The organism is Agrobacterium vitis, from assembly GCF_013426735.1.
Classification (GTDB): domain Bacteria; phylum Pseudomonadota; class Alphaproteobacteria; order Rhizobiales; family Rhizobiaceae; genus Allorhizobium; species Allorhizobium vitis_D.
Window position 1 is genome coordinate 3,312,829 of the sequence record NZ_AP023272.1, and the last position, 115,343, is coordinate 3,428,171.

Annotated in this window: 107 protein-coding genes (1 of these 107 running past the window's edge); 46 read left to right on the forward strand and 61 right to left on the reverse strand. The window is 58.3% G+C overall.

Annotation, left to right across the window (positions count from 1 at the left end):
• Positions 1–281, forward strand: partial view of a metal ABC transporter substrate-binding protein gene (locus H1Y61_RS15480; RefSeq protein WP_409363943.1) — the final stretch only. 616 nt of this gene lie to the left of the window's left edge; the window shows 281 of its 897 coding nt (coding positions 617–897); its start codon lies off the left edge, out of view; its stop codon occupies positions 279–281.
• A gap of 66 nt (positions 282–347) precedes the next feature.
• Here H1Y61_RS15480 and H1Y61_RS15485 read toward each other — a convergent pair whose 3' ends face one another.
• From H1Y61_RS15485 to H1Y61_RS15495, 3 genes are read right to left on the reverse strand one after another with little or no spacing between them, the layout of a single operon-like run.
• Complete coding sequence (locus H1Y61_RS15485; RefSeq protein WP_015915178.1) at positions 348–656, reverse strand: Dabb family protein; 309 nt, start codon at positions 654–656, stop codon at positions 348–350.
• 26 nt (positions 657–682) lie between these two features.
• A complete protein-coding gene (gene rnhA / locus H1Y61_RS15490; protein ID WP_180573129.1) occupies positions 683–1,147 on the reverse strand; it encodes a ribonuclease HI in 465 nt (154 codons plus the stop codon).
• A complete protein-coding gene (locus tag H1Y61_RS15495; RefSeq protein WP_180573130.1) occupies positions 1,144–2,109 on the reverse strand; it encodes a homoserine kinase in 966 nt (321 codons plus the stop codon). The genes rnhA and H1Y61_RS15495 overlap by 4 nt, the downstream gene beginning before the upstream one ends.
• A 293-nt stretch (positions 2,110–2,402) precedes the next feature.
• Between H1Y61_RS15495 and blaOXA the strand changes: the two genes are divergently transcribed.
• Positions 2,403–3,224: a class D beta-lactamase gene (blaOXA, locus tag H1Y61_RS15500; protein ID WP_180573131.1), complete on the forward strand. Its 822-nt coding sequence runs from the start codon at positions 2,403–2,405 to the stop codon at positions 3,222–3,224.
• A 27-nt stretch (positions 3,225–3,251) separates the two neighbouring features.
• On the opposite strand, the gene ispH is transcribed toward blaOXA, so the two are convergent.
• From ispH to coxB, 10 genes are all read right to left on the reverse strand, one after another.
• A complete protein-coding gene (ispH, locus tag H1Y61_RS15505) occupies positions 3,252–4,274 on the reverse strand; it encodes a 4-hydroxy-3-methylbut-2-enyl diphosphate reductase (RefSeq protein WP_180573132.1) in 1,023 nt (340 codons plus the stop codon).
• A gap of 14 nt (positions 4,275–4,288) precedes the next feature.
• A complete protein-coding gene (locus H1Y61_RS15510; protein WP_015915169.1) occupies positions 4,289–4,660 on the reverse strand; it encodes a DUF1304 domain-containing protein in 372 nt (123 codons plus the stop codon).
• Positions 4,661–4,822: 162 nt separating this feature from the next.
• Positions 4,823–5,548, reverse strand: a complete 726-nt coding sequence (locus H1Y61_RS15515) for an SURF1 family protein (RefSeq protein WP_180573133.1) — start codon at positions 5,546–5,548, stop codon at positions 4,823–4,825.
• 1 nt (position 5,549) lies between these two features.
• On the reverse strand, positions 5,550–5,930 hold the full coding sequence (locus H1Y61_RS15520) for a DUF983 domain-containing protein (RefSeq protein ID WP_015915167.1): 381 nt from the start codon (positions 5,928–5,930) through the stop codon (positions 5,550–5,552).
• Between the two features lie 344 nt (positions 5,931–6,274).
• Complete coding sequence (locus H1Y61_RS15525; protein ID WP_180573134.1) at positions 6,275–7,153, reverse strand: cytochrome c oxidase subunit 3; 879 nt, start codon at positions 7,151–7,153, stop codon at positions 6,275–6,277.
• A 273-nt stretch (positions 7,154–7,426) separates the two neighbouring features.
• Positions 7,427–8,044 (reverse strand): cytochrome c oxidase assembly protein, encoded by a 618-nt coding sequence (locus tag H1Y61_RS15530; protein ID WP_174110153.1) that lies wholly within the window; start codon positions 8,042–8,044, stop codon positions 7,427–7,429.
• Between the two features lie 145 nt (positions 8,045–8,189).
• Positions 8,190–8,327: a hypothetical protein gene (locus H1Y61_RS15535; RefSeq protein ID WP_015915164.1), complete on the reverse strand. Its 138-nt coding sequence runs from the start codon at positions 8,325–8,327 to the stop codon at positions 8,190–8,192.
• Entirely contained in the window at positions 8,327–9,283 is a 957-nt protein-coding gene (cyoE, locus tag H1Y61_RS15540) for a heme o synthase (protein WP_180573135.1), read from the reverse strand. Before cyoE ends, H1Y61_RS15535 begins: the two co-directional genes overlap by 1 nt.
• A 73-nt stretch (positions 9,284–9,356) precedes the next feature.
• Positions 9,357–11,036 (reverse strand): cytochrome c oxidase subunit I, encoded by a 1,680-nt coding sequence (gene ctaD / locus H1Y61_RS15545; RefSeq protein WP_156548352.1) that lies wholly within the window; start codon positions 11,034–11,036, stop codon positions 9,357–9,359.
• A gap of 14 nt (positions 11,037–11,050) precedes the next feature.
• The gene (gene coxB / locus H1Y61_RS15550; RefSeq protein ID WP_180574528.1) at positions 11,051–11,944 is read right to left on the reverse strand and encodes a cytochrome c oxidase subunit II; all 894 of its coding nucleotides are present in this window, start codon (positions 11,942–11,944) and stop codon (positions 11,051–11,053) included.
• A gap of 625 nt (positions 11,945–12,569) precedes the next feature.
• Between coxB and H1Y61_RS15555 the strand changes: the two genes are divergently transcribed.
• From H1Y61_RS15555 to H1Y61_RS15575, 5 genes are all read left to right on the forward strand, one after another.
• Complete coding sequence (locus H1Y61_RS15555) at positions 12,570–13,109, forward strand: invasion associated locus B family protein (protein ID WP_156531557.1); 540 nt, start codon at positions 12,570–12,572, stop codon at positions 13,107–13,109.
• A gap of 97 nt (positions 13,110–13,206) precedes the next feature.
• Positions 13,207–14,622: a metalloprotease TldD gene (tldD, locus tag H1Y61_RS15560; RefSeq protein ID WP_180573136.1), complete on the forward strand. Its 1,416-nt coding sequence runs from the start codon at positions 13,207–13,209 to the stop codon at positions 14,620–14,622.
• Complete coding sequence (locus H1Y61_RS15565; RefSeq protein WP_174110149.1) at positions 14,622–15,053, forward strand: bleomycin resistance protein; 432 nt, start codon at positions 14,622–14,624, stop codon at positions 15,051–15,053. The genes tldD and H1Y61_RS15565 overlap by 1 nt, the downstream gene beginning before the upstream one ends.
• A gap of 6 nt (positions 15,054–15,059) precedes the next feature.
• Positions 15,060–15,713 (forward strand): HAD family hydrolase, encoded by a 654-nt coding sequence (locus H1Y61_RS15570; protein WP_180573137.1) that lies wholly within the window; start codon positions 15,060–15,062, stop codon positions 15,711–15,713.
• 164 nt (positions 15,714–15,877) lie between these two features.
• Complete coding sequence (locus H1Y61_RS15575; protein ID WP_015915156.1) at positions 15,878–16,642, forward strand: HAD family hydrolase; 765 nt, start codon at positions 15,878–15,880, stop codon at positions 16,640–16,642.
• 83 nt (positions 16,643–16,725) lie between these two features.
• Here the strand turns inward: H1Y61_RS15575 and H1Y61_RS15580 are convergent, their stop codons facing one another.
• From H1Y61_RS15580 to soxR, 3 genes are all read right to left on the reverse strand, one after another.
• Positions 16,726–17,043 (reverse strand): pyrophosphohydrolase domain-containing protein, encoded by a 318-nt coding sequence (locus tag H1Y61_RS15580; RefSeq protein ID WP_180573138.1) that lies wholly within the window; start codon positions 17,041–17,043, stop codon positions 16,726–16,728.
• Between the two features lie 275 nt (positions 17,044–17,318).
• Positions 17,319–18,647 (reverse strand): D-alanyl-D-alanine carboxypeptidase, encoded by a 1,329-nt coding sequence (locus H1Y61_RS15585; RefSeq protein WP_015915154.1) that lies wholly within the window; start codon positions 18,645–18,647, stop codon positions 17,319–17,321.
• A 180-nt stretch (positions 18,648–18,827) separates the two neighbouring features.
• Positions 18,828–19,313, reverse strand: a complete 486-nt coding sequence (gene soxR / locus H1Y61_RS15590; RefSeq protein WP_015915153.1) for a redox-sensitive transcriptional activator SoxR — start codon at positions 19,311–19,313, stop codon at positions 18,828–18,830.
• Between the two features lie 84 nt (positions 19,314–19,397).
• Here soxR and H1Y61_RS15595 point away from each other — a divergent pair, with 84 nt between their 5' ends.
• Positions 19,398–20,852, forward strand: coding sequence for an MFS transporter (locus tag H1Y61_RS15595; protein ID WP_180573139.1), 1,455 nt, complete (start codon positions 19,398–19,400; stop codon positions 20,850–20,852).
• A gap of 245 nt (positions 20,853–21,097) precedes the next feature.
• Entirely contained in the window at positions 21,098–22,147 is a 1,050-nt protein-coding gene (locus tag H1Y61_RS15600) for a polysaccharide deacetylase family protein (RefSeq protein WP_180573140.1), read from the forward strand.
• A 28-nt stretch (positions 22,148–22,175) separates the two neighbouring features.
• On the opposite strand, the gene pdxH is transcribed toward H1Y61_RS15600, so the two are convergent.
• The gene (pdxH, locus tag H1Y61_RS15605) at positions 22,176–22,796 is read right to left on the reverse strand and encodes a pyridoxamine 5'-phosphate oxidase (protein WP_180573141.1); all 621 of its coding nucleotides are present in this window, start codon (positions 22,794–22,796) and stop codon (positions 22,176–22,178) included.
• 62 nt (positions 22,797–22,858) lie between these two features.
• On the opposite strand from pdxH, the gene H1Y61_RS15610 reads away from it, so the two are divergent.
• The 4 genes from H1Y61_RS15610 (at position 22,859) to H1Y61_RS15625 (ending at position 26,608) form a co-directional block, all read left to right on the forward strand.
• On the forward strand, positions 22,859–23,311 hold the full coding sequence (locus H1Y61_RS15610) for an RT0821/Lpp0805 family surface protein (protein ID WP_180573142.1): 453 nt from the start codon (positions 22,859–22,861) through the stop codon (positions 23,309–23,311).
• 388 nt (positions 23,312–23,699) lie between these two features.
• On the forward strand, positions 23,700–24,974 hold the full coding sequence (locus H1Y61_RS15615; RefSeq protein WP_180573143.1) for a DnaJ C-terminal domain-containing protein: 1,275 nt from the start codon (positions 23,700–23,702) through the stop codon (positions 24,972–24,974).
• Positions 24,975–25,164: 190 nt separating this feature from the next.
• Positions 25,165–25,983: an enoyl-ACP reductase FabI gene (gene fabI / locus H1Y61_RS15620; protein WP_174110142.1), complete on the forward strand. Its 819-nt coding sequence runs from the start codon at positions 25,165–25,167 to the stop codon at positions 25,981–25,983.
• 34 nt (positions 25,984–26,017) lie between these two features.
• A complete protein-coding gene (locus H1Y61_RS15625; protein WP_174110352.1) occupies positions 26,018–26,608 on the forward strand; it encodes a histidine phosphatase family protein in 591 nt (196 codons plus the stop codon).
• Positions 26,609–26,618: 10 nt separating this feature from the next.
• Here H1Y61_RS15625 and H1Y61_RS15630 read toward each other — a convergent pair whose 3' ends face one another.
• Positions 26,619–26,879, reverse strand: a complete 261-nt coding sequence (locus H1Y61_RS15630) for a DUF1344 domain-containing protein (RefSeq protein ID WP_060719096.1) — start codon at positions 26,877–26,879, stop codon at positions 26,619–26,621.
• Positions 26,880–27,610: 731 nt separating this feature from the next.
• Between H1Y61_RS15630 and H1Y61_RS15635 the strand changes: the two genes are divergently transcribed.
• The 7 genes from H1Y61_RS15635 (at position 27,611) to H1Y61_RS15665 (ending at position 35,581) form a co-directional block, all read left to right on the forward strand.
• A complete protein-coding gene (locus H1Y61_RS15635; protein WP_235680766.1) occupies positions 27,611–30,736 on the forward strand; it encodes a bifunctional diguanylate cyclase/phosphodiesterase in 3,126 nt (1,041 codons plus the stop codon).
• Between the two features lie 142 nt (positions 30,737–30,878).
• Positions 30,879–31,973: a chorismate synthase gene (gene aroC / locus H1Y61_RS15640; RefSeq protein WP_180573145.1), complete on the forward strand. Its 1,095-nt coding sequence runs from the start codon at positions 30,879–30,881 to the stop codon at positions 31,971–31,973.
• Positions 31,974–31,984: 11 nt separating this feature from the next.
• A complete protein-coding gene (ribB, locus tag H1Y61_RS15645) occupies positions 31,985–33,085 on the forward strand; it encodes a 3,4-dihydroxy-2-butanone-4-phosphate synthase (RefSeq protein ID WP_174110139.1) in 1,101 nt (366 codons plus the stop codon).
• Between the two features lie 29 nt (positions 33,086–33,114).
• Positions 33,115–33,798: a hypothetical protein gene (locus tag H1Y61_RS15650; protein WP_180573146.1), complete on the forward strand. Its 684-nt coding sequence runs from the start codon at positions 33,115–33,117 to the stop codon at positions 33,796–33,798.
• Between the two features lie 99 nt (positions 33,799–33,897).
• The gene (locus H1Y61_RS15655; protein WP_174110137.1) at positions 33,898–34,476 is read left to right on the forward strand and encodes a nucleoside 2-deoxyribosyltransferase; all 579 of its coding nucleotides are present in this window, start codon (positions 33,898–33,900) and stop codon (positions 34,474–34,476) included.
• 238 nt (positions 34,477–34,714) lie between these two features.
• On the forward strand, positions 34,715–35,020 hold the full coding sequence (locus H1Y61_RS15660; RefSeq protein WP_087727425.1) for a hypothetical protein: 306 nt from the start codon (positions 34,715–34,717) through the stop codon (positions 35,018–35,020).
• Positions 35,021–35,122: 102 nt separating this feature from the next.
• Entirely contained in the window at positions 35,123–35,581 is a 459-nt protein-coding gene (locus H1Y61_RS15665) for a cupin domain-containing protein (protein WP_180573147.1), read from the forward strand.
• On the opposite strand, the gene H1Y61_RS15670 is transcribed toward H1Y61_RS15665, so the two are convergent.
• A complete protein-coding gene (locus H1Y61_RS15670; protein WP_180574529.1) occupies positions 35,571–36,764 on the reverse strand; it encodes a winged helix-turn-helix domain-containing protein in 1,194 nt (397 codons plus the stop codon). The two genes, H1Y61_RS15665 and H1Y61_RS15670, sit on opposite strands and share 11 nt — an antisense overlap.
• A 61-nt stretch (positions 36,765–36,825) precedes the next feature.
• Positions 36,826–37,782, reverse strand: coding sequence for an agmatinase (gene speB / locus H1Y61_RS15675; protein ID WP_180573148.1), 957 nt, complete (start codon positions 37,780–37,782; stop codon positions 36,826–36,828).
• Between the two features lie 136 nt (positions 37,783–37,918).
• Here speB and H1Y61_RS15680 point away from each other — a divergent pair, with 136 nt between their 5' ends.
• The 4 genes from H1Y61_RS15680 to H1Y61_RS15695 all read left to right on the forward strand — a co-directional run bounded on the left by H1Y61_RS15680 (position 37,919) and on the right by H1Y61_RS15695 (position 40,823).
• Positions 37,919–38,599 carry an energy-coupling factor ABC transporter ATP-binding protein gene (locus tag H1Y61_RS15680; RefSeq protein ID WP_180573149.1) on the forward strand — a complete coding sequence of 227 codons (681 nt, stop codon included), beginning with the start codon at positions 37,919–37,921 and terminating at the stop codon, positions 38,597–38,599.
• Entirely contained in the window at positions 38,593–39,213 is a 621-nt protein-coding gene (locus H1Y61_RS15685; protein WP_180573150.1) for an energy-coupling factor transporter transmembrane component T family protein, read from the forward strand. Before H1Y61_RS15680 ends, H1Y61_RS15685 begins: the two co-directional genes overlap by 7 nt.
• 13 nt (positions 39,214–39,226) lie before the next feature.
• Complete coding sequence (locus H1Y61_RS15690) at positions 39,227–39,790, forward strand: biotin transporter BioY (RefSeq protein ID WP_180573151.1); 564 nt, start codon at positions 39,227–39,229, stop codon at positions 39,788–39,790.
• 130 nt (positions 39,791–39,920) lie between these two features.
• On the forward strand, positions 39,921–40,823 hold the full coding sequence (locus H1Y61_RS15695; RefSeq protein WP_235680767.1) for an aminoglycoside phosphotransferase family protein: 903 nt from the start codon (positions 39,921–39,923) through the stop codon (positions 40,821–40,823).
• Here H1Y61_RS15695 and H1Y61_RS15700 read toward each other — a convergent pair.
• Positions 40,808–41,209 carry an acyl-CoA thioesterase gene (locus H1Y61_RS15700; protein WP_180573152.1) on the reverse strand — a complete coding sequence of 134 codons (402 nt, stop codon included), beginning with the start codon at positions 41,207–41,209 and terminating at the stop codon, positions 40,808–40,810. The genes H1Y61_RS15695 and H1Y61_RS15700 overlap by 16 nt on opposite strands.
• An 83-nt stretch (positions 41,210–41,292) precedes the next feature.
• Between H1Y61_RS15700 and H1Y61_RS15705 the strand changes: the two genes are divergently transcribed.
• The 3 genes from H1Y61_RS15705 (at position 41,293) to dxs (ending at position 44,695) form a co-directional block, all read left to right on the forward strand.
• Complete coding sequence (locus tag H1Y61_RS15705) at positions 41,293–42,228, forward strand: histone deacetylase family protein (RefSeq protein ID WP_070151878.1); 936 nt, start codon at positions 41,293–41,295, stop codon at positions 42,226–42,228.
• A 2-nt stretch (positions 42,229–42,230) separates the two neighbouring features.
• Positions 42,231–42,482 carry an exodeoxyribonuclease VII small subunit gene (locus H1Y61_RS15710; RefSeq protein WP_015915130.1) on the forward strand — a complete coding sequence of 84 codons (252 nt, stop codon included), beginning with the start codon at positions 42,231–42,233 and terminating at the stop codon, positions 42,480–42,482.
• A 293-nt stretch (positions 42,483–42,775) separates the two neighbouring features.
• Positions 42,776–44,695, forward strand: a complete 1,920-nt coding sequence (gene dxs / locus H1Y61_RS15715; RefSeq protein WP_180573153.1) for a 1-deoxy-D-xylulose-5-phosphate synthase — start codon at positions 42,776–42,778, stop codon at positions 44,693–44,695.
• A gap of 124 nt (positions 44,696–44,819) precedes the next feature.
• Here the strand turns inward: dxs and H1Y61_RS15720 are convergent, their stop codons facing one another.
• Both H1Y61_RS15720 and H1Y61_RS15725 read right to left on the reverse strand, forming a co-directional pair.
• Positions 44,820–46,763 (reverse strand): methyl-accepting chemotaxis protein, encoded by a 1,944-nt coding sequence (locus H1Y61_RS15720; RefSeq protein WP_180573154.1) that lies wholly within the window; start codon positions 46,761–46,763, stop codon positions 44,820–44,822.
• A 1,079-nt stretch (positions 46,764–47,842) separates the two neighbouring features.
• Positions 47,843–49,792 carry a methyl-accepting chemotaxis protein gene (locus H1Y61_RS15725; RefSeq protein WP_180573155.1) on the reverse strand — a complete coding sequence of 650 codons (1,950 nt, stop codon included), beginning with the start codon at positions 49,790–49,792 and terminating at the stop codon, positions 47,843–47,845.
• Between the two features lie 496 nt (positions 49,793–50,288).
• On the opposite strand from H1Y61_RS15725, the gene H1Y61_RS15730 reads away from it, so the two are divergent.
• Positions 50,289–51,095, forward strand: coding sequence for a TlyA family RNA methyltransferase (locus H1Y61_RS15730; protein WP_180573156.1), 807 nt, complete (start codon positions 50,289–50,291; stop codon positions 51,093–51,095).
• Positions 51,092–52,348 carry a class I SAM-dependent RNA methyltransferase gene (locus H1Y61_RS15735; protein ID WP_071202557.1) on the forward strand — a complete coding sequence of 419 codons (1,257 nt, stop codon included), beginning with the start codon at positions 51,092–51,094 and terminating at the stop codon, positions 52,346–52,348. Before H1Y61_RS15730 ends, H1Y61_RS15735 begins: the two co-directional genes overlap by 4 nt.
• 19 nt (positions 52,349–52,367) lie before the next feature.
• Here H1Y61_RS15735 and H1Y61_RS15740 read toward each other — a convergent pair whose 3' ends face one another.
• The 3 genes from H1Y61_RS15740 to H1Y61_RS15750 all read right to left on the reverse strand — a co-directional run bounded on the left by H1Y61_RS15740 (position 52,368) and on the right by H1Y61_RS15750 (position 55,312).
• The gene (locus H1Y61_RS15740) at positions 52,368–52,688 is read right to left on the reverse strand and encodes a hypothetical protein (protein WP_180573157.1); all 321 of its coding nucleotides are present in this window, start codon (positions 52,686–52,688) and stop codon (positions 52,368–52,370) included.
• A gap of 86 nt (positions 52,689–52,774) precedes the next feature.
• Entirely contained in the window at positions 52,775–53,533 is a 759-nt protein-coding gene (locus H1Y61_RS15745) for a crotonase/enoyl-CoA hydratase family protein (RefSeq protein WP_180573158.1), read from the reverse strand.
• A gap of 3 nt (positions 53,534–53,536) precedes the next feature.
• The gene (locus H1Y61_RS15750; RefSeq protein WP_180573159.1) at positions 53,537–55,312 is read right to left on the reverse strand and encodes an acyl-CoA dehydrogenase; all 1,776 of its coding nucleotides are present in this window, start codon (positions 55,310–55,312) and stop codon (positions 53,537–53,539) included.
• A gap of 218 nt (positions 55,313–55,530) precedes the next feature.
• Here H1Y61_RS15750 and H1Y61_RS15755 point away from each other — a divergent pair, with 218 nt between their 5' ends.
• Positions 55,531–56,526: a transporter gene (locus tag H1Y61_RS15755; protein WP_180573160.1), complete on the forward strand. Its 996-nt coding sequence runs from the start codon at positions 55,531–55,533 to the stop codon at positions 56,524–56,526.
• A 56-nt stretch (positions 56,527–56,582) separates the two neighbouring features.
• Here the strand turns inward: H1Y61_RS15755 and H1Y61_RS15760 are convergent, their stop codons facing one another.
• The gene (locus tag H1Y61_RS15760) at positions 56,583–57,041 is read right to left on the reverse strand and encodes a BA14K family protein (RefSeq protein WP_180573161.1); all 459 of its coding nucleotides are present in this window, start codon (positions 57,039–57,041) and stop codon (positions 56,583–56,585) included.
• Positions 57,042–57,366: 325 nt separating this feature from the next.
• On the opposite strand from H1Y61_RS15760, the gene H1Y61_RS15765 reads away from it, so the two are divergent.
• On the forward strand, positions 57,367–57,972 hold the full coding sequence (locus H1Y61_RS15765; protein ID WP_070151855.1) for a DUF6656 family protein: 606 nt from the start codon (positions 57,367–57,369) through the stop codon (positions 57,970–57,972).
• Between the two features lie 168 nt (positions 57,973–58,140).
• Here the strand turns inward: H1Y61_RS15765 and H1Y61_RS15770 are convergent, their stop codons facing one another.
• The 4 genes from H1Y61_RS15770 to H1Y61_RS15785 form a co-directional block, all read right to left on the reverse strand.
• Positions 58,141–59,223: an FAD-binding oxidoreductase gene (locus H1Y61_RS15770; protein ID WP_180573162.1), complete on the reverse strand. Its 1,083-nt coding sequence runs from the start codon at positions 59,221–59,223 to the stop codon at positions 58,141–58,143.
• Positions 59,224–59,225: 2 nt separating this feature from the next.
• Positions 59,226–60,482, reverse strand: coding sequence for an aromatic ring-hydroxylating oxygenase subunit alpha (locus H1Y61_RS15775; protein WP_174110120.1), 1,257 nt, complete (start codon positions 60,480–60,482; stop codon positions 59,226–59,228).
• A gap of 497 nt (positions 60,483–60,979) precedes the next feature.
• Positions 60,980–62,815 (reverse strand): methyl-accepting chemotaxis protein, encoded by a 1,836-nt coding sequence (locus tag H1Y61_RS15780; protein WP_180573163.1) that lies wholly within the window; start codon positions 62,813–62,815, stop codon positions 60,980–60,982.
• Between the two features lie 876 nt (positions 62,816–63,691).
• The gene (locus tag H1Y61_RS15785; RefSeq protein ID WP_015915113.1) at positions 63,692–64,762 is read right to left on the reverse strand and encodes a GGDEF domain-containing protein; all 1,071 of its coding nucleotides are present in this window, start codon (positions 64,760–64,762) and stop codon (positions 63,692–63,694) included.
• Between the two features lie 208 nt (positions 64,763–64,970).
• Here H1Y61_RS15785 and H1Y61_RS15790 point away from each other — a divergent pair, with 208 nt between their 5' ends.
• From H1Y61_RS15790 to H1Y61_RS15805, 4 genes are all read left to right on the forward strand, one after another.
• Complete coding sequence (locus H1Y61_RS15790) at positions 64,971–65,942, forward strand: L-threonylcarbamoyladenylate synthase (protein WP_180573164.1); 972 nt, start codon at positions 64,971–64,973, stop codon at positions 65,940–65,942.
• Positions 65,943–65,997: 55 nt separating this feature from the next.
• The gene (locus H1Y61_RS15795; RefSeq protein WP_180573165.1) at positions 65,998–67,428 is read left to right on the forward strand and encodes an FAD-binding oxidoreductase; all 1,431 of its coding nucleotides are present in this window, start codon (positions 65,998–66,000) and stop codon (positions 67,426–67,428) included.
• Positions 67,428–67,826 (forward strand): winged helix-turn-helix domain-containing protein, encoded by a 399-nt coding sequence (locus H1Y61_RS15800; RefSeq protein WP_180573166.1) that lies wholly within the window; start codon positions 67,428–67,430, stop codon positions 67,824–67,826. The genes H1Y61_RS15795 and H1Y61_RS15800 overlap by 1 nt, the downstream gene beginning before the upstream one ends.
• Before the next feature lie 238 nt (positions 67,827–68,064).
• Positions 68,065–68,829 (forward strand): class I SAM-dependent methyltransferase, encoded by a 765-nt coding sequence (locus H1Y61_RS15805; RefSeq protein ID WP_180573167.1) that lies wholly within the window; start codon positions 68,065–68,067, stop codon positions 68,827–68,829.
• 98 nt (positions 68,830–68,927) lie between these two features.
• Here the strand turns inward: H1Y61_RS15805 and modC are convergent, their stop codons facing one another.
• The 4 genes from modC to H1Y61_RS15825 form a co-directional block, all read right to left on the reverse strand.
• Positions 68,928–70,013 (reverse strand): molybdenum ABC transporter ATP-binding protein, encoded by a 1,086-nt coding sequence (gene modC, locus H1Y61_RS15810; protein WP_322790776.1) that lies wholly within the window; start codon positions 70,011–70,013, stop codon positions 68,928–68,930.
• A complete protein-coding gene (modB, locus tag H1Y61_RS15815) occupies positions 70,013–70,708 on the reverse strand; it encodes a molybdate ABC transporter permease subunit (RefSeq protein WP_174110115.1) in 696 nt (231 codons plus the stop codon). Before modB ends, modC begins: the two co-directional genes overlap by 1 nt.
• Positions 70,709–70,739: 31 nt before the next feature.
• Positions 70,740–71,540 carry a molybdate ABC transporter substrate-binding protein gene (gene modA, locus H1Y61_RS15820; RefSeq protein ID WP_235680768.1) on the reverse strand — a complete coding sequence of 267 codons (801 nt, stop codon included), beginning with the start codon at positions 71,538–71,540 and terminating at the stop codon, positions 70,740–70,742.
• 102 nt (positions 71,541–71,642) lie between these two features.
• Complete coding sequence (locus H1Y61_RS15825) at positions 71,643–73,826, reverse strand: DUF1217 domain-containing protein (protein WP_180573169.1); 2,184 nt, start codon at positions 73,824–73,826, stop codon at positions 71,643–71,645.
• A gap of 709 nt (positions 73,827–74,535) precedes the next feature.
• On the opposite strand from H1Y61_RS15825, the gene H1Y61_RS15830 reads away from it, so the two are divergent.
• On the forward strand, positions 74,536–75,117 hold the full coding sequence (locus H1Y61_RS15830; RefSeq protein WP_015915105.1) for a DUF6101 family protein: 582 nt from the start codon (positions 74,536–74,538) through the stop codon (positions 75,115–75,117).
• 121 nt (positions 75,118–75,238) lie between these two features.
• On the opposite strand, the gene dmeF is transcribed toward H1Y61_RS15830, so the two are convergent.
• From dmeF to H1Y61_RS15855, 5 genes are all read right to left on the reverse strand, one after another.
• Entirely contained in the window at positions 75,239–76,306 is a 1,068-nt protein-coding gene (dmeF, locus tag H1Y61_RS15835; RefSeq protein WP_180573170.1) for a CDF family Co(II)/Ni(II) efflux transporter DmeF, read from the reverse strand.
• The gene (locus tag H1Y61_RS15840) at positions 76,303–76,578 is read right to left on the reverse strand and encodes a metal/formaldehyde-sensitive transcriptional repressor (protein ID WP_015915103.1); all 276 of its coding nucleotides are present in this window, start codon (positions 76,576–76,578) and stop codon (positions 76,303–76,305) included. Before H1Y61_RS15840 ends, dmeF begins: the two co-directional genes overlap by 4 nt.
• Positions 76,579–76,652: 74 nt before the next feature.
• Entirely contained in the window at positions 76,653–77,606 is a 954-nt protein-coding gene (gene ubiA / locus H1Y61_RS15845) for a 4-hydroxybenzoate octaprenyltransferase (protein ID WP_015915102.1), read from the reverse strand.
• A 72-nt stretch (positions 77,607–77,678) separates the two neighbouring features.
• Positions 77,679–78,935 carry an SAM-dependent methyltransferase gene (locus tag H1Y61_RS15850; RefSeq protein WP_180573171.1) on the reverse strand — a complete coding sequence of 419 codons (1,257 nt, stop codon included), beginning with the start codon at positions 78,933–78,935 and terminating at the stop codon, positions 77,679–77,681.
• 234 nt (positions 78,936–79,169) lie between these two features.
• Positions 79,170–81,482 carry a Tex family protein gene (locus H1Y61_RS15855; protein WP_180573172.1) on the reverse strand — a complete coding sequence of 771 codons (2,313 nt, stop codon included), beginning with the start codon at positions 81,480–81,482 and terminating at the stop codon, positions 79,170–79,172.
• A 232-nt stretch (positions 81,483–81,714) separates the two neighbouring features.
• Between H1Y61_RS15855 and H1Y61_RS15860 the strand changes: the two genes are divergently transcribed.
• The 4 genes from H1Y61_RS15860 to H1Y61_RS15875 all read left to right on the forward strand — a co-directional run bounded on the left by H1Y61_RS15860 (position 81,715) and on the right by H1Y61_RS15875 (position 86,689).
• Positions 81,715–82,782 (forward strand): acyltransferase family protein, encoded by a 1,068-nt coding sequence (locus H1Y61_RS15860; RefSeq protein ID WP_180573173.1) that lies wholly within the window; start codon positions 81,715–81,717, stop codon positions 82,780–82,782.
• A gap of 53 nt (positions 82,783–82,835) precedes the next feature.
• Positions 82,836–84,116, forward strand: coding sequence for a phosphoribosylamine--glycine ligase (purD, locus tag H1Y61_RS15865; protein ID WP_180573174.1), 1,281 nt, complete (start codon positions 82,836–82,838; stop codon positions 84,114–84,116).
• A 111-nt stretch (positions 84,117–84,227) separates the two neighbouring features.
• The gene (locus H1Y61_RS15870; protein ID WP_180573175.1) at positions 84,228–84,647 is read left to right on the forward strand and encodes a plant virulence effector HPE1-like domain-containing protein; all 420 of its coding nucleotides are present in this window, start codon (positions 84,228–84,230) and stop codon (positions 84,645–84,647) included.
• A 209-nt stretch (positions 84,648–84,856) separates the two neighbouring features.
• Entirely contained in the window at positions 84,857–86,689 is a 1,833-nt protein-coding gene (locus tag H1Y61_RS15875) for a methyl-accepting chemotaxis protein (RefSeq protein ID WP_180573176.1), read from the forward strand.
• A gap of 53 nt (positions 86,690–86,742) precedes the next feature.
• On the opposite strand, the gene H1Y61_RS15880 is transcribed toward H1Y61_RS15875, so the two are convergent.
• The 10 genes from H1Y61_RS15880 to H1Y61_RS15925 all read right to left on the reverse strand — a co-directional run bounded on the left by H1Y61_RS15880 (position 86,743) and on the right by H1Y61_RS15925 (position 96,786).
• The gene (locus H1Y61_RS15880; RefSeq protein ID WP_180573177.1) at positions 86,743–87,234 is read right to left on the reverse strand and encodes a 2-thiouracil desulfurase family protein; all 492 of its coding nucleotides are present in this window, start codon (positions 87,232–87,234) and stop codon (positions 86,743–86,745) included.
• Between the two features lie 17 nt (positions 87,235–87,251).
• On the reverse strand, positions 87,252–89,546 hold the full coding sequence (gene glyS / locus H1Y61_RS15885) for a glycine--tRNA ligase subunit beta (protein WP_180573178.1): 2,295 nt from the start codon (positions 89,544–89,546) through the stop codon (positions 87,252–87,254).
• A 107-nt stretch (positions 89,547–89,653) separates the two neighbouring features.
• The gene (aroA, locus tag H1Y61_RS15890) at positions 89,654–90,925 is read right to left on the reverse strand and encodes a 3-phosphoshikimate 1-carboxyvinyltransferase (protein WP_180573179.1); all 1,272 of its coding nucleotides are present in this window, start codon (positions 90,923–90,925) and stop codon (positions 89,654–89,656) included.
• Positions 90,926–91,047: 122 nt separating this feature from the next.
• Positions 91,048–91,788 (reverse strand): DUF4328 domain-containing protein, encoded by a 741-nt coding sequence (locus tag H1Y61_RS15895; protein WP_180573180.1) that lies wholly within the window; start codon positions 91,786–91,788, stop codon positions 91,048–91,050.
• 33 nt (positions 91,789–91,821) lie between these two features.
• Positions 91,822–92,754, reverse strand: coding sequence for a glycine--tRNA ligase subunit alpha (locus H1Y61_RS15900; RefSeq protein WP_060719273.1), 933 nt, complete (start codon positions 92,752–92,754; stop codon positions 91,822–91,824).
• A gap of 149 nt (positions 92,755–92,903) precedes the next feature.
• Positions 92,904–94,088, reverse strand: a complete 1,185-nt coding sequence (locus H1Y61_RS15905; protein ID WP_235680769.1) for a PAS domain-containing sensor histidine kinase — start codon at positions 94,086–94,088, stop codon at positions 92,904–92,906.
• Between the two features lie 354 nt (positions 94,089–94,442).
• Positions 94,443–94,631 (reverse strand): hypothetical protein, encoded by a 189-nt coding sequence (locus H1Y61_RS15910; protein WP_041696273.1) that lies wholly within the window; start codon positions 94,629–94,631, stop codon positions 94,443–94,445.
• Positions 94,632–94,757: 126 nt separating this feature from the next.
• The gene (locus H1Y61_RS15915) at positions 94,758–95,624 is read right to left on the reverse strand and encodes a S49 family peptidase (RefSeq protein WP_174110101.1); all 867 of its coding nucleotides are present in this window, start codon (positions 95,622–95,624) and stop codon (positions 94,758–94,760) included.
• Positions 95,625–95,730: 106 nt separating this feature from the next.
• On the reverse strand, positions 95,731–96,534 hold the full coding sequence (locus tag H1Y61_RS15920; protein WP_180573181.1) for a tRNA1(Val) (adenine(37)-N6)-methyltransferase: 804 nt from the start codon (positions 96,532–96,534) through the stop codon (positions 95,731–95,733).
• Positions 96,535–96,555: 21 nt separating this feature from the next.
• Positions 96,556–96,786, reverse strand: a complete 231-nt coding sequence (locus H1Y61_RS15925) for a putative signal transducing protein (protein WP_041696271.1) — start codon at positions 96,784–96,786, stop codon at positions 96,556–96,558.
• A gap of 326 nt (positions 96,787–97,112) precedes the next feature.
• On the opposite strand from H1Y61_RS15925, the gene H1Y61_RS15930 reads away from it, so the two are divergent.
• The 4 genes from H1Y61_RS15930 (at position 97,113) to moaB (ending at position 101,882) form a co-directional block, all read left to right on the forward strand.
• Complete coding sequence (locus tag H1Y61_RS15930) at positions 97,113–98,129, forward strand: polyprenyl synthetase family protein (RefSeq protein ID WP_174110099.1); 1,017 nt, start codon at positions 97,113–97,115, stop codon at positions 98,127–98,129.
• A 374-nt stretch (positions 98,130–98,503) separates the two neighbouring features.
• On the forward strand, positions 98,504–100,363 hold the full coding sequence (locus H1Y61_RS15935; RefSeq protein WP_087727361.1) for a tetratricopeptide repeat protein: 1,860 nt from the start codon (positions 98,504–98,506) through the stop codon (positions 100,361–100,363).
• 47 nt (positions 100,364–100,410) lie between these two features.
• Positions 100,411–101,283 carry a 4-(cytidine 5'-diphospho)-2-C-methyl-D-erythritol kinase gene (locus H1Y61_RS15940; protein ID WP_180573182.1) on the forward strand — a complete coding sequence of 291 codons (873 nt, stop codon included), beginning with the start codon at positions 100,411–100,413 and terminating at the stop codon, positions 101,281–101,283.
• A 50-nt stretch (positions 101,284–101,333) separates the two neighbouring features.
• Entirely contained in the window at positions 101,334–101,882 is a 549-nt protein-coding gene (moaB, locus tag H1Y61_RS15945; RefSeq protein WP_180573183.1) for a molybdenum cofactor biosynthesis protein B, read from the forward strand.
• A gap of 67 nt (positions 101,883–101,949) precedes the next feature.
• Here the strand turns inward: moaB and H1Y61_RS15950 are convergent, their stop codons facing one another.
• Positions 101,950–102,471, reverse strand: coding sequence for a glycosyltransferase family 2 protein (locus tag H1Y61_RS15950; RefSeq protein ID WP_174110096.1), 522 nt, complete (start codon positions 102,469–102,471; stop codon positions 101,950–101,952).
• A gap of 270 nt (positions 102,472–102,741) precedes the next feature.
• On the opposite strand from H1Y61_RS15950, the gene H1Y61_RS15955 reads away from it, so the two are divergent.
• Entirely contained in the window at positions 102,742–103,899 is a 1,158-nt protein-coding gene (locus tag H1Y61_RS15955; protein WP_180573184.1) for a PA0069 family radical SAM protein, read from the forward strand.
• Between the two features lie 575 nt (positions 103,900–104,474).
• Positions 104,475–105,137, forward strand: a complete 663-nt coding sequence (locus H1Y61_RS15960; RefSeq protein WP_235680770.1) for a ribonuclease HII — start codon at positions 104,475–104,477, stop codon at positions 105,135–105,137.
• Between the two features lie 153 nt (positions 105,138–105,290).
• Here H1Y61_RS15960 and H1Y61_RS15965 read toward each other — a convergent pair whose 3' ends face one another.
• From H1Y61_RS15965 to H1Y61_RS16010, 10 genes are all read right to left on the reverse strand, one after another.
• Entirely contained in the window at positions 105,291–105,776 is a 486-nt protein-coding gene (locus H1Y61_RS15965) for a F0F1 ATP synthase subunit B (RefSeq protein WP_174110094.1), read from the reverse strand.
• 4 nt (positions 105,777–105,780) lie between these two features.
• A complete protein-coding gene (locus H1Y61_RS15970; RefSeq protein ID WP_174110093.1) occupies positions 105,781–106,365 on the reverse strand; it encodes a F0F1 ATP synthase subunit B in 585 nt (194 codons plus the stop codon).
• 79 nt (positions 106,366–106,444) lie between these two features.
• Positions 106,445–106,672 carry a F0F1 ATP synthase subunit C gene (locus H1Y61_RS15975; protein WP_003588243.1) on the reverse strand — a complete coding sequence of 76 codons (228 nt, stop codon included), beginning with the start codon at positions 106,670–106,672 and terminating at the stop codon, positions 106,445–106,447.
• Positions 106,673–106,739: 67 nt separating this feature from the next.
• Positions 106,740–107,492: a F0F1 ATP synthase subunit A gene (locus H1Y61_RS15980; RefSeq protein ID WP_015915077.1), complete on the reverse strand. Its 753-nt coding sequence runs from the start codon at positions 107,490–107,492 to the stop codon at positions 106,740–106,742.
• 77 nt (positions 107,493–107,569) lie between these two features.
• A complete protein-coding gene (locus H1Y61_RS15985) occupies positions 107,570–107,917 on the reverse strand; it encodes an AtpZ/AtpI family protein (protein WP_015915076.1) in 348 nt (115 codons plus the stop codon).
• A gap of 320 nt (positions 107,918–108,237) precedes the next feature.
• Complete coding sequence (locus H1Y61_RS15990; RefSeq protein WP_070151806.1) at positions 108,238–110,142, reverse strand: potassium transporter Kup; 1,905 nt, start codon at positions 110,140–110,142, stop codon at positions 108,238–108,240.
• Between the two features lie 15 nt (positions 110,143–110,157).
• Entirely contained in the window at positions 110,158–111,135 is a 978-nt protein-coding gene (locus tag H1Y61_RS15995) for a magnesium transporter CorA family protein (protein ID WP_409363944.1), read from the reverse strand.
• A 360-nt stretch (positions 111,136–111,495) separates the two neighbouring features.
• On the reverse strand, positions 111,496–112,662 hold the full coding sequence (gene apbC / locus H1Y61_RS16000; RefSeq protein ID WP_180573187.1) for an iron-sulfur cluster carrier protein ApbC: 1,167 nt from the start codon (positions 112,660–112,662) through the stop codon (positions 111,496–111,498).
• A gap of 586 nt (positions 112,663–113,248) precedes the next feature.
• Complete coding sequence (locus tag H1Y61_RS16005) at positions 113,249–114,496, reverse strand: CmpA/NrtA family ABC transporter substrate-binding protein (RefSeq protein ID WP_235680771.1); 1,248 nt, start codon at positions 114,494–114,496, stop codon at positions 113,249–113,251.
• Positions 114,497–114,590: 94 nt separating this feature from the next.
• A complete protein-coding gene (locus tag H1Y61_RS16010) occupies positions 114,591–115,331 on the reverse strand; it encodes a LuxR family transcriptional regulator (protein ID WP_409065487.1) in 741 nt (246 codons plus the stop codon).
• Positions 115,332–115,343 lie beyond the last annotated feature (12 nt).

Here is a 115,343-nt window from a genome sequence, read left to right on the forward strand (position 1 = left end):
TCCTGTCGCCACTCGGTCTTTCCACCGAAAGCGAGGCCTCAGCCGCCGATGTTGCCAAGCTGATCGAGCAGATCAAGACCGAGCATGTGAAGAGCTATTTCTTCGAAAACTCCAACGATCCGCGTCTCGTCAAGCAGATCGCCAAGGCAACCGGCGCCACATCCGGCGGCGAGCTTTACGTAGAAGCCCTGTCCAAGCCCAAAGGCCCGGCTTCGACCTATGAGAAAATGTTCCGCTACAATGTCGATAAGCTGGCCGATGCCATGCGCAAATCAAGCTGATCCCTCACAATCAGCCTGATAGGGCCGCCCCGACCAACCCTACATCTACCGGGACGGCCGCTGTTTTTATGCCTCGAGATCGAAGACCAGGATGCCCGACAACCCGCCATCCGTCGCCGCAACGATGCGGTCACCGACTGCGATGTGATCGGGATGTTTCAGGTAATAATCACGCACCGTGGCGTCTTCGAAACGGACGATAAACCCATCGACAAAGCCGCCATTCAAACCTTCCGGCGACACATTCTGGCCGGCGCGGACCTCCAGCATACCCGGCACAACCTCCTTCAATGCACTGATGGCATCATAGATCGACTGTTTCTCAGCGTCAGAGACCGCCGACTTGAACCGCAGAAAAACGCAGTGATAGATCATCGGTAACTCCTTGTGGAATTGTGCAATTATAAGGTTGGCTTCGAGCCTGCGCCGCCCTTTTTGAAGGGTTCCATGCCCTTGCGGGCCAGTTCGTCGGCCCGTTCGTTTTCGGGATGACCGGCATGCCCCTTGACCCAGTGCCACGTCACCTTGTGGCGCTGGTTGGCGGCGTCGAGCTGTTGCCAAAGCTCACCGTTTTTCACCGGCTTCTTGTCGGCGGTTTTCCAGCCGTTTTTCTTCCAGCCGAAAATCCACTTGGAAATGCCATCCATCACATATTTGCTGTCAGTGTGCAGATCGACTTCGCATGGGGTCTTGAGCGTGTTTAGCGCTGTGATCGCCGCCAGCAATTCCATGCGGTTATTGGTAGTATCCGCCTCGCCGCCGCAGAGATCCTTTTCCACCTCGCCATAGCGCAGCACCGCCCCCCAGCCACCGGGACCGGGATTGCCGGAGCAGGCACCATCGGTGAAGACTTCAACATGTTTCATTGCGGCCACCCGTATTCGGCAGCGCTCTTGACCGCCTGATGGAAGCGCAGCTTGCGCAGATATTCCAGCGGTTCCTTTTTCACCACCATGGCGCCTTCCGGCGTCGTCAGCCAGTCGTAAAGCCGGGTCAGCAAGAAGCGCAGCGCCGAGCCACGGCACAGAACCGGCATGGCGGCAACCTCCGCCGGGGACAAGGGGCGAATCGACAGATAACCGTCGATCATCGCCTTGCCCTTGGTGATATTATAGCTGCCGTCCTTTTCGAAGCACCAGGCATTCAGGCCGATCGACAGGTCATAGGCCAGAAAGTCGTTGCAGGCAAAATAGAAGTCGATCAACCCCGACAATTGGTCACCAAGGAAAAACACATTGTCGGGAAACAGATCGGCATGGATGACGCCAGCGGGAAGATCCTTCGGCCATTGCCCGGCCAGATGCGCCAGTTCGGCATCGATTTCCGCCTTAAGGCCGGGAGAGACCTCATCGGCGCGGGCGCGGGCCTTCGGCCACAGTGCCTGCCAGCCGGCAAGATCGAGCGCATTGTCGCGCCTCAGCGCAAATCCCTCTGCTGCAAGATGCATGGTTGCCAAGGCCTCGCCCACAGCCCGGCAATGCTGCGCCTCAGGCTTGCGAAGCCACATGCCTTCCAGAAAGGAAATCAGCGCCGCAGGGCGTCCGGACAATTCGCCCAGCAAAGCGCCATCCTTGCGTGGCAGCGGCAGCGGGCAATTGAGACCCTTGGCCGACAGATGATGCATCAAGCCCAGGAAAAACGGCAGGTCATCTTTCTCGACGCGCTTTTCATAGAGCGTAAGGATCAACGCACCTTTGGTCGTATGCAGCAGGAAATTGGAATTTTCCACGCCCTCGGCGATGCCCTTGAAGGACAGGAGTTCGCCAGTGTCATAGTGCGCGAGGAAGTCTTTCAGATCGACCTCGTTGATATCGGTATAAACTGCCACAGGGATGATCCGCAATTCGGGTTTTGTGTTCGGCAGGGATACTGCATAATTGCCGAAATCCAAACCAAATTCAGGGGGCGATCATGCCGCGCCAAATAGGTGCTACAGCGCGATGGCATGGCATGCCAGCCCCTGACCGAATAGGCCACAAGAAATTGGGACCCCGCGAATAATGTCCTTTTCCCTCCCACAATAAAGGCAGAATTTTAACGTTGCCTGACCGTCCACCGCCCCTGGTGGATAATCGGGCTACCGCAAACCTTTATGCACAGTAGTCGAGAAAGAGCAGGCCCATGAAAATATCACATGCCGCATTCAAGATGATTTCAGCCATGATGATGACTGTTGGGTTTCTGGCGTCCACGGCGCAGGCCGGAACGATTTGCACGGTCATTGCCGATAGCAACACTGGAAAAACCCTGGTCCAGGACGGCAATTGTGCGGAGCGGGTCACGCCCGCTTCTACCTTCAAGGTCGCCCTCAGCGTCATGGGCTATGACGCCGATTATCTGAAGGACGAACATAATCCGACCCTGCCGTTTAAACAGGGTTATGTGGATTGGGGCGGCGACAATTGGAAACAGCCGACCGATCCGGTGCGTTGGATGAAATATTCCGTCGTCTGGTATTCGCAGCAGATCACCCAGACGCTTGGGCAAGACAAGCTTCATGACTATGCGACGAAATTTGCCTATGGCAATGCCGATTTTTCCGGCGACCCCGGTAAAAACAATGGTCTGGAGCGCGCATGGATCGCCTCCTCCTTGAAGATTTCACCGCTGGAACAGGTCGCGTTCCTGCAAAAGCTGGTCCAGCATCAACTGCCCGTTCGCCCCGAAGCCATGGACAAGACACTGGCCATCGTTGAGCAACGTCAGATCGCCGATGGCTGGACCGTGCACGGTAAAACCGGCGCGGCCTTCCCTCGTCTTTCGGATACCGCGTTCGATTATAGCCGTGGATGGGGTTGGTATGTCGGCTGGGCCAGCAAAGGCAAACAGACCTATGTGTTTGCCCGTCTCATTCAGGATGAGAAAAAAGACCAAATCACCCCTGGAGTTCGGGCCCGCGATGCTTTGCTGGAAGAGCTGCCAGAGTTGCTGGCCAGCAGATGAACAGCACCTTTCCGACTAGGCCTTGCATCACCCGTTGACGAAGGCCATGTCGTCCTGGGTCAGTTCGATGGAGCGCAATTCGCGATTGACCAGGAAGTTTTCGTTCTCAATCGAAAATTCAGCCAGCTCGATTGTCGCGTCGAAGCGGGCCTTGAAGGCCTCAATGATTTCGTTGACCACCACTTCCGGTGCCGATGCGCCCGCCGACAGGCCAAGGCTGCGGATTTCACCGATGGCGTCCCAATCCAATTCGCTGGCGCGCTGCACGAGAATGGAGCGCTTGGCACCAGCCTTCAGCGCCACTTCCACCAACCGTTTGGAATTGGAGGAGTTCGGCGCGCCGACAGTCACAAAGAGGTCGCAGCCGGGCGCTGCCTGTTTCACCGCTTCCTGCCTGTTGGTGGTGGCATAGCAAATACTGTCGGCGGCAGGCGCCTTCAGCTCTGGAAAGCGCTCCTGCAATTTGGCAATCACGCCAGCGGTATCATCCACCGACAGCGTGGTCTGGGTGACGAAGCCGAGGTTTTCGGGATCGATTGGCTGATAGACGGCGGCATCTTCCACCGTTTCCACCAGCGACACAGTTCCTTCGGGCAATTGCCCCATGGTGCCGATCACTTCCGGGTGGCCTGCATGACCAATCAGGATGACATGGCGGCCAAGCCGCTGGTGGCGCATGGCTTGTTTATGGACTTTCGAGACCAGCGGACAGGTGGCATCGAGATAGAAGAGATTACGCTTCTGTGCATCTTCCGGCACGGATTTCGGCACGCCATGGGCCGAAAACACCACAGGCTGCTGGCGATGTTCGGCAGGTATTTCATCCAGTTCCTCGACAAACACCGCCCCCTTGGCCTCCAGCCCCTCAACCACATAGCGGTTGTGGACGATTTCATGGCGGACATAGACCGGCGCGCCATAGCCCTTCAGCGCCAGCACGACGATCTGGATCGCCCGATCGACACCGGCGCAAAAACCGCGCGGACCGCACAGCCGGATCGTCAATGGCGACCGGGTTATCGAGCCGGTTTCCAGAAGCGTTTTGTCCATCGCAGTCGTCATTGTTATCCAGCCAGTAAAACCAAAAACAGGGCAATCGCTGCCGGCGCGGCCTGGACGAAGAAGATCCGCCGCGACACGGTCCTCCCCCCATATAGGCCAGCAACCACCACAGCGCCAAGAAAAAATACCTTGAGCTGGAGCCCCATGGCCGGCAGCGGATGCAAAAGCGCCCAGAACAGGCCCGCGGCCAGAAATCCATTATAAAGACCTTGATTGGCCGCCATCACCCGAGTGGTTTCGGCGCCTTGCAGGCTTTTACGGAAGATTTTCCGGGCGCGCGGTGTCGTCCAGAGAAACATTTCCAGCACCATGATGTAGATATGTTCCAGCATGACAAGAACGACCAAAACTGTCGCAATTAAGAATATCGTCATATCTCTCACCCCCGTTCGAGATTGTTGAAAGCAGTAAAAATCCGGCAATCCATATCGAACAAAACAAAGTACAAACGCAAATGGATTGCGCATCTATGCTTGAACCGATTGGGTTCAAGCATTTTGACAATATCCACATTATTGTTGATTCTGGAAATGACGTCAGGTTTTCTTTCTGAAAACCGAAATAACTGCGATCACCGCCAGCGCAAGCGCCAGACCGTACCAGGTCAAGGCATATTGCAGATGGCTATTGGGCAGGTCGATCATCGTGACACCGCCGATCGGCAGGCCGCCGGGCACCGGCGACGGTCCTGCGTCCAGAAAGAACGGCAGAACCTTGGCCGCATCGATCCCGGTGCTGGCGGCCATGGCATCAAGATCTTTCCAATAAAACACATTCTTGGCGATATCATTGTCCGGCACCAACCGGGAGGGCTTTTCCGCCAGTTTCGCCCGCGCCAGGCCGGTCACGCGCTGGAGGCCCAGCAATTGCCCACCCATGCGTGTCGAAGGCTCCTTCTTCTGCTCCGGCACAAACCCGCGATTGACGAAGAGAATATGTCCATCGGCCAGCTGAAGCGGCGTGTAGATGTAAAAACCGGCATCGCCGTCATAGGTCGCCAGGAAACGGCGTTCCTTGTCGTTGAGATAGCTGCCGGAGGCGGTCATGGCCCGGTAATCGACATCTCCACCACCGCGTGCCAGCGCATCGATGTCCTCGACACTGGCAGGGGGCTGGTGACGACGCGACTCGATATCGGCAATCAGGCCTTCCTTCCAGGCCAGGCGATGCATTTGCCATGTGCCAAGCGAGACCAGCAGCGCCAGGGCGACCAGCACCAGAAAGCCGCTTGCGGCAAGCCTTACACGCGTCATCGCGGTCATCCTACTCCCGGTCGATCTGCCCCGGATGGGCATTGTGCTTGTATTGCAAGGCAATCAATAGCGCCTTGATGGTGCGCAACAGCCAAAGCGACAATCCGATCGCCAAAGGTCCAAAGATCAAAAAATGGACCCACAATCCCGGCGAATACGTGACCTCTGTATAAAGCGCCAGGCCAACCACCAGAAAATCGGCGATCAGAATAACAAAAATCGACGCCCCATCGCCGGGATCAATGCTGCTGTAATCGAAGCCGCAGGCGCTACAGGCGGGCTTCAGCTTGGTCAATCCCTGAAAAAGCTTGCCCCGGCCGCAACGCGGGCAGGAAACCGAAAGGGCGGCCTGGACCGGTTCGACCGGCGGGAAATCGCTATTGCTGGCCATGGCGTCGAGGTCCTCTTTGCATTCCAGAGTTTGTGAGATTCAGATTAAACCACACAATCTCTCGCTTTTCGTGTTTCGTCTATCTTCTCGGGACCATCCGATTCCGTGCTCGGTACAGTCCTTAAGCCCAACTGCAAACAAGAAGGCGGCGCTCTTGACGCCGCCCTCGTTAAATCCAATTCGCTGGCGGTTAGAGCATTTCCAGACGCAAAACCGCACCGCACGTTTGCTGGAATGCTCTAGCGCACTGACGCATTCACTTCGTTCATGCTATCGTGCACTAGCCTTTTGTTTATGCATCGATTTCCCCAAACTCGGCTGACGCCTCCGTTTGGATCAATGCACTAGCCATGCGCCAGCGGCGCGCCCCAGCCGCCCCAGATATAGATCGAGAAGAACAGGAACAGCCAGACCACGTCAACGAAGTGCCAGTACCAGGCTGCTGCCTCAAAGCCGAAATGCTGCTTCGGGGTGAAATCGCCTTTCAGCGCCCGAAACAGGCAGACCAACAGGAAGATCGTGCCAACCAGGACGTGGAAACCGTGGAAGCCGGTGGCCATGAAGAAGGTCGCACCATAAATCGAACTTTTGAACGCAAACGGTGCGTGCATATATTCATAGAACTGCACAAAAGAGAATAGCGCACCGAGCACCACCGTCAGCGTCAGGCCGCTGATCATGCCCTTGCGGTCATTGTGCAGCAGAGCGTGATGCGCCCAGGTAACGCAAGTGCCAGACAGCAGCAGGATAACAGTGTTATAGAGCGGCAGGTGCCAGGGATCGAGCACTTCGACACCCTTTGGCGGCCATTGTCCGCCGGTAAACTCGACCCGCGAGGCCTGGATGGCTTCATGGGGAAACAGGCTGGCATCGAAAAACGCCCAGAACCACGCGACGAAGAACATCACTTCAGACGCGATGAACATGATCATCCCATAGCGCAGATGCAGTGACACGACCCGCGTATGGTGGCCCTCATGGGCTTCCTTGATCGTATCGGCCCACCAGCCGAACATGGTGAACAGGATGATGGCAAGACCTATGAAGAACAGCCAGGGATGCGCTAGCTCCATGCCAAACAGCTTGAACGAGCCACCATGCAGGTAGCGCATATAGCCGACCCCGCCGAAGGTCAGGATGAATGCCCCGAGCGATGCCAGGATCGGCCATGGGCTCGGATCAATAATGTGATAGTCATGATGTTTCTGATGGGCGTCGGCCATGTCAGCAATCCCCGCTTGAAAACTCTCCTCAAGTGACCCGCCTGCCTCTCGCCGCTGATCACTTCATCCCTTACAGTCTATCCAATAATCGCCGCTGGCCGTCTGCAAATGGCAATTTCTGCGATTCCTGCACTCACGTACATTAAGTGCGCTCCGTTCCAGTTCTCGAAATCACCATTTTCGCCAGGCCAACAGCAATTCTTGAACAGACTGTTAATTTCCACCCTTGCTCCTGGTCCGCGCCCGCCGCTTTGATACAGCGGGACCCGCCCGTTAAAGCTTAGGTTGAACGGCGGTCTTGTCCTGCGCAATCCCCGCCACCGGCTTTTCGCCGCCATGCGGATAGAATGTATAGGACAAGGTTACCGTTCCGATATTCTTGGTCTCCGGCTGCGCCATGATGTCAGGGTCGATGTAGAAGACCACTGGCATGTCCAGCGTCTGGCCGGGCTGTAGCACCGTCTCGGTAAAGCAGAAGCACTCGATCTTATTGAAATAGACCGCCGCTTCCATTGGTGTCACGTTGAACACCGCCTGCCCCTTGGTTGGATAGGGCGAGCGATTGGTGACAGAATAATTCGCCTGAATGGTCTCGCCGATCCTTGGGGCAACGGATGCCTGCATCGGCTTGAAATCCCAGTTCAGACCGGGCGAGACATTGGCATCGAAGGTGACCGTCATCTTGCGGTCTAGAATGACCGATGACGGCTGCTCGGCCCGCTGAGTCGTGCCGTTATAGCCGGTCAGTTGGCAATACATCCGATAAAAGGGGGCTGCGGCAAAGCTCATGGCGGTAACCCCGCCGACAAACGCCAGGCAAGCGAAAAACACGGTCAGGTCCTTGCCCTTGCCGCGCCGTTCTCCCGCTTGCGTGCCTCCCGGTTCTGCCATGGCTCGTTCCTCCCGTGCCGCTGCTTGAATGGTATGCTTATATCAACAGTCTGTGTTTCAAATCCCGGCCATCCCGCTTCTCTCACATCGAGCATTTCCGGTCTGCGCGACGTCAAATGACGAACCGTGCGCAATCAGATCCTGCTCATTGTCCCATGCCGCTGATCTTCACCAACGTCACGAGGTAAAACAACACGACAAGCCCGGCCAAGACCAAGCCCAGCGCCACATTACGACCCCGTCTCGATTTTCTCTGGGCTTCCGTCAACTTGACCGTTTCCATCACAGTGCTCCCGACGCATGGGCGAGAAGACTCGCCGCATAATGATCGACTAGCAGGGCTGAAAACACCGCAAACAGGTAGAAGATCGAATAGGCGAACATTTTGCGGGCTGGCGCCATGCGCTCGTCGCCCTCCGGCATCCGCCAAACTGCAACAGAACAGGCGACGAAGATGGCGCTCAGCACGCCAGCCACCAGCCCGTACCAGAGCGAAGCAAGCCCGGTGAAAGCCGGTGCTACGGCAAAGATACCGGTCAGCACCGCATAGACGAACATCTGCCGCTTGGTCGAGGTTTCACCCGCCACATTCGGCATCATCGGCACGCCAACCGAGCCGTAATCGCGCATCTTGTAGAGCGCCAGGGCCCAGAAATGCGCTGGCGTCCACAGGAAGATCACCATGAACAGAATGACGCTGTCCAGCGACACGCCACCGGTGACACAGGCCCAACCGATCATCGGCGGAAAGGCACCCGATGCGCCGCCAATGACGATATTCTGCGGGGTCGAGCGTTTCAGCCACATCGTATAGACGACGGCGTAAAACAGGATGGTAAAGGCCAGAAAGGCGGCGGCGAACCAGTTGACCGCGAGGCCAAGAATCGAGACCGAAAAGACCGACAGCGTGATGCCGAAGGCCAGCGCCTCCTGCGGACGGATACGGCCTGCCGGAATGGGACGGCGCGCCGTGCGGGTCATCACCGCATCGATATCGGCATCATACCACATATTGAGAGCGCCGGAGGCGCCAGCCCCAACCGCAATACACAGGATGGCAATGACACCCAGAATGGGGTTGATCGTGCCCGGTGCCAGCACCAGACCGGCAAAGGCCGTGAACACCACAAGCGACATCACCCGCGGCTTTAAAAGCGCGAAGAAATCCTTAGCGCCCGCTTCGGACAGACAGATCTCACTGTCCAGACCGATGATGTTGCTGTTGTCTATGGCTGCCATTATGCTGTCCTGACCTGTCATGTTCTCAACGCCGCAGCGGCTTCATCCACGGCGTTGATGGCTTTTTTTATGTCTATTTTATGCGGGGCAACTGTTCCCACTGGTGGTATGGCGGCGGCGAAGACAGCTGCCATTCCAGTGTGGTCGCACCTTCACCCCATGGATTGTCGCCTGCTACCCGCTTCCTGGCAAAAGCCTCGAACACGCCGAACAGGAAGATCAGCACCGCGACGCCCGAGAGATAGGAGCCATAGGATGAAATCCGGTTCCAGTCGGCAAAGGCATCCGGGTAATCGATATAGCGGCGCGGCATGCCAGCCAACCCGAGGAAGTGCTGCGGGAAGAACACCATGTTGACGCCGATAAACATCACCCAGAAATGCAGCTTGCCGATGAACTCGCTATACATATAGCCCGACATTTTCGGGAACCAATAATACCAGCCAGCGAAAATTGCAAATACGGCACCCAGCGACAGCACGTAGTGGAAATGGGCCACCACGTAATAGGTGTCATGCAGCGAACGGTCGAGACCGGCATTGGCCAGCTGCACGCCCGTTACACCGCCGACGGTGAACAGGAAGATGAAGCCGATAGCCCAGACCATGGGAGTGCGGAAGGACAGCGAGCCGCCCCACATGGTGGCAATCCACGAGAAGATCTTGATGCCGGTCGGCACTGCGATCACCATGGTGGCAAAGACGAAATAGCGTTGGGCGGCCAGCGACAGACCGACCGTATACATGTGATGCGCCCAGACCACGAAACCGACGGCGCCAATGGCGACCATGGCATAGGCCATGCCGAGATAGCCGAAAACCGGCTTTTTCGAGAAGGTCGAGATGATGTGGCTGACGATGCCGAAACCGGGCAGGATCAGGATATAGACTTCCGGATGTCCGAAGAACCAGAACAGGTGCTGGTAGAGAATCGGGTCACCACCGCCTTCGGGGGCAAAGAATGTCGTTCCGAAATTACGGTCGGTCAGCAGCATGGTGATGCCACCGGCCAGAACCGGCAGGGACAGAAGCAGCAGGAAAGCCGTGACCAGCACCGACCAGGCAAACAGCGGCATTTTGTGCAGGGTCATGCCCGGCGCACGCATGTTGAGGATGGTGGTGATGAAGTTGATGGCGCCGAGAATAGACGAGGCACCCGACACATGCAGTGCGAAAATCGCCAGGTCCACCGCCGGGCCAGGCTGGCCGGAGGTCGATAAGGGTGGATACATCGTCCAGCCGCCGCCAACACCGTAAGCACCCGCCGGGCCTTCGACAAACATCGACAGCAGCAGCAGCACGAAAGCCGGAACGATCAGCCAGAAGGAGATGTTGTTGAGACGCGGAAACGCCATATCCGGCGCGCCGATCATGATCGGGATCATCCAGTTGGCAAAACCGCCGATCAGCGCTGGCATGACCATGAAGAAGATCATGATCAACGCATGCGCGGTGGTGAACACATTATACATGTGCTTGCCGCCATCGATGGCGGCATCGCCTTCAAAGCCGTAAACCATGGCCGCCAGGCCGTGGAAGATCTGGATGCCAGGCTCCTGCAATTCCATGCGCATGGCAACCGACAACGCCCCGCCGATCACGCCCGCGATAATGGCGAAGATCAGGTAGAGCGTGCCGATGTCCTTATGATTGGTCGAAAACAGCCAGCGGGCGGCAAAACCCGGTTTGTGATCATGTGAATGATCGTGTGAATGTTCGGGTGCATGAGCGCCCTCGCCGGTATGTCCAGCCATTGTCCTCACTCCCCTCAGTTCGAAACGGTCATTGTGGAAACGTTCTGCGCCAGCTGATTGGCGGCCTTCGGGCCATCCGTCGCTGCCATCAGAGCCTTGTTGGCCGCACCAAGATCACTTGCGGCCGCCGTCATCCAGGCATTGTATTTGTCAGCCGAAACGACGCGGATGGCGATCGGCATGTAAGCATGATCCTTGCCGCAGAGTTCCGAGCACTGGCCGTAAAACAGGCCTTCGCGGTCAACACGGAACCAGGTCTCATTCAACCGGCCCGGCACGGCATCGATCTTGACGCCGAAAGACGGCATGGCGAAGGAATGGATCACGTCGGAAGGCGCTGCCGTCACCAGCATGCGAACCGTCTTGCCGACCGGCAAGACCATCTCATTGTCAACAGCCAGAAGACGCGGATAGATCTTATGATCTTCCTTGCCAGCGCTGGCGCGGTCCTGATCCTTCAGCAGGTAGCTGTCGAAAGCCAGCTGCTTTTCACCCTGATATTCATAGTTCCACTGCCATTGAGTGGCCGTGGCCTTGATGGTCAGGTCGGGCTTTTCCGGAATCGTCAATTCATAGGTGAGCAAATTGAAGGACGGGATGGCGAGAAAGAAAAGAATAAGAACCGGCCCGAGCGTCCAGACGATCTCGATCACGGTATTGTGGCTGGTGCGGGACGGCACCGGATTGGCGCTGGCCCTGAACCGCACGACCACGACGATCAGCAGAACCAGAACCAGCAGCGTCACCGGAACGATGAACCACAAGGTGTAATGGTTGAACCAGCGGATCTGCTCCATCACCGGGCTGGCATGGGGTTGCAGGTCGAGCTGCCAATCAACCGGCTGGTCCGCCATCGCACCGACGGCACTCATCAGACAGAGAACCATGGCCCCCGCCAGACCTGCCATCAGCCTTGCCGTCCCCGTGACCAGACCCGTGGCCAAACTGGCCATCACTTTTAAAAGAGTTTTTATCACGGTTGCCTCTCCCTCCCGCGTTTGACCCAAATCAATGGCAAACGCACAATCCCTGATATGATACTAATTTAAAATCACAATTTTGCCAATTTCGCAACAACCGTACGTCCATGCCGCTGCGGCATTTTTGCTCATCCCACAGAGATCGCCATCAAGATCCAGGCCGAACTGGCGCAATTCCCGGCCCTGCGCTGCGAATGTCAGTGCGCGCTTTGCGGGAAATGCCAGAGAAGATTCTCCTGAAATCTCGCCATCGCATGGACCTGAACGGGATCAGTCCCTGATCGCAACACAGGCAAACACCCCAATTATGCCGCACTCGGCTGGAAAGGAGACTGTCAATAGTCAGCCCATCTCCGGTTTTCGTCTTGTCCAGTCCTGGGTCAGGTCTTTTATCGGTCGGGCAATAGCCGCAGATTGGATTTGTTTCGACGATCATCGCAGGTTACAGGAAGATACAGCGCGCAAAGCGCAAGGATGTCGAAGGCCTTGGCCCTTGATCCTTTGTGCGGCGCAGGCGAGAATGACAAGATTGAACAGAATTCCAGAGGTATCCATGGGTTTCCAGAGAATGTTGCGGGCTAGACTTGTCGCGGCGGGGCTCGTTGCGGCAGGGTTTGCAACAGCAATGCAAGCCGGCGCGGCGCTGGCACAGCAGCCGCAGGCAGGCACGGTGCGCTCCAATCACGGCGCATGGTCGATCATTTGCGATACGCCCGCCGGTACCTCGCAGGAGCAATGCGCCCTGATGCAGAATGTGATTGCCGAGGACCGCCCCGAAGTGGGACTGTCCGTGGTGGTGCTGAAGACCGCCGACCGCAAGGCCCGCATCCTGCGCATTCTAGCGCCGCTTGGCGTGCTGTTGAAGGATGGCATGGAGCTTTACGTCGATAATAACAATGTCGGCCGGGCTTTCTTCACCCGCTGCTTTGCCGAGGGCTGCTATGTGGAAGTGGAAATCGACGATCAACTGATGAAAGTGCTGCGTTCGGGCAAAAGCGCCGTGTTTGCCGTGCGCGAATCCTCTGATCAGGACCGGGTTGGCATTCCCGTCGAGCTGAATGGCTTTGGCGAAGGTTACGACGCCCTGCCCTGAGCGCCAGTGCCCTCGCTTGCTGACCTTGCCCTTGTTCGATGCGCAAAGCCCGATTACATGCCCGATGACATGCCATGGGTAAGCCAAGGAGATAATTATGACCACCGATCTCATCAGCCTGTTCGATTGTGACGAGCACAGCCTGTCAAAAGCCGTTGCCTCGGCGCTGGAGGGATCGGATGACGGCGAATTGTATATTGAACATGCCCAGGCCGAATCACTTTCCTTCGACAATGGCCGCCTGAAGGGCGGCAGCTTTAACACCGACCAGGGGTTTGGCCTGCGCTCGGTGGCAGGCGAAGCGGTGGGTTATGCCCATTCCGGTGAATTGTCCCTGTCGGCACTCAATCGCGCCGCCGACGCCGTCAAGGCCGTTACCCATGGCTATAGCGGCTCCTATGCCAGCGCCCCACAGCGCACCAATGTCCGGCTTTACGGCGACGAGAACCCGATCGGTAGTCCGACATTCGAGGAAAAAGTAGCGCTTCTCTCCGAAATCGACGCCTATCTGCGCGCCAAGGACCCGAAAGTACGACAGGTCTCCGCCTCGATTGCCGCCAGCTGGCAGGTGGTGGAAATCCTGCGCGCCGATGGCCACCGCGTCCGCGATGTACGCCCGATGACGCGCATGAATATCTCGGTCATCACCGGCCAGGGCGAGCGGCAGGAATCCGGCTCCTTCGGCACAGGCGGGCGGATGTCCTTCGCCGACTTCCTCAGCGACGAGAGCTGGAAAGCGGGCGCCGATGACGCGCTGCGTCAGGCGCTGATCAATCTGGAGGCCATCGAGGCCCCGGCTGGCAGCATGGACGTTGTGCTCGGCAATGGCTGGCCGGGCGTAATGCTGCATGAAGCCGTCGGCCACGGGCTGGAAGGCGATTTCAATCGCAAGAAGACCTCGGCCTTCGCAGGACTCCTGGGCGAAATGGTCGCCGCGACCGGCGTCACCGTGGTGGATGATGGCACAATCAACAACCGGCGCGGCTCGATCACTGTCGATGACGAAGGCACGCCTTCGGCCTATAACGTGCTGATCGAAAACGGGCGGCTGGTCGGCTATATGCAGGACCGCCAGAATGCCCGGTTGATGGGCATGGCACCAACCGGCAATGGCCGCCGCCAAGGCTATGCCCACCAGCCGATGCCGCGCATGACCAATACCTACATGCTGTCAGGCGACAAGAGCCCGGAAGAGATCATCGCCTCGGTCAAGAAGGGCATCTATGCCGTGTCCTTCGGCGGCGGCCAGGTGGATATCACCTCGGGCAAATTCGTGTTCGGCTGCACCGAGGCCTATATGATCGAGGATGGCAAGATCGGCGCGCCGGTCAAGGGCGCCATGCTGATCGGCAACGGGCCGGACGCGATGAAACGGGTATCGATGATCGGCAACGACATGAAACTCGACACCGGCATCGGCAATTGCGGCAAGGCTGGACAGTGGGTCCCGGTCGGCGTTGGCCAGCCGCATCTGCGGATGGATCAGATCACCGTCGGCGGCACGCGGGCGTAATGTCGAACGCGCTGGTTCCAGAATTTGCAGTCACGGACTGGCACGAGAGCCGGGATTTCTACACTCGGCTGCTTGGCTTTTCGGTGCGTTACGAGCGGCCGGAAGAAGGGTTCAGCTACCTTGAACTGGGTGGCGCGCAGTTGATGATCGATCAGATCGGGCTTGGCCGGACTTTCGAGATTGACGACGCACCGCTGACAAGACCATTCGGACGCGGGCTGAATGTTCAGATCCGCGTCGATAACGTGCAGACCATTCTCGACCGGCTCGAAGCAGCCGCCATTGCCCTTTATCTGCCACTGGAAGACAAATGGTATCGCACAGGCAATATGGAGGGCGGCAACAGACAATTCGTCGTTGCCGATCCAGACGGTTATCTGCTGCGCTTTTACCAGGATCTCGGCGAACGAGAACTCTCATTGGACCTATAGCGACACATGCTCCCCCGCACCCCCAAAGCCGTTATCTTCGACATGGATGGCCTCATCCTCGACAGCGAAATCCTCTATCGTAAATCGGTGATTTCGGCAGGTGAGCAAGAGGGGCTGCTTGTCGGGCCATCGGTCTATGAAGGCATGCTGGGCCGACCCTGGGACGGGATCGTGCATTTGCTGAAGGACCATTATGGGCCGGATTTTGACGCCGAAGCCTTTCGGGCAGTCTGGGTGGACCATTTCGATCGGTTGACCGCCCTGGAACTGAAGCTAAAGGCGGGTGTGGTGGCCCTGCTCGATATGCTGGATGACAGGGCCATTCCACGGGCCATTTGCACATCTTCCACACATTCCCAAGTGCAGCATCATCTGGCCGGGTTTGGCATTCGAGAGCGGTTCGATCACGTCATTGCTTTAGGCGACTACGCCAGGGGCAAGCCTGCGCCGGACCCTTATCTCACTGCTGCCGAGCGGCTTGGCATTGCACCGGGCGATTGTCTGGCATTGGAAGATTCCCACAACGGCATTCGCTCGGCAGCCTCGGCGGGTATGATGGCGGTGATGGTACCCGATCTCCTGGCTCCGACCGATGAAATTCGGGCGCTGGCAACATTGGTCATCGATGATCTGCACCAATGCTGCGGCTTTTTTGCATAACGCGCTTTCGGAACGCCAAATACTATAAGTTTGGTAGCGTTTCGCACTTCAGATACTCCGCATAAGCTTCAAGCCACAGACAAGCTTCTGGCCTTAGACCTACGGCATGCCATCGGGTTATCGCGCGGTGCAAACTGCGTCCGTATCTTGCCAGGAGTTCACAGGTGCACACACTCGTCATTGCCCGTTATGCGGAAGAGTTGGAATGGATCGCGCAGGTCCCCAGCAATTTCGAGATTTTCATCTATAACAAGGGCGAGGAGATCACATCGCCGCAGGTTCTTGAGCGTGCCAATCATATCATTGCACGTCCCAATGTTGGGCGGGAATCTGAGACCTACCTCCATCACATGATGGGTCAGCGCCAGCGCAATCACGATTTTACGGTCTTTGCTCAGGGTGACCCCTTCACGCACAGCCCTGACTTCCTGCAATTGCTGAACAATTGGACCGACTGGGAGAAAATCCAGACACTCTCCTGGGCATGGGTCGAAGAGAAAAATGTACCGCCGCAGAAATTTCTGGATGCTTATCGCCCGAAGCTGCGGGGCGGTCCGCGAGTCCGCGAGGAATATTTCTCGCTCTACACCTGGGGTCCGGTTGATTTTATCGACAATGGCGCACTGGGCATGGGCACGGTCTACCGCCTGCTGAACGGCGGAATGGAAGCTTACATCAATATCGCCGCGCACATGTTGCGTCGCTGCCGCATGGACCACATTGCCGACGAAGCCGAAAAGCATTTGCTCGGGACGTTTTCCTACGGTGCAATTTTCGCGGTTCGCAACGATCTGGTCACAGCCGTTTCACCCGACAGCTATGCAAGGCTTTACGATTTCGCCACGGCGCCTGTGGTGGCGCATGGCTATATCCTGGAGCGCATGTGGCTACATTTCTTCGGTGCGCCCTTTACGCTTCGCAGACTCTGATCTCTTCTCCCAAGGAGAAGATCTCAAATACAGTAAAGCCTTGAGATCTTCGCAACTGGCAAGGTAAGGCGCGGGGCGGATTTTCATTCGGCTGCCGCAACCTTGGGATCGAACCGCCACTTCCGCCGGATCGCGCTTTCCAGATCGAGCTGGTGATGATGGGCAAAAAGCAGAACATGCCCGAAAAGATCGGCCGTTTCATCGGCGAGCAGTTGGCGCATTTCGTCTTCGCTCATGCCCTTTTGGCGACCGCGACCGCTGATGCGGTTTGCCGCTTGAACCAACTCCCCCGCTTCCTCCAATAATTTCAGCAGGAACCAGGGCTCGTCCCGCTCGACACCATTGGCCGCTGCATAGGTAGCCGACGCCTTTTCAAAACGCTCCATCAGACCAGCCAGCATATTGTTCTCCATTTGTTCTTGACTTTATCGCGCGATTCCGCAAGATTGTCGAGAGTGGAAAAACAGCGCGGCAAGAAAGATTAAACAGCCCAGGATGTGCACCGACATCCAAGGGAAATCTGGGCGCCCTTCATCTGATAGCGAGGCATAGAGAATGCTGATGGAAGACGAAGCGACAGCTATCCATTGGCTGCAAAATGAGAATGCCGCCTATCGATAAGATAGACGGCACGAAGGAGACGGATAGGAGTTCAAGGCGGGGTCGCCGGAAAGGCTTAGCCTCGCGCGGGCATCAACACGCAATCATAGCTGCTTTTCACCAGCCGCTCACAGGCACTTTGAGCATCGTCCTTGTTGGGAAAGCCGGTGAAGCGGGCGCGGTACACGGTGGCGCCATTGCGGGTGACGGCTTCGGTATAGATATCGCGGTCGGCCAATGGCCCACCGATCTTGTCGCGGACCATTTGCAACAGGCTCATGGCTTCTTCGGCGCTGGCCGCAGCCGCAATCTGGATCTGCCAGGTTCCGTCGCGATGCAGCGGAATGGGCTTCAGGGGACGCGGATGGGCGCCCGCAATCAGGGCTTCCGTGGCTGCGGCAGCGTTGTTGGCGCCACCACCGGCATAAGCATTGCCAAAGCGGGAGCCGAGAACTGGCGCATCGGCCTGCGCGCTGACGGAGGCGACCTGAGAAGCAACCTCTCTGCGGTCGATTGGGGCGCTGCGGTCGAGCGGCAAGGGAATGCTGCCAGTGGTCTGGGCAATGACAATCGGAGCGGTGGGAGCAGCGCTGGCGATCAGCGAATTACCGTCGGAGGCCTTGCCGATATTCTTGGTGATCAGCTGCGCCATAAGATTGTCACGGCTGGCACCGCTACGGCCGCCCATGATCACGCCGATCACCCGGCGCTTGCCATCGGCCACGGCGCTGACCAGATTATAGCCGGATGCGTTGGTGTAACCGGTCTTGATGCCGTCCATGCCCTTGTAGCGGTACATGAGATTGTTATGGCCATTGATGGTGCGGCCACGAAAGGCAAAGCTGCGGGTGGAAAACAGCGCGTAATCGCGGGGAAAGTCGCGCAGCAGTGCTACGCCGAGGGTGGACATGTCGCGGGCGGTGGTGATCTGCCGATCGTCGGGCAGGCCGGAGGCATTGACGAATGTTGTATTGGGCATGCCGAGCTGGCGCGCCTTGGCGGTCATCATTGCCGCGAAATTCTCTTCCGTTCCGCCAAGCTTTTCGGCCATTGCGGCGGCGGCATCATTGGCCGACAGGGTTACCATGCCCAGCACCGCCTCGCGTACGGTAATTTCTTCACCTGGCTTGAGGCGAAGCTTGGTGGGCGGGCGCGATGAGGCGTATTTGGAAAATGGCACGGGGCTATCCCAGCTCAACGTGCCGCGGCGAATCGCGTCGAAAACCATATAGATGGTCATCATTTTGGTCAGCGATGCCGGATGGTTGGGCATATCCGCATTTTCCGAGGCGATCACCCGACCGGTGCGCGCATCCAGCAGAAGCTGGGCGCTGCCTGCAAGAACCGGGCTGGCCATCATGCTGATCGACACAAACAACGATAGCGCGATCAGGGTCCTGCTCATTCGGCCTCCAGACTGGTTACACTGCAAATACTTGGGCAAATTCATCGGCAAATTCACGAAAACGACCTCGAACACTTCACGGAACCGGCACGAGGACGTGCTGGCATTAGACCCAAAATGGGGCAGGAAATTGTGCAACGCCTTCATCTTGCCCAATATTGTTAATGAAGAGTTGCCCAATTATGGCAACTCTGTGGAATCTGCAGGGTTTCCCCCTTCGTTCCTATCAGAATCGAGAAGAAATACAGCCCCCTCGCCGCGCTCGCCCGCCATATCCTGGGGATTGAAGATATTGCAATGCGTCATCGACAGGCAACCGCAGCCGATACAGCCGTCGAGATCGTTGCGCAATTTGCCGAGCATGGCGATGCGCCGGTCCAAACTGTCCGCCCAACGTGTCGCAATCCGGCGCCAGTCCTCCCGGCCCGGCGTCTGGCCTTGCGGCAGATCCGCCATGATCGCCGCGACCTCCTTCAAGGGAATGCCGAGCGCTAGCGCCGCCCGGATAATCGCCACGCGGCGCAGCACGTCCCGGTCGTAGCGCCGCTGGTTACCGCTGGTGCGCCGGGCGCGGATCAGGCCCTTGCGTTCGTAAAAATGCAAAGCCGAAACCGCAACGCCACTGCGCTCCGCCAATTCACCGACGCTCAAACCCTGCATCCGCATTTTTCCTCTTTACCTCAACTTAGGTTGAGGTTGTAGCGTGGCGATCACCAATTGACCAGAGCAGATGGAAAGGACTGAAAAATCATGGAAATTCAGGATATTAACCCCGAAGCCACAAAGGCCGATGCGACGATTCCGGAGAATGGGCATTGGCGCGATCTGTTCGCCCCGGGCCTCGGAGCAGCAACCGTCATGGTCAGCCTTGGTGTTGGACTGCATGCTTTCAACGCCTTCCTTGTTTCAACCGCCCTGCCCTCGGCCATTGCCGAGCTTGGTGGCGCGCAGTGGTTGCCCTGGACCAGCACGCTTTATCTGGCCGCATCGATTGTGGCAGGCGCAAGTTGCGCCAGCCTCAAGTCCCGGGTCGGCACCCGGGGCGCACTCGCTATCGTCACGCTGATTTTCCTGGCGGGGACACTGACCGCCGGCCTGGCGGGATCAATGGCGGGCATCATCATCGGGCGTGTCTTGCAGGGGCTTGGGGAAGGCGCTGTCCTGGCTCTGTGCTATATGCTGATCTCGACGCTGTTCCCGCGCAGGTTGATTGCCCGTATTTTCGGTATCGAAGCCGCCGTCTGGGCGGTGTCGGCCTTTGGCGGGCCGGTGCTGGCCGGGTTGTTGACTGAGGCGATTTCGTGGCGCGCAGCCTTCCTCGTCAACGTTCCCGCCGGTATCGTCTTTCTGATCTTGGCCAGGATCGCCGTTCCAAAAGGAGAAAAAAATGGCAAAAATCCGACCAGTCCGCGTGGCTTGCCAATAGGCCGACTGAGCCTGCTGCTGGTCGGGCTGGTGCTGCTGCTGGCGGCAAATCTGACGGCGCTGGAGATCTCCCGTAACACCATGATCGGCATGGCGCTTGCCGCTTGTCTGCTGTTTGTCGCGCTCGACAGAAACAGTCTTCAGCCGATCCTGCCCGCCGGCGCCTTTGTGGCGTCAACACCCGTCGGGCTTGGCCTGTGGGTCGTGTTGCTCATGCCACTTTCCGAAGCGGCTCTTGGCGTCTATCTCGTCTATACGCTGCAACATCTCTGGTCGATGGGACCAATGGCAGCGGGTGCGTTGAGCGCGCTGATGGCGGTCAGCTGGAGCCTGACGGCTGTGATCACCGCCAATATCTCCACCCAAAAAGCCAGAGAACGACTGATCCTGCTGGGGATCTTCACCGAGGCTGGCGGCCTTGCCGGCACCACGCTTGCCATTTCAACCGGTCACCTACCGGGACTGATCCTGTCGCTTATCGCCGTGGGCATGGCCTTTGGCATGGCGTGGGCGGCGCTCAGCCAGACAATGATGGAGGCGAGCCCACCTGACGACCGCGACCGGACCTCAGCACTTTTGCCCACATTGCAGACCGCCGGTTATGCCATGGGGGCCGCACTGGCCGGTCTCATTGCCAATCGCTCAGGCTTTTCCGGCACGGCATCCCCGGAGGTGCTGCGCCATGCGGTCGGCAATAGCTTCCTGTTTGGCCTGGCCTGCCTTGCTCCGGCAATCCTGCTGGCGCCCTGGATGGTGAGAAGCCTGAGGAAAACCCGGTGAAGTCCAGGCTCTGCCATGGATTTTATCCTGAGAACACCAGTTTCATCGCCGGAGTCGGGCTTAAAACCGGAGCCGATGCACAATTCCTTAAATCCGTACCATTAATCTGGCATGTATTGAGACGATAACCCTTGGGGCCGGATGGGACTGCCCATTCGATTAAACCGATCCGGTCCATTCCGGACACCTGTTATAGAGCATCTTTTTTCAAAGACAGCGCAGCCGCGGCTGCCGGAAAACCACGTATGGATGGGACTATTTTCAAGCAGGGGCTGATCGCGGGCGGACTGGTCGCGGCGGGGATGGCGCGCAGGTTCGGTGCGTGGAAGGATGCGCGCGGGCTCGGCGCGATCTTCACCCTGCATCAGGTGCGCCCATATCTTCCTCTGAGACCCGACCCCAACCGGCATCTGGAAATCACTCCCAAATTCCTGGATACTGCCCTTCGCGCCCTGTGGCGGGAAAATTACGAATTCATCCGCCTGGAAGATGTGCCCGCACGGCTTGCCACAGGGCAAGGTCAAAGGCCGTTTGCGGCCTTTACTCTTGATGATGCCTATTACAGCAGCCGTGACTTCGCCCTGCCGATCTTCGAGCGGTTCGATGCGCCGTTCACGGTTTTTGTCTGCCAGGGCCTCAGCGAGCGCAGCCATGGCCTCTGGTGGGAAACCCTTGCTGCCCTGACCCGCAAGGCTGAGCAGCTGAAATGGGACTTCGACGGCAGGACGCGCATCCTGTCCACCGATACGCCATTGCGCAAAGCCGCCGCGTTCCGGCAGATCGCCAGCCAGATTACGGCGATGAACGAGGCAGACATGATCGGCAGGCTGAACCGGATGGCGGCAGAGGTCGGCATAGACAGCCGCGACATCGTTGCCAAAGCCATCCTGCCCTCGGAGGCACTGGCCGATTTTGCCGCCCATCCGCTGGTCAGCCTGGGCGCTCATACGGTCAGCCATCGAGGCTTGACCGGGCTTGATGATGAAACGGTGCGGCAGGAGTTGAAACTCTGCGCCGATTATCTCGAAACCCTGACCGGAACGCGACCGGTCAGTTTCGCCTATCCCTATGGCGATGGCCGTAGCGTCGATCGGCGTACCATCGATTTGGTGCGCGAGGCCGGTTTCCGTCTGGCAGTCACCACCCGGCCCGCGACATTGTTTGAAAGAGACGGACAGCGCCTGCACGCCCTGCCGCGCATTTCACTCAATGGTCATTTCCAGACGCCAGCCACGGTCCGGACGCTGGCATCGGGCATTCCCTTTCGCCTGATGTCACGCAAACCGGCTGCGTGACATCAGGGGAAACACAGCCCTTGCGAGATCAAGGATACATACGCACCTTGCTCCAGGGCTGCCCCAACGCCTCGCGGCGAAACTCGATCCGGTCATGCAGCCGGAATTTACCGTCACGCCAGAATTCGATGGTCAATGGCTTGATCCGGAAACCCGACCAATGGGCTGGACGGGGAATAGACCCCAGGGCGTAACGCGCCGTATATTCGGCAACCGCTTTTTCCAACGCAAACCGGCTTTCCAGCGGCCGCGACTGTTTCGAGGCCCAGGCACCGATCCGGCTGCCGATCGGTCTTGTCTGGTAATAGGCATCGGCCTCGGCGTCGGACACGACTTCCACTTCCCCGCGCAACCGTACCTGGCGACGCAGGGATTTCCAATGAAAGCACATCGCGGCTTTCTTTTGGGAAAGAATCTCCGTACCTTTCTGGCTCTCGAAATTGGTATAGAAGACGAATCCGTTTTGATCGAAATCTTTCAGCAGTACCATGCGCACATTTGGCAGGCCGCTTTCATCGACTGTCGCCAATGCGACAGCGTTGGGATCGTTGATCTCCGAGGCCTTTGCCTCCGTGAGCCACGTTTCGAACAAGCCAAAAGGTTCATGCTCCTCGGTAAAGTCACCGGTTGTTAACTCATTTTGCGACATATTATGTTAAATGCTCCGCATATGCCCGCGCCGCCAACGACGCATGAAGGACAGGACAGGTCTTGAGAGACATAGCAAAGCCGGATCGATGCAGAAAGGGACGCTGGGCCACCAGCGGTCGTTTTATCGCCATGGCGGCGCTTTGCCTCATGTTGGGCGGCTGTGTCGGTGGCGTCATGGACTTCGGAGGCGATGCGCCCAAGGTCGATCGGTCGATTTCGACCGGCACTATTCCAAACGAACCGGAAAAGCGGTCCGACCAGGATACGGTTCGCAATGCGGTGTCTTCCGCCGATCTTGAAAAACTGGGTCCGAGCCCGGTTCCCTGGGCCAATACCACAACGGGAAGCGCCGGTGTGATCAACTCGATTTCCGAGGATCGCAGCAATGGCGTGATCTGCCGGGTATTCGTCACCAGCCGCCATGCCTATGACGGCATTGCCAAATTCTATGGCCGCACCTGCCTGGCCGGCGATGGCCAATGGCAATTGGTGAATTTCGACAAGCAGTCCTGAGATCAGCAATTCCGTGCTGCAAAAACGCCGATTGCACCGGCTTTCCATGACTTGCTAACGGTCATAGCCGCTGACGGCAGCACCCATTGCGTAAATTCCATTGGCATCAAAGCCGGATTCAAGGAATTATTCCCCAAGCGTAACCACTGGTTAGCATCTGCTTCCTAATATAATCATGTCCCGTGGCGAGACAGATAAAGACAATGCTTGCCGCGTATGAGCGTGAATGATTCACCTTTCTGCGAAATTGCTGGGCAAAAATCTTTTGTTCTGAAATTTCCGCAACAGATTGAAAGTGTTACGGTACATCATATTTCCCCTTACGGGTGCGATGTCGTGACCCGGACAGATCTCAATTGAACCGCTCTTGTATTTGGTTGGTGGTAAAATGCGTGATCCCTACTCCATTCTCGGCGTGCAGCGCGATGCTGGTACTGACGAGATCAAGGCTGCCTGGCGCTCGAAAGCCAAGACCTCTCATCCCGATCAGAACCGGGAGGACCCAACAGCAACCCAACGGTTTGCGGAGATCGGGCAGGCCTATGATGTGCTCAAGGACCCCGCAAAACGAAGCCGCTACGACCAGCAACGCTCGAAAATGGACGCCATGAAACGCGAACAGACGATCATGCAACAACGCGAGGAAGCCCGTGCGGCCGCTGAGCGCGCCCGTCAGGCCAAGGCCAATGCGGAGCGCGTCATGGCCGATCTGGCGCGCATCGAGGCGGAAAAGGCCAAGGCTGAAAAAGCCGCCGAAATGCTGAATGTCAAGGTTGAGGCCGCCCGCGCCCGCGCGCAATCGGCCGAAGCCCAGGCCGCCAATGCGTCGGCCGACGCAACAGCAAGCGCCAACGCCTCGGCCAAAGCCCAGGCTCAAACGCAGGCTCAAGCCCAGCCCCAGGCCGCAGCAAAGCCGGAACCCGCGAAAGCGGCTCCCGACACCGCCGAAACGGCGGCCTCAAGCCGCCCCGCAAGCCCGGACGCGGCAGACGATGCCGTCTCGAAGATTTTTGGCGCTGCCCCGACCGATCAGCGGCGAGGTGAAGACGAGGCAAGCGAAGACGGTAACCGATCACGCGGCTTCGCACTTCCGGTTCTTGGCCTGATTTCGTCGCTGGTGCGCCGCATTCGCAAACCCGCGCCGCCGGTTCTCGAAAAGGCCCCCGACATCATGGTCGAGGCCACCATCGCCATTGACGACCTGTTGCAACACAACACCATTTCCGTCCAGCTCAGCGATGGACGCGAGGTGAGGCTGCCGCTGGAAGCAGGGTATACCGATGGCAGCATTGCCCGGCTGTCCGGCAAGGGACTGAAAGTGCCGAGCATGTTAACCGGCGATGTGCTGGTCACGCTGCGGGTGTTGAAAAGCCCTGCCTTCAGCGTCGATGGCTATGACATTCACTGCGTGGTGCCGATCAAGCTTGAGGATGCCGTGCTGGGATGCGACACGGTGATCGAAGGGCCGCAAGGACCGCTCGACATTACCGTACCGGCCTGGACCGGCTCGGACCAGAGCATTCGCATCGAAGGCGAAGGCCTGCCCAGCGGCCCGGACGAACGGGGCGCACTGGTGGTGGAAATCAGGGTCGTGCTCTGGGAAAAACCGGACGAAAAAGTCACGGATCTGATGAAAGTGATGAAGCACGGGCTTTTCCTATAGTTTCCGCCCCCCGGAAAAATGACGGGTTAAACCGAATTTCGCTGTAATCACACAGTGATAGCCACACCCTTTGTTACGGCTCCTTACAGTATTTGTTGCCTCTCTCCCACGAAGACAGGTGTAGCACAGCTTGAACCAAGGATCGGCCTATGCGATAGGCAGGTTCGATAGAAGTCTCAAGGAGCAAATAATGGCTCAAATTTCGGGCCTCATGGCAGGCAAACGTGGCATCATCATGGGTGTTGCCAATAATCGTTCCATCGCATGGGGCATAGCTAAGGCCTGCCGGGATGCCGGCGCGGAGATTGCGCTGACATGGCAGGGCGATGCGTTGAAGAAGCGTGTCGAGCCGCTGGCCCAGGAGCTTGAGGGCTTCATGGCAGGCGATTGCGACGTGACCGATCTGGAAAGCGTCGATGCCGTGTTCAAGAATGTCGAGGACAAGTGGGGCAAGATCGACTTCGTCGTGCATGCCATCGCCTTTTCCGACAAGGACGAGTTAACCGGCCGCTATCTGGATACCAGCCGCGAAAACTTCGCCCGCACCATGGATATTTCTGTTTATTCGTTTACCGCTGTCGCCAAGCGGGCAGAAGCCCTTCTCAAGGATGGCGGCGCATTGCTGACGCTGACTTATTACGGTGCGGAAAAAGTCATGCCGCATTATAATGTCATGGGTGTGGCCAAGGCAGCGCTGGAAGCCAGTGTCCGCTATCTCGCCGTAGATATGGGCAAGCGCGGCATTCGCGTCAATGCCATTTCAGCCGGTCCGATCAAGACTTTGGCGGCCTCCGGCATCGGCGATTTCCGCTATATCCTGAAGTGGAACGAATATAATTCGCCGCTGAAGCGCAATGTCACGACCGACGAAGTCGGCACATCCGGCCTCTATCTGTTGTCGGACCTGTCCAGTGGCGTGACCGGCGAAGTCCATCACGTCGATTGCGGTTATCACACGGTCGGCATGAAGGCCGTGGACGCGCCGGATATGTCGGTCGTCAAGGATTAAGACCCGGATATCAGGTGTGAAAGGTTCGTCTGCCGTGCTGCTTTACGTCATTCGCCACGGACAGACGGACTGGAACGCCGAAGGTCGGTTTCAGGGCCAGACGGATATTCCGCTGAACGCCACAGGCCGTGGCCAGGCGATGCGCAATGGCGAAACCCTGCGCCATGTGCTGGGCGATACAGTCGATACATTCGACTTCGTCGCCTCCCCTCTTGGCCGCACCCGCGAGACCATGCAGCGGGTCCGCACCGAAATGGGTCTTGAACCCGAGCGTTACCGGCTCGACGACCGGCTGAAGGAAATCTGTTTTGGCGACTGGGAAGGTCATACAACCCGCGAATTGAAAGAGCTGTACCCAGAACGGGTCAAACAGCGATCCCAGGGCAAATGGGACTTCATTGCTCCGGGCCAACGGGCTGAAAGCTATGAAATCCTGTCCTGGCGCACCGGTGCCTGGCTTGCCTCAGTCCGCCAGCCAACCGTGGCCGTGACCCATGGCGGCGTTATCCGCAGCCTGTTCCGGCTGATTGGCAATGTCGATGCCAACGAGGCCTGCGCCATGCCAATCCCCCAGGACAAAATTCTCCTGATCGACCTTGAAAACAACAGCCTGAATTGGCTGTGACGGATCGGCGTCAGTTCACGACCTGCAAATCGTCCACAACCCGCTTGCCATCGACCATGGTGTAATAAACCACAACCTTGACGCCGGTCGTCAGGCCGTCGAAATTGAATTCCGCTGGCACCGAATAGGTTTTGCCATCCTCCAGCGTCAGGGTCAGCTTTTCGGTGCTGATCGACTTGATGGTCGATTCCACGTCATCGCTTTGCGCAAGCGCACCCATTGGCGAAAACAGGCTGCCAGCCAGCAACAGCATAGCGATAAGGAAGCGCATGGTTTTTGCCCCTGCTTTCGGTCTAGAATCGTCACGTACTTGCAAATAAGCCTCCGAATGTGGCAGAATTTTCCCCTCGCTGGCACTTATCCCCTGCACTCATCAGGAGAGCCATTGAGGTGGCAGCTCGGATTCCGTTTTCGAATATCTCAAGACGTTGCCGCATTTGAGATATTCGAAAGTCTTGTCAGGTGAGGACGCACGCGCATCTTCGATGACTTGGTATTAAAGCGTGGTGCGATATTTCAGGATAGCATCTCACGCCCAGATTTTTTATTTTACCGCAAAGCTCTACAGCATCGCGCAGAAAACTGGAATCCACTTTTCCTAAGCCAAATTCTACTGCATAATTTTTCCGAAAAGACAAACGGCAAACAACAGATCAAGAGCCATACAAAAAAGCGATGCAAGCATTCCCACCATTGAACGCAGCAGACTGCCCTGCGCCAATGTTCCAGTCATGAACAGAACTATCCCTTCACTCATGCTTTATTGACGATATCTTTTAAATCCTACTGATTTCAAATAATATAAATGCTAAATTAATAACCGTTACAATATCATATTGCCTAAGATCAAAGCATAACATCAGGTTTTCCCGGCAGAATGTATGGCCAAGTCCAGCGCCTGTGCTGCCAATGCCTCTGAGGTATGTGAGATATCAGAAATTCTTATCAGCCGAAGATGTGTGAGCACCTTCGATGACTCGGTATAATGCGTATGGCAGGATAATGACAGAATTCGCAAATCCCGCCGATCTCCAAATACGCCGTTCCAGCAATGTGGCGATGGCGTTATTGGCCCTGGCGTTTGTCCTGCTGACAAGCCTGCTTGCCTATATCGGTTATCTCAATATCACCGACTACCGCAGCCAATTGCGCGGGCAAGTCCAAGCGGACCTGCAGCGGGTCAGCGGGATGATGACCCAAAGAACCGAGGAGAATTTCTTCGCGCTTCGGCATCTTGTCCATGCATTGTCACCGCTTGAAGGCGCATTGGCCTCGCCGCAAACGGAGGGGCTTGTTCGCGGTATTCTAAGGGAACGTCCGGAATTTCGAGCTTTGGCGCTGGCCCGAGGCACTGTCATAGAACAGGTGTGGACGCAGCAAGGGCTCTCCCCCAAGACCAGCATGACGATCGGTTCGGATTCGGACACGGATATGCTATTGCTGGATGACGGGCAATTGCAACTGGATCTCACCGCCGCCGATGTGACGCCCTCCCCTATCCATGTCCGTGCCATTCTGGATACCGCCAAATTCATCCAGTCTGCTATCGCCGATGGCGCCACCGCTCCGGTCGGCAACGGACCGGCTATCGAGATTGCCGTCATGGTGCAGACCGCATCCGGTACGCGCACTGTTTTTGGTAGCCCGTCGCTCGCGGCTGAGGATTTGACCAGGCCGGATTTGGCCAAGCAGAACATGACCGGGGAAAACCCGGAAATACTGACCATGGCGCTTCAAGGCGGGACGCTGCAAGTGTATGGCCGCCCCCGGGCAGGCTGGCAGCAGAAACCGCAGGATCACAGTAATTTCGTCATGACGCTGGTTGCCGTGGATCTGGCTTTTGCAGCACCGCTTTGCGGCATAGCAATGCTTTTCATCTCCCGCGCCAAACGCCGGCGTGCGCTCCAGCAGATGGAAGACAAGTACCGGGCCTTGACCCGGCGTTTCGAACTGGCAATGGACAGTTCCAATATCGGCATGTGGGAACTTGCAACCGACAATCCGACCCTCCATCAAGACAGCCGTGCCGCACAATTGCATGGATCAGGCAGCGGCGGCGATCTCGATCAGGACATGACCCGCTGGTTGGAAACCGTGCATCCGGAAGACCGCGCCAAGGCGCAAGCCCATGTTATGGCCTGCCAGCAAGGTGAAAACAGCCAGGATTACCGGGTCGTGCTGGAGAGCGGCGTGATCCGCACCTTGCGCTCCGTCGGCAGCCATGCGGATGCCTCCGGGCATAACCGTGTGACGGGTCTCGTCTGGGACATTACTGCCGATGTCGCCATGCAAAATGATCTCCGAGCTGCCAAGGAGAGCTCAGACATCAAGAATGCGGAACTGGAACTGGCCCTGGACGAGTTGTCCATCCGAGAGCAGCAGTTGGAAAGCCTGTCCTATCGGTTTGAACTGGCGCTGGATTCCTATGGCTGCGGCGTGTGGGAACATGATTTTTCCACAGGCCACACCGTCTGGGACGAACGCATGTGCTATCTCTATAATATTCCGGCCACCAGCAGTCATATCACCGACGCATTGTGGCTGAGCAAGATCCATAAAGACGACCACGAAATGTTGATGGAGGCCGCACGCAACGCGGTAAAGCAGCATACGCGCCTCAACACCAGCCAACGGGTATTGTTGGACCAGGGCGGCACACGCTGGGTGCGCTCCGTTGGCCAGGTGCATATCGACCGTAACGGACGCAAAAAGCTGATCGGCATCAGTTTCGATGTGACGGCCGACGTGCTGCTGACCGAAGAATTGCGCACGGCGAAGGCCGAGGCGGAAGCGCGCAATATCGAGCTTGAACTGACCAAGAACCGGATCGAATTCAATGCCTTGCATGATCCACTGACCGGCCTTGCCAATCGTCGCAAGCTGGATATCGCCCTGGATAACCTGACGCGGCAGTCCCAGGCGAACAGAAGCCGCTTCACCATTCTGCATCTCGACCTGGATCGTTTCAAGGAAATCAACGACACGCTGGGCCATGCCGCAGGCGATGCCATGCTGGTCAATGCGGCACGGGTTCTGTCGCGCCACATGAACAGCGGCGATCTGGTAGCGCGGATTGGCGGAGACGAATTCGTGGTTCTGCTGCATGGGCCAATCGATACCAAGGCCGCCGCCGAGCTAGCCGAGCGCATCATCCAGGACATTAACATACCCGTGGATTTCGAGGGCTTCATCTGCCGCTGCGGTGTCTCCATCGGCATTGCCGAGGCCAAGGGACTGCGAACCGATGCCCGCAAGATCCTGATCAATGCCGATCTGGCGCTTTACGAAGCCAAGCGGCAGGGCCGCAACTGTTTCCAATTCTTCACGGACAATCTCCAGGCCAATATTGTCAGTTCGAAGCGCATTGCCGACGAATTGCTGCATGCCCTTGAAAATGACGAGATCACCGCCTGGTACCAGCCGCAATTCTGCGCCAACAGCATGGAACTGGTCGGCGCCGAGGCGCTGGTCCGCTGGCAGCATCCAACCCGCGGCATCCTGCCCAGCAACAGCTTCCTGAAAGTGGCGGAAGACCTGAACGTCATGGCGCGGATCGACCAGATCGTGCTGGAACTGGCGCTGAAGGACAAGATGCGATGGGCCGCCATGGGTGTGAAACTGCCCAAGATTTCCGTCAATGTCTCGTCCCGCCGCCTGCATGATGCCGGGCTGATCGAGACGCTGGAAAGTCTCAGCATTTCGCCCGGTGAAATTTCCTTCGAACTGGTCGAATCGATCTTTCTCGATGAAAGCGAGGATATTGCCACCACCAATATCGAGCGGATCAAGGCGCTGGGCATCGACATCGAGATCGACGACTTCGGCACGGGCCACACGTCAATCATCAGCCTTTTGAAACTGCAACCCAAGCGACTGAAAATTGACCGGCAATTGGTGATGCCCCTGCTCAATTCCAGCCGGGAACGGGCCATGGTGCGCTCGATCATCGACATTGCCCGCTCTCTTGGAGTGGCAACCGTGGCCGAGGGCGTCGAAAGCACCGCCCATGCCCAGATCCTGCGCGAATTGGGCTGCGACCTCTTGCAAGGCTACGCTTTTGCAAAACCGCTGCCCTTCGAGGAGTTCGGCCGTTTCGCCTTGCAGACAGACCGCCAGATGGCGTCATAAGCCCCAACTCACGCAAAGCTTTTCCGGTTTTTGCACCATTGCCGCAAAGAAAGGCTTTTCACGCTCGCGGCTTTTCTACTAAGAGTGGGGCCTTGTAAAAGGCAGGGCTTATCCCCTGGCAAAGCGGACCCGGTTTCAGCATATGTCGCATAATAGTTTCGGTCACCTTTTCCGTGTCACCACCTGGGGCGAAAGCCATGGTCCAGCCCTTGGCGCGGTGGTGGACGGTTGTCCCCCCGGCCTGAAATTCACACTCGAAGACCTGCAAGTCTGGCTCGACAAGCGCAAGCCCGGTCAGTCACGGTTCGTTACCCAGCGGCGCGAGGACGATCTGGTCAAGGTGCTCTCCGGCGTCATGCCGCAGGACGATGGCTCGATGATCACCACCGGCACACCGATTTCGTTGATGATCGAAAATACCGACCAGCGTTCCAAGGATTACGGCGAAATCGCCCAGCAATATCGCCCCGGCCATGCCGATTATACCTACGACCTGAAATATGGCATTCGTGATTATCGCGGTGGCGGGCGCTCTTCGGCGCGTGAAACGGCAGCGCGGGTGGCGGCGGGTGGCATTGCCCGTCTGGTTCTGCCCGGCGTCGCCATTCGCGGCGCGCTGGTGCAGATCGGCATCCACAAGATCGACCGCGCCAATTGGGATTGGGCCGAGGTCGGCAATAATCCGTTCTTTGCGCCGGACCCGAAGATCGTTCCCGTCTGGGAAGAGTATCTGGACGGCATCCGCAAGCAGGGCTCCTCGGTCGGTGCCGTGGTGGAGGTGGTGGCCGAAGGCGTGCCAGCCGGGCTGGGCGCGCCGATCTATGCCAAGCTGGACCAGGATATTACCGCGCTGCTGATGTCGATCAACGCCGTCAAGGGCGTTGAAATCGGCAATGGCTTTGGTGCCGCCGAAATCACCGGCGAGGAAAATGCCGATCAGATGCGGATGGGCAATGACGGGCAGCCGATTTTCCTGTCCAACCATGCCGGCGGCATTCTCGGCGGGATTTCCACCGGCGAGCCCATTGTGGCGCGGTTTGCCATCAAGCCGACCTCGTCCATCCTCACCGAACGCCAGTCGATCGATTCGCAAGGCCGGAATGTCGATATTCGCACCAAGGGCCGCCACGACCCCTGCGTCGGCATCCGGGCCGTGCCGGTTGGCGAGGCGATGGTGGCGTGTGCGCTGGCGGATCATTATCTGCGCGACCGTGGCCAAACCGGTCGTTTGAAGTAAGGAAATCGATCATGACCTATGAGCAGACCCGTGTCGTTGACGCTATCCGGGCTTTTGAGGCTGGCGAAATCGTCATCGTCACCGATGACGACGACCGCGAGAACGAAGGTGACCTGATCGTTGCCGCCGTACATTGCACGTCGGAGAAAATGGCCTTCATCATCCGCCATACGTCAGGCATCGTCTGCACCCCAATGCCGAAGGAGGAAGCCAAGCGGCTGAACCTGTCGGCCATGGTCGCCGAAAACGACAGCGCCCATACGACAGCCTTTACGGTCAGCGTCGATTTCAAGCATGGCACCACGACCGGCATATCCTCTGATGACCGGACGCTGACAGTTCGCAATCTCGCCAATCCCAATGTCGGTCCCGCCGATTTCGTCCGCCCCGGCCATATTTTCCCGCTGGTGGCGCGCGAAGGTGGCGTGTTGATGCGGTCAGGCCATACGGAAGCAGCCGTCGATCTCTGCCGACTGGCCAACCTGCCGCCGATCGGCGTGATCTCGGAAATGGTCAATGACGACGGCACGGTCATGCGCGGCCCGCAGGTCTCAGCCTTTGCCGAAAAGCACAAGCTGAAACAGATCTCGGTCGCCGACCTGATTGCCTATCGCCAGCGCAAGGAAACCCTGATCCAGCTGATGTCAACCTTCGAGATCCAGACAGCTTATGGCCCGGCCAAGGCCCATGCCTATTCCCTACCCTGGGACCCGATGCAGCATCTGGCCGTGGTGTTCGGTGACATCCGCGACGGCGTCGATATTCCGGTGCGTCTGCATCTGGAAAATGTCGGTGCCGATGTGTTCGGCGGTGCCCGCCAGATCGACAGCATGCTGAAACGCATCGCAGAAAAAGGCCGTGGCATTATCGTTTATCTGCGCGAAGGCTCCGTCGGCGTTGGCGCCTCCACGACGGCCAGGGCAGGCCTGCATGACCGCGAGGCCCATCAGGAAGCCCAGACGCGCGAAAGCGAATGGCTGGAAATCGGCCTCGGCGCCCAGATCCTGAAAGATCTCGGCATCACCTCGATCCGGCTGATGGCCTCGCGTGAACGCCATTACGTCGGCCTGGAGGGCTTCGGCATCAAGATTTCGGAAACCGAGATCGCATAATCAGTTGTCGCTGGGACAGCTCCTGACGCATGCCTGCGGGAATGCCATTGACCTTACTTTTCGGGCAAGACATGTTTGAAAGTAATCCCAAAGCCAGAGCCGATATGAAAGCTGGAACCCTCTACGCTATAGCTGGCGGGCAGGAGTGGATTTATTACGGGCAAGTCAATGCGGATAAGGAAATCGCATTTTTTAGTCGCAATGATCGAACGATCACGACAATAAACAACATTATCAGTTCGCCCGTCATGGCGGTGATAACGGTTTTTCCCTCCTCGATAACTCGGGCGCTCCGTTTCGGCGCATGGAAAAAGCTGGGGCGCTTTCCTGTTTCCGAACTGGCTGCTCCAAGGCCTACCGTCCAATGGCCTGCCTTTACCTTGAAGGTCACCGTCTGGCGAGATGGCATTCCAAGCTATGACACGACAATCGATAATCCGGCAATCCAAATGCTAGAGGTGATGGCTGTGTGGGATGCTGAGTATCACATCCCTGCAAGATTGACTGCCGACTTTTACCCGGACGAGGCCTTGTGGCACATTGGAGGGCCTGTTTGGCGGGAACGAAAAGTCAAAGAAGAGACTGCAAAACGTTTTCCAGGAAACCCTCTGCATGCATTGCCGGAAAACTGGATTCTGACCAACAGACAGGACATTCCTGGGGTAGATACAGGACCACGACCGACGACCATGCGCCTTGAAAGCTCTGGATAGGGAGAAAAAGTGCTACCCTTTCGGCGGACTCAGTGAAAGGTAAGAGTCTGGTCAGCGCAAAATTCGCGCGACAACTACAATTCTCCAGGAACCCAATCCATGTCACTGAAGCTTTATCTCGCCGGTCCCGAAGTGTTTCTCGCTGATGCCCGCGAGGTGCTCGATGCCAAGGCGGCGATGACACGGGCCTATGGGTTCGAGCCGATCTGCCCCGGCGATATTTCCATCGAACCGGCCCCGACCTTGCATGAGTTCGGGTTGAAAATCAGTGCCATCGATGAGGATATGATGAACCGGGCCGATGGGGTGATCGCCAATCTCACCCCGTTCCGTGGCATTGCCGCCGATCCCGGCACGGCTTTCGAGCTGGGCTATATGTGCGCGCAGGGCAAGCTCGTCGCTGCCTATACCAATATCATCGACAATCACTATGCCCGCACCGCCGGATTTTATCAGGGCAATGTGACGCTCGGTCCAGATCAGCGCAAGCGCGGGCCGGATGGTCTGTCATTGGAGGATTTCGATATGATCGAAAATCTTATGCTTCATGGGGGAGTTGAACGCCGTGGCGGGCCGATTTTTACCCATCAGGCGCAAGCAGACCAGCTCTATAGCGACCTGACGGCTTTCGAGCTTTGCCTGAAGGCATTGTCGGCGAAGCTTCCCACCGTAGTATAGTTCAAGTCTTTCAGGTCTCGAGCACCGAATATTTGTATAATTCGAACTGATCTTTACAAATTCTAACAAAATTGGCGGGAAATTCGTATTTTCTTCAGTAGAAAATGTTGATAAAACTAGATCTAGTGCAAATGCCTACCGGCTCCACAATTTCTCGAAAAAACCGGATCTGACGCAAGCCTCGCGCAAGCTTCGTTCGTTAATAAAGGGTTAACGAAGCGAACAGAAAGGGCCTGCGATGAGGATCGACAGCAGCCTTGGCAATTCACAGTATCAGAGCCGCTACATTCATGGCGCGTCCAGCGTCGAAGATGTTGCCGTAGAGTCTGCGACCACGCCCCGCTCGCGCTCTGCCGGTGGAAATTCCACCAGCACGCTATTGTCTGCCTCCCTGGCCAACGCGCTCTGGAGCCTGGATTCGACCAAGAAAACAGCTGGTGTGAAAACCGGCGCCTCGGCGGCCATCGACGAGGCAAAAGCAGCATCTCCGATCCAGCAGATCGAAGCGCATTATCTGGAATATATGGATACGGACGAGGAGTAGCCCCGCATCTGCATGGGCTGCGCGAAAGAAGGGTGTGTGGCGGCACACCCTTTTTTGCGTTATCTATCGGTCTGGAACAACTGATAAACGGTTGAGGAAACAATGCCTGTTATCAAAGCTGAAAACGCCGCCTTGGATATTGGCACCGCCGAGGGCATCAACGCTGAACTTGGCCCCTACAGTGCACGGCGCTTAAGCGATGCGGGCGGCCTGACACAATTCGGCGCGCTGCTGGAAACATTGCCACCCGGCTCCCGTTCGTCTCATAAACACTGGCATGAGCAGGAAGATGAGTTCCTCTATCTGCTCAAGGGGACTGCAACCTTGCTTGAGGGCGACGTGGTCACCGAGATGATGCCGGGCGATGCCGCGACGTTCAAGGCCGGTGTTCCCTTGGGCCATTGCCTGGAAAACCGCTCCAATGCGGATTGCGTCTATCTGGTGGTCGGCACCCGCTCTCCCGATGAGATTGTCCATTATGCCGATAAGGACATGATGATGACCAAGGTGAATTTTGTGAAGATCTTCACGGATCGCGCCGGCAAGCCGCTCAAGGACTGAGCCACCCCTCCCCGTAGCTCACCGCCTCCACCCCGGTAAATCTCGCAAGTCTTGCCAAGTCCTGGTCGAGTTTCTCCAACCGTCCGGTCGAGCGCCTGATACCCGGCTCCAACCATAGCCGTTTCACATCCAGCGTACCCGCCTTGCGATTGGCCTTCATATCGATCCGGCCAATCAGCCGGTCACTTTCCAGCAGCGGAAAGACATAATAGCCATATTGCCGTTTCGGCTCTGGCACGAAGACTTCGATCCGGTAGAAGAAGCCGAATAGCCGCTCGGTGCGAGCCCGGTCGCGGATCAGCGGATCGAAAGGGCTGAGGACGCGGATACGGGCGGGTGGCTCTGGTGGAGCGGTCAGTGTTTCCAGCCGATCCGCCAGCGCGAAGGAAGGGCGCGGCTTCCCGCCATCGGCAGGGGCAATCTCGATCTCCTCAAGCTCGGCACGATGGGTTTCCAGCCAGAGTTTTGCCTCCTGCGGGCTGACCAGATTCCAGAAGGCAGCGATTTCACCTGACGTGGCGAAACCCAGCCGGATCAGCGCTTCGCGGCAGGCCCAATCAATGAACGCTTCATGCGTCACCTCGGCCTGCAAATGGTCGGGAAGAATGCAGCGCTCCGTCAGATCGTAGATCTTCTGAAAATTGTCCCGACCGGAAATCGACAGTTTGCCGGTGCGCCACAGAAATTCCAGCGCGGTTTTCGACGGATGCCAGTTCCACCAGCCGCCGGATTTATGGTCGCCTTCCTTCATGTCCCGCGACAAGGCCGGGCCGCCCTCGGTAATCCGCCGGTGGGTTTCTTCGAAAGCATCCTCGAAGCCCGGCTCGCGCCAACTGCGCCAACGCTCCAGAATCCGGCTTTCCTCGCGCCGGAACCGGTGTTTCCAATAGGGGAAAAAAGCGGAAGGCAGGATCGAGGCATCATGGGTCCAATGCTCGAACAGCAGCCGGTCCTGCTCCAGCAATGCCGTCAGATCTTCGCGCCGGTAGGTCTGATTGCGCGAAAACAGGATCTGGTGATGCGCCCGCTCCACCGTGCCGATACTATCCACCTGCACAAAGCCGAGATCGGTAATCAGTGCCAGCAAGCCGTGGCGGCTCAACGCTCGCCCCGGTGGCCGGGAAAGTCCCTGCCGCTCCAGAAAAATCCGCCGTGCCGTGCTGTTGTCTATCCCTATCGCCATGAACAGACGATAGGACATGTTCTCTTTTTGTTCAAGGTGGTTTTCGCCGGAATATAGGCGTTCAACGCCGATCCGCCACCGCTTTCGCCATGACGCAGAGCAGTTCAAACATCATGGTGGCACCGGCCAGCGCCGTCATGCCGCCGACATCGAAGGGTGGCGCGACTTCCACCACATCGGCACCGACAATATTGACGCCCTCCAGCAGCCGCACCATGGCCTGGACTTCGCGTGTCAGGAAGCCGCCGATTTCCGGTGTGCCGGTTCCAGGCGCCATCGATGGGTCAATGCAGTCGATATCGAAGCTGACATAGGTCGGGCCATCACCGGCAATGGCGCGGGCTTCCGCCATCACGTCTGCCACGCTGCGGGCGACGAATTCCTCCATATAAATAATACGGATGCCCTGGTCCTTGGCCCATTGATGCTCGTCAACTTCGTAATTGGAGCTGCGAATGCCAATCTGCACCATGCGTTTCGGATCGAGCAGGCCCTCCTCAATGGCACGGCGAAAGGGCGTGCCGTGGGTAAAGCGCTGGCCGCCGAAATAGCTGTCATTGGTATCGGAATGGGCATCGAAATGAATGAGCCCGACTGGCTGAGATTTCGCCACCGCCCGTAGCACCGGCAGTGTCGTCAAATGATCGCCCCCGGCGCAGAGCGGCAGCGCACCGGCAGCAACAACTGCCGCCACGCCGTCTTCTATCTGTTGAAGCGCCAGCATCAGGTCTATGGGGTTGACGGTCACATCCCCCACATCGGCAATATTGGCCAGGCTGAATGGCTCGATTTTTGAGACGTGATGCACACGGCGCATCAGGCTGGATTGGTTGCGCACCTCGCGCGGCCCATGGCGGGCACCGGCCCGGTTGGTGGTGCCGCCATCCCAGGGAATACCGATCAGCGCGATATCTAGCCCTTCCGCCGAGGTCACGGCAGGCAGACGCATGAAGGTGGCATGTCCGGCAAAACGCGGCACTTCAGCGGCGTCGACAGGCTGGTGAAAGGATGAGGTCACGGGCGGGTCCTTCGGGAATGGGTCGGATAACCCATCCGATCAAATCGCAAGGCGGCTGTAAATGGGAAAAACCCGGATTTGCCTTTGCCGTTCTGCGGGCTATAGAACAGGGCAGCAATGATAGGGTATCGACATCGTGCAGATCCATTTCGATCAGGCCAGCGCCAGTTTCGACGGCCATGTGGCCCTGGAGCCGCTGACCATCACCTTCGGCGAACAGCGGATCGGGGTCATCGGCCTGAATGGATCAGGCAAATCCACCTTTGCCCGGCTGATCAATGGATTGGTCAAGCCGAGTGCTGGCCATGTGACGCTGGATGGGCTGGACACGGTAAAAGACGCCAAGGCCGTGCAGGCACGCACCGGCTTCATCTTCCAGAACCCGGCCAATCAGATCATCCTGCCGCTGATCGGTGAGGATATTGCCATGGGGCCAAAGGCACGTGGGCTGAAAGGCAAGGCACTGGACGAGGCCGTGGACAGCGTTGCGGCAAGGCTCGGCATAACCCATCTGCTACGCCGCCGCCCGCATGAACTGTCCGGCGGCGAGCTGCAATTGGCGGCGCTGGCCGCTGTTCTCGTCACTCGGCCCGATCTGGTGATTTTCGATGAACCGACCAACCAGCTCGATTTGAAAAACCGGGCGCTGGTGGCTGGCACCATAGAGGCGCTGGAGGAACAGGCGCTGGTGATCAGCCACGACCTTGACCTGATCGCCGGGTTTTCGCGGGTGCTGGTGTTTCACCGCGCCAAGCTAGCCTTCGATGGCCCGGCCAGCGACGCCATTGCCCGCTACCGCGAGATCGCCGCATGTTGAGCAGCCTACATGTCGAGGGCGATAGCTGGCTGCACCGGATGCCAGTCGGGGCGAAACTGGCCGTCCTGTTGGTGTTCGGCCTTGGCCTTGCCTTCAGCCTGTCCATGCCGCTCCAGGCCACGGCAGCCTGCGCCACCGGCGCGCTCTATTTCAGCCTGGGGCTTGACGTGCGGGCAGCATTGCGGCGCATCCGCCCGATGCTGGTCAGCATTGCCGCGCTTGGCCTGTTTAACATCTATGCGCTGGATCTTATCACCTCGGCAACGCTGACGCTGAGGCTGCTCGCCATCCTGTTTCTCGCCTCAGCTATTACAGCAACAACCTCGCTTGGTGCCTTCATGGAGACGCTTGACCGGCTGCTGGCCCCGCTCGACCGGCTGGGATTGGTCCGGGCCGCCGATATCAGCCTGGCACTGGGGCTGACCCTGCGCTTCGTGCCTGATATCGCCGACCGCTATGAGGCGCTGAAGGCGGCACATCAGGCGCGTGGCATACCCGTGCGGCTGCACCGGATGCTGGGACCACTGTTTATTCTGGCACTGAAAGAGGCCGATTCCATCGCCGAGGCCATTGACGCCCGCGGCATTCGCCGTCACGAAAAGAGAACAGACTGATGAGGAGATCACCATGACCACGCGAGACCTGGTTCTGATTGCGCTGTTTGCCGCCATCGTTGTTGTCCTCGGGCTTATTCCGCCCGTGCCACTCGGCTTCATTCCAGTGCCGATCACCGCCCAATCGATGGGCGTCATGCTGGCCGGCTGCATTCTCGGCGCCAAGCGCGGAGCCTTGGCCTATGCGCTGTTCGTGTTGCTGGTCGCCATGGGCCTGCCGGTGCTGGCGGGCGGTCACGGCGGCCTGAACGCGCTGTTTGGTGCCACCGGCGGCTATATTTTCGGCTGGATTGTCGGCGCTTTCGTCACCGGCCTTGCCGCCGAGCGTTTTGCCCGCGCCTCGTCCACCGCCAGCGGCCAGACAATCGGCTTCTTTGCCGCCAGCATCCTCGGCGGCATCGGCGTGGTCTATGCCTGCGGCATGCCCTGGTGGAGCTTTGTGGCCGGCACCCCGATCGACAAGGTGTTGATCGGCTCGCTGGCCTTCCTGCCCGGCGACCTGATCAAGGCCGCCATCGCAGCACTCGCCGCCCGCGCCGTGATGGTCGGCTATCCGCTGCTGCCGAAGCGGGCGTAATACGAAGATTCATTGAAAATGACCTTCGTATCCCTTTTGAAAATATCACAAGCCTCTGACGCATTGAAGATAATTTCAGTTTTTCAAGGCGGAGATATGATCCACATCTTCGAGACTTGATAGAAGGTGGATGGTCGTGAATGACAGATTGCAAATTTCCGTAGATCTGGTCCGGCAGTTGGTTGCCGGTCAGTTTCCTCAATTCTCGACACTATCCGTTGTCCCTCTGGTACCGGGTGGATGGGACAATAGAAGCTTTCGCCTGGGTGACAGGATGATCATCCGTTTGCCCAGCGCAGACTGCTATGCGGAGCAGGTTGCCAAGGAGCAGCACTACCTGCCCATTCTCGCTCAATCCCTGCCGCTACCAATCCCTCAGGCCATCGCCATGGGTGTCCCGACCAGGGACTATCCTTTTTCCTGGGGCATTTATGGATGGATCGACGGAGAAACGGCCGTAACTGCGAAGATTGGGGATACCGGCTGCTTTGCAGCAAATCTCGGTGCGTTCCTAAAGACACTTCACAGCCTTGATGGGTCTGGAGGCCCCCTCGCCGGACCGCATAACTTTTACCGTGGCGGATCGCTTGCCATCTATGACAGGGAAACCCGCGACGCAATTCATGAGCTTCGGGCCATAACCGACGTATCGTTAGCAACAGCGCTCTGGGAGGAGGCACTCGCCAGCCCATGGCAAAGGCCACCCGTCTGGCTGCATGGCGATGTCGCACCCGGCAACCTGCTGATCAGCGGCGGACGTCTCACTGCTGTCATTGACTTCGGCTGCTGCGGTACGGGCGACCCGGCTTGCGATCTTGCGATTGCCTGGACATTCCTGGATGAAACGGCCAGCCAAGTCTTTCAAGAGACTGCAGGTCACGAGATGACGACGTGGGCTCGCGCCCGTGGATGGGCTTTATGGAAAACCTTGATCACTCTCGCAGGACAACGTGCAGCAGACGATCCAGCTTCGGAAAAGACTGCAATTACGCTCGCATGCATTCTTCGCAGAAGCCCTCACGGCAACCACTGATACAGCCAATCCCTGAGCGCTTCCGATAGCGCCACCGGTTCGGCACTGTCTTTGTTCACAGCCGTCCAGGTGATCTCGACGTCAGCGGCGCGGGTTTTGCCGCTTTCGACGCCAATGGCAAAGCCGACGGATTTACCGCCGATTTTGTCCACCTGCACGGTGAAGCGCAGTGCGTCGCCCGGTCCCAGGGCTTCATAAAGACGCGCCTCGAATTTGGTGGCGCGAAAGTCCGGCTCCTGCTCTTCTGCGGGCCGGGCCTGCCAGAAGCGGTGGAGCGCTTCTTCGCACAGCGCCAGCAGCGCGCTGTTGTTCAATCGTCCGCTGATGCCGACATCGCGCAGGCCGATCAGCGTTTCGGTGACATCAAGCCGTTCTCTTTTCGCCATTGCCCTTGCCCTCCATGCCGTGATCGCTCATGTAAAGGAAAAGAGATTGGTCGCGCAAGTTTGGCGCGGCAGGAGGATGCGTCATGACAACCCGGCTCTATGAGAACCCGATCTTTCTGGAACACAACACGCCGGAGGGCCATCCTGAAAGGGCAGACCGGCTGCGCTCGCTGAATATCGCTCTGGAGCATCCGAATTTTTCCGCGCTGGAACGGCATCAGGCCCAGCAGGCCAATGAGGATGCTGTCATGCTGGCCCATCCCGAAGAGCATTTCATTGCCGTGATGCGGCAGGTACCGGAGGAAGAAGACCGGATCAACCAGCTGGAGGCCGATACCTATGCCTCGCAGAAAAGCCTGCAATGCGCCCTGACCGCCATCGGTGGGGCGATGGCCGCCGTGGACGACGTGATGACCGGTGCTGCCGACAATGTGTTTGTGGCGGGCCGTCCGCCCGGCCATCATGCGGAAAAAACCAAGGCGATGGGCTTCTGTCTGTTCAACACGGTGGCGATTGCTGCCCGCCATGCCCAGCAGGTCTATGGCGTCGAGCGGGTCGCCATCGTCGATTGGGATGTGCATCATGGCAATGGCACCCAGGATATTTTCTGGGACGATCCATCCGTGCTGTTCTGTTCCACCCACCAGATGCCGCTTTATCCCTGGACGGGCAAGAAGGATGAGGTTGGGCCGCACAATACCATCGTCAACGCACCGCTTTCTGCCAATAGCGGCTCGGACCATTTCCGCGAGGCGTTCAAATCGCGGGTGCTGACGGCGCTCAATGATTTTTCCCCGGATCTCATCCTGATTTCCGCCGGGTTTGATGCCCATCACCGCGACCCGCTGGCGCAGATCAATCTGGTTGGCGAGGATTTTGACTGGGCGACCGGACGGCTGATGGAAGTGGCCGACCGCTTTGCTAAAAACCGGGTCGTCAGCCTGCTGGAAGGCGGCTATGATCTGGAAGGTCTGGCCGAGTCGGCTGGCATGCATATTTCGAGATTGATGAAGGGTTGAGTATGACCGACGTTGCCGCCACCGATATTGCCGCTTATTCCTTCGAGAAAGCCGTGGCCGAGCTGGAAAGCATCGTGGCCCGGCTGGAGCGCGGCGATGTGGCGCTGGACGAATCCATCTCGATTTACGAGCGCGGCGAATTGCTGAAGAAACATTGCGAGGCGCTGCTGTCGGCGGCTGAAAACCGCATCGAGAAAATCCGGTTGGACCGGGCCGGCAAGCCTGTTGGTGCCGAGCCGCTGGACAAGGACTAGGCCTGATCCTGGCACGCCCACAGCAAGGAAGATGCGTTTGTCCCTTTGCCGAAGGGCATTTAAGTCCTATATGCATCAACAGGGCAGTTTTGCTGGATCTGCCCTATTATTGACCTGAACGTCCTGATTGACAGCGGCGCACTGCGCCTGGGAAACAAACAGGGGTCGCGGGCAAATGACATTGAATACTGTATGATTTCCCCCATTCATGGACCATTCAGGCCGTGCAATGCATTCGGGAGGAAACTTGTGCAGCCGATAGACCGAGTGATGAGAAAAAGAGGCTGAAGCCTGTGACATCGAAGCCAAACACGCCGTTGCTGGATCAGGTCGTGTTTCCGTCCGACCTTCGCAAGATCGAAGACAAGGACATGCCGCAAGTGGCGCGTGAACTGCGCGACGAGATGATCGATGCCGTGTCGGTGACCGGCGGACATCTGGGCGCCGGGCTTGGCGTGGTGGAACTGACGCTCGCCATCCACAAGGTTTTCAACACCCCGGAAGACCGGCTGATTTTCGATGTCGGACACCAATGCTATCCGCACAAGATCCTGACCGGGCGGCGGGAGCGTATCCGCACCCTGCGCCAGGAACATGGGCTTTCCGGCTTCACCAAGCGGGCCGAGAGCGAATACGATCCGTTTGGCGCAGCGCATTCCTCCACATCGATTTCCGCAGGCCTCGGCATGGCTGTCGCGGCAGAACTTGGCCAGACCGACCGCAAGGTCATCGCTGTGATCGGCGACGGGGCGATGTCGGCGGGCATGGCGTTTGAGGCGCTGAACAATGCTGGCGCGCTGGACGCGCGGCTGATCGTCATTCTCAACGACAATGACATGTCGATTGCCCCTCCGACTGGCGCTATGAGCGCCTATCTGGCGCGGCTTGCCTCCGGGCGCACCTATATGGGCATGCGCGAGATCGGCAAGAAACTCACCGCCTATCTCGGCAAGAATATCGACCGAGCCATTACCCGCGCCGTCGAACATGCGCGCGGCTATGTAACCGGCGGCACGATGTTTGAGGAAATGGGCTTTTACCATATCGGCCCGATTGACGGCCACTCCTTCGATCACCTCCTGCCGGTGTTGCGCAATGTGCGCGACAACGCCAAGGGGCCGGTGCTGATCCATGTGGTGACGCAGAAGGGCAAGGGCTATGCGCCCGCCGAGGCCGCTGCCGACAAATATCACGGTGTCAATACCTTCGATGTCATCACCGGCACCCAGGCCAAGGCCAAGCCGAATGCGCCGAGCTATACCGCCGTGTTTGCCGACGCGCTGGTGGAAGAAGCCCGCCACGACGAGAAGATCGTCGGCATTACCGCCGCCATGCCATCAGGCACCGGGCTTGATAAGCTACAAAACCTGTTCCCGGAACGGACCTTCGATGTCGGCATTGCTGAACAGCATGCCGTGACCTTTGCCGCTGGCCTTGCCGCCGAAGGCTACAAGCCGTTCTGTGCGCTTTATTCAACCTTCCTGCAACGCGGCTACGATCAGGTCGTGCATGACGTCGCCATCCAGGGATTGCCAGTGCGCTTTCCCATCGACCGTGCCGGTTTCGTGGGTGCCGATGGGCCAACCCATGCCGGGTCGTTCGATACCGGCTTTCTCGCCAGCCTGCCCGGTTTCGTGGTGATGGCGGCAGCTGATGAAGCGGAACTGAAGCATATGGTGCGCACCGCCGCCGCCTATGATGAGGGTCCGATTTCCTTCCGCTATCCACGCGGCGAAGGCGTTGGCGTGCAGATGCCGGAGCGCGGCGAGATTTTGCCAATCGGCAAGGGCCGGATCATCAAGGAAGGCTCGAAAGTGGCGCTGCTATCGTTTGGCACGCGGCTGGCTGAATGTCTTGTCGCGGCAGAAGATCTCGATGCCGCTGGCCTGCCGACGACTGTGGCCGATGCCCGGTTTGCCAAGCCGCTCGATCTCGACCTGATCCGCCAGCTTGCCCGCCACCATGCCGTTCTGATCACGGTCGAGGAAGGTGCTGTTGGCGGGTTCGGATCTCAGGTCCTGCATATGCTGGCCAATGAGGGCCTGCTTGACCACGGCCTCAAAGTCCGCAGTCTGGTTCTGCCGGATCTGTGGATGGATCAGGCCAAGCCTGACGTCATGTATGAAAAGGCAGGCCTCGACGCCAAAGGCATCGTTTCAACGGTGTTCACGGCGCTGTCGCGTGATGCTTTGGCCCAGGATAGCTTGGCGTAAAGAGAGGCTCGGCAGCCCTTCAGCGGACGACAAACCAAACAGCCTTAAACCGCAAAACGCCGCTGGCTATGAAGCCAGCGGCGTTTTGTTGTCATACTCCCACCAAATATGGTGGATAGTTCGATCAGAATTCCGACCATTCCTGTTTGACGACGGCAGACGATGCACCTCCGCCGAAAGCCTTGCCGATCTTGGAGGCAAGAGCACGGGCGGGTGAGGCAATTGGACGCTGCGATGCGCTGGCAACTGCCGGATGTCCGGCAAATGATGACCTCCGGCCTGCAAGCTGGAACTGGCTGACAAGCGTCTTCAGACGGTTGGCTTCAGTGGCAAGAGCTGCAGCGGCGGCGGTCGATTGCTCGACCATGGCGGCGTTTTGCTGCGTCGTCTGGTCCATCTGGTTGACCGCCGAATTGACTTCGGCAAGACCGGTGGACTGTTCCCTTGCCGATGTGGCGATTGCCTCCATCAACTGGTTGATCTGGACCACGTGATCGCCGATCGATTTCAGGGCAAGACCGGTTTCCCGCACCAGCTTGACGCCGCTATCGACTTCCGAAGAGGAGTTCTGGATCAGACCCTTGATTTCCTTGGCAGCCTGGGCAGACCGTTGCGCCAGTTCACGCACTTCCTGGGCGACAACCGCAAAGCCCTTACCGGCTTCACCGGCACGCGCTGCTTCGACACCGGCATTCAATGCCAGAAGATTGGTCTGGAAAGCGATTTCATCGATCACGCCGATGATGTTGGAAATCTGCTGCGAGCTTTCCTCGATCCGCTTCATGGCGTTTTCGGCTTGATTGACGACTTCCGACGACCGCACGGCGTTCTGGTTGGCGGTAATCGCCACAGAGCGGGCTTCTTCCGTGCGCTGCGAGGAATTGGTCACATTGACGGTGATCTGGTCGAGGGCCGCCGCTGTTTCTTCCAGGGCAGCTGCCTGCTGCTCGGTCCGCTTGGACAGATCATTCGTGCCATCGGCAATTTCACGGGTGCCGTTTTCCATGCCTTCGACGGTCTGGAGCACGGAGCCGAGCGTCGTTCCAAGCTGCTCCAGCGAAGCGTTGAAATCCTGGCGCAGCGATTCATATTCAGCCGCGAAAGCATCGTTGAGCTGGAAGGATACATCGCCCTGTGCCAGGCGTTTCAAGCCTTCGCCAAGGGTCTGCGTTGCAAATCGCAGATTGGCCGCTTCCTGCTCGGCACGCTGTTGATGGGCAGCCTGGGTCTGTGCCGTTTGCTGGCGGTTGACCGTTGCTTGCTCTTCCAACTCGCGATTGGCAATGGCGTTCTTGCGGAACACTTCAACCGCATCCGCCATATGACCAACTTCGTCGCGGCGGCCAATGCCGGGGATGTCGATTGCCGTTTCACCAGTTGCAAGGCTGCGCATTGACGCCGTGATCCGGGTCAACGGCGCAATCATGCCCTTGTTGAGGAGAAGAAGCGACAAACCAATTAGCAAGACAAGTGTACCGCTGCCCAGCAGAATATTGCGGCGGGCATCATAGGCGGCGGCGTCAGCTGCTTTCTGACGCGCGCTGAGAAGCGCGCTTTCTTCATCAGCAATTTCCTTGGCCTTGGCGCGAATGCCATCCATATAGGTCTTGCCCGCACCGGAAATCTCCAACTGGCGGCCCTGATCGCGGCTCGCCGGGTCTTTCGCAAGGGCAAGCTCCTTGGCAACGACTTTCGTCTGCCAATCCTGAACCATCGCATCGAGATCGGCGAGACGCTTCTGCTGGACCTGATTGTCAGATGTCAGGCTGCGAACAGCTGCATAGGCATCAGTATAATTCTTTAAGCCAGCCTTTTGCGGATCGAGAAATTTCTCATCAGCTTCCGACAGAAGATAAGCGCGAATACCGGTTTCCTGATTGACCATCGACGCGACGATGGCATCCATTTTTTGCAGCACTTGATAAGTGTGCTCAGTCCATCCAGACGATTGCTCCTGATTGGAGAGCGAACGCCAGCTGACCGCATTCACAACAAGACTAACAGTAAGCAAGATTACAAATGTCAGTCCAATTTTTGCTACGATCCGTATATTATCCAGAATTTTCATCGTCCAGTTCCCTCATTCGCGAACTTGAAGAGATGAATCCTTTCAAGAGGCGAGCCGTTGCTATCTCAAAACATGATTAATTCGGCGACAGTCCAGCATCATGCCGGGATAAACACAATCCTGGGAACCCCCTCCCTTGATTGCAACTCGTCACTCGGTTTTTTGTTTTATTGTATATGCATTAAAAAATCTATAAGAACATAAATACATTCGCCTTCTCAAGAAGCACAACCTTTAAACATTGAAGAAAATACATATGAATATTCCTAGTATATAATCTACCTAGGCGCGAATAACGGTTTTTGTTTTAATTTTTAAATATGTCGTATTCCTTATACATGAAACATATTTACAGCATCCACAAGTTGAAACACAAAATCTTATTCCCAACGTAATATTTCTTCTCGCTCATTTAGTTGCTTTCGCCTTTTGGTAGGTTTTTGACAAAACGCAATTTTATGCTGCTTGCGTCGATGCGCATTAAGCCACTTACAATTTGCATTTTTGACCAGCAAATAATTGGAATCATTTTAAAAACACGCTGGAAATTGAGAGAGTGATCCTATCCCTGCAAAATTGACGCCTCTCAAAAGAGGCGTGTTACAAGTATCGATGTGAAAAATGCTTACACTCCTGGGTGACAGGCAAAGGCTTTTCATCGTCGAAGCCAAGGAAAAGCCCTTCGCCATCAACTCCCGACTGTAAAATGATAGCGAAGATTTCAAACCTTCAATGCCGGTGATTTTCTCGGTGGCAATTGCGGTGGCTCGACCGCATTGGCTGCGCCGCTCAACGCTGCGTTGAACCAAGCTGAAAGGAGAAAGAGCCGCCGCGTTTCGGGCTTTCCCTCCACCTTCTCATATCAAGGCGCTGACATGCTGACGCATCCTCGCCTTGAAGGCATTGCAAATATCTCAAATGCTTGCACCGCTTGAGATATTTGCAAAAGGAATACGAAGAGTCATCTTCAATGACTCTTCGTATAAGAGTGGCGGGGAGGTTGAACTCGTCATCCTCTGTCTTTTGGGTTCAGTTTGTCTCTTCGGGAAACGTGGGGCCTATTTTTCCTAAGACAAATTCTAGAATTCCGACCATTCCTGTTTGACGGAGGCTGCCGCTGTGCCGCCCCCAAAGGCCTTGCCGAGCTTGGAAACAAGCGAGCGAGCCGGAGAGGAAACCGGACGCTGCGATGCAGCACTCGAGACAGGATGAGCCGGACCCGCCGAGGCGGTATATTGGGCCATGCCCGGGCCATCCTCCAGCTTGAACTGGCGCAACAGATCCATCAGCGCATCGGCCTCCGTGGCGAGCGTATGGCTGGCTGCGGTCTGTTCTTCCACCATGGCGGCGTTTTGCTGTGTGCCCTTGTCCATGTCGGTAACAGCCGTGTTGATCTCCGAGAGGCCAGTTGATTGCTCACGCGAAGCGGTGACGATGGCGGCAATATTTTCGCTGATGTGCTGGACGGCGGTGACGATCTGCTCCAGTTCACGGCCAGTCTCACCGACCAGCGACACGCCTGCCCCCACCTGGGCGGAGGATGCGCTGATCAAAACCTTGATTTCCTTGGCGGCCTTGGCAGAGCGCTCGGCCAGGGCCCGCACTTCCTGTGCTACCACAGCAAATCCCTTACCTGCATCGCCGGCGCGGGCCGCTTCCACTCCGGCATTCAGCGCCAGAAGATTGGTCTGGAAGGCAATATCCTCGATGACGCCGATGATATTGCCGATTTCGCCGGAAGATTTCTCGATCTCGGTCATGGCAGCCACGGCGTTTCTCACCACCTGGCCGGAGCGTTCAGCACCGGTGCGGGTGGTGGCCACCAGCTGGCCGACATCTTCGGCACGCCGTGCGCTGTCTTTCACCGTGCGGGTGACCTGTTCGAGGGCGGCTGCAGTTTCCTCGACAGAGGCCGCCTGTTGCTCGGTCCGCTTGGCCAAATCGTCGGCCGACGCACGGATTTCCGCCGCCCCGGCATTAATCGCCTGGGCATTGGCGCCCACCGTTTTCAGTGCGGCCTGCAACTTGGCAAGGGATTCGTTGAAATTCACCCGCAGCCCATCCAGCCGCTCGACAAAAGGTACCGTAAGACGATGGGCGACATTGCCATTGGCGAGCGCCGAAAGGCCTTCCGCCAATTGCACGACGACGAAGGAAATCTCGTCGGCTTCCTGCTGCTTCTGGGCCTGGGCGGCCTGCTGCTCATCCTCGGAGCGGCGGCGCATGCTATCGGCTTCCTGGGTCAGGCGCAGTTTTTCAATCGCCGCATCCTTGAAGACCAAAACGGCCTTTGCCATCCGGCCAACCTCATCGCCCCGGTTGATGGCGGGGACATCGACGCCGTGGTCGCCGGACGCCAGTTTGCTCATCGCGACAGTCATACCGGTGATCGGGTTGACGATAGAACGCGCCAGAAGCCAGATCAGCAGGACAGCCAAGCCACCGGCCAGCGCGCAGCCGGCCAGCAGCGCCAGTTCAAGACGCGACTGCGCATCGCGCTGGATTCCTCTTTGCTCGTTGCCCATCGCCACCACCACGGTCTTTGCCTTGGCGGCAGCATCGCGAAACGCATCCAACTCGCCTTTCGACGCATAGAGACGGGTGACCTCTTCCACCGTCTTCCCGCCCTTACGGGCTTCCAGCTGCGGCAAGACCAATTGCGTGTGAAATCTGTCAGCCGCCGTCTTGATATCGTCCAGCATGGACTGAACGGCCTGATGACCGACAGCGGCAGCGCGGGCCTCATCCAGGGATTTCAGCATTTTATCGCGGCTGTCGAAGACGGCCTTATAGGTGCTGTCGGACCCCAATAGCAGATAGCCCCGTTGATTGACCGCCTCTTCCAGCATCGCCTGGAGCGTCAAATCCAGCGCATAACCGACCTGTTCGATCTGAGCATGTTCCTCAAGCGCCGCCTTGACCTGCCGACCCTGGAGAAAAACGACAGCAGAAGCAATGAAGCACCCCGCCATGATCGCGACGAAGGTCAGGTAGAGCTTTTTGCTGAGGGACAAATCCTGAAAAGACATGGGGGCCTGCTTCCTATTCTCACTGCATTTGGGCGGCAGCGATTGCCACGCGCCATATGAAAGCCCGATACTCAGGTAGGAAACGTCACAAAGCCGCGAAAAAGCGATCCAAACCCATCTGGCGTGGATGTCACGATCCGGCTATTCGGCGTCGTCCTTGCCAAGACCTTTTCAGGCCTCGGAGACCATCCCTGGCTTTCATTCGAGGCGAGTATTGCCGCAGTGGGTCTAAAAAAGTGTTACAGCTGTACCGTGAATAAGCACATGTACACATTTGACCGCAAATTCCGAACTGCGAGCCTGTGTAGATTTGACGAGTGTCAAAACCACCTGTCCGAAAGTATGAGAGTAAGCCGCCTGCCCCTGTCCGAGCCTTGACCAATTGCCGCAGTTTTCCTCTTATCGGACGCGGAAAGCGATGGCGGCGATCCTACGACCTAGCCTGACAAGGGCAAGAGACTTGCAAGTCGCAGCGGAAACCGTCATTGACGGGGGTATGACCCAATCGCCAAGCCCCCAATCGCCAAGCCCCCAATCGTTGGAACCCCAACGTCTCGACCAGTTGCTGGTTGCTCTCAATCTTTTCGCCAGCCGCTCGCGCGCCCGCGATGCCGTACAGCGTGGCGGTGTCAAGGTGAATGGCCGCACTGTGACCAAGCCAAGCTTGACCTTCTCCCCTGATGTGACGATCGAAATCGACGATCCGGCCCAGGATTACGTGTCACGCGCCGCGCTGAAGCTGGTGGCTGGCCTCGACCACTTCAAGCTCGACCCCAAGGGCCATATCTGTCTTGATGTCGGTGCGTCCACCGGCGGCTTTACCGAAGTGCTGCTGCATCGCGGCGCAGCGCATGTGATTGCCATTGATGTCGGCCATGAACAGTTTCATTCCCGGCTGGAAAGTGATCCCCGCACCACCAATATCGAAGGGCTGAATGCGCGCTATCTGGAGCCGGAGGATATCGGCAATCAGGAATTTACCTTCCTGGTCTCCGACGTGTCGTTCATTTCGCTGAAACTGGCCCTGGTGCCTGCTCTCGAAATGGCCGAGCCCGGCAGCCATTGCCTGCTGCTGGTCAAGCCGCAATTTGAGGCGGGCCGCGAGGCCATCAGCAAGGCAGGTCTCCTCAAGGAGCCGGAAACCGCGCCGCTTGTGGCCGCCGAGCTGGAACGCTGGTTGAGCAAAGACATGGGCTGGACAAGCCTTGGCATGATCCCCTCGCCGATTGCCGGTGGCGATGGCAATGTGGAATTCCTGCTGGCAGGGCGAAAGCCTGAAGAACAGCCTGAGGATGCAGAATGAGCACCGAGACACTGACGATCAACAGCCTCGGCGCCCAGGGCGATGGCATTGCCAATGGCGCAGACGGCCCGGTCTATGTACCCTTTTCCTTGCCCGGCGAGCGGGTGGCGGTCGCCCGCGTCAAGGACCAAGGCACGATCATGTCGATTGCGTCGGCCTCGCCGGAGCGGATCGAGCCGGTCTGTCGGCATTTCGGCCCTGACGGGGTCGGCGGCACCTGCGGCGGCTGTTCGCTCCAGCATATGGAAAAATCCGCCTATAATGAATTCAAGCGCTCGACGCTGATTGCGGCGCTGAAATCCAAGGGCATCGAGACCGAGGTGAACCCTCTGGTCGAAGCCTTTCCCGGCGAACGGCGGCGGCTGGTGTTCACGGCCCGCAAGCGCGAAAAGGGCCTGTTGATCGGCTTCAACCAGGCCGCATCCCGCCATATTGTCGAATTGGAAGAATGTCCCGTCACATCCGCGGGCATTCTTGCCCGGCTGGATGACCTGCGCGCCATCGGAGCGGCGATTGCCACCGGATCGGATCATTTCCGCATGACCGTGACGGAAACCACCACCGGGCTGGACGTGTCGCTTGACGGCGTGCGGGGCGGCCTGCCGGACCGCGAGCGCCGCGCGATTACCGAAGTGGTGTTGAAAATGCGCGGCGTGGCCCGCGTTTCCGTCAATGGCGAAATCGTCATCGAGCCGCATAAACCGATGCTGGATTTCGGCGGGGCGCTGGTCGCCATGCCGCCTGGAACCTTTACCCAGGCGACCCGCCAGGCCGAAGACGCCATGACTGCCCTGGTGCTCGACCATGTCGGCAAAGCCAAGCGGGTGGCGGATCTGTTTTGCGGGATCGGCACGTTTGCCCTGCGATTGGCCCGTCAGGCCCAGGTTCTCGCCGTCGAATCCGATGAAAAGGCGGTGAAAGCGCTGGATCTGGCGGCTCGCAACACCAAGGGTTTAAAACCGATCAAGGCCGAAAAGCGCGATCTGTTCCGCCGCCCGCTGATGGTTTCGGAACTGAAGGGGCTGGATGCCGTGGTCTTCGACCCGCCACGGGCCGGAGCCGAGGAACAGTGCGCGGAACTCGCCCGCTCCCAGGTGAAAACCATCGTTGCCGTCAGCTGCAATGCATTGACGCTGGCCCGCGACCTGTCGATCCTGATGGCTGGCGGCTACCGCATTACGGCTGTGACGCCCATCGACCAATTCCTCTGGTCGCCGCATGTCGAGGTGGTGGTGGCTCTGACGAAGGGCTGACAGTCTTCCTCCGATGAATTCAATACTGCCGCAGCTTGCCGCTGCCAACCACATTGGCGCAGCGGCAGCTCTCCCCGACCCGGCCCGGACTGGCGGGGCAGGAATAGCGACCAGCACCCGCATCGCTGGCCGGTGGCTTGATGATGCACACATAACGCGGCGGACGGACATTGCCACCCTGCTGCGGAAGATTGCGGTTGATCGTATCCGGCTGCGCCTGAGCAAGCTGAATGAGAGGCGGTCCGGAAAGCCGGTCATCGGCAGAGGCTTGCGGAACGGCTATGCCCGTCCCCATCAGCAAAAGGATGGTTACCGCCCGGATTATCATTGCGAAACGCATTGTCTTTATCCTTCCCACATCCATATCGATGACCTTTTATACGAAGGTCGTTGAAAATGCGTTGATGCAGGCGGGGTTCCCGACAATCACTTGCGCGCCAGAAATGCCTCGAACGCCGCCCGTGCCTCGGCGCTTTTCAGTTGGGCAGCAAAATGGGCCAGTTCTTCGTCCAGGCGGGCCAGAACTAGGCTGCGGTCGCCGCGCAGCAGGTCTCTGGCTATTTTCAGGGCCTGAGGCGGCTTTTTGGCAAGGTTTGCGGCGAGCGCCAGGGTTTCGCGCTCGACTGCATCCGGCTCAACCACTTTCCAGATCAACCCGGCCTCGCGCGCTTGCTCGGCTGAAAACCCTTCCCCCAGCGCCAGAAGCGCGAAAGCGCGCTGGTGGCCCATGGCAAGTGGCGCAAGCAGGCTGGAAGCCGCTTCCGGCACCAGCGCCAGATCGACGAACGGCGTCTTGAACAGGCTGCGGCTGGAGGCAATCGTCAGGTCGCAATGCATGTTGAGGGTGGTGCCGATGCCGATGGCCAGACCATCGACGCCGGATACCAGCGGCTTTTCCGTCGCCACCAAAGCCCGCAGCACGAGAGCGGCCGCCGGAAGTTTGCTTCCGTCCGACAGGGCATAGGCTAGGAAATCCCCCATGTCATTGCCTGCGGTAAAACAGCCTTCGGTTCCAAGAAACGCGACGACACGCACCGTGTCATCGGCCTGCGCCTCATTCAGGGCGGCGGTGATGCTGTGATACATCGCCTCGGTAATGGCATTTTTCTTATCCGGTCGATTGAAGCGGATGACCAGCACGCCGGGATGGGTTTCGGGCCGCTCGACAAGGATATGCTCGCTCATGATTTAGGCCTCCAGCACAGCGCGGGCAGCGACAAGACTAGCCCCACCGCCGACCACCGCCTGTTTCAGGCCGGAACTCTCGCCCAAGAGGTTTTCGGCCACGAACCGGCAAAGCGCCACGCGCTTGTCGTCTTCCCCCTGCGCCAACGCCCCCTTGGCCAGATAGGCGCCGGTCAGGGTCAGGCCAAACAGCCGCTGATAGGGCGTTGCGCCAGCAAGGGCTTCGGCTTGCGCGCCTTCGCCTAACCGGGCCAACAGGTATTCCGTCGCATCTTCGAGATCGCGGATCGCGGCAAGCAGCCGGGTCGCCGTTTCGCCGAATCCGGGCCGGTTGCTGGCGTCCACAGCAACGGCAAGGGCTTTCAACTCGCTGAGGAAGCCACGCACATGCGCGCCCTCGGCCAGCGGCAGCTTGCGCACCACGAGATCGATGGCCTGAATGCCGTTGGTGCCTTCGTAGATCGGGGCGATGCGGGCGTCACGCAGCAGACGGGCAGCGCCCGTTTCCTCGATAAAGCCCATGCCGCCATGCACCTGAATGCCCATCGAGGCGACATCGACGCCGATATCGGTGGCAAAGCTCTTGGCAATCGGCGTCAAAAACGCAGCACGCGCCTGCCAGTGGCGGGCCTCATCGCCTTCGCTATGATGGCTCATGTCGATGGCATGGGCGCAGGAATAGCAGATGGCCCGCGCCCCTTGGGTCAGCGCCTTCATGGTCAAAAGCGTGCGGGCCACATCCGGGTGCTCGATGATCGGGCTCATGCCCGCACCGGTCCAGCCCGGCGCCTTGCCCTGGGTGCGCTCCCGCGCATAAGCGGTGGCAAGCTGGGTGGCGGCTTCGGCAATCGCCACGCCCTGCATGCCGACGGCCAGCCGCGCATTGTTCATCATCGTGAACATGCAGGCCAGACCCTTGTTTTCCTCACCAATCACATAGCCAATCGCGCCCGGATCATCGCCAAACCGGCCATCGCCAAAAATCATCGTGCAGGTGGGAGAGCCGTGAATGCCCAGCTTATGCTCCAGCGAATGGCAAAACAGGTCATTGCGCGCACCAAGCGAGCCATCGTCATTCACCAGGAATTTCGGCACCAGAAACAGCGAGATGCCGCGCGTACCCGCAGGCGCATCGGGAAGCCGTGCCAGAACCAGATGGATGATATTGTCTGTAGCGTCGTGTTCGCCCCAGGTGATGTAAATCTTCTGACCGAAAATCCGATAGGTGCCATCGTCTTGGCGCTCGGCGCGGGTTTTCATCACACCCAGATCAGAGCCTGCATGGGGTTCGGTGAGATTCATGCTGGCCATCCATTCACCGGAGACCATTCTGTGCAGGAATTTTTCCTTCAATGCCTCGCTGCCATGGGCCGTTAATGCCTCTGAAGCGCCCATGGTCAGGACTGGCCCCAGTGCAAAGCCCATGGAGCCGGAATTCCACATTTCCAGTGCTGCGACATTGAGCAGATGTGGCAGGCCCTGGCCGCCATAGCGCTCCTCGGCCACCAGCCCGTTCCAACCACCTTCGGCCCAGCGACGATAGAGATCCGCCCAGCCATCCGGCAAGTGCACCTTGCCATCCACCAGTTTCGTGCCCTGCCGGTCGCCATTTGCGGCCAGCGGTGCGATCTCATTGGCGGCAAACCGGCCAGCCTCTTCCAGAATGGCATCGGTCAAATCCTCGGAAAGGTCGCCGAACCGGCCCTCTTCCAACGCCTGCGCCATGCCGGCAACCTGTTTCAAGGTAAAGGCAATCTCCTCCACGGGGGCCTTGTACATCGCGTTCTCCTCCGTCAAATCCCGGCTTGCAGCGGGCCACTCCCGACCCGGATAGTTCCTGATACTTCAGCTAATTGATTTTTACGTAAACGTCAATAAATCGCAAGCTCATTCGGGCCATGCGCGCTGTTGATCCGGGCGTCACAATCGGCGCATATAGCGTAGGCACAGCCGGTGGCCAAAAGTGTATGAGACGCGATGCGAGGAAGTTCGGTACCATGCTGACAGCGACGAGCCCTATTCCCGGTCTGGTTTGGGCCTATCATATCGACGCTCGCCACCAGAGCGCCACCCGCCTACCGATGGATGCGACGCTGACGGGCCTGATGCCGGAACAAGGGTTTCTCTGGCTGCACCTCAATCTTGCCGACGTGCGGGTGCCCGGCTTTATCGAACAGTTTCCGGGCCTGAGCGAAGCAGCCCGCGCCGCCCTGATCAATCACGAACATCACGCGGCACTCTCGGTGGACGAGCAGCTGATCTATGGGACGCTGGTGGATTTTCAGCGCGAATTTGCCGCCGACACCCGGGACATCGGCTGGCTACATTTTGCGCTTTCGGATCGGTTCATCATCACCACACGGCTACAACCGATCCGCTCGGTGGATATTCTGCGCGGTGCCATTGAGAAAAACCCGGCGAAATTCGCCTCCCCCATGCAGGTCTATGAAGTGCTGGTGGCGGAGTTTCAGCGCGGTATCATGGCGCTGGTGCTGGAACTGATGGAAGAGATCAACCGCATCGAAGACGTCGTCTATGATGAGGACATGCGCGACGAGCGCACCCAGCTTGCGCCGCTACGCCGGGTGATCGTGCGACTGCATCGGCATTTGCGGGGCATGCTGAGTATGATGCGGCGCGCCAATGCCGTGGACGAGGACGAAATGCCCGCCGGTTTCGAAGATGTGGCGAGCCGTCTGACCAACCGGCTGGAAGCCGCCGACCACGATGTCTATGCCCTGCATGAGCGCGCCCGGCTATTGCATGAAGAAATCGATAGCAAGCTCTCCTCCGAGACCAACCGTCATCTCTACATCCTGTCACTGATGACGGCCTTTCTGCTGCCGCCCTCGCTGGTCACAGGCTTTTTCGGGATGAACACCTCGCATTTGCCCTTTACCAGCGGGCCAGAAGGATCGGCCTATGCGATTGCCTTCATCCTCGGATCAATTTTCCTCGCCTGGTTTATTCTGAAACGCGCCAGAATTCTCTGAAACGCAAGAGGCCCGGCGCAACCAGCACCGGGCGTTTTATCAGTGAAGAATTTCGCTTAATAGTAAGGCGAATAGCACTGCTGGCGCACGCCGCTATAGGTCACGAACGTATTGCTGTAGGGATCATAGCTGCGGTAGCGACCGGCACACCAATCGTAATGGCGCGGATTGACGCCATTGCTATAGGCCGGTGCAACAGGCGCCGGGCGTGGCTGCGAGGCGATAGCGCCACCAATCAGCGCACCCGCGGCAAAGGCTGCTAGTGGATACCAATGACCGTCATGATGACGGCGATAGCCGGGGCGCGGGCCATCGTAACCCCGGTAGCCACGGTAATAGCCCGGACCTGGACGATAGTCATCGTCATAGCCGCGCCATTGAACCTGTTCCACCGGCACCGCAGATTGCACCACTGGCTGCAAAGTGTTCAGAGGCATGGCATCTGCGGATATAAAAGATGTTGCCAGAACAGCCAATACCGTACCGGCCACTGCAATTCGCTTGATGAAGGTCATGATCGTCGTCTCCATATGATCAATAGAGATAGGGAGGAGAAGCTCGCCTGTCCAGATCACGCCTCATCACACTTGTTGGACACATGACACGGAACGGCAATACTTGCCCTTATTGCCCTCACCCTAGCCAGGTGCGGATGAACCGGCGATTAATACATCTGCCACTCGCCTGTCCGCTGCCAGACAAGCCTCGCGAAACGCAGCCGGCCTAAAGCTTGGGAAAGTTTCTTTTAACAAGCATCCGGTAATTTACTTGTATCCGGTCATTCACTTGGACGACAGCCAATGCGGCAGCTCGTCATCCTTTGTGTGGAGAGTGCGTTCGATGTCCAAACTGCGATATTATGCGGCCCCAAAAACTCCGGCTCTCGAAAACAAGCGGCCCAAGGCCGCCCACAGCGAATTTCTGCGGACCGGCAAGATCATCCGCGACGAGGATGACTGGCTGGCCGACGAAAAGCGCTATCTGACCCACGAGGAAGTGGCAGTGCGCACGGCCAAGCGGCTGGAAGCGGCAGCAGAGACCACCCATCAGCGCATCAACGGCTTTCACAAGTCTATCCGCTTTCCCAAATTGCTATTCCATCAGACACTTCAGGATATTCCGCATCTGGGTTACTGTCATGTCACGGCATCACGGTCGAATTTCGCCCAATATGCCGATGTGAAATGGGCTTTCTACTTCGCCAATTTCAATGCCGAGGTCGGCGGCGAGGATAGTTTCTTCCGCAAAATCACGCCGCAATATGGTCGGATGTATTTTGCCGTGGCGCTGAAACCCGACAAGGCCAAACGCGAAATGACCGTGGATCGCTCGATCCGCGAAGACGGCCTGTTGTTTCGCACCAGCGATCCGAAAGTGGCGCTGAAAAACGTGCTGCTCTTGGGCGCTCGCACCTCGGCACTGCGCAAGATCATCGCCAGCATGTAACAGTCTATCCAATAATCGCCGCTGGCCGTCTGCAAATTGCAATTTCTGCGCTTCCGGTACTCACGTACCTTAAGTACGCTCCGTTCCGGTTCTCGAAATCACCATTTTCGCCGGGCCAGCAGCAATTCTTGAACAGACTGTAAGACAAGCGAGGACCGATCCTTCGGATCAGACCTCGATTTCAATATCGCCTGTCGGGCGCGAACAGCAGGCGAGGATATAGCCTTCCTCGATTTCGTCATCGAGAATGCCGCCATTGTGGTTCATTTCCACCTCACCCGACAACTTCATCACCCGGCAGGTGCCGCACAGGCCGGATTCGCAGGCGGCGCCGATGCGCACGCCGATGGAGCGGGCGGCTTGCAGCACGGTAAAGCCCGGCTCGCACAGCGCTTCCTTGCCAGCCAGCGTGAAGGCGACCTTATGCGGCTTCACCTCGCCTGTGGGATCGGCCACCACGACCATCGGCTCGGGCGCCACCGGCTGGAAGGTTTCCTCGTGGTAACGGCTCATGTCGAACCCGGCACCGGCCAGCGATTCCCGGACTGTTGCCATGAACGGTTCCGGCCCGCAGCAAAACACCGTGCGGTCCAGAAAATCCGGTGCCAACAGGCCGATTTTCGCCTTGTCGATAAAGCCGCGCAGACCCGACCAGAGCTGTGAGCGCTGCAATTGCTCAACAATGAAGCCAAGCTGGAAGAAGGGCAGATAACGGGCCTTATATTCCAGTTCCCAGCGGAAAATAATGTCGTCAGGCGAGCGGGCGCAGTGGATGAAGGCGATGTCGCTATCGGGCTGGCGGTCGGCCATGTCGCGGATCATCGACATCATCGGGGTAATGCCGGAGCCTGCCGAGATGAACAGATATTTCTCGCCTGGATGCTTCACATAGGAGAAATCGCCGAGCGGGCCGAAGGCCTTGATCTTCATGCCCGGCTTGAGATTTTCAAACATCCAGCGGGTGCCGATACTGTCCTTCTGCGCCTTGACCGTCACAGCCACCGTATAGGGCCGCGACGGGCTGGAGGATAGCGTATAGGTGCGCATCACAGGCTCTGGACCGACAGGCAGCTCCAGCGTCACGAACTGACCGGGCAGGTAGCGGAACCAATGGCCCGGCCTATCCGATTTGAAGGTGAAGGTCATCACGTCAGGCGCTTCCGGCGTCCAGGCGACGCATTCCAGCAGATGCTCCCGGTCCGACCAGGGCCGCATCTCATCGACATGCCGATAGATCTTGTCCACCGCCATGATCAGGCCACGACCGACAGGGGGGATTTCCGCGAGGCAGTTTCGCCATCGAGACGGTCCACCATGAAATTCGCATACCATTCGACGAACTGCATGACGCCGCCCTCATGATCCGGCGAATAGGGACCGGGCTCGTAAGCGGGAGAGCGGATGCCGAAGGCATTTTCCTCGACAATCGAGCGGTCCTGGTCATTGGTCATGTTCCAGACATGGGTGAGGTCGTGGAGATTGTAATCCACGCCCTCCACCGCATCCTTATGCACCAGCCAGGTGGTGGTGACGGCGGTTTCCTCGGCGCTCAGCGGCAGCACCCGGAAGGTGATGGCGTGGTCGCCAAGCAGATGGTTCCAGGTGGTCGGATAGTGGAACATCAGCATCGTGCCGATATGGGAAATGGTGACATCATCCGACAACGGACGCTTGACGGCCCGCTTGCCGTCCATCGTATAGCTTTCGGCATCCTGAACCAGCGGCATGCGGGCCACACGAAACTGGCCGCTCTGATGCATGGTGAAGGCGCTGGGCAGGTTTGCCGCCTCGCAGCGCTGCCAGTGCTCAGTAATCACAGGATCATCGCCCGCGCCTTGCACGCCGGTAGCGCTTGGCGCTTCCGGATAGGTGCGGCACAGTTCCGGGTGATTGCCAGCGCAATGGTAGCATTCCCGGTTGTTTTCCCAGACCAACTTCCAATTGCCCTTTTCAATGATCGTATTGCGATGGGCAATCTTGGCTTCGGTAAGCCGGTGCGGCTGAAGATAGGGCAAGGCTGTGGTGCGGAAGCTGGCGAAATCCTCCGGCACCTCTGCCAGACAGATGAAGATATAGCCGCCAAAGCTTTCGCAGGCGACCGGCTTCATGCCATGCTGGCTCTTGTCGAAATCCTCGCCCATCTGGCGGGCAAACACCAGCGAGCCATCCAGATCATAGGTCCACTGGTGATAGGGACAGACGAGCTTTGCCGACGCGCCGCGCTCCTGCGTGCAGACCCGGTGGCCGCGATGGCGACAGGTATTGTGGAAAGCACGGATCAAACCGTCGCGCCCGCGCACGACCACGACAGGATAATCGCCAATCTGCACGGTAAAATAATTACCGGCGCGCGGAATTTCGCAATCATGGCCCATGAACAGCCAGTCACGATACCAGATCAATTCCATATCGAGCTTGAAGTAATCTTTGTCGATATAGAAGGGCTGTTCCAGACTATAGCCTTCGCGGCGATTTTTCAGCTGGCGCAGAACGGTGCTGTGAATATCCATGATACCCTCGTTTTCCAACCGGCGCGGGAGCATCGAAAGAAAGGGGAGATACCCGCCTACCTGCGACAGCACAGCGCGACCTATGCCTCATAACCCGCCCATACCTTCAAACCTCGATTCTAAACCATCATTCGGATCAGAACCATTGTTTTTCAGAGTATTTGAGCTTTTCCCATCTAGCCACAAGCGCGCCACCTACGCCGCCTTGGCCTACGACATCGCAGATATGGATTGCGACATGGGGTGATTTGGGTGCTAGCGATTGCGTGGTTGTTCATCAGACTGCAAAACACGGGATCATGAGATTGCGGCCGCCGTAACATCCGCAGGATAGACATCACGAGACCGGCAAATATCAGCAGGCTATCCGCAACGACAAGACCCGCCAATCCGATAGCATCGGATGGCGGGTCAATTGTTGCCATTTCTGGTAACGTCATCAGCGCATTATAACCGCATCAAAAAACGCCCCGACGTTTCCGCCCTTCACACGACCTTCACGCCGCATAGGACATGCTGGAATTCCCGGCACTCCGGCCAATCTGGAACTGTCCCAGCAATTGGCGAAGCTTGTTCACCTCGCCTGCCAGCGAGGCGCTGGCGGCGGTGGTTTCTTCGACCATGGCGGCGTTTTGTTGGGTCATCTGGTCCATGTGGTTGACGGCGCTGTTGACCTGGGTGAGGCCCACGGATTGTTCCTGCGCCGAGGTTGCGATGGCGTCCATATGACCGTTGGCGGTGGAGACGTAGTCTTCGATGGTTTTAAGGACATTGCCCGTATCACGCACGAGGGTAACACCGTTGCCCACTTCGTCGGAGGAATTGCGGATCAGTTCCTTGATTTCCTTGGCGGCCTGCGCCGAGCGTTGCGCCAGTTCGCGCACTTCCTGGGCCACCACTGCAAAGCCCTTGCCCGCTTCGCCTGCACGGGCGGCTTCGACACCAGCGTTCAGGGCCAGAAGGTTGGTCTGGAAGGCAATTTCGTCGATCACCCCGATGATGTTGGAGATCTGGCTGGAAGATGCCTCGATGCGCTGCATGGCATCGACGGCGTTGGCCACCACCTGGCCAGATTGGCGGGCTGCCTTGTTGGCCTCAATCACCACGGCGCGGGCTTCCTGGGTGCGTTTGGCCGAGTTGGAGACATTCACGGTGATTTCATCCAGCGCGGCGGAGGTTTCTTCAAGGGCTGCCGCCTGCTGCTCCGTGCGTTTAGAGAGATCACCCGCGCCAGACGCAATCTCCGTGGAACCGTTATTGATGTTGCTGACAGAGTCGAGGATAGCGCCCATGGTTTCACCCAGCGTGCGCACCGATTGATTAAAGTCCTGCCGCAGGCTTTCAAACTCTTCTGAAAAGGCTTCGCGCAGCTCAACCGTCAGATCGCCACTGGCCAAGCGCCGCAGACCTGCGGCCAGACCTGAGGTTGCAATCATCAGGCGTTCGCGGGCGTCTTCCTCAGCCTTCAGCTGCGTCTGGATACGCTCCTGTTCAGCACGGCGGCGGTTGGTTTCGGCCTCTGCCTCCAGCTGGCGCTTGGCAACGGCATCTTCGCGGAAAACCTCAACGGCATCGCACATCAGGCCAATTTCATCGCCCCGTGGGCCAAAATCTGCCCTACGGCTTGTATCGCCCGAGGAGAGCCTGTTCATGGCTTCAACCAGCAATTTGATCGGTATCACCACGGTGCTGCGCAGCACGAAAGCCGTTGCAATCAGCACCAGCACAATCAGGATCTGGATCGTGCCGTTGATGGTCTCGGAGCGTGCTTCCGTCGCCTGAAGAGAGCTGCGGGCATCCGTCGTGACCTTGCGGGACGCCGCAACCGCGCTTTGAATGGACTCGTTGAGTTTTGAGGTAATCGGTCTGGTATATTGATCACGGCGGGCAGTCAGCGCAACGAGGTCCTGACTTTGTTGCGCCCGCTGCTCTTTGACGAAATCCTTGATCTTGATGGAAGCCGTTGCATAATCACCGAGGCCTGTCGAAATAGCCTGCAAGGCATCCGCATTTACCGCAACGCGCATCGCCTCTTTCAGACTGTTTTGACCGTTGAGGGCTGATTTATTCACCGCGGCCAGCTCGGCATCAACCTCCCCGACGGTGGGCGCGAGCATGATGTTGCGCACGCCGCTCTTCATCTCTACGAATGCTTTTTCGCTGGCACTAATACCATCGAGAATTGTCTGTTCACGCGCGACAATATCCTGCGCTGCCTTGATCGTGCTGTTCGTCCATTGCTGGTTGGCAACCATGCCCACAACCATGGCCACGCCAAGCCCCGAGGCAATGTAGATCTTCTTTGCGATGGTGATATTTGATAAAAACGACATTGTCTTTCCCCGTATAGGGCTGACCGCCCCCACCCATGATGACAAAAGCTAGCCCCGCGACTGCGACCACAGACGAACGGTGCGATGTGTGAAAGACCCGCAAAATCAGAAAATCACAGCATAGATATATCCGCTGGCCCCCAGCCAAACGGATCATCAAACGCAGATGATGGTTCAAGGCCGATAGAGCCTCTTTGCCGATTTGCCGTTGCGGGCTGGCTCTCATTCCATCCGGACAACAGGGTGCCTGCATTGTCATAAAGCAGACCACTCAATTTCAAGAAACGCTCAAAACGTGCAGATGCATCTGCAACAACCCAATATTGGAAACATTAACTTAAGCATCTCTTAATTTAATGCACTCAAAACAGGAGATGCTAAATTATTTTGCACTTATAGCGTTATTTGCTGCGGGAGCGGTGCGCAGCAAACTGAATACCCTCTGAAATGAGGACGTATCGCGATACAGAAGAAACAAGCCGCAAATATGCGGGCCAATAGAGTTTCGCCGGGAAAAATTGGCAACCGGTCTTCTCGAAAAGACAACCGAAAACAAAGAAACCTAAAGTCTGTCTGGTTCAATCTGTACCTGACAGACTTTAGGTTGGCACATCGACTTTTCAGCCTGATGCTATAGGCAATTGCTCTGTCACCCGCCGTTTAAGCGGGGGTTTTACAGTCTGTTCAAGAATTGCTGCTGGCCTGGCGAAAATGGTGATTTTGAGAACCGGAACGGAGCGTACTTAATGTACGTGAGTACAAGCATTCCAGGAAAAGTGCGAAGCGGTTTTCCGTTTGGAAATGCGAATGAAGCAGTCAAGCGGAGAAATTGCCATTTGCAGACGGCGAGCGGCGATTATTGGATAGACTGTTACATCACACCACATGCGGCTTGTAGATCAGCCAATCCTTCGGCACATAGCTGTTTTCTGTCACGCCATAGAGGGTCACGGTATCGCCGCCGGAGGATTTGGAGGCCGTGAGGGCACGTTCGGAATAGCTCATCAAGTCGAAAGCGTTGGGGGCCTGTTCGGAAAGGCAGATGCCGAAGGACATGGTGAGTGCGGCGAGTGAGCCGTTAGAGCCGGCATTGACCACAGCGGTGGCCTTCAGCTTGACACGCACGGCGTTGACGATGCGGCTGATTTCGTCCTGGTCGGACGTGTAGAACAACAGGCCGAAGCGGCTGCCATCGAAGCGGCAGGCGAGGTCGTCCTTGCCAGCCACGGCCTTCACCACCTTGGCGATCTGCTTGATGAAGCGTTCGGTGACGGTTGGGCCGAGATGATCAGCAAGCTTGGCGAAATCGTCGATTTCACCGACCGCCAGACCGCACAGCGTCGGCAGGGCCGGATTGGCATAGACCTTTGCCAAGGCTTTATTAAAGGCACGGCGGCTGCCCATGCCGGTCAGCGGATCGACGAATTTCGCCTGTTCCACCTGATCGGCCTCGCGCTGCACATCGGCGAGCTGCTCGGTCTTTTCCACCACGGTTTTGACGACATTGCTGTTTTCAGCAACGCGCTGGTCGGTGGCGGCCTTCAGCGCCTGAATGGAGCGGCTGAGTTCCGGATTGCCGAGATCGGTGTCGGTCAGGATGCCCTTGGTGGCGTCGCCGATCAGGCGGCCATAATCGGTCAGCGACAGTTTTTCCTGGTTGAGCAGGCTGATGAAGCTGCTCATTTCGGCACGTACCTTGTTATTATGACGGGCCAGAAGACCGTCTTCATGGTGATGGGGCAGATATTTGCGACCGAGTGCGTCCAGCGCATCCTGGGTCTTGACCTTGCCGAGCGCAATGAACTCGCGCACCAGATCCGGATTGCTACCGGAATAGGCCTCATAGACCAGTTCGTAATTGCGCGGCAGACCCTCGATCCCCATCTGATGCATGGCAGTCGCAACACGCAGTGCAATGCTGGAGGCCGGATTTTTCATAGGCTGCATCGGATGCTTCCCCACATCGAATCATTGATTGAACGCAGAGTAGCGCGACACTTCTTTCTTTCGGTTACAGCTGTATTTAAAATTTTATGGATTGGTGAAGAGACTGTGAAAAGCAGGCCTGCAAGATGGAGGCGCGTTCATAAAAGTCATTTGCTCCGGGGGCCGGGTCAGGCTATTTCACCGGGGAAACAGCGATAATTAGGCAGGCATGGCACAGCGTCTCTCCGTCATCACATCCCCCGAACCGGCCATCCGTGCCGCCCTGCCCCTGCTAGGGGCCGGGGAAGTGATCGCCATGCCGACAGAAACCGTCTATGGGCTGGCGGCGGATGCCACCAATCCGCAGGCCATCACCCGGATTTACGAGACCAAGGGCCGCCCGCAGTTCAATCCGCTGATCTGCCACGTCGCCGACCTCGCCATGGCCGAGCGCTACGGGGTTTTCGATCCCTTGTCGCGGCAATTGGCGGAGCGGTTTTGGCCGGGGCCGCTAACACTGATCGTGCCGCTAGCCCCACACTGCGCCATTCATCCGCTGGCAACTGCCGGGCTGGACACGGTTGGCCTGCGCATGCCCCTGGGCTTTGCTGCCACGTTGATCGCCGCCTTCGGCAAGCCGCTGGCCGCCCCAAGCGCCAATACGTCGGGCAAGATCAGCCCGACGACAGCTGCCCATGTTGAGGAGGATCTGGGGGCGAAAATCCCGCTGATCCTCGATGCCGAAGCGGCGGGTGTCGGGGTCGAATCCACCATTCTGAAGGTAGAAGACGGCCAGATCCGGCTGCTGCGGCCCGGCGGGCTTTCGGTTGAGGCGGTGGAAGACGCAACGGGGTTGCGGGTGATCCGCCCGCAAAAGGCAGGCGCGATCATCGAGGCGCCGGGCATGCTGGCCTCCCATTATGCCCCGGAGGCTGCCGTGCGGCTGAATGTAACCTCGGTTTTTGCCGATGAGGCGGTGATCACTTTTGGCTCCGCCGTCCCGCAAGGGCTTGAAAAGGCTGCCCTCGTGCTCAATTTGAGTGCAGATGGCGACCTCACTGAAGCCGCCGCCAATCTGTTCAGCTTCATGAAGCGGGCCGATGCCAGCGGCGCTGCCCGCATTGCCTTCGCCGCCATTCCCACCCATGGGCTGGGAGATGCAATCAATGACCGGCTGGAGCGGGCCGCTGCACCACGATGATGGCTGCACCACGTGATGATGGTGTGCGGCGATAGAATAACAAGGACGAGATGCCATGACTGACATGCCCCTTTCCGCCGCCCTGCTCGAGCGGTTCATCGCCATTGTCGGCCCCACAAATGCCTTGACCGATCAGGCTGATATCACCCCCTATCTCACCGAAAATCGTGGCCTTTACCATGGTGCCTCGCCGCTGGTGCTAAAGCCCGGCTCCACCGAAGAAGTCTCCAGGATCCTGGCACTGGCCAGCGAGACGAAAAGCCCGATCGTGCCGGTCAGTGGCGGCACCGGTCTGGTCGGCGGACAGGTGCCACGCGACAATTCCAGCGATATTCTTCTGTCGCTGGAGCGGATGAACACGGTGCGCGAGGTCGATCCGGTCGGCAATGTGATCGTCGCCGATGCGGGCTGCATTCTGGCCGACATCCAGAAGGCAGCCGCCGACGTCAACCGGCTGTTTCCGCTGTCGCTCGGTTCGGAAGGCTCCTGCCGGATCGGCGGCAATCTCGCCACCAATGCTGGCGGCACCGCCGTGCTGGTCTATGGCAATATGCGCCAACTATGCCTGGGCCTCGAAGTGGTGCTGCCGACCGGCGAGATATGGAATGGCTTGCGGCGGTTGAAAAAGGACAATAGCGGCTATGACCTGCGCGACCTGTTTATCGGCGCAGAAGGCACGCTGGGGGTGATTACCGGAGCCGTGCTGAAACTCTATCCGCAGCCGCTTGGTCATGAAGTCGCCTTCGTCGGGCTGAAATCACCGGTGGAAGCCTTGGCGCTGTTTGAAAAGGCCAGCGCGCTCTGCGGGCCAGCCCTGACCGGTTTCGAGCTGATGCCGCGCATCGGCGTCGATTTCACCAGCCGCCACATTCCCAATGTCCGTGATCCGCTGGCCTCCGTTCATGACTGGTATGTGCTGGTCGATATTGCCACATCCGATGCGGCGGAGACGGCGAAAACCATGCTGCATGACGTGCTGGAACAGGGCGTAGAGGCCGGGCTGATTGAAGATGCCGTGGTCGCCGGTTCGGTGGCGCAGCAAAAGGCGCTCTGGCACATGCGTGAAAGCATGTCGGATGCGCAAAAGCCGGAAGGCGGCTCGATCAAGCACGATATTTCCGTGCCAATTGCCCAGGTTCCAGCCTTCATGCGGCAAGCGGAAGCAGCCGTGCTCGCCGCCATGCCCGGCGCGCGGGTTTGCGCGTTCGGCCACCTGGGCGATGGCAATATCCATTATAACATCAGCCAGCCGATCGGCGCTGACAAGGCGCAGTTCATTGGCCGCTGGCGCGAAATCAATAAGGTCGTGCATGATATCGTCCGCGCCCATGGCGGCTCGATTTCGGCCGAACACGGCGTCGGCCAGCTGAAACGCCAGGAATTGGCGCAGACAAGACCGGACATCGAAACCGTGCTGATGACCCGCATCAAGCAGGCCTTCGACCCGGCTGGCATCATGAACCCGGGCAAGGTGGTGCCCGGCTGATGGCGGACACAGTGCCTTCCCACGACGATCCGCGCCCGGCATCAGACAAGGTGCTGTTTAGGATCGATCTGGCCAATGGCGCGCGGCTAGGGCCGGGCAAGGTGCAATTGCTGCGGCTGATTGGCCAGCATGGCTCGATCCGCGCGGCGGGCGCTGCCATGGGCATGTCCTACCGCCGCGCCTGGCTTTTGGCCGACGAAATCAACCGGATGTTCAGGGAGCCGTCCATCGCCACCCGCCACGGCGGCAAAAGCGGCGGCGGCGCTGCTCTCACACCCTTTGGCGAGGCGTTGCTGGCGCGGGCGCTAGCTATGGATGCCACTATCCGCAACACACTGGCCGAGGATCTCGCCTGGCTGGAGGCGATGGCGGCGAAGCCTATGCCAACGTCCGGGTGATGGAGACGCATACCGCTATCGGTCATTGCCATTTTATACCGAACAACAAATCTACCGTAGGTAAAGTCTAATTTTTCGTCAACAACCTCAGCCAACTTATCCAATATCTATTCTATAGTCGTTCTTTTCATTTAAATACAATTGATTATATGTTATAACTATACTTAAATTATCCAAAACCTCACTTCACCTCGACCCATTCGAATGATAAATCCTCGGACAACAGAGGGGGATTGTAATGGGCTTGCTGAGAACACTGACTGGAAAACTCCGCGATACCGAAAATATTGAAACTATCTCCCAATCGCTTCGCGATGCCGGGCGCGAGGACGAAATTAACTTTTGGCGCGAGTTTTGCCGAAGCGAGAGGTTCATCGATAACTTTTGCGTCCGTGAACCTAACCCTGAAATTGATGCGGATGTAGAGCTGTTCATCAAAGGATACGCGGTTGCACAGAATGTGCACGGCCTTGTGCCGAAGGTGCTCGACATCGGGTCAGGTCCAGTGAGCATGTTCTCGCGTAGCTTTGCCGGAGAGAAGGTCGAGTTGCACGCGGCAGACCCTCTCGCAGATGATTATATCACGCTATGGGACCCGACCAAATATACGGGGCTCGTTCTGCCGGTGGCGTGTCCTGTCGAGGAACTCAGTCAGACGTTCGGCGCTGATGAGTTCGACGTCACGCATATTCGCAATGCGCTCGATCACGTCGCCAATCCTCTGGTTGGATTGGATGAAATGCTTAAGGTGACCAAGCCCGGAGGCTTCCTGATTGTCCATGGCTTCGCCGACGAGGCCGTCGCCGAGAAATGGCAGGGCTTCCATCAGTGGAACCTGTGCTGGGCGGAAGGCAACGACTTTACGGTAAGCGGGAAAGGCGGCGTCACCTATAGCCTTAAACAGTTCTTTGGCGAACGGACCCGGATCATGCGCCCATGGATGCGTTTCCCGAGAGAGGGTAAGGCGTGGTGTGGCTTTATCGCCCAAAAGGCTGCGAGCTGAAGAACAAGCGTCAGGCAAAGCAAGCCAAGCCAAGCCAAGCCAGTGAAAATCGCTGATGAGCCACAGAGGGACAAGATCGCTTCACGTCAGCGATCATCTCACTGTGTCGCCTCACGATAAACACCTCCGGCCTCCACCGAGACCGCCTTGAACAGCACCGAAACCGGCTTGCCGGGTGCCAGATCCAGAGCGTTCAGCGAGCGGCGGGTGATTTCGGCGTCGATGACCTGGCCGGAGCAATCGACCCTGATGACGATGCCGGGGCCAGCCTCGAAAATCGCCTGTACCCGGCCTGACAAACGATTGAGGGTGGAGAGCTGGCCTGTCTCGCCGGTTGCCAGCACCAAATCGCTGGCGGCGACGAACAGGCGGATCGGGGTGCCAATGGGTAGATCGGCATATTTCAGGTAGAGCGGACCCGCAGGGCTTGTCGCCAGCGTCAGGCCTTCTTCGCGGGCGTGGCCGCAGACATGGGCATGCAGAAAGCTACCGGGGCGGCTGTCGCCGAGCCTTGGCAGATGAAGCAAAGCCCCCTCGCCCGCGTCCACCCTTGCTGCGCGGCCTTTGCTCATCGTGACCACCCGGCTGGCCAGCCGGGTGACTTCCTCAACCGCATGGCTGACATAGAGGATCGGCACCCCTGCCTCATCGCGAATCCGCTCGATATAAGGCAGGATCTGTGCCTTGAGGGCGGCGTCCAGCGCCGAGAGCGGTTCGTCCATCAGCAGAAGTTTCGGGCTCGCCATCAGGGCGCGGGCAATGGCCACCCGCTGCTTTTCTCCACCCGACAGCCCATTAGGTACACGGTCCAGCAAATCGGTGATCCCGAGCAGATCGCAGATCCGGGACAAGTCTTCGCGCCGTTCGGCTTTCGGGGTGAAATACCGGCCATAGGTGAGATTGGCCCGCACGCTCAAGTGTGGGAAAAGCCGCGCCTCCTGGAAGACATAGCCGATCCGGCGGCGATGCGGTGGCAGGAAAATGCCGCTCTGCGCATCGCTCCAGACCCTACCGTCGAAGGTGATCCGACCACGGTCGGGGCGGATCAACCCGGCGACGGCATTGATCATCGTGGTCTTGCCCGATCCGGATGGGCCAAACAGCGCCGTCAACCCCGGCCCCAGTTGAAGATCGGCTTCAAGATCAAACATTCCCTGCCGGTGGCGGATATTAATTTCCAGCATCAGCCCGCCATTCGCACGGTCAGCCGCCGGGTCAGCAGCTCGGAGGCAAGCAGCGCCAGCAGCGAAAGGACGATGGAAACCAGCGTCAAACGCAGCGCGCCAGCATCGCCGCCCGGCACCTGGGTATAGGTATAGATGGCGGCGGACAAGGTCTGGGTTTCGCCGGGAATATTCGACACGAAGGTAATCGTCGCGCCAAACTCACCCATCGCCTTGGCAAAGGCCAGCACGGCACCGGCAGCGATACCGGGCAGGATCAGCGGCAGGGTAACGGTGAAGAACACCATGATCGGCGATGCGCCGAGCGTGGCTGCTGCCGTTTCCAGCTTGCGGTCCACCCCGTCCAATGACAGGCGGATAGCGCGCACCATCAAGGGAAAACCCATAATGCCGGAGGCGAGCGCCGCCCCTGTCCAGCGAAAGGAAAACACCAGCCCGAACCATTGATCCAGAAAGGCGCCGACCGCGCCGCGCCGCCCGAAGGTGATCAGCAGCAGATAGCCGGTGACCACAGGCGGCAGGATCAACGGCAGATGCACCACACCGTCCAGCAGGCTGCGGCCTAGGAAAGAGGTGCGCGACAACACCCAGGCCATGCCGATGCCAAGCGGCAGCGAGACCGCAACCGCCGTCAGCGCCACTTTCAGGCTCAGCAGGATCGCGGTGATTTCGTCAGCGGAGAGCGCGTCAATCATGGCTCTACGGGCCACACGTTGACAGGATTTGTCAATTGATCTTCGCCAACACCGTAAACCCGGCAGTCCTGAACACATCCGCAGCTTTCACCTGTTGCAGATAGGCGAGAAACGCCTTGGCATCGAGATTGGTGGAGGCCTTCAGCACCGCTGCCGGATAGACGATGGCGGGATGGGAATTTTCCGGGAACCGGTCAAGGATCTTCACGCCTGGATCAACCCTGGCATCTGTTTCATAGACGATGCCGAGCGGCGCTTCCTGACGCGACACCAGCAGCAATGCGGCGCGGACATTATCGGCCTGTGCAACCTTGTCCTTGACACTCGCCCACACCCCGAGATTTTCCAGCGCCGCCTTGCCGTAGACCCCGGCTGGCACAGAGGAAACATTGCCCATGGCCAGCCGCTCACCCCCCAAAAGCCCAGCCAGATCGAAACCAGGGGCAATTTTTGTCGTGACCGTGGACGACGATGCCGCTACCAGCACGATCCGGTTGCCCAGCAGGTTGACACGGCTGCCCGGCACAAGTTCGCCGCCCTGGTCGAGATGGTCCATCCAGTTGAGGTCGGCGGAGATGAACAGGTCGGCGGGGGCGCCTTCATCAATCTGCTTTGCCAATGCCGAGGAGGCGGCGAAGGACAGCTTGACCTCCCGGCCGGTCTCAGCCTTCCAATCATCGGCAATCTTGCTCATCGTTTCTTTCAGGCTGGCGGCGGCGAATACCGTCAGGCTACGGTCGGCGGCAACCGCCTGGGGGGCGACGAAGAGGCTCAAGGCCATCAGGATCGCCAGCAGCCGATCCCTGATTGTCGTTCTGGCTTTGGCCAACATTTTCCAACCTGCCTTCATCCCATATTCCCTTTTGGATCGATGTATCCGACCAGATATATCGATTACCACAGATAGGGGCAAGCGGGAACGACCGTGTAGATTTTACAGGCTGTTGACCGATTCGAGCAGGCTGGCGCTGATGCCGCTGGTCGAGGAGCTGCCACCGAGAATGGTTAGCGCGGCATTGGCCGAGGAGCCGGTATTATTTTCTAGGTCATACATGGCCGTAAAGCGTTGCAGGAATTTCTTCTGCTTTTCAGGATCACTCAGATCCTTCAGGTCCATTTTCTTCTCAATGACCTTTTTCTGCTGCTCGATATCCATATTGCTCATGTCGCTGGGCAGGCTATAGGCGGTGCGGAACACTTCCAGCAGCGCTGTATCGCCGAGAATGTCATAGGCCGAGGTAATGGTCGACGACATGCGATCCCAGTAAAGGGCAAGGCGCACACCCTGGTCGCTTTCGCCCTGTTCGTTTTCAAGGGTCTGGTGCAGATAGAGATTTTCGGTGTTAAAGGTCTCACTGCGGTTCTGCACACCATCGGCATTTTCCTGGGAAATCTTGCCGCTACTATCGAAATTATAGGAGGCGACGAATTTCGCATAGCCTTCGTCGGCCTGGGTGTTAGCAAAGCTTTTAGGATCGGTGAGATCAGATGAAAACAACTGCTTGAGCATGTCGTCGCTGACATCTTTCGGGTCGAGCCCCTGCGCAGTCAGGCCAAAATCCACCAGTTTACGATCCTTGAGCAAATCGGTGACGGATGTGACCTTGACGATATTTTCCTGGTAATATTTGGAATCCGCCTCCGCCGCGGTCTTGGCGTCGGTCTGTTCCTTGCCCTCCAGAAAGCGAGTTTTCTGGACGATATAGTCCTTGGCCACCTCGGTAATGGTGCGCTCCGATTGGGCCAGAAGCGGCACATCAGCCGTCCCATCCTCCTTGAAATTGAAGGCGGACGCCAGGCTGATCAGCCGCTCGTCCCTGGTCTTGTTGGCATAGCTCTTGGGATCGTTCATATCGCTGGTCAGAACCTTTTTCAGGTCCGCCTTGGAAAACTCGTCCGTTTCGATACCATAGGCCTTCATGACCATATTGTAGATTTTCTCATTGCCGAGCAGGTCGTCAACCTTGGTAATGGATTTCATCTGGGTGGAATAATAGGTGGTTAGGCTGCTGAGATCCGCTTGGTCCTGATCATCGTAATTGGTCATATAGCCGCTGGCGGTCTGGGCCAGCTGGGTCTCGCTCTGGGCGTTTCCAGCCGTGGCATTACCGCTGGTGTCGAAGTTGAACATGGCAGCGATCTTCGCATACTCTCCCTTCACCTTGCCCTGGGTATTGGCATAGCTGTTGGCGTCGTTGAGATCGCTGGTGACGATATTCTCAAAGGTGGATTTCAGCGTGTTCTTGTCCATGCCCAGCGCTGTCTTCACATAGCTGAACAGCCGCGAATCCCCTGTTATATCCGAGGCCTTGGTGACAGTGGCGATCTTTTCCTTGTAGTAAGCGGCTTCGCGCTCGGCCCGGTAGGCGGTCTCGGTGCTGGGAACCTCCTCCAGATAGAGATCTTCCATCTCCGTTTTCTGCTCGGAGGTCTGGGCCGTCGCGTTCTTCAGCGAGCCATCGGTATTAAACGAGAAGGCGTTGGCGATTTTCAGGTAATCAGACTTGTTGGTGGTCAGCGTGTTGACGTAGCTGGTGCTGTCGCTGACATCGCTGGTCAGGATCTTTTTCAAATGGTCGGTGGAATAATATTTGGTGTCGAGCCCATAGGATTCCAGCACGAATTTGGTCAGGCGACTGTTCTTCAAGAGGTCATCGACATTGGTGACCTTGTCGATAGCGGAATCGTAATATTGCACCTCTTCCTTGGCATCGTCGCCTTCGGTGACAAGCGATTGCTTGTAAAGGCCAATCACATCCTCTTCCTGCTTGTCGGTCTGGATATCGGCGGTCTCGGCGGAAAAATTGAAGGACCGGGCAAAATCGCGGTAACGGTCGTCGGCCAGTTTGTTGGCATAGCTGTTTTCGTCGGACAGATCGCTTTCCAGCACCTTTTTCATGAAGGCCTTGGCATAGGTCATGTCTTCCAGGCCGTTGGCCTTCATCGTATATTGGTAGAGCCGGTCGTCGTTCATGAAGTCGTCGACGGTTTTGACCTTGCCGATATTCTCCTGGTAATATTTCTGCTCGCGGGCCACCTCAGGCTCCTGAGACACACGCTTCAGGCTCGCTTTCATATCGCGATTGACAAGATCATAGCCGACATAAGTAGACACCATGGCACTGCGTTCCTCGATAAGCTCCAAAAGCGCCGCCCGCCACGTCCCTGGCTGCAACGCCCTCAATCACCGCATGACCCTGCCCCCACAGCGCCGTGCGTCATATATGGCGCACAAAGCTCGCTGTAGCTTTTATATCTGCTGCATAATTTTCCCTTTAAACCGATTCCCGTTTAAAGAATTATGCCGTGGCCACCCCTGGCCGGTTGCGTCATGCGGATGTCGGGTAACCCATCATGGCCTACCTGCCTTGCTCCTGGCTTTTGCCGCAAGGCAGAATGGCGTCAAGCAAGAGATACTCACAAGAGATACTCACATGCCTGGCGCCCGCCGCATTCCATTCGCGGCATTCAAACTACAACCTGCCAAACACAACCCGAAAGCAATTTTACGGCAGTTCTACACGTATCGTAACATTCACCTATCATACCAATAAAGGTTGGTGACCGACGCAGGTTGTCGTAGCATTATCATTCAAACATAGTAGAATACTCTTAACTAATCCTTCACAATTTTACAAAAGCCGTTCACCAAATCGAAACCGTTAGCGCTGGCAATTCGATAACCATCTGGAACGGCAAAGTTTTCTTAACCGCGATTTTTAAGCGGTCCGGAACCCGGCAAGGCTATCTTTGGCCTCAGAGGACGAAAAGTCCCAGTGAAAAGAGCAGATGCAATAACGGCTCTCAGGTAAAACAAGGGTAGTAAGATGACGAACACGGTTATGAAGCCCGTATGGGCTGGAGCAACGTTTCGACTGGAACCATCACGGTTTCCGCAACATGTGACTTATACGTTGCGCGATGCTTCCGGCCCTGGTGCTTCCGGAAATGTCTCCGTTACACTCGACGAGCGCGGTGCCGTGCTGCGCAAGATCCTGCCGGCCAGCGGCTTGCCGATGTCATTTGCCCTTCCGGCCCGGGCTTTCAAAGGGATTGCTGCCCGCGCCATCGACCATGGCAATGGCGAAGTGACCGTGACGCTGGAACTGCATCATGCTGATCCGGACCTGTGCATTCCGCTGCTGGTTGCCCATGATCTCTGTGACATTGCCGCCGACTGGCGCAGCTGGGCCGAAACCTTCCGCATTCCGATGCTGATGGTCGAGGCTGATGGGGTTGCCCGGCCGCTGGAAGAGCATCTGGGCGAATTGCGCGCCGAACCGCCGCGCAGCCGCCGCCGCCATTCCTATTTCGCAGAGCGCCGTCCGCGCTTCCTGGTCCGCCGCACAACCGGTTCGCTGGGTGTTGCGATGAAAATTTCCGGCAAGGAAATCATCGCCCGCCGTTAACAGAGCGGTTGTCGATACGCGAATATTTTAACATGGCTCACCGGAAAAGGCGGGCCATGTTTCGTTTTGAGGCGACGCACCCCGGAAAATGTCTTGCCCCATGTCTGAACGTTGGCGGCAATTATGCTGCCTCGGCGCGCTCAACCTCGACAGTCACATGCGACAAAGCGGCAATCTGGGACAATTTTTCGCGGTACCAGGCAGGAGAGTGCGGCTCGCGCGCCACCAGCGAAACGATCGCACCGTGATGACCGGGCCCCAATTGCCAAACGTGAAGATCGGCAATATCGGCCCCTTCCGCTTCGATCACCCGGCGGATAGTGCCGGAGAGGTCTTCGCCATCCGAGACATGATCGAGCAGGACCATGCCGCTATCGCGCATCAGGCCGAAGGCCCAACTGCCGATGACCAGCGCACCGACAACGCCGATCAGCGGATCGAGCCAGAGCCAGCCGAAAAAACTGCCAAGCAGCAAGGCGGCAATCGCCATCACCGATGTCAGCGCATCCGCAAGCACATGGATATAGGCAGCCCGCAAGTTGCGGTCGCTACCGCCATGGCTGCCGGACGCGTCCGAATGGGCGTGATGGCCGTGCTCGTGATGCCCATGGTCATGTTTATGCCCATGTCCATGCCCGTGATGATGGTCTTCCTGAAGCAGCAGGGCGCAGACCAGGTTGACCGCTAAACCGATACTGGCGATGACGATGGCCTCGGTAAAGTTAATGGCGACCGGCTGAAACACCCGCCAGAGGCTTTCCCAGGCAATGATAACAGCCACGAGGCCGAGAAAGATCGCACTGGAAAAGGCAGCCAGATCACCGAATTTGCCGGTTCCGAAGGTAAAGCCACTATTGCCCGCATGACGCCGCGCCAGGCTATAGGCCAGCGCCGACACAAAAATCGCCCCCGCATGGGTGGCCATATGCCAGCCATCCGCCGTCAGCGCCATGGAGCCGAACAGATTACCCGCGACAATTTCCACCACCATCATCACTGTGGTGACGCCAATCACCGCCCAGGTGCGGCGCTCGTTGCGCTGATGGTTCCGCCCAAGGAAGACATGGCTGTGGCAATTGCCCGGCCCATGCGGATGCGGGTGGGCATGATCGCCTTGCCCATGCGGATGGTGCTCATGAGGGTGATGCTGATGAGAATCGTGGCCGTGAGACGTCGGGTCCAGGGTCATTTCAGGTAGCTCCTGATCACGTCAATGAGTTCGTCGGCACCGTGATGACGCTCGGATGCATCGAGATTTTCGGCAACGATATGCTCGCGGATATGCTCCTCGACCAGTTCGGTCATCAGCCCGGTCAGGGCTCCCCGCACCGAGGCCGTCAGGTTCATGATATCGCTGCACGGCTTTTCCGCCAGAAGCGCGGTTTCGATGGCCTCCATCTGTCCCTTCATCCGGCGGATGCGGGCGAGAAGCTTGGCCTGGTGTTTGATTGTATGGCTCATAATATAGGGGGGTACCCTATTTTGAGACGAAACACAAGAATATTCTTATATTCCGCAGCTGTCGGGCCGAGTGATCAGGCGAAGGGAATAGAAGCAACCAGACCGATGAACAGAATCAGCCCAACCTTGCCATTCAGCTTGAACAGCGCCAGACACTGAACCGGATTATGGATATCCAGCACTTTGATCTGGTAGCCGAGCAGAACGAGCGCCACCAGCAGTCCGAGATAGGCGGGGAAACCGGCACCGGCCAGCACGAAGGACAGGGCCAGCAACAGGCCCATCGCGCCGTAAAATCCGGTCAGCCAGATCTTGGTGTCCTCGGCAAACAGCCTTGCGGTGGAGCGCACGCCAATCAGGGCGTCGTCCTCCTTGTCCTGATGGGCATAGATCGTGTCATAGCCAATGGTCCAGACCACGGCAGCGATATAGAGCAGCACGGCGGCGATAGACATCGACCCGGTCAACCCGGCCCAGCCCATCAACCCACCCCAGGAAAAAGCCAGACCAAGGAAAAACTGCGGCCAATCGGTAAACCGCTTGGCGAAGGGATAGATCACCACGATGGCCAGCGACGCCAGGCCAAGCAGGATGGAAAAGCCGTTGAAGCAGAATAGCACGGCAGCGCCCACCACCAACTGCGCGACGATGAACAGCTTGGCTTGGCCCCGCGTCACCCGCCCCGAAGGCAAGGGGCGCGAACGGGTGCGGGCCACTTCCATATCGATCGTCTCATCGACCAGATCATTATAGGTGCAGCCAGCACCGCGCATGACAACGGCGCCAACAAAGAACAGCAGGAGGTGGGCGATGAAGGTCCAGACCAGCAGCGCGTCCCTGGAGGCAAGAAAATTGGCTGCCAGCGCCGATGACCAGAAGCACGGCCACATCAGCAATTCCCAGCCGATTGGCCGGTCCCAGCGCGCCAGCTGCGCATAGGGCCAGACCGCCCGTGGCAGCAGGCGGTAGACCCAATTATCGGAAAGCGCGTCCTGGACGCGGGCGGTGGTGTCGCTGGCGGTGCTCATGTCTGACGTGATAGCCCAAATTCGCGACCAAGAAAACTATCCTTAAGCCTTGGCCAACAGACACCAGCTCGTTCAGAACAGCACTTTTTCCAAGGGTGCGCGCAACGTTTCCGCCGCCTTCAGCGCCTCTTCACGTGCGGCGATATAGTCGCGATTGTCAGGTACGCTTATCCGCTTCTTGGTGATTTGCAGCTGGAAAATGAAAAAATCCTCATGGGTGAAGGCCATTTCGGAGCCTGCGAGGTAAAATTCCCACATCCGCACGAAGCGCTCGTCATAAAGCCGCGCCGCCTCATCGCGGCGTGCCATGAACCGGTTTCGCCAATGGCGCAGCGTATGGGCGTAATGCATCGGCAGAATTTCGCAATCGGCCACCAGCAGGCCGGATTTTTCGATGGCCGGAAGGACTTCGGCAAGCGAGGGAATATAGCCGCCGGGAAAGATATATTTCTCGAAAAACGGATTGTTGTAGAGCGCCGGATACGGCTGGCCGATGGAATGCAGGATCATCACCCCATCATCCTGCATCAGCTCGTGGACCTTGCGGAAATAATGCCGGTAATGGGTTGGGCCGACATGCTCGAACATGCCAACCGACACCAGCCGATCAAAAGGCTGAGACTTCAGTGTGCGGTAATCCTGCAAGTCGAAACGCAGCCTGTCACCGAGACCGCGCTTGCGCGCCCGTTCGCGCGACACCTTCAACTGTTCTTCGCTAAGCGTGATACCGCTGACATCGACCCCGCAGGTTTCCGCCAGATAGATCGCCATGCCGCCCCAACCGGAGCCGATTTCCAACACCCGCTGGCCAGGCTCTGCCATCAGCTTTGCGGCAATATGGCGTTTCTTCGCCAATTGCGCCTCCTCCAGCGAAATGCCCGGCGGATTGAAATAGGCGCAGGAATATTGCCAGTCTTCGTCTAGAAACAGGTCGAACAGCTTGGCGCTGAGATCGTAATGGTGGGCCACATTGCGCTGATTGCGATTAACCGGCAAAGCTCCCCGCGCTTTCGCCGCCACCACCCGCAGCAGGCCGCGCCAGAGCATCGGAAAGGTCAGGTCGGAGACCAGCGTATTGGTTTTCACCAGCGCCAACAGATCGTAAATATCGCCTTTTTCGAAGGCCATCCGGCCCTGCATGTAGATCTCACCCAGCTTCAGCTGCGCATCGCGGTAAATCTCGTCTTCCGCCTCGTCATCGAAAAAATGGATCGCAATCGGCGGTCCCGAACCATCACCGAAACGCTGCACCTGGCCATCGGCCCCGATGACCTCCAGCGTGCCTTTTCGGATGATTCTCATCAACATGCCACGAAGAGACGATGCCATTGACACCTCCTGAAAGGAAAGAGATTGCCTGTCCGCTAATGGCAACCCTATCCTCTCCAATCGCGCTGACAAGTATGCTTTTGTCACATAATTTTCAAAAATCCAGGGAACTTTTCCGAAAAGCAAAACACGCACTCACCTCAGGATGTGCGCGTGCTTTGTGTTCCCGCAATAGTTTACGGTCCATCGGATCGAAAAACGGACATCGGTTTGCGGGCTAATACTGGTGAGGCGTTATTTCTTACGCATCGCCTCGGCCAGTGCCGCACCCAAGCCACCCATCGCGGGCTTTTCATCACGGGCCGGTTTCGGATTGACATTGCGCATCACCGCCGGGCCACGATTGTCACGAGCCGATGGTGGTGGGGCTTCGCCACCATCCTTGCGCATGGTCAGCGCAATGCGCTTGCGCTTCACATCCACTTCCACCACCCGGACTTTCACCACATCACCGGCTTTCACCACTTCATGCGGGTCCTTGACGAATTTGTCGGCCAATTGCGACACATGCACCAAGCCATCCTGATGCACGCCAATATCGACAAAGGCCCCGAAGGCCGCGACATTGGTGACCGTGCCTTCCAGCAACATGCCGGGTTTCAGGTCGGTGATTTCCTCCACCCCATCGGCAAAGGTGGCAGTCTTGAAGCTGGGGCGTGGGTCACGGCCCGGCTTTTCCAGCTCAGCCAGAATGTCCTTCACCGTGGGCAGACCGAATTGCTCATCAACGAACTGGCGCGGGTCCAACCCTTTCAACAGGCTGCTGTCGCCCATCAACGTGCGTAGATCTCGCCCGCAGGCCGCAACGATTTTCTTGGCGACGCCGTAAGCTTCCGGGTGAACAGACGAAGCATCCAGCGGCTCCTTGCCATCGGGAATGCGCAGGAATCCGGCGCATTGCTCAAACGTGCGCGCACCCAGCCGGGCCACTTTCAGCAATTCCTTGCGGCTGGAAAACGGCCCGGTCTGGTCACGATGCGCGACAATCGCCTCGGCTATTGAGCCGCCGAGACCCGAAACCCGCGCCAGCAGCGGAGCCGATGCGGTGTTGAGATCGACACCCACCGCATTCACCGCATCTTCAACCACGGCATCCAGCGAACGGCCTAGACGGCCCTGATCAACATCATGCTGATACTGGCCAACACCGATGGATTTTGGGTCGATCTTCACCAGTTCCGCCAACGGGTCCTGCAAGCGGCGGGCAATGGACACGGCCCCACGCAAGGAGACATCGAGATTGGGGAATTCCTTGGCAGCCAGTTCCGACGCCGAATAGACCGAGGCGCCTGCTTCCGAGACGATCACCTTGGTGGGCTTTTTGCCGGTCGCGGGCAATTGCGTCAGCATATCGGCCACCAGCTTTTCCGTCTCACGGCTGCCGGTGCCATTGCCGATGGAGATCAGATCAACGCCATGCTTGCGGATCAAGCCCGCCAGTTCGGCCTGCGTGCCGCGAATGTCATTCTTGGGTGGGAAAGGATAGACGGTCGTCGTCTCCAGCACCTTGCCAGTGCCATCGACCACAGCGACTTTCACGCCGGTGCGGATACCCGGATCAAGCCCCATGGTGGGCCGCGAACCAGCAGGGGCTGCCAACAGCAAATCCTTGAGATTGCGAGCAAAAACGTGGATCGCCTCTTCCTCGGCCCGCTCCCGCAGATCACGCATCAAGTCCAGTGACAGTGACATGGAGAGCTTCACCCGCCAAGTCCAGCCCGCCACCTCCATCAGCCATTGGTCGGCGGGGCCTTTTTGGCCGATCTGATAGGCTGACGCAATCATCCGATGGGTGGGCTTGATCAGTGAAGTGTCGTCCTTGTCCGCCTCGATGGTCAGCGTCAGAATTTCTTCGTTCCAGCCGCGCAGCATAGCCAAGGCCCGATGGCCCGGCACGGTGGCCCAGCGCTCGAAATGGTCGAAATAATCGGCAAATTTCTCGCCAGACGCCTGTTTGCCATCGACCACCTTGGCATAGAGAATGGCCTTGTCTTTCAGGTAAGTGCGCAGGCTCTTCAACAGGTCGGCATTTTCCGCCATGGCTTCGGCCACGATATCGCGCGCGCCTTCCAGTGCCGCTTTGACGTCAGCCACTTCGCCCTTCACATAGGCCTCTGCCAGCCTGACCGGATCGCTGGTCCGGTCTTCCCAAATGGCATTGGCCAGCGGCTCCAGCCCTTTTTCGCGGGCGATTTCAGCGCGGGTGCGGCGCTTGGGCTTGTAGGGCAGATAGATGTCTTCCAGCTCGGCCTTGGTGGTGGTGCGGGCAATCTTGATGGCCAGTTCATCGGTCATCTTGTCTTGCGAGGTGATGCTATCGACAATCGCCTTGCGGCGCGCACCAAGCTCGCGCAGATAGGTCAAGCGCTCGGCCAGATTGCGCAATTGCGTATCATCCAGCCCACCGGTGACTTCTTTGCGGTAGCGGGCGATGAAGGGAACGGTGGCACCACCATCCAACAAATCCACCGCGGAGATCACCTGATCGGCTCGGGCATTGATCTCGCTCGCAATCAGTGCGGCAATGGATTTGATATCGTCGGCCATGAAACTTCCTTCTCAATCGTGCGGCGCGCACTGTAGCCAGCCAATCGGGCAACACAACAGCCAAGCGACGCGACTCCACAGGAAAGCCGCCAGAAGATCAACCTGTGGGTTAACCATTCCGTTAGGAAAACACACACCGAACAGGGTTAACCATTTATGACCATTCACTTTTTCTCCGCTGCCCCTATAGTTCGAAATGGAGCAGGCGCACCCTGCCAGGAACAGGTCAGCGATGAATAAAAGCCAATATATCCAAAGCCTTGACGGATTGCGCGGCCTTGCGGCCTTTGCCGTGGTGCTCTCGCATATGCCCTTGCTGCTTGGCATCAGCCTTCCAGCCCTGCTGGTCGGCGACCCCTCGGTGGCACTGTTCTTTTCGCTCAGCGGCTTCCTGATGGCCCATCTCTACGGCGCAAAGCCCTTCACCCGCGCCAGCGTGGCCGATTATCTCGTGCATCGCTTCGTGCGGATCTATCCGGTCTATCTGGTCGCTGTCCTGCTGGTCACCCTGTTGTCGGCCATTCCGGCGCTGCACTATATCCAGCCGGTTACAGACCTGGTGGAGATCTTCCGCCATATCGCCATGCTCGGCTCCAGCGGCGTGTTCTGGTCGGTGCCACCGGAAATTCAGTTCTATCTGTTTTTCCTGCTGCTCTGGCTGTGTTTCGAAAATCCGGCCAAGCGCCCCGGCCTTTGCGCGGCCATCGCTGGCGGGTTTGCAATCGCCATGTATCTCGGCTTCCCCGGCCCCGGCATCGTGCTGCTGTCGAAAATTCCCTATTTTCTGTTCGGCGCGTTGGCAGGCAGAGTGTTTTCCGCCGGTTATTGTCGGCCCGCAACGGCGCTTTCCGGTCTCGTGGTCCTTGCCTTGATCGCCCTGTTCTTTCTCGGCCAAAGCTATTATGCCGCCGCCAATGCCTTCTGGGGCACGTCAACGGCGCTGATCGCCACCATCATCGTCTATCTCGCCGCCTGTGAAGCGCCGCTCTCCAAAGCGGTGCTGGCCTCGGCTCCGCTGCGCTTTACGGGGCGGATCAGCTTTTCACTCTATCTCTTCCACATGCCGGTCAGTTTCCTGACAATCACGGTGCTGCGCACTGCGTTTGGCCCCACCCTGCCCGGCTGGCTTACCGCCCTTGTGATGATTTTCGCCAGCCTTGCAGTGGCAACGCTCAGCTATAGCGTGATTGAAAAGCCCTCCCGCCGCCTCTTTCTCGGCCTGTGGAAGGCCCGCTTTCCAGCCTTGTCCTCCGCAACCGGCAAACCGGCCATTCCAACAGCAACGCACCTTTCCTCTTGACCTTTTCGGCTGCCCGCCTTAACCGCCGGGCAGGTTTTCCAGAGGGCTGTGCCATGAATATTCTGCTGATCGGTTCGGGTGGACGTGAACATGCGCTGGCCTGGAAGCTTGCCCAATCGCCGCTGATCGGCGCGTTCTACGCCGCGCCCGGCAATCCCGGCATTGCCGAACATGCCGAACTGGTCAACGTCAATATCGATGATCACAGCGCCGTCATCGCCTTCTGCAAGGACAAGTCGATAGATTTCGTCGTGGTCGGGCCTGAAGCGCCGCTGGTGGCAGGCCTTGCCGATGCGCTGCGCGCCGCGGGCCTCACCGTTTTCGGCCCATCGGCGGCAGCCGCGCAACTGGAAGGCTCCAAGGGCTTTACCAAGGATGTCTGCGCCCGCTTCAACATTCCGACCGGCGCTTACCAGCGCTTCAACAATGCCCCGAAAGCCAAAGCCTATGTGCGCCAGCAGGGCGCGCCGATCGTCATCAAGGCCGATGGCCTGGCGGCTGGCAAGGGCGTGACCGTGGCAATGACGCTGGACGAGGCGCTGTCGGCCATTGACGATTGTTTCGAAGGCGCGTTTGGGGCCGCAGGCGCCGAGGTGGTGGTAGAAGCGTTTCTGGATGGCGAGGAAGCCAGCTTCTTCTGCCTTTGCGATGGCAAGACGCTGTTGCCGCTGGCCACCGCCCAGGACCATAAGCGGGTCGGCGATGGCGATACCGGCCCCAATACCGGCGGCATGGGTGCCTATTCGCCTGCCCCTGTGATGACGCCTGACATGGTGGAGCGCACCTTGCGCGAGATCATCGAGCCGACCATGCGCGGCATGGCGGAACTGGGCATGCCGTTTTCCGGCGTGTTTTTCGCAGGCCTGATGATCACCGAAAAAGGCCCCGAGCTGATCGAATACAATGTCCGCTTTGGCGATCCGGAATGCCAGGTGCTGATGATGCGGCTGAAAAGCGATCTGCTGCCACTGCTACATGCCTGCGCGTCAGGCACGCTAGACCAGGTCTCCGCCGAATGGCACGACGATCCGGCGCTGACCGTGGTCCTGGCCTCCAAAGGTTATCCGGGCAGCTTCACCAAGAACACCCCGATTGCCGCCGTCCCTGCCGCAAGCGATGAGGCAAAGGTTTTCCATGCCGGCACCGCGCTGAAGGACGGCCAATTGATTGCCACCGGCGGACGGGTGCTGAACGTTACGGCCCGGGGCAAGACGGTGGCTGACGCCCAGGCCAAGGCCTATGCGCTGGCCAATCAGGTGGAGTGGGACAATGGATTTAGCCGCAGCGATATCGGCTGGCAGGCGATTGCCCGCGAAAAGCCGTCGGAATCCTGATCCAAAACGAGCAATCGATAAAATTTGAACATTCCAGATTACGGCGTGACAACATCCTTTGGCTAATCTCTCCCTATGAATTTGAGGAGCCAGCCGTTGAGGAGCCAGTCAATGCGGGCCGTGATCGCCACTCTTGCCACCCTGTTGCTGTCACAGACGGCGCAAGCCTCATCCATCGAAATAATCGGTGGCGGCGACGTGGCGACACCCAGCATTTCGGCTATGGCCTGCACAACCTGCCCGCCCAGCGTCCCGATAAAAGCGCCGGAACAGACCCAGGAAATCCTAGCGGAAGGCACCCAGCGGATCGAGCTTCGCGATAGCAACGGCCATAAACAGCTGGTACGCACCGAAGCCTGGCTGGGCGGCTCGCCCGTCACCTTCGTTCAAAAGGCGGATGGCTGGCTGGACCATGACAATCAATTGGTGGGGCTGGCCGGAGACGGACTCGACACGGCAACGACCACCGCAGCCGTTGGCGATGATCATCACTCTCTCGATGCAGATAGAATGCAACTGCGCCTGAAATAATCCCTCCGCTACCGGCCCCGTGGTGTTGATGAGGCGACAATCTGAGACTGTGACGTTGCGTTTGCCATTTGCGACATAACGCAGACACACAACCCACTCGTCAGCCACTGATAAAATACAACCAAAAAACTGCCAAGCGACTGTCTTTAGGCTTTTTTTAGCAAATTTCACTATACTCCTTGAAAATTGATCGAGGCTGGAAGACACCCATGAAAAATCTCAGGATTTCGCTGCAACTGTTCCTGTTGGTCGGCGGATTGATGGCGGCTTTCGCAATTGCGACATTCTTCCAGATCCGCTCCTCAGAGCAAACCATCTATACCCAACGCTATGAAATGCTGCGCACCGAGGTGGAAACCGCCATTTCGGTGATGAAGCTTTACAATGCCAAGGAAGTGGCAGGCACCCTGTCGCGGGCCGATGCGCAAAAGCAGGCCTATGAGACGATTAATGCGCTGAAATTCGATCCGGACGGCTATTTCTTCGGCTACGACTATGATGTGAACATGCTGTTTCATCCCGATCCGAAGCGGGTCGGGCAGAACTTTAAAGGCAAAGCCGACAGCAAGGGGTTTGCGTACCGCGACGAACTGGTCAAGCTTGGCCGCGAAGGCGGCGGGCGCACCGACTTCTATGGTCCAAAGCCTGGCCTGGAGGGTAATGATTTCCGCAAGAGTTCCTATGCCAAGGCCTTTGAGCCCTGGAGCGTCGTGGTTGTGACCGGCCTCTACATGGACGATCTCGATGCGGAGGTGAATGCGGCAATCTTCAAGGCCATTTCCATGGGCCTGATCGTCTTCGTCATCGGTCTTGCCGCCGCTTATGTGGTGATTCGTGGCATTTCGCGACCGCTGACGGCCATTCACGATGCGCTGCGGGCCGTGGCCGATGAAAATGTCACGCTGACCATTCCCCATACCAATATGAGCAATGAAGTCGGCATGATGGCCAAGGCCACCAAATCCTTGCAGGAAAAGGTGCGGGAACGCCATGCCATGGTGGCCCGCCAGGAGGAACAGCAGCGCGAACTGGACAGCGAGCGTCAGCAGAATGCGGACCGGCAGGCTGAAGAGGCCCGCGCCCAGGCGCATGTGGTCGCCACCATTGGCGCCTCGCTGGAAAAGTTGGCAACCGGCGATCTGACCGTGCGCTGCGCCGATCTCGGCGCCAAATACGAGGATCTGCGCCATAATTTCAACGATGCCCTGACCCGGCTGGAGCAGGCGATGGCCCGCGTCAACCTGAAGGGCAACGATATCAGCGTCAGCAAGGAAGAAATCCGCCGCGCCTCCGGCGAGCTTGCGACCCGCACCGAGCGCCAGGCCGCCAATCTGGAGGAAACCTCGGCAGCGCTGGACGAATTGACCGTGGCAATCCGCCAGACCGCCGATGGCGCCCGCGAGGCGGCAAGCCGGGTGAAATCGGTCAGCCAGGAAGCCCAGCAGAGCGACGGCATCGTCGGCCACGCCATCGAGGCGATGAGTGGCATCGAAAAATCCTCTGAGGAAATCACCAAGATCATCGGGGTGATCGACGAAATCGCCTTCCAGACCAACCTTCTCGCCCTGAATGCCGGTGTGGAAGCCGCGCGTGCCGGCGAGAGCGGCAAGGGGTTTGCGGTCGTCGCCCAGGAAGTGCGCGAACTGGCACAACGCTCGGCGGCAGCCGCCAAGGAAATCAAGGCACAGATCGCCCGCTCGTCGGCCCAGGTCAATGAAGGCGTGCAGCTGGTGGGACGCACCGGCGAAGCCCTGAAGCGGATCTCCACCCAGATCACCGAGGCCAACGAGGTGGTGGCGCGGATTGCCGCCAGTGCCCAGGAACAGGATACCACGCTCCGCTCGATCTCTTCCGCGCTCAACGTGCTCGACACCACCACCCAGCAGAATGCCGCCATGGCCGAGGAAACCACCGCCTCAGCCGAGGTTCTCGCCAATGACACCGGCGACCTTCTCAACCTGATCCAGGGTTTTCGCGTCAACCAACAGGGTGATGGCGCGGCTCTTGGTGGCATGGCCCAGCAGATGCGCCGGGCTGGCTGAAACAGATCACTCCCGAGACGAAAGCCGCTGGAGCAATCCGGCGGCTTTTTGCGTCAGGGCCTGTCTGCCATCACTGCCTCCAGCGCGTCGATCTCCCTACCTGAAAACACCGCAACACCCGCCTCTTTCAACAGTGCCGCTGTCACGCCGAAACCCGGATGGCGGGTGCCTGAAAACGAGCCGTCATAGATAAAGCCGGAGCCGCAGGAAGGGCTGCCGTCAATCAACAGCGCATAGCGGCAGCCCTGTTCCAAGGCCACATCCACAGCCTTGCGGCCACCGGCGATGAACTCCGCGGTAACATCGCCGCCGGTCACTTCCAGCACCCGGGCGCGGCCATGCAGCACATCTGCGCCGGTGCCGCCCTGCTCGATTTCCGCAAGCGGACGCGGCGTCGGCAAGCCACCGGCCTGTTCGGGGCAAAACACCACCAGCCGCCCCTCGTCTTGCCAGCGGGCAATAGCGGGATGATGCAGGGGCTTGCCCTTGCCATCATAGCGCACCGGGCGGCCCATCAGGCAGGCGCTGATCAGGATTTTATCCATGTCTGCGCCTGCTTTCCTTACCCGGCGATCTTGGAGAAATCCGCCACCGTGCCGGTTGCCTCGCGGATGGCTTTCAACAGCGCCAGGCGATTGGCGCGGATAGCGGCGTCCTCGTCATTGACCAGCACATCCTCGAAGAACCTATCGACGGGGGCGCGCAGGGTGGAAAGCGCCTGCATGGCGGAGCGGAAATCTTCCTTGGCCACAGCCTCGGCTGCGGATTGGGTGGCTTGCACGACGGCGACATAAAGCGCCTTTTCGGCGTCGAGTGTCAGCAGTGCCTCGGACACGCCATCGGCCACTACCGTTCCCTTCTTTTCCTCCGCGGCCAACAGCTGCGTGGCGCGCTTGGTGCCGGCCAGCAGGTTCTTGCCGTCTTCGGAGGTGATGAAGGCGGTGAGTGCTTCGGCGCGGCGGGCGACCATCAGCAGGTCGTCGGCCTCAGGCGTCAGCACGGCGTCGATAATGTCATGGCGGGCGCCTTGATCGCGCAGATAGACTTTCAGACGGTCGTGGAAGAAGGAGAGGAGAGACCCGCCCAAGAATACCGACGCAAACTCCTGCGAGTACTTTGAAGAAGTACTGTCTTTGGGCGCTCCACCCGCAACACTTTCGTAAATAGCGGCATCAATAATTCGCTCAATCTCCTCGCTCGCAAGTGAACGGCCTAGCAACGAATGAGCAAAAACATCAAGCAAGGACAGACGTATATTCTTCTCAAGCAAAATACGGACATCGCCCAACGCCGCCCGCCGCAGCGCAAACGGGTCCTTCGACCCTGTCGGCTTCTCATCAATCGCCCAAAATCCAACCAGCGTATCCAGCTTGTCGGCCAGCGCCACCGTAATCGCCACCTTGTCTTCCGGCAGACGATCCGATGGGCCTTGCGGCTTGTAATGATCCTCGATGGCGGCGGCGACGCTTTCGTACTCGCCTTGTAGCGTCGCATATTTGCGGCCCATCAGGCCTTGCAGTTCGGGGAATTCGCCGACGGCTTCGGTGCGCAGGTCGGCCTTGGCCAGCACCACGGCGCGGTCCACCAAAGCTTCATCTGCACCGACGATGGGGGCGAGAACCTTGGCCAAAGCGCGGATGCGGGCCACACGCTCACCCTGGCTTCCCAACTTGGCGTGGAAGGTCACGTTCAGCGCATCCAGCTTGGCCATCCGCTGGTCGAGCGGCTTTTTCAGGTCGAGGTCGAATTTTGCGGCAGAGGCTTCAAGCGTTTCCAGATCCGGCAGATTGCCCTGGTCGCGCTTCCAGAAATGCAGGGCGTCGGATAGGCGGGCGCGGACCACCTTGCCATTGCCGTGGATGATTTCCGCGCCGCCATCATGGGCGGCGATGTTGGAGATCAGGATGAAATGGTTGGAGAGCTTTTCACTCTCGCCAATTGGCCGGGTGACAAAGCACTTCTGGTTGGTCTTGATGGTCAGCCTGATGATTTCCGAGGGGATCGACAGGTAATCGGCCTCAAACGTGCCAAGCAGGACCTGCGGATATTCCACCAGGCCGGACACTTCTTCCAGCAGGCCCTCGTCTTCCACCAGATCCAGCCCGTTGGCAAAGGCGATGTCGCGGGCGTCGTGCAGGATGATGTCCTTGCGCCGCTCGGCATCGAGGATCACCTTGGCCTTTTCCAGGCTCGACACATAATCGTCGAAGCGCCGCACGGTGATGGCATCCGGCGCGTGGAAGCGGTGGCCATAGGTCACGTTGGAAGCGGTGATCCCGTCGATTTCGAAGGGAATGATCGCCACTTCGTCATGCTCGGAGCCGAAAGTACAGAGAATGGATTGCAGCGGCCGCACCCAGCGCAGGCTTTCCGACCCCTTGCCTTCGATGCCGCCATAGCGTGAACCCTTTGGCATGGACGCCGCACCTGATCGCATGGACTTCGGCCACGGAAAACTGCGGATAATGCCCGGCATCGCCTCGGTGATGATCTCTTCGGCTGACCGGCCCGGCTTGTCGATCATCGCGACGTAGAAATCGCCCTTCTTGGGATCGGTCTTGACCACGGCCTGATCGATGGAGGCAAGCCCCGCGCCGCGCAAAAAGCCCTCGATGGCCTTTTCCGGCGCCGAAACGCTTGGCCCCTTCTTTTCTTCCTTCACATCGGCGGACCGGGCCGTCAGGCCGCGAATGTCCAGCACCAGCCGACGTGGTGTCCAATATTCCCGAGCACCCTCATAGGTCAGGCCCGCATCAACAAGTGCATCCGTGACCAGCTTTTTCAGATCACCCGCCGCTTTCCTTTGCATACGTGCAGGGATTTCCTCGGAGCGAAGTTCAAGCAGAAGATCAGGCATATTGACTTTCCTTGCCTCAGCAGGACGAGGCCAGTGGTTTTACAGGTAAACACCTGCTAGCAAAATTTTCCGGGGGCTTACAATGGCAAACTGCCATCTTAAGCGGATCAGTCGTTCTGATAGTCCACCCCAAGCGAGGCCAGCGCGTCCCAATAGCCGGGATAGGTTTTCGCCACGCAGCCGGGATCAAGGATGGTGATGCCGGAGATTTTCAGGCCAGCCAGCGCAAAGCTCATAGCAATGCGGTGGTCGGCGAAGGTGTCGATCTTTGCGGGCAGGGTCTGACCGGCAAGCGCCGGATCGGCGGCGATGATCAGGTCGTCGCCCTCTTCCGTGGCAAGGCCGGGGCGGATGGCGTTGAGGCCGGTCGAGAGCGCCCGGATACGGTCGCACTCCTTGACACGCAGATTGGCGATGCCGACGAAACGCACCGGCGTTTCGTTAAAGGCCGCCAGCACGGCGATGGTCGGGATGGCGTCCTGCATCTGGCTGCCGTCGATCACAGCGGGCATGGTCGGGAAGGCAGAAATGACAGCATGGGCCTTGGCATCGGGCTGGGTAAACTGCCCGGCGGGCGTGCCGATATCAACCTTGCCACCGGTCAACACTTCCGCAGCCCAGAGATAGGTGGCGGCGGAGGCATCCGGCTCGATGTGGAAATCGCTTGCCTTGTAGCCGGTCGGCTCGACCCGCCAGATTGTCTGGGACGGTTGCTCAATGCGGGCGCCGAAGGCGCGCATGGCAGCAAGTGTCAGGTCGATATAGCCCCGCGCGCCGATCTCGCTACCGGCCAGTTCCACCTCGAATGCCTGACCTGCCATCGGGGCCGCCATCAGCAGGGCTGAGACATATTGGCTGGAGAGACCGGCATCGATCACCACCCGGTTTTTCGTAAAAGCGCCCTTGGCATCGATGGCAACCGGCGGGCAGCCGCTTGGGGCGGCAATCGCCACGCCCAGCGATTGCAGCGCATCGACCAGCGGCTGGATCGGCCGTTTGCGCATATGCTCGTCGCCATCGATAGTGAACCGGCCATTGGCCAGTGCCACCGCCGCCGTCAGGAAGCGGGTCGCCGTACCGGCATTGCCGAGAAACAACGCCTCCTCAGGGGCGCGCCACAGGCCCGTGCCGGTCACGACGAAGGTGGTCTCATCCGGCTCTTCAACGGTGACGCCCATGGTTCTCAGCGCATCCGCCATATAGCGGGTGTCATCGCTTTTCAGCGCGCCGGTCAACCGGCTGGTGCCATTGGCCAGACCCGCCAACAGCAGAACCCGGTTGGTAATCGACTTTGAGCCGGGCGGGCTGACATGGCCGGTTAGCGGCTTTGCAGGCGGCAGGATGGTGAGGGCGTCGGCGGTCTTGGCGGTAAGGGTCATGAGCATGTCCGTGGGTTAACCGGGCTTTTGCCTGCTGCATAAGTCCTTAAATCGTTTCCGGCTTAAGGGCTTATGCAAGTAGCGCGCGGCCGTTTCCATTGCAATCTTCAATGTGCCAACCTTCAAGGTGCAGAAAGGTCGCGATCAAGGAACAACCGTGCCAGCCGGGTTTCCTGGGCTTTCGCCATCGTACGGACATAGGCATCCATTGCCAAAAGCGACAACAGGGTCGCAACACCACCGGCAGCGGCAAGATGCAGGATGTGTTGACTATGGGCCGAGAACTGCAACCGGTCAGCCACAGCCTGCGATACGACATTCATCACCGTCAGGCTCACCAGATTGCAGACCAGAATGGATGGGGCGAGCCAGTACAAGTCTCGAACGTTCAGAACTGGCAGATCATGATCCGGCACTTGTCCTTCCGGCGGAGCGTGGTCATCGCGCATGGTGATGCGGGCAATTTCCATCATCACCACCTGGGGAAATATATATTTGATGATCGGCACGAACCAACAGATCACCGAGACCCATGGGCCGAGTCGTGGCGGCGCATCAGGTGAAAGACGGATGGCGAAGTGAACGGCAAGCCACAGCCAGGCCAACCAGAAACAGGCGCTGGCAACCCGAAAGACGAAAGCGGCAATCTCGATAAAAGCCGCCCAGCGACCAACACCCTGCGCCAGCCAGCTGGTGACGCCGGTATAGGTCGCAAAGCCGGTGGCCGCCACCACATATTGAACCCAGGCGGTGTAGAGAAAAAACGGCACCAGAATGAAATAAAGCACCCCGCAGAGAGCTGCGAGAATCAGCCAGCCGCGCCGCATCCATGTCATTCGCCGGAGAAGGGTGTCCAGCGTCATGCCCTTGCCCTCTCCCCAGCCGTTTCCAAGCTCTTACGCGGCCTTGCCGAAATTCGCGCCACCGGCATCGGTCTGCAAAAAGGCCTCGCCGCAGGCCTTGGCCAGCGTGCGCACCCGCAGGATATAGCTCTGGCGCTCGGTGACGGAAATCACCCCGCGCGCGTCCAGCAGATTGAAGACGTGGCTTGCCTTGATACATTGGTCATAGGCCGGAAACACGCACTTGTGCAGAACCTGATTGGCGCTTTCGCCCGGCGCACCAGCATCCAGCAGCGCCTGGCATTCCTTCTCTGCATCAGTGAAATGCCGCAGCAGCATTTCGGTATTGGCATATTCGAAATTATGGCGGGAATATTCCTGCTCGGCTTGCAGGAAAACATCGCCATAGGAGATCTTCTCTTCGCCGTCGCGGCCATTGAAGTTCAGGTCATAGACATTATCGACGCCCTGTACATACATGGCCAGACGCTCCAGACCATAGGTCAGCTCGCCGGCCACCGGCGAGCATTCGATGCCGCAGACCTGCTGGAAATAGGTGAATTGCGAGACTTCCATGCCGTCGCACCAGCATTCCCAGCCAAGACCCCAGGCGCCCAGCGTCGGGCTTTCCCAATCGTCTTCCACAAAGCGTACGTCATGCAGCAGCGGATCGAGACCGATGGCCTTCAACGAGCCGAGATAAAGCTCCTGCAGGTTGGAGGGGTTCGGCTTCAGGATCACCTGATATTGGTAGTAATGCTGCAAGCGATTGGGATTTTCGCCATAGCGGCCATCGGACGGACGGCGCGAGGGCTGGACGTAAGCAGCCTTCCAGGGCTTAGGGCCAAGCGCGCGCAGCGTCGTTGCCGGGTGAAACGTACCAGCACCGACTTCCATATCATAGGGTTGCAGCACGGCGCAGCCCTTGTCGGCCCAGTAAGTGTGCAGCGTCAGGATCAGCGCCTGAAAGGAGCGCTTCGGGTCCATATGCGGGGCGGAAGCCGAAGGAGCGAGAGGAAGCGTCATGGGAACCTGCATGTATCATCGAAGTCAAAGGGTCAGTCTGACCTGCCATGCGCGGCCTTTGCGGTCAAGAGTGGCGTTGTGCGGCACGGTTGCTCTGGTGCAACGATCGGTCAGTGTCCAGTGACCTGGTCCAATTGCCCGCGCAGCAGAAACACCACGCCTTCAGGCGCAAAATCAATCTTCGCCTCGCCGCGAAACAGATCCGCCACGACGCGCTCGGTCAGCTTGGAGCCGAAGCCACGACGCTCCGGCTCAGACACCGGCGGCCCGCCGCGCTCGCTCCAGCGCAGGAAGAAACGGCCATCGTCATCCTTGCCCCATTCCACTCGCACCTGACCCTCCGTCACCGACAGCGATCCATATTTTGTGGCATTTGTGGCAAGCTCATGCAGGGCCAGCGACAGGCCAAGCGCCTGACGCGAAGACGCTTGTAAAGACGGTCCAACAGCCTGAAAACGGTCAGGCCTGTCACGATGCGGCTCGATGGCATTTTCGACCACTTCGGCGATATCCGCCGAGGCCACGCTTTTGCCGGTCAACAGGTCCTGCGCCTTGGACAAGGCCTGAATGCGGGCCGAAACCAGGCTCGCCGCCTGCGGCAGCGATTGCGCGCCGCGCATGGTCTGGCCGACTATGGATTGCACCATGGCCAGCATATTTTTCACGCGGTGCGCGAGTTCGCCGTTCAGCAGGCGCAATTCCTGCTCAAAGGCTTCTTTTTGCCGAAGATGCTGGCGGGTTTCCTCATGGCTCGTCTCCAGCGCCTGGCGGTCAAGCACGGCCTGCGTGGTCTCCGTGACAATATTCAGCAGCCCATGCACAGCGCCATCATCGCCGTAAAGCGGGCTATAGGAAAATGTCCAATAGGTCTGTTCGGCAAAACCGTTGCGGGTCATCACCAGCGGCATATTTTCTTCCCATGTCGCCTTGCCGGCCAGGGCACTGCGCACATACGGCAGGACCCCTTCCCAGACATCCGCCCAGATTTCGGTAAAAGGCACGCCCAGGGCCTTGTCCTTGCGCAGGCCGAGCATTGGCTCATAGGCATCGTTGTAGAATTGCAGCAGGTCCGGCCCCCACCAGAAGCACATGGGCTGACGTGAGGCTAACACCATTCGCATGGTGATTTTCAGCGATAGCGGCCAGGTGTTAATCGGACCGAGCGAGGTGGCTGCCCAGTCGAAATGGCGGATCATCTCGCCGATTTTACCGCCGCCAGCCAGAAAATCATCGGTGCTGATAGAGACATGAGAGGATGGCCAGGCGTGTTTCGCCTCCGGAAAAGACAATGCCAAGTTCCCCCAGGTTCAAAGTATTACATCATAGGATTACAGTGCCGAGCGCTCTTCGGGCGCATTCCGGTTCACTGTAACAGTTTATAGGCTTTATATAATCCCTGTCCTGACCTACAGGGGATCAGGCAGACGTACCGGCAAGGCAGTGAAACAGGTTTCACCAGCAGGTTGTTCCCGATTATAAAATCATAATTTCTGCATGATGCAAGCAGAGCTGCACAACCGACCTGGTTTTGGCACACTTTATCTTGCTCGAAAGTGTCCCTGCACCAAGGTCGCCGTCAACGCACCATGTATACAGGCTGGCATTTCATACCGATGCCCGAATAGAAGGGTCACCTTCGACCCTTCTGATCAGTCGTCCTGCTTCACCCGGTATTCGCCGGTCTTCGGATCCTTGACCAGAGTGGTGACCGCATCGCTGTCGCGCCCACTCCGGCGATGGGCATTAACCGCCTTGCGTTGCGCCACCGACGCCGTCCAGCGCCGATAATACCATACGGCAAGGCCGATCAGAATGATAAAAAAGAGAATGCGCGTCATGCTGCCTGCTCGCCCACGGATTACCACGTCCGTTGGAAAACCGACAGGACATCACTCTCCTTTATCAGGTCACCCGCATGTCCGAAAGCCCCGGTTCTCCCAAAAGACAAAGGACATCAAGGATATCTAAAGCCCATAGCGCGCCCAGAGCGCACGGTCTTCCAGCGTCTCCACAAGGCCTGCGGCAGCGGCGCTGCCGATATCACTGGGAGCAGAAAGCGCCGTGTCAACTCCCGGCAGACGTCGGCCGAACAGGCCACGCGCGCCGGAGATCAATTCCAGCCGGGCTGTCTTGCCATAACGCGCCTTGATCTCCTCGCGCATACTACCAAGGCCGTCCACCAGACCGAGCTCGAAACCCTTGCGCCCCGTCCAGAACAGGCCGGAAAACAGCTCCGGATTGTCGTTAAGCCGGATGCCGCGCCGTGTCTTGACCATGTCGATGAAAACATCGTGAATATCCAGCTGAAGGGTCTTCAGATAGTCGATATCGCTTTGTTTTTCCGGTTGAAACGGATCGAGCATCACCTTGTTTTCGCCCGCCGTATAAACGCGCCGCTCGACGCCGATCTTCTTCAGCAACTCGGGAAAGCCGAAACCGCCGGAGACGACGCCGATCGAGCCGACAATCGAGGTCGGGTCGGCAATGATTTCGTCGCCTGCAAGGGCGATCATATAGCCCCCGGAGGCTGCCACATCTTCCACGAACACCAGCACGGTCTTGCTGTGTTCATCGGCCAGTGTCCGGATGCGCTGAAAGATCATCCGCGATTGCACCGGCGAGCCGCCCGGCGAATTGAGCGACAGCACTACAGCCGGACTGTCCTTCAACTTGAAGGCTTTTTCCAGAAGTGGTGCGATAGCGGCGAGGTTCAGCGCCGGGCGAAACCGGCTGCCGCCGCTCATGATCGCGCCATGCAGCCGCACGACGGGAATGACGATTTCCTGCTTGCGAAACCGCTTCGGCACCCACCGCTTCCATAGACCCGCCATGCGTCACATCCTTTGCTGTTCCAAACCGAACAGTCATGTAAGTCTTGAAGGCGTAAACGCAATGGCAGGGCTCATTTTTGCCTGATGACCCAGCCGCAGCAACCTATCAGATCGTCTTGATGTCCAGCCTCGGATAGCCCCCCCGACCGTTGTTGAGCGCATCGACCTGAGGCAGGAAGGCGTGGCCTTCAGGCCCATGCATGATCAGCGGGCTTCGGAAGGTGAGCCGGGCGCGCGAGCCTTTAATCGCCGTCAGCAGCAGGCGGATCGCACTTTCGCCCTCCCTTGGATGGATGAGGGTGATCTCGATACCGCCAAAGCGTTTGCCGCAGGCGGCGATGATCTCGGCCACCGATTGCGGCCGGGCAATCAGCGACAATTGCCCGCCGGGTTTCATGATCGCACCAGCGGTGCGCAGCCAGCGTTCAAACAGATCCCCGTCCATTGCATGCGCCTCGGCCTTCAGGCTGTCAGGCGTCATACGATCGCGCCCGTCATTGAAGGGCGGGTTCATGATCACATGATCGAAAGCGTCGTCCGGCAATCCCGCCGCCCGGCGCGCCCGTCCCGTCAGCGTCACATCCGCCGCGACCAGGTTTACCCGGTCGGCCAGATGGGCATTTTCGGCCAGACCGAGGGTCTTTTGCGCATAGGACAACATGTCAGGGGAACGCTCAACCAGCGTCACCGTGGCCATCGGGAGACGCGAGGCAACAGCCAAACCCGCGCCACCGGCGCCAGCGCCCAGATCTGCAACCGTGCCACCCTCCCCCACCAACGCTGCCAAGAGCATGGCATCCATGCCAGCGCGATGACCACGGCCTTTTGGTTGCACGAGGAAAAAGCCGCCGCGATGAAAGGCATCGACGGTTTCGTTGATGATATCGGAGGCAGTCACCTCAAAAGCCATGGCCTTCTGTCCCGATCTCGCTTATGCCGCGCCGTCGCGCAATTCTGCGCCAAGACCGGCATCGATCAGGATGCGCCGCGCTTCCTCTGCCCGGCCCGGCTCGACCAGGAAACGGCGTGGCAAAAGCCCGAGCGATCCTTCCAGAATGCTCATCGACTGGTCGGCAATCAGGCTCTCGATACCGGCATCCTTCATCAGGCTCTGGGCAAAGGACAGTAAAACGGCGTCATTGGTGCGAATGAGTTCATGCATGCGATGATGAGTCCTATCAAATCTGCGGGATAGAGAAATTCCGCTCTTGCCGGGTCGCCAACCGCTTTTTATGTTTGTTTGAGCATTATGTCTCGAATTTTCGCGCAAACACCGCTTGATGACGCGACAGTCAGGCAAAAAAACCGTAAGTTGGGTCGAAGCGACGACAATTGCCCGATCCGGTTAGGCCAAATCCGGTTGGGCTAGGCCCGGTTGGGATTGAGATGACATTGAGCCTTGGATATAAGGGGCCAACGCGGTCTTGTGGTGTGTTAATCCACACGCTATCGCAGTCCTGATACAGGAATAAACAGGAGTCCGGACAGTTGGGCGCAGTGATACCGCTTGGTGACAAGAAAAACAAACAGGCCTCGGTGCAACCTCTGGTGGACCTGACCCGCAACGGCATGGAGCGGGTCAATCAACTGATCCTGTCCAAGGCCGGATCCGATGTCCAGATGATCCCGGAAGTCGCCAATCACCTGATTTCCTCTGGTGGTAAGCGCCTGCGCCCGATGCTGACGCTGGCCTCCGCCGCGATGTTCGGCTATGAAGGCGAAGGCCATATCAAGCTCGCCACCAGCGTCGAATTCATGCACACTGCCACGCTGCTGCATGACGATGTGGTGGATGAGAGCGACCTCAGGCGCGGCAAATCCACCGCCCGGATGATCTGGGGCAACCAGGCCAGTGTTTTGGTCGGCGATTTCCTGCTTGGCCAGGCATTTCGAATGATGGTCGAAGTCGGCTCGCTGGAAGCGCTGGATGTCTTGTCAACGGCGGCCTCGGTGATTGCCGAGGGCGAAGTGCTTCAGCTTTCGGTCGCCAAGAACATGGAAACCACCGAGGACGATTATCAGGCGGTCATTCGTGCCAAGACGGCGGCGCTGTTTGCCGCCGCCGCCGAAGTCGGTCCTATCGTCGCCGGAACGGACAAAGGTGCGCGCAACGCGCTCAAATCCTACGGCATGAATTTGGGCCTGGCCTTCCAGCTGGTCGATGATGCCCTGGATTACGGCGGCAAGGTCGCGGATCTCGGCAAGAATACCGGAGACGATTTCCGCGAGGGCAAGATCACCCTGCCAGTCATTCTCGCCTACCGGCGTGGCAACGAGGCCGAGCGGGGCTTCTGGCGCGAAGCGCTGGAAGGCGGCAGGCATGACGATGCCAATCTGGAAAAGGCCATGGGGCTGATTACCAAATATAACGGTCTTTCCGATACAGTGGCGCGGGCCATTCACTATGGCGACGTCGCCCGCGATGCCTTGGCGCCGGTGCCTGACGGCGTCTGGAAAGATGCCTTGATGGACGTCATCGATTTCTGCATCGAACGGGTCAGTTAAAACATTTCCAGCCAGACCATGTTGCGGTTTGGCATCTGGAAATACATCCACCAAAGACACCCGGTTTTCTTGAAACGCTGAAATGCTCCGACGTTCCTCCGGAAAACCGGGAGCCATTGCCGCTAACACGTTCCGGGAGGTTTTTATGTCACTTACGCAAAAAAGCCATTCTGTTGCCATCACATTGACTGGTCACGTGGGGGCAAGGCTCTTACATATCATGTTCCGGTCTCAGCGACCTGGCTGGCAGCGAGCCTCGCAGCCTTCTGATTCGCTGGCCTGATGTTGAATTTTCCGATCCGGCCAGAATGGCCGGTGACCCTGGTTGCCCGATCCGGTCGAATGACCGGTGATCTTGGTTGAAAGGCTTCTTCATGCGGCAGATCTTTGCCAAACGCTTCCTCTCGGGCACAGCGCTCCTGCTTCTGGTGTCCTTCAGCGGGGGCGTCCTCCCGTCCTTCCTGGCTCCGCCGGTAGCGATGGCGGCAGAAACGGCAAAACAGCCGGTCGATGGCTTCGATCTCGATGAGGTCGATACTCTGTCCGGCGCGTATCTGGCGGCCCGCACGGCCAACACCGACCGCGATTTCACGACCGCCGTGACCCTTTACGAGAAGGCGCTGCGTTTCGAACCGCAGGACCTGGAAATCCGCGAAAGCCTGATGCTGTCGCTGCTGATGGCTGGCCGCTTCGAGGAAGGCGCGAAATACGCCAACGAGCTGCGCAAGGATCAGGCCGTTGAGCGCATTACCGCTATTGTCCGCGGGCTGGAGGCTATCAAAGGCAAGAAATACCGCACGGCGGAAAAAGTCCTTGCCTATAAGGGGCCGAACGATCTCGACCGGCTGACCAATGCGCTGCTGACCGCTTGGGCGAAAATGGGCGCCGGGCGTGGCAAGGAAGCCCTTGCCGATCTCGACAAGATGAAAGGCCCGGACTGGTACGGCATTTTCAAGAATTACAATGCGGGCGTGATGGCTGCCGCGATTGGCGACGAGACCAAGGCCCGCAGCTATCTGAGCGGCGTTATCACTGACCGCGAGGGCGGCGCGACCGCGCCCGACACGTTCCTGCGTGCCGTCATGGCGCTGGCGACGCTGGAAGCCAAGACCGGCAACAAGCAGAAGGCACTCGATGCGCTGGCGGCTGGCGATGAAGTGTTGAACAATTATCCGCCCTTCAAGGCGATGCGCGAGCGGATCGAAAAGGGCGAGGTTCCCAAGCCGCAGGTGGCCACCGCTGATGAAGGGGCAGCCTCAGTGCTGTTTTCGATCGGTGGCGCTCTGAACCGCCAGGGAACCCAGGACACCGTTGCGCTGTATCTGCAATTGTCGCGGGCGCTCGATCCCGACAGCGCCGATACGCTGATCATGCTGGGTGGCATTGCCGAGGGCAACAAACAGACAGATCTGGCTATTTCCTTCTACAAGCAGGTGCCGGCCGAATCGCCGATGCGGCGGATTTCCGAAATGCAGCTGGGTCTGGCGCTGGCCGAAACCGGCAAGGTCGAGGAATCCAAGGCCCATCTGAAATCGCTGATCGCCTCGGATCCGCAGGATATCCGCTCCTATCTGGCCTATGGCAGCGTGTTGTCGGATGCCAAGGACTACACCGAAATGGCCGCCAATTACGACAAGGCAGCGGAGATTCTTGGTTCGGCCCCCGGAAAGAACCAGTGGCCGGTGTTTTTCCAGCGCGGCATTGCCTATGAACGCCTGAAGAAATGGGATCAGGCCGAGCCGAACTTCCGCAAGGCGCTGGAGCTTAATCCCCAGCAGCCACAGGTTCTCAACTATCTCGGCTATTCCTGGGTGGATATGAACCGCAATCTCCAGGAGGGCCTGGAGATGATCAAGAAAGCCGTCGAGCTGAAGCCTGATGATGGCTATATCGTTGATTCGCTCGGCTGGGCCTATTATCGGCTGGGCCGATATGACGAGGCGGTCGAGGAACTGGAGCGTGCCGTGCAGTTGAAGGCCGGTGACGCGACGATCAACGACCATCTGGGCGACGCCTATTGGCGGGTTGGCCGCAAACTGGAAGCCACCTTCCAGTGGCGACAGGTCCTGGCGTTCAAGCCGGAACCCGAACTGATCGCTACGGTGCAGGAAAAGCTGGAAAAGGGATTGCCGGACCTGCCTGCTGGGCCTGGGGCAGCCGAAGCCACACCGCCGGTCGCCCCGGCGCCCGCACCTGCCCCGCAGACGCCGGATCAACCTGAAAAGAAGTCCTGAGCATCGTTGATGCCTTGGTTTTCAAACAGGGCGAGGCAGGAAGCCGAATGACCGAATTTCGTGAAATTGCAGCGGCAAAGATCAATCTTGCCCTGCATGTCACGGGCAGGCGGAATGATGGCTACCACCTGCTCGATACACTCGTGTCATTTGCCGAACATGGCGACGTGATTACGGTTAAAACGGCCCGACAGGACGAATTTACCCTGTCAGGGCGGTTTGCCGGCCCGCTTCAGTCGGAAGATCCGGCTGGAAACCTGGTTATCCGGGCGCGGGATCTGTTGCGGACAGCCACGCTGGCTAAGGGCCTTACCGCCCCGCCCGTTGCCATCACCCTCCACAAAAATCTGCCGATTGCATCCGGCATCGGCGGCGGCTCAGCCGATGCCGCAGCCACGCTGAGGGCTTTACAGCACCTCTGGGACAGCCATCTTGAGCCAGCGGCCCTGGAGGATCTGGCCCTAAAGCTGGGAGCAGATGTGCCGATGTGCCTTGCCAGCACATCCTTGCGCGCCACAGGCATTGGCGAAGACCTGACACCCCTGCCAGCCTTGCCACGCTTTGGCCTCCTGCTCGGCAATCCGTTGCAGGCGGTCTCGACACCGGCGATCTTCAAGGCGATGACCAGGCGCGATAATCCACCGATTGGCCCGCTGCCACCTTTAGCTGAGCAAGCCCTATGGACAGAGACGCTCCGCCGATTGCGCAATGATCTGCAACCCGCCGCCGAAACCTTGTGTCCGCACATTGCCCAGCTTTCCCGGATGATCGAAGCAACCGGCGCGCTTGTCACCCGGATGTCAGGCTCCGGGGCCACCTGTTTCGGCCTTTATCCTACCTATGAAGCAGCTGTCGCCGCTGAAAAATTGCTTATCACGGAGAAGCCTGATTGGTATTTTCAGGCGAGCCAGACTCTATAAACTATCGCGTGGTTCGGAATTGACCGGACATGCTGTATCGGAGACCCGACATGCCCGGACTGGACGAAACACGCACTTTTATTCCCCTCGGCTTCGCCGTTCTGACGGTGTCGGACAGCAGGACATTGACCGATGACCGCTCTGGCGATGTGCTGGTCGAGCGGATCGAGACGGCTGGGCATCAGCTCATCGACCGCGCCATCGTCACCGACGATGCCGATCGGATCGCCAACCAAGTGCGCGCCTGGAGCCAATCGCAGGATGTCGACGTGATCATCACCACCGGTGGCACCGGTTTTACCGGTCGGGATGTGACGCCGGAGGCGGTGGAGCCGCTGTTCGACAAGCGGATGGACGGATTTTCCGCCGTGTTTCACCGAATTTCCTATGATAAGATTGGCACCTCGACCATCCAGTCGCGCGCCACAGCCGGGCTTGCCAATGGCACGTTCGTTTTCGTCCTGCCCGGCTCTCCCGGTGCCTGCAAGGACGGTTGGGATGGCATTCTCGCGCAACAGTTGGACTATCGCTACCGGCCCTGCAATTTCGTGGAAATCATGCCACGGCTGGCCGAGCATCTGAAGCGGGACAAGGTGTAAAACAAAAACACTGGCTGGGCCGATATGGGGGCAAGCCCAGCAAGCCTGGGGCCCTTAAGAGGCAAAGTTAAGCCCGTGCCTGGCGGACCACCCAAGCTGGCACCATTTCACTCGACAGCGCCCTCCCCCTCAGCCCAGCGACCAGATCAGCGAGCTTCATGCCCGTCTTGACCAGGGATTGAGCTTGGCTCTTTTGCAGCAGAAATCCTTGTTCCAACGGCGGGCCGCGCCGGGTGAAGCGCCGAAAAAACGGACGCTTATGATGCCTTGAGGGTGAAAACCGGGCTGGCGCGCTGTTCAGCGCCACATATTCCGCCACTTCCTCGATCCATCCAGAGGATGGCCGGGCGCCTGGCTCGACCAGCAGCAACCACTCGCCCCTGGCTGCCGCAACCACATCTCGCAAATCCCAAATCATATGAAATCGGCAGCCCGCTGCATCGGCCAACCGCGACGTCCCATCGCTGGACCCATGATCCAGAACAACCACATCACAAATAATACCCTGCACCGCCCCGGCGACAAGGGTGGTCAAGGTTTGCGCCAATTCGCTTTCCTGATCGTGGCATTCGATAATAACAGTCAACATCCGTTACTCATACCGCAATGCATCATGCTTTACCACGGGTGAACCGTGCTTGACTGGAATTTGATCGAGGACAGATCCGCAAGTGGAGGGAGCAGGACATGCTGCTTTTTACTTCTCATTGCGACGATTGAATATATTTTTTGGTGTATTTTTGATTTTACGCAATCCATGATTACGTTTTCGAGAGCAGCATTTTGTTCTTGCATTGTTCTCTTTTTAGAGCTAAATCTGAGCTCATGAAAGGGCCGGTTGGCCCGTCAGGAGTTCCAAATGACCGTACTGTCTGATGTCAGGCAGGCTGCCTTTCAGCCTGCCAATACGGCGGATATTGCCGACGTGCTACTGGTCGCCTCAGGGCTTCGGGTGGATGGCGCACGCAGGCGTGGACGCGGCGCGGGGCTCAATCCCTCCGGGCGTTTCGAGACGCTGGAGCGGCAGTTGGAAGACGATGGCTGGGCAAGCCTCGAAGACATGCCGCCTTTCCGCACCGAAGTCCAGGTGGAACGGCCAAAGACCGTGATTACCCGCAATGATTCGCCGGACATTCCCTTTGATCGGTCGGTCAATCCCTATCGCGGCTGTGAGCATGGTTGCATCTATTGTTTTGCCAGGCCGAGCCACAGTTATATGGGCCTGTCTCCAGGGCTTGATTTTGAAGCCCGGCTGTTTGCCAAGCCGGATGCGCCGAAACTATTGGAGCGCGAACTGTCCAAGCCCGGCTACAAGCCCCGCACCATCGCCATCGGTACCAATACCGATCCTTATCAGCCCATCGAGCGGGAATGGCGGATCATGCGGCAATTGCTTGAGGTGCTGAAAGAGGCCAGTCATCCGGTTGCCATCGTCACCAAGTCGGCAATGGTGCTACGCGACATCGATATTCTGGCCGATATGGCCGAAAAGGGCCTGGCCAAGGTCGGTATTTCAGTCACCACGCTGGACCGCAAGCTGGCCCGGACCATGGAGCCGCGCGCCTCGACCCCAAGCCGTCGGCTGGAGGCGATCAAGGCCCTGAGCGAGGCTGGCATCTCGACCAGCGTATTGGTGTCGCCGATCATTCCCGCCCTCAATGATCATGAAATTGAGCGTATCCTCGATGCTGCCAAGGCAGCCGGAGCCTCGGAGGCGAGCTATGTCCTGTTGCGCCTGCCATTGGAGGTCAGCCCGCTGTTTCGTGACTGGCTTCTGCAACATTATCCCGACCGCTATCGCCATGTCATGTCACTGGTGCGCTCTATGCGCGACGGCAAGGATTACGATGCGGAATTCGGCAAGCGGATGAAGGGCACCGGCCCCTATGCCTGGCAGATCAGCCGCCGTTTCGAGATAGCCACCAAACGCCTCGGCATGGGCCGTCGGAGCATGCAATTGCGCGACGATCTGTTCATCCCGCCTATGGGCAATGGTGTGCAGCTATCGCTGCTGTAACGAACCATTGTTCGGCTTGGCAGCGTGGGCGCAAGAGAGTGAAAGCTTTGGCGCCTCCGCCCCGGACCTCGGACTATCCATCCAACCCGGCACCACGCACATAAATTTCAACCTTCTCTTTCCGAGGCCACACCGCCTACCGCAAGGGCGGCCCTCGGAAATGCCGGAAGCGGTTTCCTTGACCGCTTGTCCGGCGCGGCGTCGCGTCTCGGGTAGAAGGATCGACCCCTTTCGATCCATCTGCATCAAGGCGACGCCGAAGCCTTTTACCAACAGCCACTAACAGTGGCTGTTGGTATTCTGCCGTCTTGTCCATTTGAGATAATCTTACTGGCCGCCAAAGCAGGGATGCATGAGGTTCTTCCAACATTGGCAGTTGTCATAGCCTGACCCTACCTATGCTTGTTACGATCTCGGTCCGATGCAATAATGTCGCCATGGCAGGCATGGCTGTCACACTAAGACATGCCGCTGTAGCTCTTTATGCCTGTTGCATAATTCTTTCAGCCGATTCTGGTTTAAAGAATTACGCAACAGGCTTGCAAGCCGGGCGGGTGATGTGCGAGGTCTGCGGCATGCCAAAACGTTCTCCATCCGACATGCACGATCTTTTCACCCTGCCCCAGACCGGGCCGGATTTTTCGATAGAAGAAAGTTTCCGAGCCACGGGTTGCTGGCCAGTGGCGGGCACGGATGAGGCCGGACGCGGCCCCCTGGCGGGGCCGGTGGTGGCCGCAGCGGTCATTCTTGACCCCGACGCCATTCCTGACGGTCTCAACGATTCGAAGAAACTTACGGCGGCCAGACGCGAGGCGCTTTTCATTCAGATCCTGGCAACGGCAACGGTCTCCATCGCCTCTTCAGGCTCCGACCATATCGACCGGCGGGATATTCGCAAAGCCAGCCTCGACGCCATGCGCCGGGCCGCAGCCGGGCTTTCACTCGCCCCCGCCCATCTGCTTTGCGATGGCCGGGACGTTCCCCCAGGGCTGATCTGTGACGGCACTGCCGTCATCAAAGGCGACGCAAGATCGCTCTCCATTGCCGCCGCATCGATTGTCGCCAAGGTCATGCGAGATCGGATGATGACGCGAGCCGCCTTGGTCTTCCCTCAATACGGCTTTGATGCCCATGCGGGCTACGGCACCAAGGTCCACCAGAAAGCCATTGCCGACCATGGTCCCTGCCCTCTTCACCGGATGAGTTTTAGTCCTCTGCGCCTATCGGATGAACCGTGACAAAATGAGAATATAGTCGGTACAGATTGCAACAGAGATATTTTTATTTTTTTCGAAAAACGGGTTCGATTGTCGTCTGACTAACACTGCCAACACCCAGACATGAAAAAGCCGGGCTGAACCCGGCTTTCAATTCATCCTCGATGATCAATCTCAGTTCAGGCGGTTTTTTACTTCGCTTACAGACGAATTAAACAGGCCTGACTGCAACTGCCCATCGACTTTCTGCTTCAACAGGGTCTCTGCAGCCGAGATTGCAAGATCGACAGCAGCTGAGCGAACCGCATTGATGGCGTCGGTTTCAGCCTGCTTGATCTTCTGTTCCGACAGCGCATTGCGGCGCTGAACGAATTCCTCTGTCTTCTGACGGGCTTCTTCCGTCAGGGCGGCGGCTTCGCGCTCGGCAGCTTCAACGATGGCCTGGGCTTCCGCTTCAGCCTGTTTGCGCTTGGCCCGATATTCCTCCAGCAATTGCTGGGCTTCTTCTCGCAGGCGCTTGGCTTCCGCCAATTCGTCACGGATATTGTCTGCCCGCGCATCCAGCGACTTCGCCATCATGCCCGGGACTTTGAGATAGGCAATCAGTGCCAGAAACAGCACCAGGCCAACAAAGGCGAAGAAAGTTGCATCATATTGCATCGGTTCAGCCCCTCTTGCCGGCGGCAACAGCCGATTGCGCATCTGCTACGGTGACATTTGCACCGGTCAGCTGCTCAACGATGGCGGCAACGGTTTCTGTGGCAATCGTATCGACCTCGGCAAAAGCCTTGGTCTTGATTGCTGCAATGCTGGCTTCCGCAGCAGCAACCTTGCTGGACAGCTCGGCCTCAACAGCAGCGCGGTCGGCGGCAGCCTTGGCCTTGGCGGCGTCCCGCGCGGCAGAGGCAATCTGGTTGCCCTTCGCCTTGGCGGCGGTCAATTCTTTTTCATAGGTTTCGACTTCGGCATCCGCTTCCGCCTTCAGGCGGCTGGCCTCATCGATATCCTTGGCGATACGGTCGTGACGATTTTCGAGGATACCGCCGACGCGTGGCACGATGACCCGCTGCATCAGAATGTAGAACAGGCCAAAAGTGATGACCAGCCACAAGAGCTGCGATGGGAAGGTAGAATGGTCGAAGGGCGGAAATACGCCTCGTCCATGTCCGGCTTCCGCGGGAACGCCGGTTTCCGTGTGGGTCTCAGCCGCTGCCGGGACTTCCTCGGCATAGGCGGGGGTAACGAACATACTCGCCTCCAGTATCCTGCTAATACAAAAGATCACGGCCGACATCGAAGGCCGGCCGTGATCCTGAACTGCGCTGAAATCAGACAGCGAACAGGAGCAGGAGGGCTACGAGCAGCGAGAAGATGCCCAGAGCTTCCGTAACGGCGAAGCCGAATACCAGACGGCCAAACTGGCTGTCAGCGGCAGACGGATTGCGCAGTGCGCCCGACAGATAGCTGCCGAAAATGTTGCCAAGGCCGAGAGCCGTGCCGGCCATGCCAAAGCAAGCCAGACCTGCGCCGATGAACTTTGCTGCTTCCGCTTCCATGAGAGTACTCCTTTGAAATGGTTATTGCGGCGAATGACTGACGCTTGTTACGCCAATGTCGATATCCTTAGTGCCCACCGGGATGGATTGCGTCGTTCAGGTACATGCAAGTCAGTACCGCGAAGACGTAAGCCTGAAGGAAGGCAACCAGGAACTCCAGACCGGTCAGTGCGACGGTCATAGCGAGAGGAAGGAGCGCGCCACCGACGCCAAGGGCGCCAAGGCTGCCAAGCGAGGCAACGAAGCCCGCAAACACCTTCAATGTGATGTGGCCTGCCAGCATATTGGCAAACAACCGGATCGACAGAGAAATCGGGCGCGACAGGAACGAGATCACCTCGATCGGCACCACGAGTAACAAGAGAGCGCCAGGGACGCCAGAGGGCACGAACAAATTGAGGAAGCCAAGGCCGTGCTTGTAGAAACCATAGACCAACACCGTGCCGATCACAAAAATCGCCAACGCAAAGGTGACGACGATCTGGCTGGTGATGGTGAAGAAATAGGGCATCATGCCGAGAAGGTTCGCGGTCAACACGAACATGAACAGCGAGAACACCATGGGGAAGAATTTCATCCCGTGGCTGCCCGCCCCTTCCCGCAGCATCGACGCCACGAATTCATAGGACATTTCCGCGACCGACTGCGCCCGACCGGGAATCAGACCGCGATTGGATGTGGCGAAATAGAGGAAGCCAGCTGCGCAGGCCACCGTCGCCACCATGAACAGCGAGGCGTTGGTGAACGAAAAATCAATGCCACCAATCTCGATCGGAACAATCTTGTGGATCTGGAACTGATGGGTCGGATCGTTTGACACCTGGTGATCTCTCTCGCTTTTGCCACCCTCAGGCAGCGTTCCTTACCTCGTCCGCCGGATGCCAGGCATCCGCCGTGTTATTTCCCTTTGCCGTCCGAACTGCGATCCGCAGGATGGGGCGAAGCCACCTTTCCCGCCGCACGCAGCACGTTCAGCACACCGGCGCAAAACCCCAGCAACAGGAGGACGATAAGTCCCCAAGGCGAGGTTCCGGCAAAATGATCGATCAGGAAGCCCAGAATGATACCGACGATGATGGCGGAAAGGAATTCGCTGGAGAGTTTCATGGCCTGGGCATAACCTTTTCGGCTTGCCTGCGCCCGCTCGTCCTGTGCGGCCTCTTCCCCCGTCCGCAGATCCTTCGCAGCCAGCTTGGCTCCGAGATGGCTGCGACGCCGTTCCAATTCTCTTTCCTGATCGTCCATGCGCCCTCCCCGTCCGATCCCGGTCCGGCTGCTAAAGCCTTGTCCGAGTATGCAAACAGCTCGGATTTACACATGGTCCGACCGGTTCTGAATTTGGCCGCACCATAATTTTGCGAGCTTTGATAGTCAAGGCATTGCCAAGGGTTGTTTCACGACAAATTAACCGAATAAAATCAATTTGTTAGTCGAAATTTTCGAATTCCCCACAGAAAGTGGCATGAAAAAGCCGCGTTCCGGGCGGTGAATTCCCGGAATCGCCTCCGGACTTGACATGGCTTTGTGGCGATGCCCTTCGCGCGAAACATCGCCACAAATAACCCTCAGATGATCACATGCGAGCCAAGTTCGACGACGCGATTGGCCGGAAGCCGGAAGTAATCCGAGGGGTCGGTTGCCGAATTGGCAAGCGCGATGAACAGCCTGTCCTGCCAGTTTGGCATGCCTGCCTTGGCATCCGGCACGAGCTTGCGGCGGCCGAGATAGAAGGAGGTGGACATGATGTCGAATTTCAGCCCGCCCTTGCGCAGCTTGGCCAGCGCCTGCGACACATTCTGCTGTTCCATATAGCCGAAGCGGATCTCCACCCGGCTGAACCGTTCCGACAGGCTTTCGGCCACGAAGCGTTCCGCTTCGCTGGCGCGGGGCCGGTTGACGGTCTTGATGGTCAGGATGATGTTTTTCTCATGCAAAACGTGGTTGTGCTTGAGATTATGCAGCAGCGCCGCAGGCGCCGTTTCCGGGTCGCTGGTCAGGAAAATTGCCGTCCCCGGCACACAGACCGGCGCATGCTCACTCTTGCGCTCCACCGAGGAAATGAACGAGGACAGCGGAATATCAGCATGGCGGGTCTTGGCAAACAGGATGGCCGTGCCGCGCCGCCACGTCCACATGACGATGGTGAAGCCAGCCGCAAACAGCACTGGGATATAGCCGCCATCGTGGATCTTCAGCAGATTGGCACCGAGGAAAACCGTTTCCAGCGCCAGAAGCGGTACGATAACCAGAAGCGCCACGAAAACCGACCATTTCCACTTCTTGCGCACGAATTCGAACGCCATGATGGTCGTGACGACCATGGCGCCGGTGACGGAAATACCATAGGCGGTGGCCAGCGCGTCAGAGCTTTCAAACAACAGCACCAGACTGAGAACGCCGAGCAGCAGTAGCGTGTTGACGGCAGGAAGATAGATCTGTCCGGTATTGGTTTCCGAGGTGAACAGGATTTCCATGCGCGGCAGGAAGCCGAGATGGATGGCCTGACGCACCATGGAAAACGCCCCTGTTATCACCGCCTGGCTGGCGATAACCGTGGCCGCCGTCGCCAGGATGATGACCGGCAGGATGGCCCAGCTTGGAAACATCAGATAGAAAGGGTCCGATGCCATGGCCGGGTCCTTCAGCACCAGCGCGCCCTGGCCGAGATAGTTCAGCACCAAGGCCGGAAACACCAGCACGAACCACGCCCACTGGATCGGACGACGGCCAAAGTGGCCAAGGTCGGCATAGAGTGCTTCGGCGCCGGTGACGGTCAGGAAAACCGCGCCCAGCACGACGAAGCCGAGAAATTTCTCCTGAAACAGGAAGGTCACGGCATGAATCGGATTGAAGGCCCGGAAAATCGCCGGATCGTCGAAAATATGGCCGATACCGCCTGCCGCCATCACCAGGAACCAGACCACGGTGATCGGCCCGAAGAAATTGGCGACCGCGCCCGTACCGCGCGACTGCACGGCAAACAGCACGATCAGGATCACCACCGAGATCGGCACGATAAAGCCGGAGGATTGCGGCGCCACCAGTTTCAAGCCTTCCACCGCCGACAGAACCGACAGCGCAGGCGTGATCATGGCATCGCCCAGAAACAGCGCTGCGCCAACCAGGCCCAGCACCATCAGCACAACGGTATGACGCCCGGCCGATTTGCTGAGCAGGGCCAGCAGCGACAGGGTGCCGCCTTCGCCGTCATTGTCGGCGCGCAGCAGAAACAGCACATATTTCAGCGTGACGATGATCGTCAGCGTCCAGACGATCAGCGAGGTCAGCCCGATCACCTCGAAACGGGTAATGCCGTCATGGGCAATCGGCTTCAGGGCCTCGCGAAATGCATAGAGCGGGCTGGTGCCGATATCGCCGTAGACGACGCCGACCGAACCGAGCGCCAGCAGCATCAGACTGCGCACGTCTTTCTTTTCGGCCGGTGCTGCGTGGGTGTTTTCCTGGGACATCAATCTTACAGGCTCTCAGAGCCAGCCTTTCGAGCGGAAGAACAGGAAGGGAATGATCGCGGACAGAACCATGACGATCAGAGCAAATGGGTAGCCAAGCAGCCACGTCAACTCCGGCATGACCTGAAAGTTCATTCCATAGATGGAAGCGACCAGCGTCGGTGGCAAAAATACCACCGATGCAATCGAGAAAATCTTGATGATCGAATTCTGTTCGACATTGATCAGGCCAAGCGAGGCATCGAGCATGAAACTGATATTGCTGGCGATGAAACCGGCATGTTCGGACAGGGATTGAATATCGTGGGCGACGACCTGACAGAGGTCGCGGGCTTGCGCATTGGACTTGACCGGTTCCACCGACAGCAGGAAGGACGACAGCCGCGACAGGGATGCCAGGCTGTCGCGCGTCTTGCTGACCCGCCGATGATGGCTGGCAATATCGAACAGCCGGTCTTCCAGAAAGCGCGCCGCCCGGCGCTTGGTCCGACTGCGATCAACGAATACATCGCCGGACAGCGCATCGACCCGCATACCGGCAATTTCCAGAATTTCGGCGGTGCGGTCGACGACCGTTTCCAAAAGACGCGCCAGCATGACCGCGTTGGAGGTGCAATGGGCCTGATTGCGGCTGAGGGCTGCGGTAAACAGGCCAAAAGCGCGGGGTTCGGCATAGCGCACGGTGACCAGACGCCCCCCGCCCAGAATGAAGGCGACATCGGCCAGATGCGGCAGGTCCGATTCGGCCTTACAGATCAGCGATGCGGTCATGTAAACGCCATGATCGTCCATATACAATCGGCTGGAGGGCTCGATATCCTTGAGGTCGTCACGGGTGGGAAGCGGCAGGCCCAGCAAGCGTTCGGCCAAAGCCTCCTCTGTCCTGTCAGGATTGAGAAGATCGAGCCATAGAACATCTTTGTCCAGCACCGCTGGCGCATCGCTGGGCAGGATCATATCTGCCGTCCCGTCACACCTGTAAGCTTTGATCAAACGTTCGACACCTTTGCCCGATGACGGACAGTGCCGTCAGCCACAGTATTCCCATGGACATCCATGAAAACCTGCGATGATTTACCCTTGCCGATACTCATGAGGATCAGTCACCGCCGCCGGAAGACTGCCGCCGCTCATGGTCCATGCTCAACGGGCAAGCAATATCACCTGCCGTCAGGATGGCAAGGATAATTGCGCGCCCGCAATTGATCCTGATCAATGCAACCTGAGGAAAGATCTTTTACACAGCATCCGCCAGGGTAGCGAGATCCTGTTGCATTTCCGCCGGAACCCTACAACCGTGCGGTCCGCCGTTGCAGTATCAATCTGCAACGGCGGCTCTATTCTGTGCTGATCTCATTCAAAAGTAATCGTCGGCGCCTGTCGTGTTGAATGCCGCTCGACCTCGCGCCAGACGCGGGTGGCGATCTCGCGGTAGACAAGCGCCTGGGGGCTCTCCGGCTCGGCAACCACCACCGGGGTGCCAGCATCGGAATGTTCACGGATGGAAATCGTCAACGGCACTTCGCCCAGGAATGGCGCACCAATGGCTTCGGCTTCGGCTTTGGCGCCACCATGACCGAAAATATCGTAACGGGCGCCGGTATCGGGAGCGATGAAATAGCTCATGTTCTCGATGACGCCGAGCACCGGCACTTCGACCTTCTTGAACATGTTGATACCCTTGCGGGCATCGATCAGCGCCAGGTCCTGCGGGGTGGAGACGATCACCGCACCGCTCAACGGCACTTGCTGGGCCATGGTCAATTGCGCATCGCCCGTGCCTGGCGGCATGTCCACGACCAGCACGTCCAGCTCACCCCAAGCCACTTCGCGCAACATCTGCATAAGTGCCGATTGTACCATCGGGCCACGCCAGATCATCGCGGTGCCCTCATCCACCAAAAAGCCGATGGACATCGCCTTCAGGCCATAATTTTCCATAGGCACGATAATGCGCCCGTCGATCTGCTGCGGTCGCCCGGAAATGCCAAGCAGGCGCGGCATCGAAGGACCATAGACATCGGCATCGAGAATGCCGACCTTCAAGCCATTGGCCAGCAAAGCCAGAGCCAGATTGACCGCCGTGGTGGATTTGCCGACGCCCCCCTTGCCGGAAGCCACCGCGATGATCGCGCCGATACCGGGAATGCCAGCCTTGGCCGGGCGGGCCGGCTGGCTTGGGGCCGGTGCATGAGAATGCCCGTGTGAATGGGAATGCGAGTGGGAAGGATTGGGTGCTGAGGGTGCAGGCGGCGTCGATGGCGATCCGGCCTTGCGCTCGGCTGTCAGGCTGACAAGCACTCCCTTGACGCCGGCAAGCGCCTTGACACTGCGCTCCGCCGCCTGGCGCAAAGGCTCAAGCTCCCGGGCGCGCTCCGCCGGAACATTAATGGAGAGATAGACCTTGGCGTCGGAAATGAACACGTCCGATACCATGCCGAGATCGACAATATTGCCCTCGAGATCGGGGCCGCGCACGGTCTTCAGAGCTTCAAGAACAGTGTTTTTATCGAGCGTCATGGATCCGCTTCCTTGGTGAAGGCCGGGACACTCGACTGGAAATTGTCCGCGCCCGACGAAACGTGTGAGTGACGCTCAAATAAGGTTTTATCGCCTGCAACGGAAGAGCCAAAAACAAACGCCGCCAAAACCATTGCCCTGAAGCACGGTTAAGGCGGCGTTTTGTGAGGGCGATTTCCAGACCGCCCTTCTCCAAGTCCCCTCTGGACCCTGTTGCTATATTTGAAGCACAAACCGTGCCAGTTCGAAGAATTGGGCTTTTCATCCGGTAAACCCTGTCAAATCACCGGAGACGCCGCCAATTAGCTGAAGAAATCACCACAATCCAGCCGCGCCATTCCGGCAACTGCTTAAAAAACAGCCGCGCCACCGCTTTGAGCGCTCACGTCATAGGGTTTCTGTGCTGCAATCTTAATTTCTCGGAACCGCTAGTGGTCCGATTCCGACATTTGCATCCGTTTGCAGCACCCTCGAGAGCAAATGTCGGAATCTTCAGGACCACTAGCAAGTCTCTGTTTCTAGTGGAATTTAAGAATTTGACATTTGATCCTCGAGGGTGCCGCAAGGGGGGTATCAAATGTCAAATTCATTCCACTAGCGAAGCGGCAAGATAATCATCAAGCCGGTCAGGGTCGAAGACACGTCCATCGAAAAATCCGTCCGGCCCAAGCAGCAAACGGCCATTGCTGGCGCCGACATAATCGGCTGCTGCCATCGCCCCCTCCACCTTGATATTGGCGCCTGGCATGGCGGCGAAGACCGGCCTGAGGGCGCGGCGATAAAGATCAGGCCGATAGGTTTCGAGCACCATGGCAATCCGCTCTCGGGCATGGGCGACATGACCGCAAAGCACCATCTGGCTATAAAACCACAGGGCATGGCTGGCCCAGGGGAAATTGGCGGCCTTGCGCTCCAGCACCAGAAAATCCTCAAGCGGCTGAACCTCTCCCGGCGCGGTTACCAGATCGCCGGTCAGGCCGGGTAACAAAAGCCGGCCTTCGACACCGAGATAGCGGGGTGCCGCCATGATACCGGCCAGTTCCTCGGTATTGCCGGGATTGCCGCACCATTGCGCGGCGCGGTAAAGCGCTCGGATCAGCGCATCGAGCCCGGCAGGATTGTTCTCGCCCCATCGCCTGCCAATGCCCAGAACCTTGTCCGGACCGCCGCGCCAGATAGCAGCGGTCGCAGCAACAATGCCTCCGACCTGCCGGTCCACCGCAACACTATTCCACGGTTCCGCCGCACAAAATCCGTCGAGCACGCCCGCACTAAGCCCATCCGCCATCAGCGGCGATGGCAATGAGACCATTTCGACCTCAATGCCGCAGTCCAGATGACAGGCAGCAAGCCAGTAGCGCAGATAATAGGCCTGGCTGGAATGGGTATCGCCGACGGCAATCCTCAAAGGCGGCAGGGACTTAGCGCGACGTTTCTCCACCACTCGTTTCAGTGCGGCGCCCGCCGCCATCGGCTCCAGAAGGTGGCTTTCCCAGCCTGCCTGTTGCATGGCTGTTGCAAGCGCACTCGACACAGTAAGCGCGCCGCCACCCAAATTGAGGGCCATGGGGACCAGCAGAGCGGGGGCCAGCGGCGAAAAACCGAGATTGGCGGCCAGCGCAAAGGGGCCAGGCAGATGCGCGCCATCGAAATGACCGACCGTCAGGCGGTCGCGGATCTGGGTCCAGGAGGTTTCGCGCACCAGGCGCAGGGTCAGGCCTTCGTCGGAGGCAAAGCCTTTTTCCACCGCCGCAACCAGTGGGGCGCTATCGAGACATGGCATGTAGCCAAGAGTGACATGCAAAGAGATGTGCTGGCCCATTGCAGCATACATGCCGCAAACCGCGGCCTCAGGCAAGTTGCACCTGCCGGAGAAGGTCGTCCTTCGGATGCATTATATCAAGACATCGAAGATGTCTCACGCGTTCCTATTTGATCAGGCTTAACCGCAAAGCCTTCGCGACTGCCTGGGTCCGGTTCACGGTATCCAGCTTGCGGGTGGCGCGGTTGAGATAATGATTGATCGTATGTTCTGACAGGCCCATGATCTCAGCGATTTCAACAGAGGTCTTGCCCGCGGCCGTCCAGGTCAGACATTCGATCTCGCGCTCCGTCAGCGTTTCGGTGACCCGTGCATCCAGTTCGCGAATTTCGGCAAGTCGGTTGAACACATGCCCGGCCAGATAGTGCAGCAGCACCATGTCAACGAAGGAAAAGGCTGGCATTTCACCGCAAATATTGACAGCGCCCCGGTTGCCATGGGCATCATGAACCGGAAAACAGGCGCCGCGCGGCATGCCGAACCGCAAAAACAGGTCCGTCGCCAGCTCGACAGTCTTGGGATCGCGTTCACGGGCGACCACATGCACATCGAAAACAACGGGTATTGAGGTGTTGCGCAACCGGTTGAACATCGGGCTGGACGACAGCAGGGACGCCATGTCGTACTCGCTGAGAAAATCAGCAGGCCAGTTGGTGATGACCGAGCTGCCGGTCAAAGTTTTTGCACCAGCCGAAGGCACATTCATGACCATGAAACCCTTGGCGCCGAAAAAGTCAGTCAACCGCTTCATCAGCCTGAAAACGTCAAACTGGGTCTTATAGCCGCTCAATTCGCGCACATAGCGTTCCGCCGTCGCAAATTTCGAGGCCGCATCTTCGGCAACCATTGCCATATGGAC

Bases quoted from the DNA above. Each gene is read 5' to 3' on its own strand.
- H1Y61_RS15485 (WP_015915178.1), bottom strand. From the start codon at position 656: ATGATCTATCACTGCGTTTTTCTGCGGTTCAAGTCGGCGGTCTCTGAC.
- rnhA (WP_180573129.1), bottom strand. From the start codon at position 1,147: ATGAAACATGTTGAAGTCTTCACCGATGGTGCCTGCTCCGGCAATCCC.
- blaOXA (WP_180573131.1), top strand. From the start codon at position 2,403: ATGAAAATATCACATGCCGCATTCAAGATGATTTCAGCCATGATGATG.
- ispH (WP_180573132.1), bottom strand. From the start codon at position 4,274: ATGGACAAAACGCTTCTGGAAACCGGCTCGATAACCCGGTCGCCATTG.
- H1Y61_RS15510 (WP_015915169.1), bottom strand. From the start codon at position 4,660: ATGACGATATTCTTAATTGCGACAGTTTTGGTCGTTCTTGTCATGCTG.
- H1Y61_RS15515 (WP_180573133.1), bottom strand. From the start codon at position 5,548: ATGACCGCGATGACGCGTGTAAGGCTTGCCGCAAGCGGCTTTCTGGTG.
- H1Y61_RS15520 (WP_015915167.1), bottom strand. From the start codon at position 5,930: ATGGCCAGCAATAGCGATTTCCCGCCGGTCGAACCGGTCCAGGCCGCC.
- H1Y61_RS15525 (WP_180573134.1), bottom strand. From the start codon at position 7,153: ATGGCCGACGCCCATCAGAAACATCATGACTATCACATTATTGATCCG.
- H1Y61_RS15530 (WP_174110153.1), bottom strand. From the start codon at position 8,044: ATGGCAGAACCGGGAGGCACGCAAGCGGGAGAACGGCGCGGCAAGGGC.
- H1Y61_RS15535 (WP_015915164.1), bottom strand. From the start codon at position 8,327: ATGGAAACGGTCAAGTTGACGGAAGCCCAGAGAAAATCGAGACGGGGT.
- cyoE (WP_180573135.1), bottom strand. From the start codon at position 9,283: ATGGCAGCCATAGACAACAGCAACATCATCGGTCTGGACAGTGAGATC.
- ctaD (WP_156548352.1), bottom strand. From the start codon at position 11,036: ATGGCTGGACATACCGGCGAGGGCGCTCATGCACCCGAACATTCACAC.
- coxB (WP_180574528.1), bottom strand. From the start codon at position 11,944: ATGGCAGGTCTGGCGGGGGCCATGGTTCTCTGTCTGATGAGTGCCGTC.
- H1Y61_RS15555 (WP_156531557.1), top strand. From the start codon at position 12,570: ATGGGTTTCCAGAGAATGTTGCGGGCTAGACTTGTCGCGGCGGGGCTC.
- tldD (WP_180573136.1), top strand. From the start codon at position 13,207: ATGACCACCGATCTCATCAGCCTGTTCGATTGTGACGAGCACAGCCTG.
- H1Y61_RS15565 (WP_174110149.1), top strand. From the start codon at position 14,622: ATGTCGAACGCGCTGGTTCCAGAATTTGCAGTCACGGACTGGCACGAG.
- H1Y61_RS15570 (WP_180573137.1), top strand. From the start codon at position 15,060: ATGCTCCCCCGCACCCCCAAAGCCGTTATCTTCGACATGGATGGCCTC.
- H1Y61_RS15580 (WP_180573138.1), bottom strand. From the start codon at position 17,043: ATGCTGGCTGGTCTGATGGAGCGTTTTGAAAAGGCGTCGGCTACCTAT.
- H1Y61_RS15585 (WP_015915154.1), bottom strand. From the start codon at position 18,647: ATGAGCAGGACCCTGATCGCGCTATCGTTGTTTGTGTCGATCAGCATG.
- soxR (WP_015915153.1), bottom strand. From the start codon at position 19,313: ATGCGGATGCAGGGTTTGAGCGTCGGTGAATTGGCGGAGCGCAGTGGC.
- H1Y61_RS15595 (WP_180573139.1), top strand. From the start codon at position 19,398: ATGGAAATTCAGGATATTAACCCCGAAGCCACAAAGGCCGATGCGACG.
- H1Y61_RS15600 (WP_180573140.1), top strand. From the start codon at position 21,098: ATGGATGGGACTATTTTCAAGCAGGGGCTGATCGCGGGCGGACTGGTC.
- pdxH (WP_180573141.1), bottom strand. From the start codon at position 22,796: ATGTCGCAAAATGAGTTAACAACCGGTGACTTTACCGAGGAGCATGAA.
- H1Y61_RS15615 (WP_180573143.1), top strand. From the start codon at position 23,700: ATGCGTGATCCCTACTCCATTCTCGGCGTGCAGCGCGATGCTGGTACT.
- fabI (WP_174110142.1), top strand. From the start codon at position 25,165: ATGGCTCAAATTTCGGGCCTCATGGCAGGCAAACGTGGCATCATCATG.
- H1Y61_RS15630 (WP_060719096.1), bottom strand. From the start codon at position 26,879: ATGCGCTTCCTTATCGCTATGCTGTTGCTGGCTGGCAGCCTGTTTTCG.
- H1Y61_RS15635 (WP_235680766.1), top strand. From the start codon at position 27,611: ATGACAGAATTCGCAAATCCCGCCGATCTCCAAATACGCCGTTCCAGC.
- aroC (WP_180573145.1), top strand. From the start codon at position 30,879: ATGTCGCATAATAGTTTCGGTCACCTTTTCCGTGTCACCACCTGGGGC.
- ribB (WP_174110139.1), top strand. From the start codon at position 31,985: ATGACCTATGAGCAGACCCGTGTCGTTGACGCTATCCGGGCTTTTGAG.
- H1Y61_RS15650 (WP_180573146.1), top strand. From the start codon at position 33,115: ATGCCTGCGGGAATGCCATTGACCTTACTTTTCGGGCAAGACATGTTT.
- H1Y61_RS15655 (WP_174110137.1), top strand. From the start codon at position 33,898: ATGTCACTGAAGCTTTATCTCGCCGGTCCCGAAGTGTTTCTCGCTGAT.
- H1Y61_RS15660 (WP_087727425.1), top strand. From the start codon at position 34,715: ATGAGGATCGACAGCAGCCTTGGCAATTCACAGTATCAGAGCCGCTAC.
- H1Y61_RS15665 (WP_180573147.1), top strand. From the start codon at position 35,123: ATGCCTGTTATCAAAGCTGAAAACGCCGCCTTGGATATTGGCACCGCC.
- H1Y61_RS15670 (WP_180574529.1), bottom strand. From the start codon at position 36,764: ATGGCGATAGGGATAGACAACAGCACGGCACGGCGGATTTTTCTGGAG.
- H1Y61_RS15685 (WP_180573150.1), top strand. From the start codon at position 38,593: ATGTTGAGCAGCCTACATGTCGAGGGCGATAGCTGGCTGCACCGGATG.
- H1Y61_RS15690 (WP_180573151.1), top strand. From the start codon at position 39,227: ATGACCACGCGAGACCTGGTTCTGATTGCGCTGTTTGCCGCCATCGTT.
- H1Y61_RS15695 (WP_235680767.1), top strand. From the start codon at position 39,921: ATGGTCGTGAATGACAGATTGCAAATTTCCGTAGATCTGGTCCGGCAG.
- H1Y61_RS15700 (WP_180573152.1), bottom strand. From the start codon at position 41,209: ATGGCGAAAAGAGAACGGCTTGATGTCACCGAAACGCTGATCGGCCTG.
- H1Y61_RS15705 (WP_070151878.1), top strand. From the start codon at position 41,293: ATGACAACCCGGCTCTATGAGAACCCGATCTTTCTGGAACACAACACG.
- H1Y61_RS15710 (WP_015915130.1), top strand. From the start codon at position 42,231: ATGACCGACGTTGCCGCCACCGATATTGCCGCTTATTCCTTCGAGAAA.
- H1Y61_RS15720 (WP_180573154.1), bottom strand. From the start codon at position 46,763: ATGAAAATTCTGGATAATATACGGATCGTAGCAAAAATTGGACTGACA.
- H1Y61_RS15725 (WP_180573155.1), bottom strand. From the start codon at position 49,792: ATGTCTTTTCAGGATTTGTCCCTCAGCAAAAAGCTCTACCTGACCTTC.
- H1Y61_RS15730 (WP_180573156.1), top strand. From the start codon at position 50,289: ATGACCCAATCGCCAAGCCCCCAATCGCCAAGCCCCCAATCGTTGGAA.
- H1Y61_RS15735 (WP_071202557.1), top strand. From the start codon at position 51,092: ATGAGCACCGAGACACTGACGATCAACAGCCTCGGCGCCCAGGGCGAT.
- H1Y61_RS15740 (WP_180573157.1), bottom strand. From the start codon at position 52,688: ATGCGTTTCGCAATGATAATCCGGGCGGTAACCATCCTTTTGCTGATG.
- H1Y61_RS15745 (WP_180573158.1), bottom strand. From the start codon at position 53,533: ATGAGCGAGCATATCCTTGTCGAGCGGCCCGAAACCCATCCCGGCGTG.
- H1Y61_RS15750 (WP_180573159.1), bottom strand. From the start codon at position 55,312: ATGTACAAGGCCCCCGTGGAGGAGATTGCCTTTACCTTGAAACAGGTT.
- H1Y61_RS15755 (WP_180573160.1), top strand. From the start codon at position 55,531: ATGCTGACAGCGACGAGCCCTATTCCCGGTCTGGTTTGGGCCTATCAT.
- H1Y61_RS15760 (WP_180573161.1), bottom strand. From the start codon at position 57,041: ATGACCTTCATCAAGCGAATTGCAGTGGCCGGTACGGTATTGGCTGTT.
- H1Y61_RS15765 (WP_070151855.1), top strand. From the start codon at position 57,367: ATGTCCAAACTGCGATATTATGCGGCCCCAAAAACTCCGGCTCTCGAA.
- H1Y61_RS15770 (WP_180573162.1), bottom strand. From the start codon at position 59,223: ATGGCGGTGGACAAGATCTATCGGCATGTCGATGAGATGCGGCCCTGG.
- H1Y61_RS15775 (WP_174110120.1), bottom strand. From the start codon at position 60,482: ATGGATATTCACAGCACCGTTCTGCGCCAGCTGAAAAATCGCCGCGAA.
- H1Y61_RS15780 (WP_180573163.1), bottom strand. From the start codon at position 62,815: ATGTCGTTTTTATCAAATATCACCATCGCAAAGAAGATCTACATTGCC.
- H1Y61_RS15785 (WP_015915113.1), bottom strand. From the start codon at position 64,762: ATGCAGCCTATGAAAAATCCGGCCTCCAGCATTGCACTGCGTGTTGCG.
- H1Y61_RS15790 (WP_180573164.1), top strand. From the start codon at position 64,971: ATGGCACAGCGTCTCTCCGTCATCACATCCCCCGAACCGGCCATCCGT.
- H1Y61_RS15795 (WP_180573165.1), top strand. From the start codon at position 65,998: ATGACTGACATGCCCCTTTCCGCCGCCCTGCTCGAGCGGTTCATCGCC.
- H1Y61_RS15800 (WP_180573166.1), top strand. From the start codon at position 67,428: ATGGCGGACACAGTGCCTTCCCACGACGATCCGCGCCCGGCATCAGAC.
- H1Y61_RS15805 (WP_180573167.1), top strand. From the start codon at position 68,065: ATGGGCTTGCTGAGAACACTGACTGGAAAACTCCGCGATACCGAAAAT.
- modC (WP_322790776.1), bottom strand. From the start codon at position 70,013: ATGCTGGAAATTAATATCCGCCACCGGCAGGGAATGTTTGATCTTGAA.
- modB (WP_174110115.1), bottom strand. From the start codon at position 70,708: ATGATTGACGCGCTCTCCGCTGACGAAATCACCGCGATCCTGCTGAGC.
- modA (WP_235680768.1), bottom strand. From the start codon at position 71,540: ATGTTGGCCAAAGCCAGAACGACAATCAGGGATCGGCTGCTGGCGATC.
- H1Y61_RS15825 (WP_180573169.1), bottom strand. From the start codon at position 73,826: ATGGTGTCTACTTATGTCGGCTATGATCTTGTCAATCGCGATATGAAA.
- H1Y61_RS15830 (WP_015915105.1), top strand. From the start codon at position 74,536: ATGACGAACACGGTTATGAAGCCCGTATGGGCTGGAGCAACGTTTCGA.
- dmeF (WP_180573170.1), bottom strand. From the start codon at position 76,306: ATGACCCTGGACCCGACGTCTCACGGCCACGATTCTCATCAGCATCAC.
- H1Y61_RS15840 (WP_015915103.1), bottom strand. From the start codon at position 76,578: ATGAGCCATACAATCAAACACCAGGCCAAGCTTCTCGCCCGCATCCGC.
- ubiA (WP_015915102.1), bottom strand. From the start codon at position 77,606: ATGAGCACCGCCAGCGACACCACCGCCCGCGTCCAGGACGCGCTTTCC.
- H1Y61_RS15850 (WP_180573171.1), bottom strand. From the start codon at position 78,935: ATGGCATCGTCTCTTCGTGGCATGTTGATGAGAATCATCCGAAAAGGC.
- H1Y61_RS15855 (WP_180573172.1), bottom strand. From the start codon at position 81,482: ATGGCCGACGATATCAAATCCATTGCCGCACTGATTGCGAGCGAGATC.
- H1Y61_RS15860 (WP_180573173.1), top strand. From the start codon at position 81,715: ATGAATAAAAGCCAATATATCCAAAGCCTTGACGGATTGCGCGGCCTT.
- purD (WP_180573174.1), top strand. From the start codon at position 82,836: ATGAATATTCTGCTGATCGGTTCGGGTGGACGTGAACATGCGCTGGCC.
- H1Y61_RS15870 (WP_180573175.1), top strand. From the start codon at position 84,228: ATGCGGGCCGTGATCGCCACTCTTGCCACCCTGTTGCTGTCACAGACG.
- H1Y61_RS15875 (WP_180573176.1), top strand. From the start codon at position 84,857: ATGAAAAATCTCAGGATTTCGCTGCAACTGTTCCTGTTGGTCGGCGGA.
- H1Y61_RS15880 (WP_180573177.1), bottom strand. From the start codon at position 87,234: ATGGATAAAATCCTGATCAGCGCCTGCCTGATGGGCCGCCCGGTGCGC.
- glyS (WP_180573178.1), bottom strand. From the start codon at position 89,546: ATGCCTGATCTTCTGCTTGAACTTCGCTCCGAGGAAATCCCTGCACGT.
- aroA (WP_180573179.1), bottom strand. From the start codon at position 90,925: ATGACCCTTACCGCCAAGACCGCCGACGCCCTCACCATCCTGCCGCCT.
- H1Y61_RS15895 (WP_180573180.1), bottom strand. From the start codon at position 91,788: ATGACGCTGGACACCCTTCTCCGGCGAATGACATGGATGCGGCGCGGC.
- H1Y61_RS15900 (WP_060719273.1), bottom strand. From the start codon at position 92,754: ATGGACCCGAAGCGCTCCTTTCAGGCGCTGATCCTGACGCTGCACACT.
- H1Y61_RS15910 (WP_041696273.1), bottom strand. From the start codon at position 94,631: ATGACGCGCATTCTCTTTTTTATCATTCTGATCGGCCTTGCCGTATGG.
- H1Y61_RS15915 (WP_174110101.1), bottom strand. From the start codon at position 95,624: ATGGCGGGTCTATGGAAGCGGTGGGTGCCGAAGCGGTTTCGCAAGCAG.
- H1Y61_RS15920 (WP_180573181.1), bottom strand. From the start codon at position 96,534: ATGGCTTTTGAGGTGACTGCCTCCGATATCATCAACGAAACCGTCGAT.
- H1Y61_RS15925 (WP_041696271.1), bottom strand. From the start codon at position 96,786: ATGCATGAACTCATTCGCACCAATGACGCCGTTTTACTGTCCTTTGCC.
- H1Y61_RS15935 (WP_087727361.1), top strand. From the start codon at position 98,504: ATGCGGCAGATCTTTGCCAAACGCTTCCTCTCGGGCACAGCGCTCCTG.
- H1Y61_RS15940 (WP_180573182.1), top strand. From the start codon at position 100,411: ATGACCGAATTTCGTGAAATTGCAGCGGCAAAGATCAATCTTGCCCTG.
- moaB (WP_180573183.1), top strand. From the start codon at position 101,334: ATGCCCGGACTGGACGAAACACGCACTTTTATTCCCCTCGGCTTCGCC.
- H1Y61_RS15950 (WP_174110096.1), bottom strand. From the start codon at position 102,471: ATGTTGACTGTTATTATCGAATGCCACGATCAGGAAAGCGAATTGGCG.
- H1Y61_RS15955 (WP_180573184.1), top strand. From the start codon at position 102,742: ATGACCGTACTGTCTGATGTCAGGCAGGCTGCCTTTCAGCCTGCCAAT.
- H1Y61_RS15960 (WP_235680770.1), top strand. From the start codon at position 104,475: ATGCCAAAACGTTCTCCATCCGACATGCACGATCTTTTCACCCTGCCC.
- H1Y61_RS15965 (WP_174110094.1), bottom strand. From the start codon at position 105,776: ATGCAATATGATGCAACTTTCTTCGCCTTTGTTGGCCTGGTGCTGTTT.
- H1Y61_RS15970 (WP_174110093.1), bottom strand. From the start codon at position 106,365: ATGTTCGTTACCCCCGCCTATGCCGAGGAAGTCCCGGCAGCGGCTGAG.
- H1Y61_RS15975 (WP_003588243.1), bottom strand. From the start codon at position 106,672: ATGGAAGCGGAAGCAGCAAAGTTCATCGGCGCAGGTCTGGCTTGCTTT.
- H1Y61_RS15985 (WP_015915076.1), bottom strand. From the start codon at position 107,917: ATGGACGATCAGGAAAGAGAATTGGAACGGCGTCGCAGCCATCTCGGA.
- H1Y61_RS15990 (WP_070151806.1), bottom strand. From the start codon at position 110,142: ATGTCCCAGGAAAACACCCACGCAGCACCGGCCGAAAAGAAAGACGTG.
- apbC (WP_180573187.1), bottom strand. From the start codon at position 112,662: ATGACGCTCGATAAAAACACTGTTCTTGAAGCTCTGAAGACCGTGCGC.
- H1Y61_RS16005 (WP_235680771.1), bottom strand. From the start codon at position 114,496: ATGTATGCTGCAATGGGCCAGCACATCTCTTTGCATGTCACTCTTGGC.
- H1Y61_RS16010 (WP_409065487.1), bottom strand. From the start codon at position 115,331: ATGGTTGCCGAAGATGCGGCCTCGAAATTTGCGACGGCGGAACGCTAT.